106 protein-coding genes, 1 tRNA gene and 3 pseudogenes (2 of these 110 only partly in view) are annotated in these 115,343 nt (G+C 34.8%); 59 read left to right on the forward strand and 51 right to left on the reverse strand.

Features of this window, described 5'->3' with window-relative positions:
• The 4 genes in view from gyrB to SMGD1_RS06285 are tightly spaced (at most 39 nt apart) and all read left to right on the forward strand, a layout consistent with a single transcriptional unit that may run on beyond the window.
• Positions 1 to 2,224, forward strand: partial view of a DNA topoisomerase (ATP-hydrolyzing) subunit B gene (gyrB, locus tag SMGD1_RS06270; protein ID WP_008336979.1) — the 3' portion only. The gene continues 86 nt to the left of window position 1, outside the view; the window shows 2,224 of its 2,310 coding nt (coding positions 87–2,310); its start codon lies beyond the left edge, outside the window; its stop codon occupies positions 2,222 to 2,224.
• 27 nt (positions 2,225 to 2,251) lie between these two features.
• On the forward strand, positions 2,252 to 3,661 hold the full coding sequence (locus tag SMGD1_RS06275) for an EAL domain-containing protein (RefSeq protein WP_241761449.1): 1,410 nt from the start codon (positions 2,252 to 2,254) through the stop codon (positions 3,659 to 3,661).
• 15 nt (positions 3,662 to 3,676) lie between these two features.
• Positions 3,677 to 4,054 (forward strand): preQ(1) synthase, encoded by a 378-nt coding sequence (gene queF / locus SMGD1_RS06280; RefSeq protein WP_008335519.1) that lies wholly within the window; start codon positions 3,677 to 3,679, stop codon positions 4,052 to 4,054.
• Positions 4,055 to 4,093: 39 nt separating this feature from the next.
• The gene (locus SMGD1_RS06285) at positions 4,094 to 4,567 is read left to right on the forward strand and encodes a hypothetical protein (RefSeq protein WP_008336624.1); all 474 of its coding nucleotides are present in this window, start codon (positions 4,094 to 4,096) and stop codon (positions 4,565 to 4,567) included.
• Here SMGD1_RS06285 and SMGD1_RS06290 read toward each other — a convergent pair.
• Complete coding sequence (locus SMGD1_RS06290; RefSeq protein ID WP_241761450.1) at positions 4,554 to 5,783, reverse strand: CCA tRNA nucleotidyltransferase; 1,230 nt, start codon at positions 5,781 to 5,783, stop codon at positions 4,554 to 4,556. The genes SMGD1_RS06285 and SMGD1_RS06290 overlap by 14 nt on opposite strands.
• Positions 5,784 to 6,066: 283 nt before the next feature.
• Between SMGD1_RS06290 and typA the strand changes: the two genes are divergently transcribed.
• The gene (gene typA / locus SMGD1_RS06295) at positions 6,067 to 7,869 is read left to right on the forward strand and encodes a translational GTPase TypA (RefSeq protein ID WP_008336900.1); all 1,803 of its coding nucleotides are present in this window, start codon (positions 6,067 to 6,069) and stop codon (positions 7,867 to 7,869) included.
• Positions 7,870 to 7,914: 45 nt separating this feature from the next.
• Here typA and SMGD1_RS15160 read toward each other — a convergent pair whose 3' ends face one another.
• The 5 genes and pseudogenes from SMGD1_RS15160 to SMGD1_RS06315 form a co-directional block, all read right to left on the reverse strand.
• Entirely contained in the window at positions 7,915 to 8,397 is a 483-nt protein-coding gene (locus tag SMGD1_RS15160) for a CZB domain-containing protein (RefSeq protein ID WP_394357045.1), read from the reverse strand.
• A pseudogene (locus SMGD1_RS15165) lies at positions 8,383 to 9,009 on the reverse strand (methyl-accepting chemotaxis protein); the annotation flags it as partial. The gene SMGD1_RS15160 and the pseudogene SMGD1_RS15165, both read right to left, overlap by 15 nt.
• A 243-nt stretch (positions 9,010 to 9,252) precedes the next feature.
• Positions 9,253 to 11,040, reverse strand: a complete 1,788-nt coding sequence (locus SMGD1_RS06305; protein WP_008336932.1) for a sensor domain-containing protein — start codon at positions 11,038 to 11,040, stop codon at positions 9,253 to 9,255.
• 81 nt (positions 11,041 to 11,121) lie between these two features.
• Positions 11,122 to 11,973, reverse strand: coding sequence for a bifunctional methionine sulfoxide reductase B/A protein (locus tag SMGD1_RS06310; protein WP_241761510.1), 852 nt, complete (start codon positions 11,971 to 11,973; stop codon positions 11,122 to 11,124).
• Positions 11,974 to 12,096: 123 nt separating this feature from the next.
• Positions 12,097 to 13,071 carry a hydrolase gene (locus SMGD1_RS06315; protein WP_008335948.1) on the reverse strand — a complete coding sequence of 325 codons (975 nt, stop codon included), beginning with the start codon at positions 13,069 to 13,071 and terminating at the stop codon, positions 12,097 to 12,099.
• Positions 13,072 to 13,162: 91 nt separating this feature from the next.
• On the opposite strand from SMGD1_RS06315, the gene SMGD1_RS06320 reads away from it, so the two are divergent.
• On the forward strand, positions 13,163 to 14,185 hold the full coding sequence (locus SMGD1_RS06320; protein WP_008335502.1) for a ribonucleotide-diphosphate reductase subunit beta: 1,023 nt from the start codon (positions 13,163 to 13,165) through the stop codon (positions 14,183 to 14,185).
• Here SMGD1_RS06320 and SMGD1_RS06325 read toward each other — a convergent pair.
• A complete protein-coding gene (locus tag SMGD1_RS06325) occupies positions 14,182 to 14,865 on the reverse strand; it encodes a MerR family transcriptional regulator (RefSeq protein ID WP_008335162.1) in 684 nt (227 codons plus the stop codon). The two genes, SMGD1_RS06320 and SMGD1_RS06325, sit on opposite strands and share 4 nt — an antisense overlap.
• Before the next feature lie 110 nt (positions 14,866 to 14,975).
• Between SMGD1_RS06325 and SMGD1_RS06330 the strand changes: the two genes are divergently transcribed.
• The 11 genes from SMGD1_RS06330 (at position 14,976) to SMGD1_RS06380 (ending at position 24,203) form a co-directional block, all read left to right on the forward strand.
• The gene (locus SMGD1_RS06330; protein WP_008335958.1) at positions 14,976 to 15,506 is read left to right on the forward strand and encodes a carboxymuconolactone decarboxylase family protein; all 531 of its coding nucleotides are present in this window, start codon (positions 14,976 to 14,978) and stop codon (positions 15,504 to 15,506) included.
• On the forward strand, positions 15,506 to 15,952 hold the full coding sequence (locus SMGD1_RS06335; protein WP_008335243.1) for a DsrE family protein: 447 nt from the start codon (positions 15,506 to 15,508) through the stop codon (positions 15,950 to 15,952). Before SMGD1_RS06330 ends, SMGD1_RS06335 begins: the two co-directional genes overlap by 1 nt.
• 25 nt (positions 15,953 to 15,977) lie before the next feature.
• The gene (locus SMGD1_RS06340) at positions 15,978 to 16,781 is read left to right on the forward strand and encodes a peptide deformylase (RefSeq protein WP_008335374.1); all 804 of its coding nucleotides are present in this window, start codon (positions 15,978 to 15,980) and stop codon (positions 16,779 to 16,781) included.
• Between the two features lie 45 nt (positions 16,782 to 16,826).
• The gene (locus tag SMGD1_RS06345; RefSeq protein ID WP_262823906.1) at positions 16,827 to 17,579 is read left to right on the forward strand and encodes a carbon-nitrogen hydrolase family protein; all 753 of its coding nucleotides are present in this window, start codon (positions 16,827 to 16,829) and stop codon (positions 17,577 to 17,579) included.
• Position 17,580: 1 nt separating this feature from the next.
• Positions 17,581 to 18,219 (forward strand): protein-L-isoaspartate(D-aspartate) O-methyltransferase, encoded by a 639-nt coding sequence (locus tag SMGD1_RS06350; protein ID WP_008336309.1) that lies wholly within the window; start codon positions 17,581 to 17,583, stop codon positions 18,217 to 18,219.
• A gap of 63 nt (positions 18,220 to 18,282) precedes the next feature.
• Positions 18,283 to 18,990, forward strand: a complete 708-nt coding sequence (locus SMGD1_RS06355) for a hypothetical protein (RefSeq protein WP_008335000.1) — start codon at positions 18,283 to 18,285, stop codon at positions 18,988 to 18,990.
• A 34-nt stretch (positions 18,991 to 19,024) separates the two neighbouring features.
• The gene (locus SMGD1_RS06360; RefSeq protein WP_008335239.1) at positions 19,025 to 20,818 is read left to right on the forward strand and encodes a cation:proton antiporter domain-containing protein; all 1,794 of its coding nucleotides are present in this window, start codon (positions 19,025 to 19,027) and stop codon (positions 20,816 to 20,818) included.
• 11 nt (positions 20,819 to 20,829) lie between these two features.
• Positions 20,830 to 21,909 (forward strand): phospholipase A, encoded by a 1,080-nt coding sequence (locus tag SMGD1_RS06365; RefSeq protein ID WP_008336522.1) that lies wholly within the window; start codon positions 20,830 to 20,832, stop codon positions 21,907 to 21,909.
• An 82-nt stretch (positions 21,910 to 21,991) separates the two neighbouring features.
• Positions 21,992 to 22,819: an FAD-dependent thymidylate synthase gene (locus SMGD1_RS06370; protein ID WP_008336282.1), complete on the forward strand. Its 828-nt coding sequence runs from the start codon at positions 21,992 to 21,994 to the stop codon at positions 22,817 to 22,819.
• A 2-nt stretch (positions 22,820 to 22,821) separates the two neighbouring features.
• The gene (locus SMGD1_RS06375; protein ID WP_008336186.1) at positions 22,822 to 23,037 is read left to right on the forward strand and encodes a hypothetical protein; all 216 of its coding nucleotides are present in this window, start codon (positions 22,822 to 22,824) and stop codon (positions 23,035 to 23,037) included.
• Between the two features lie 2 nt (positions 23,038 to 23,039).
• Positions 23,040 to 24,203 carry a GGDEF domain-containing protein gene (locus SMGD1_RS06380; protein WP_008335022.1) on the forward strand — a complete coding sequence of 388 codons (1,164 nt, stop codon included), beginning with the start codon at positions 23,040 to 23,042 and terminating at the stop codon, positions 24,201 to 24,203.
• Here the strand turns inward: SMGD1_RS06380 and SMGD1_RS06385 are convergent.
• Entirely contained in the window at positions 24,200 to 25,330 is a 1,131-nt protein-coding gene (locus SMGD1_RS06385; protein ID WP_008336774.1) for a multiheme c-type cytochrome, read from the reverse strand. The two genes, SMGD1_RS06380 and SMGD1_RS06385, sit on opposite strands and share 4 nt — an antisense overlap.
• A 119-nt stretch (positions 25,331 to 25,449) precedes the next feature.
• Here SMGD1_RS06385 and SMGD1_RS06390 point away from each other — a divergent pair, with 119 nt between their 5' ends.
• From SMGD1_RS06390 to SMGD1_RS06405, 4 genes are read left to right on the forward strand one after another with little or no spacing between them, the layout of a single operon-like run.
• Complete coding sequence (locus SMGD1_RS06390) at positions 25,450 to 26,004, forward strand: PhnA domain-containing protein (RefSeq protein ID WP_008335960.1); 555 nt, start codon at positions 25,450 to 25,452, stop codon at positions 26,002 to 26,004.
• A gap of 21 nt (positions 26,005 to 26,025) precedes the next feature.
• Positions 26,026 to 27,750, forward strand: a complete 1,725-nt coding sequence (locus SMGD1_RS06395) for a sensor domain-containing protein (protein ID WP_008336020.1) — start codon at positions 26,026 to 26,028, stop codon at positions 27,748 to 27,750.
• A complete protein-coding gene (locus tag SMGD1_RS06400) occupies positions 27,751 to 28,848 on the forward strand; it encodes a deoxyguanosinetriphosphate triphosphohydrolase (RefSeq protein WP_008340936.1) in 1,098 nt (365 codons plus the stop codon).
• Positions 28,849 to 28,883: 35 nt separating this feature from the next.
• Positions 28,884 to 30,314, forward strand: coding sequence for a porin (locus SMGD1_RS06405; RefSeq protein ID WP_008334983.1), 1,431 nt, complete (start codon positions 28,884 to 28,886; stop codon positions 30,312 to 30,314).
• A gap of 28 nt (positions 30,315 to 30,342) precedes the next feature.
• On the opposite strand, the gene SMGD1_RS15010 is transcribed toward SMGD1_RS06405, so the two are convergent.
• Both SMGD1_RS15010 and rpsU read right to left on the reverse strand, forming a co-directional pair.
• Entirely contained in the window at positions 30,343 to 31,476 is a 1,134-nt protein-coding gene (locus SMGD1_RS15010) for a methyl-accepting chemotaxis protein (RefSeq protein ID WP_008335491.1), read from the reverse strand.
• 138 nt (positions 31,477 to 31,614) lie between these two features.
• Positions 31,615 to 31,827 carry a 30S ribosomal protein S21 gene (gene rpsU, locus SMGD1_RS06415; protein ID WP_008340937.1) on the reverse strand — a complete coding sequence of 71 codons (213 nt, stop codon included), beginning with the start codon at positions 31,825 to 31,827 and terminating at the stop codon, positions 31,615 to 31,617.
• Between the two features lie 238 nt (positions 31,828 to 32,065).
• Between rpsU and SMGD1_RS15015 the strand changes: the two genes are divergently transcribed.
• The 6 genes from SMGD1_RS15015 to SMGD1_RS06435 all read left to right on the forward strand — a co-directional run bounded on the left by SMGD1_RS15015 (position 32,066) and on the right by SMGD1_RS06435 (position 37,451).
• Complete coding sequence (locus SMGD1_RS15015; protein WP_008336805.1) at positions 32,066 to 32,197, forward strand: hypothetical protein; 132 nt, start codon at positions 32,066 to 32,068, stop codon at positions 32,195 to 32,197.
• A gap of 275 nt (positions 32,198 to 32,472) precedes the next feature.
• Positions 32,473 to 32,604: a hypothetical protein gene (locus SMGD1_RS15020; RefSeq protein ID WP_008335435.1), complete on the forward strand. Its 132-nt coding sequence runs from the start codon at positions 32,473 to 32,475 to the stop codon at positions 32,602 to 32,604.
• Between the two features lie 128 nt (positions 32,605 to 32,732).
• Positions 32,733 to 34,391, forward strand: coding sequence for a DNA primase (dnaG, locus tag SMGD1_RS06420; RefSeq protein ID WP_008335182.1), 1,659 nt, complete (start codon positions 32,733 to 32,735; stop codon positions 34,389 to 34,391).
• A gap of 2 nt (positions 34,392 to 34,393) precedes the next feature.
• A complete protein-coding gene (locus SMGD1_RS06425) occupies positions 34,394 to 35,977 on the forward strand; it encodes an ATP-binding protein (protein WP_008336756.1) in 1,584 nt (527 codons plus the stop codon).
• 38 nt (positions 35,978 to 36,015) lie between these two features.
• Positions 36,016 to 36,993 carry an argininosuccinate synthase domain-containing protein gene (locus SMGD1_RS06430; protein ID WP_008336593.1) on the forward strand — a complete coding sequence of 326 codons (978 nt, stop codon included), beginning with the start codon at positions 36,016 to 36,018 and terminating at the stop codon, positions 36,991 to 36,993.
• Between the two features lie 47 nt (positions 36,994 to 37,040).
• Entirely contained in the window at positions 37,041 to 37,451 is a 411-nt protein-coding gene (locus SMGD1_RS06435; RefSeq protein WP_008335973.1) for a hypothetical protein, read from the forward strand.
• On the opposite strand, the gene SMGD1_RS06440 is transcribed toward SMGD1_RS06435, so the two are convergent.
• On the reverse strand, positions 37,430 to 37,681 hold the full coding sequence (locus SMGD1_RS06440; protein WP_008340940.1) for a hypothetical protein: 252 nt from the start codon (positions 37,679 to 37,681) through the stop codon (positions 37,430 to 37,432). The two genes, SMGD1_RS06435 and SMGD1_RS06440, sit on opposite strands and share 22 nt — an antisense overlap.
• A 116-nt stretch (positions 37,682 to 37,797) precedes the next feature.
• Here SMGD1_RS06440 and SMGD1_RS06445 point away from each other — a divergent pair, with 116 nt between their 5' ends.
• The 12 genes from SMGD1_RS06445 to SMGD1_RS06500 all read left to right on the forward strand — a co-directional run bounded on the left by SMGD1_RS06445 (position 37,798) and on the right by SMGD1_RS06500 (position 54,301).
• Positions 37,798 to 39,273, forward strand: coding sequence for a flagellar hook-length control protein FliK (locus SMGD1_RS06445; RefSeq protein WP_008335098.1), 1,476 nt, complete (start codon positions 37,798 to 37,800; stop codon positions 39,271 to 39,273).
• Positions 39,274 to 39,283: 10 nt separating this feature from the next.
• Positions 39,284 to 39,949, forward strand: coding sequence for a flagellar hook capping FlgD N-terminal domain-containing protein (locus SMGD1_RS06450; protein ID WP_008335517.1), 666 nt, complete (start codon positions 39,284 to 39,286; stop codon positions 39,947 to 39,949).
• 10 nt (positions 39,950 to 39,959) lie between these two features.
• Positions 39,960 to 41,219 carry a flagellar hook-basal body complex protein gene (locus tag SMGD1_RS06455; protein ID WP_008335300.1) on the forward strand — a complete coding sequence of 420 codons (1,260 nt, stop codon included), beginning with the start codon at positions 39,960 to 39,962 and terminating at the stop codon, positions 41,217 to 41,219.
• A gap of 121 nt (positions 41,220 to 41,340) precedes the next feature.
• Complete coding sequence (gene flgE, locus SMGD1_RS06460) at positions 41,341 to 43,458, forward strand: flagellar hook protein FlgE (RefSeq protein WP_008336590.1); 2,118 nt, start codon at positions 41,341 to 41,343, stop codon at positions 43,456 to 43,458.
• 103 nt (positions 43,459 to 43,561) lie between these two features.
• Positions 43,562 to 44,725, forward strand: a complete 1,164-nt coding sequence (gene purT, locus SMGD1_RS06465; RefSeq protein WP_008336727.1) for a formate-dependent phosphoribosylglycinamide formyltransferase — start codon at positions 43,562 to 43,564, stop codon at positions 44,723 to 44,725.
• Between the two features lie 37 nt (positions 44,726 to 44,762).
• Positions 44,763 to 45,695, forward strand: coding sequence for a D-2-hydroxyacid dehydrogenase (locus SMGD1_RS06470; protein ID WP_008336924.1), 933 nt, complete (start codon positions 44,763 to 44,765; stop codon positions 45,693 to 45,695).
• Between the two features lie 32 nt (positions 45,696 to 45,727).
• Entirely contained in the window at positions 45,728 to 46,087 is a 360-nt protein-coding gene (locus SMGD1_RS06475; protein ID WP_262823908.1) for a YqaA family protein, read from the forward strand.
• An 8-nt stretch (positions 46,088 to 46,095) separates the two neighbouring features.
• A complete protein-coding gene (locus SMGD1_RS06480; protein ID WP_008335125.1) occupies positions 46,096 to 48,684 on the forward strand; it encodes an ABC transporter substrate-binding protein in 2,589 nt (862 codons plus the stop codon).
• Positions 48,685 to 49,611 (forward strand): cytochrome-c peroxidase, encoded by a 927-nt coding sequence (locus SMGD1_RS06485; RefSeq protein ID WP_008340948.1) that lies wholly within the window; start codon positions 48,685 to 48,687, stop codon positions 49,609 to 49,611. It begins immediately after the preceding gene.
• Entirely contained in the window at positions 49,608 to 51,908 is a 2,301-nt protein-coding gene (locus SMGD1_RS06490; protein ID WP_008336998.1) for an ATP-binding protein, read from the forward strand. The genes SMGD1_RS06485 and SMGD1_RS06490 overlap by 4 nt, the downstream gene beginning before the upstream one ends.
• Before the next feature lie 32 nt (positions 51,909 to 51,940).
• Positions 51,941 to 53,560 (forward strand): FAD-dependent oxidoreductase, encoded by a 1,620-nt coding sequence (locus tag SMGD1_RS06495; protein ID WP_008335339.1) that lies wholly within the window; start codon positions 51,941 to 51,943, stop codon positions 53,558 to 53,560.
• 3 nt (positions 53,561 to 53,563) lie between these two features.
• On the forward strand, positions 53,564 to 54,301 hold the full coding sequence (locus SMGD1_RS06500) for a succinate dehydrogenase/fumarate reductase iron-sulfur subunit (protein ID WP_008335905.1): 738 nt from the start codon (positions 53,564 to 53,566) through the stop codon (positions 54,299 to 54,301).
• Here SMGD1_RS06500 and SMGD1_RS14475 read toward each other — a convergent pair.
• Positions 54,298 to 55,773 carry a diguanylate cyclase gene (locus SMGD1_RS14475; protein ID WP_008336557.1) on the reverse strand — a complete coding sequence of 492 codons (1,476 nt, stop codon included), beginning with the start codon at positions 55,771 to 55,773 and terminating at the stop codon, positions 54,298 to 54,300. The two genes, SMGD1_RS06500 and SMGD1_RS14475, sit on opposite strands and share 4 nt — an antisense overlap.
• A gap of 111 nt (positions 55,774 to 55,884) precedes the next feature.
• Here SMGD1_RS14475 and SMGD1_RS06510 point away from each other — a divergent pair, with 111 nt between their 5' ends.
• Both SMGD1_RS06510 and SMGD1_RS06515 read left to right on the forward strand, forming a co-directional pair.
• Positions 55,885 to 56,382 (forward strand): YajQ family cyclic di-GMP-binding protein, encoded by a 498-nt coding sequence (locus tag SMGD1_RS06510; protein ID WP_008336596.1) that lies wholly within the window; start codon positions 55,885 to 55,887, stop codon positions 56,380 to 56,382.
• Between the two features lie 11 nt (positions 56,383 to 56,393).
• Entirely contained in the window at positions 56,394 to 57,047 is a 654-nt protein-coding gene (locus SMGD1_RS06515; RefSeq protein WP_008336246.1) for a hypothetical protein, read from the forward strand.
• A 22-nt stretch (positions 57,048 to 57,069) separates the two neighbouring features.
• On the opposite strand, the gene SMGD1_RS06520 is transcribed toward SMGD1_RS06515, so the two are convergent.
• Together SMGD1_RS06520 and SMGD1_RS06525 are read right to left on the reverse strand one after the other, a co-directional pair.
• A complete protein-coding gene (locus tag SMGD1_RS06520) occupies positions 57,070 to 58,353 on the reverse strand; it encodes a diguanylate cyclase (protein ID WP_008335764.1) in 1,284 nt (427 codons plus the stop codon).
• Complete coding sequence (locus tag SMGD1_RS06525; protein ID WP_008335065.1) at positions 58,350 to 60,275, reverse strand: DUF1538 domain-containing protein; 1,926 nt, start codon at positions 60,273 to 60,275, stop codon at positions 58,350 to 58,352. Before SMGD1_RS06525 ends, SMGD1_RS06520 begins: the two co-directional genes overlap by 4 nt.
• A 223-nt stretch (positions 60,276 to 60,498) precedes the next feature.
• On the opposite strand from SMGD1_RS06525, the gene SMGD1_RS06530 reads away from it, so the two are divergent.
• Both SMGD1_RS06530 and SMGD1_RS06535 read left to right on the forward strand, forming a co-directional pair.
• A tRNA-Ser gene (locus tag SMGD1_RS06530) sits at positions 60,499 to 60,586 on the forward strand.
• A gap of 66 nt (positions 60,587 to 60,652) precedes the next feature.
• Positions 60,653 to 61,102: a hypothetical protein gene (locus tag SMGD1_RS06535; protein WP_008336035.1), complete on the forward strand. Its 450-nt coding sequence runs from the start codon at positions 60,653 to 60,655 to the stop codon at positions 61,100 to 61,102.
• Here the strand turns inward: SMGD1_RS06535 and SMGD1_RS15170 are convergent.
• The 4 genes and pseudogenes from SMGD1_RS15170 to SMGD1_RS06550 all read right to left on the reverse strand — a co-directional run bounded on the left by SMGD1_RS15170 (position 61,099) and on the right by SMGD1_RS06550 (position 64,911).
• Positions 61,099 to 61,557, reverse strand: a complete 459-nt coding sequence (locus SMGD1_RS15170) for a CZB domain-containing protein (RefSeq protein ID WP_394357046.1) — start codon at positions 61,555 to 61,557, stop codon at positions 61,099 to 61,101. The two genes, SMGD1_RS06535 and SMGD1_RS15170, sit on opposite strands and share 4 nt — an antisense overlap.
• A pseudogene (locus SMGD1_RS15175) lies at positions 61,549 to 62,223 on the reverse strand (methyl-accepting chemotaxis protein); the annotation flags it as partial. The gene SMGD1_RS15170 and the pseudogene SMGD1_RS15175, both read right to left, overlap by 9 nt.
• A 127-nt stretch (positions 62,224 to 62,350) precedes the next feature.
• The gene (locus SMGD1_RS06545; protein ID WP_008336297.1) at positions 62,351 to 64,276 is read right to left on the reverse strand and encodes a LapD/MoxY N-terminal periplasmic domain-containing protein; all 1,926 of its coding nucleotides are present in this window, start codon (positions 64,274 to 64,276) and stop codon (positions 62,351 to 62,353) included.
• Positions 64,273 to 64,911, reverse strand: a complete 639-nt coding sequence (locus tag SMGD1_RS06550) for a transglutaminase-like cysteine peptidase (protein ID WP_008335038.1) — start codon at positions 64,909 to 64,911, stop codon at positions 64,273 to 64,275. Before SMGD1_RS06550 ends, SMGD1_RS06545 begins: the two co-directional genes overlap by 4 nt.
• 255 nt (positions 64,912 to 65,166) lie before the next feature.
• Here SMGD1_RS06550 and SMGD1_RS15180 point away from each other — a divergent pair.
• Together SMGD1_RS15180 and SMGD1_RS15185 are read left to right on the forward strand one after the other, a co-directional pair.
• Positions 65,167 to 65,706 (forward strand): annotated as a pseudogene (locus tag SMGD1_RS15180) (methyl-accepting chemotaxis protein); the annotation flags it as partial.
• A complete protein-coding gene (locus SMGD1_RS15185) occupies positions 65,707 to 66,132 on the forward strand; it encodes a CZB domain-containing protein (protein ID WP_241761513.1) in 426 nt (141 codons plus the stop codon). It abuts the pseudogene before it with no gap.
• On the opposite strand, the gene SMGD1_RS06560 is transcribed toward SMGD1_RS15185, so the two are convergent.
• The 3 genes from SMGD1_RS06560 to SMGD1_RS06570 all read right to left on the reverse strand — a co-directional run bounded on the left by SMGD1_RS06560 (position 66,129) and on the right by SMGD1_RS06570 (position 69,704).
• Positions 66,129 to 67,628 (reverse strand): B12-binding domain-containing radical SAM protein, encoded by a 1,500-nt coding sequence (locus tag SMGD1_RS06560; protein WP_008335114.1) that lies wholly within the window; start codon positions 67,626 to 67,628, stop codon positions 66,129 to 66,131. The two genes, SMGD1_RS15185 and SMGD1_RS06560, sit on opposite strands and share 4 nt — an antisense overlap.
• Positions 67,629 to 67,804: 176 nt before the next feature.
• Positions 67,805 to 69,247, reverse strand: a complete 1,443-nt coding sequence (locus tag SMGD1_RS06565; RefSeq protein ID WP_008336219.1) for a methyl-accepting chemotaxis protein — start codon at positions 69,245 to 69,247, stop codon at positions 67,805 to 67,807.
• A complete protein-coding gene (locus tag SMGD1_RS06570; RefSeq protein WP_008336010.1) occupies positions 69,219 to 69,704 on the reverse strand; it encodes a PAS domain-containing protein in 486 nt (161 codons plus the stop codon). The genes SMGD1_RS06565 and SMGD1_RS06570 overlap by 29 nt, the downstream gene beginning before the upstream one ends.
• Before the next feature lie 107 nt (positions 69,705 to 69,811).
• On the opposite strand from SMGD1_RS06570, the gene SMGD1_RS06575 reads away from it, so the two are divergent.
• Positions 69,812 to 70,924 carry an MFS transporter gene (locus SMGD1_RS06575; protein ID WP_008335975.1) on the forward strand — a complete coding sequence of 371 codons (1,113 nt, stop codon included), beginning with the start codon at positions 69,812 to 69,814 and terminating at the stop codon, positions 70,922 to 70,924.
• Here the strand turns inward: SMGD1_RS06575 and SMGD1_RS06580 are convergent.
• Genes SMGD1_RS06580 through SMGD1_RS06590 form a run of 3 tightly spaced genes read right to left on the reverse strand, consistent with a single transcriptional unit; the run spans position 70,894 to position 73,360 of the window.
• On the reverse strand, positions 70,894 to 71,649 hold the full coding sequence (locus SMGD1_RS06580; protein WP_008336579.1) for a DUF481 domain-containing protein: 756 nt from the start codon (positions 71,647 to 71,649) through the stop codon (positions 70,894 to 70,896). The genes SMGD1_RS06575 and SMGD1_RS06580 overlap by 31 nt on opposite strands.
• A gap of 2 nt (positions 71,650 to 71,651) precedes the next feature.
• Positions 71,652 to 72,539: a DUF481 domain-containing protein gene (locus SMGD1_RS06585; RefSeq protein WP_008335759.1), complete on the reverse strand. Its 888-nt coding sequence runs from the start codon at positions 72,537 to 72,539 to the stop codon at positions 71,652 to 71,654.
• A 2-nt stretch (positions 72,540 to 72,541) separates the two neighbouring features.
• Complete coding sequence (locus tag SMGD1_RS06590; RefSeq protein WP_008340960.1) at positions 72,542 to 73,360, reverse strand: mechanosensitive ion channel family protein; 819 nt, start codon at positions 73,358 to 73,360, stop codon at positions 72,542 to 72,544.
• 112 nt (positions 73,361 to 73,472) lie between these two features.
• Here SMGD1_RS06590 and SMGD1_RS06595 point away from each other — a divergent pair, with 112 nt between their 5' ends.
• Entirely contained in the window at positions 73,473 to 74,741 is a 1,269-nt protein-coding gene (locus SMGD1_RS06595; protein ID WP_008335505.1) for a hypothetical protein, read from the forward strand.
• Here the strand turns inward: SMGD1_RS06595 and SMGD1_RS06600 are convergent.
• Complete coding sequence (locus SMGD1_RS06600) at positions 74,738 to 75,055, reverse strand: DUF309 domain-containing protein (protein ID WP_008336049.1); 318 nt, start codon at positions 75,053 to 75,055, stop codon at positions 74,738 to 74,740. The two genes, SMGD1_RS06595 and SMGD1_RS06600, sit on opposite strands and share 4 nt — an antisense overlap.
• A gap of 94 nt (positions 75,056 to 75,149) precedes the next feature.
• Here SMGD1_RS06600 and SMGD1_RS06605 point away from each other — a divergent pair, with 94 nt between their 5' ends.
• A complete protein-coding gene (locus SMGD1_RS06605) occupies positions 75,150 to 76,175 on the forward strand; it encodes a sensor domain-containing diguanylate cyclase (RefSeq protein ID WP_008340964.1) in 1,026 nt (341 codons plus the stop codon).
• Here SMGD1_RS06605 and SMGD1_RS06610 read toward each other — a convergent pair.
• The 7 genes from SMGD1_RS06610 to ppsA are packed head-to-tail and all read right to left on the reverse strand — an operon-like array spanning position 76,172 to position 82,401.
• Positions 76,172 to 76,477, reverse strand: coding sequence for a hypothetical protein (locus SMGD1_RS06610; RefSeq protein WP_008336895.1), 306 nt, complete (start codon positions 76,475 to 76,477; stop codon positions 76,172 to 76,174). The genes SMGD1_RS06605 and SMGD1_RS06610 overlap by 4 nt on opposite strands.
• A 2-nt stretch (positions 76,478 to 76,479) precedes the next feature.
• On the reverse strand, positions 76,480 to 77,223 hold the full coding sequence (locus SMGD1_RS06615; protein ID WP_008340965.1) for a metal ABC transporter permease: 744 nt from the start codon (positions 77,221 to 77,223) through the stop codon (positions 76,480 to 76,482).
• Positions 77,220 to 78,095 carry a metal ABC transporter substrate-binding protein gene (locus SMGD1_RS06620; protein ID WP_008335810.1) on the reverse strand — a complete coding sequence of 292 codons (876 nt, stop codon included), beginning with the start codon at positions 78,093 to 78,095 and terminating at the stop codon, positions 77,220 to 77,222. Before SMGD1_RS06620 ends, SMGD1_RS06615 begins: the two co-directional genes overlap by 4 nt.
• A gap of 25 nt (positions 78,096 to 78,120) precedes the next feature.
• Positions 78,121 to 79,383, reverse strand: coding sequence for a TonB-dependent receptor (locus SMGD1_RS06625; protein ID WP_008335955.1), 1,263 nt, complete (start codon positions 79,381 to 79,383; stop codon positions 78,121 to 78,123).
• A 58-nt stretch (positions 79,384 to 79,441) separates the two neighbouring features.
• Positions 79,442 to 79,708 (reverse strand): hypothetical protein, encoded by a 267-nt coding sequence (locus SMGD1_RS06630; RefSeq protein ID WP_241761452.1) that lies wholly within the window; start codon positions 79,706 to 79,708, stop codon positions 79,442 to 79,444.
• Positions 79,709 to 79,759: 51 nt separating this feature from the next.
• Complete coding sequence (locus tag SMGD1_RS06635; RefSeq protein WP_008340967.1) at positions 79,760 to 79,963, reverse strand: (2Fe-2S)-binding protein; 204 nt, start codon at positions 79,961 to 79,963, stop codon at positions 79,760 to 79,762.
• A gap of 50 nt (positions 79,964 to 80,013) precedes the next feature.
• Positions 80,014 to 82,401: a phosphoenolpyruvate synthase gene (gene ppsA / locus SMGD1_RS06640; RefSeq protein ID WP_008336633.1), complete on the reverse strand. Its 2,388-nt coding sequence runs from the start codon at positions 82,399 to 82,401 to the stop codon at positions 80,014 to 80,016.
• 98 nt (positions 82,402 to 82,499) lie between these two features.
• Here ppsA and SMGD1_RS06645 point away from each other — a divergent pair, with 98 nt between their 5' ends.
• Together SMGD1_RS06645 and SMGD1_RS06650 are read left to right on the forward strand one after the other, a co-directional pair.
• A complete protein-coding gene (locus SMGD1_RS06645) occupies positions 82,500 to 83,630 on the forward strand; it encodes a SpoIIE family protein phosphatase (protein WP_008335631.1) in 1,131 nt (376 codons plus the stop codon).
• 20 nt (positions 83,631 to 83,650) lie between these two features.
• Positions 83,651 to 86,443: an SUV3 domain-containing protein gene (locus SMGD1_RS06650; RefSeq protein ID WP_008336791.1), complete on the forward strand. Its 2,793-nt coding sequence runs from the start codon at positions 83,651 to 83,653 to the stop codon at positions 86,441 to 86,443.
• Here the strand turns inward: SMGD1_RS06650 and SMGD1_RS06655 are convergent.
• Together SMGD1_RS06655 and SMGD1_RS15035 are read right to left on the reverse strand one after the other, a co-directional pair.
• Entirely contained in the window at positions 86,440 to 88,812 is a 2,373-nt protein-coding gene (locus SMGD1_RS06655; protein WP_008335520.1) for an HD domain-containing phosphohydrolase, read from the reverse strand. The genes SMGD1_RS06650 and SMGD1_RS06655 overlap by 4 nt on opposite strands.
• A 27-nt stretch (positions 88,813 to 88,839) precedes the next feature.
• The gene (locus tag SMGD1_RS15035; protein WP_008335483.1) at positions 88,840 to 90,429 is read right to left on the reverse strand and encodes a methyl-accepting chemotaxis protein; all 1,590 of its coding nucleotides are present in this window, start codon (positions 90,427 to 90,429) and stop codon (positions 88,840 to 88,842) included.
• A 182-nt stretch (positions 90,430 to 90,611) separates the two neighbouring features.
• Between SMGD1_RS15035 and amrS the strand changes: the two genes are divergently transcribed.
• Positions 90,612 to 91,637: an AmmeMemoRadiSam system radical SAM enzyme gene (gene amrS, locus SMGD1_RS06665; protein ID WP_008335781.1), complete on the forward strand. Its 1,026-nt coding sequence runs from the start codon at positions 90,612 to 90,614 to the stop codon at positions 91,635 to 91,637.
• 2 nt (positions 91,638 to 91,639) lie between these two features.
• On the opposite strand, the gene SMGD1_RS06670 is transcribed toward amrS, so the two are convergent.
• Entirely contained in the window at positions 91,640 to 92,587 is a 948-nt protein-coding gene (locus SMGD1_RS06670; protein ID WP_008335945.1) for an MBL fold metallo-hydrolase, read from the reverse strand.
• A 95-nt stretch (positions 92,588 to 92,682) separates the two neighbouring features.
• Between SMGD1_RS06670 and ald the strand changes: the two genes are divergently transcribed.
• Positions 92,683 to 93,795 (forward strand): alanine dehydrogenase, encoded by a 1,113-nt coding sequence (ald, locus tag SMGD1_RS06675; protein ID WP_008335443.1) that lies wholly within the window; start codon positions 92,683 to 92,685, stop codon positions 93,793 to 93,795.
• Here the strand turns inward: ald and cbiB are convergent.
• The 15 genes from cbiB to SMGD1_RS14715 form a co-directional block, all read right to left on the reverse strand.
• On the reverse strand, positions 93,767 to 94,672 hold the full coding sequence (gene cbiB, locus SMGD1_RS06680; RefSeq protein WP_008335911.1) for an adenosylcobinamide-phosphate synthase CbiB: 906 nt from the start codon (positions 94,670 to 94,672) through the stop codon (positions 93,767 to 93,769). The genes ald and cbiB overlap by 29 nt on opposite strands.
• 11 nt (positions 94,673 to 94,683) lie before the next feature.
• Positions 94,684 to 96,618: a diguanylate cyclase gene (locus SMGD1_RS06685; protein WP_008336883.1), complete on the reverse strand. Its 1,935-nt coding sequence runs from the start codon at positions 96,616 to 96,618 to the stop codon at positions 94,684 to 94,686.
• A gap of 63 nt (positions 96,619 to 96,681) precedes the next feature.
• Entirely contained in the window at positions 96,682 to 98,067 is a 1,386-nt protein-coding gene (locus tag SMGD1_RS06690) for a cobyric acid synthase (RefSeq protein WP_008336716.1), read from the reverse strand.
• Positions 98,054 to 99,049 (reverse strand): aminotransferase class I/II-fold pyridoxal phosphate-dependent enzyme, encoded by a 996-nt coding sequence (locus tag SMGD1_RS06695; protein WP_008336637.1) that lies wholly within the window; start codon positions 99,047 to 99,049, stop codon positions 98,054 to 98,056. The genes SMGD1_RS06690 and SMGD1_RS06695 overlap by 14 nt, the downstream gene beginning before the upstream one ends.
• A complete protein-coding gene (locus SMGD1_RS06700; protein WP_241761453.1) occupies positions 99,046 to 99,888 on the reverse strand; it encodes a phosphotransferase in 843 nt (280 codons plus the stop codon). Before SMGD1_RS06700 ends, SMGD1_RS06695 begins: the two co-directional genes overlap by 4 nt.
• Positions 99,834 to 100,466 (reverse strand): 5,6-dimethylbenzimidazole synthase, encoded by a 633-nt coding sequence (gene bluB / locus SMGD1_RS06705; RefSeq protein WP_008335801.1) that lies wholly within the window; start codon positions 100,464 to 100,466, stop codon positions 99,834 to 99,836. Before bluB ends, SMGD1_RS06700 begins: the two co-directional genes overlap by 55 nt.
• Complete coding sequence (locus SMGD1_RS06710) at positions 100,463 to 101,428, reverse strand: FecCD family ABC transporter permease (protein WP_008335466.1); 966 nt, start codon at positions 101,426 to 101,428, stop codon at positions 100,463 to 100,465. Before SMGD1_RS06710 ends, bluB begins: the two co-directional genes overlap by 4 nt.
• Positions 101,421 to 102,152 carry an ABC transporter ATP-binding protein gene (locus SMGD1_RS06715; RefSeq protein WP_008336503.1) on the reverse strand — a complete coding sequence of 244 codons (732 nt, stop codon included), beginning with the start codon at positions 102,150 to 102,152 and terminating at the stop codon, positions 101,421 to 101,423. Before SMGD1_RS06715 ends, SMGD1_RS06710 begins: the two co-directional genes overlap by 8 nt.
• A complete protein-coding gene (locus tag SMGD1_RS06720; RefSeq protein WP_008335423.1) occupies positions 102,145 to 102,708 on the reverse strand; it encodes a histidine phosphatase family protein in 564 nt (187 codons plus the stop codon). Before SMGD1_RS06720 ends, SMGD1_RS06715 begins: the two co-directional genes overlap by 8 nt.
• Positions 102,705 to 103,427, reverse strand: coding sequence for an adenosylcobinamide-GDP ribazoletransferase (locus tag SMGD1_RS06725; RefSeq protein ID WP_008335655.1), 723 nt, complete (start codon positions 103,425 to 103,427; stop codon positions 102,705 to 102,707). The genes SMGD1_RS06720 and SMGD1_RS06725 overlap by 4 nt, the downstream gene beginning before the upstream one ends.
• The gene (locus SMGD1_RS06730; protein WP_008336179.1) at positions 103,424 to 103,918 is read right to left on the reverse strand and encodes a bifunctional adenosylcobinamide kinase/adenosylcobinamide-phosphate guanylyltransferase; all 495 of its coding nucleotides are present in this window, start codon (positions 103,916 to 103,918) and stop codon (positions 103,424 to 103,426) included. The genes SMGD1_RS06725 and SMGD1_RS06730 overlap by 4 nt, the downstream gene beginning before the upstream one ends.
• 7 nt (positions 103,919 to 103,925) lie before the next feature.
• Positions 103,926 to 104,981: a nicotinate-nucleotide--dimethylbenzimidazole phosphoribosyltransferase gene (locus SMGD1_RS06735; protein WP_008336891.1), complete on the reverse strand. Its 1,056-nt coding sequence runs from the start codon at positions 104,979 to 104,981 to the stop codon at positions 103,926 to 103,928.
• Positions 104,982 to 104,983: 2 nt separating this feature from the next.
• Complete coding sequence (locus SMGD1_RS06740) at positions 104,984 to 105,817, reverse strand: ABC transporter substrate-binding protein (RefSeq protein WP_008335594.1); 834 nt, start codon at positions 105,815 to 105,817, stop codon at positions 104,984 to 104,986.
• A gap of 10 nt (positions 105,818 to 105,827) precedes the next feature.
• Positions 105,828 to 107,735, reverse strand: a complete 1,908-nt coding sequence (locus tag SMGD1_RS06745) for a TonB-dependent receptor plug domain-containing protein (protein WP_008336229.1) — start codon at positions 107,733 to 107,735, stop codon at positions 105,828 to 105,830.
• A gap of 48 nt (positions 107,736 to 107,783) precedes the next feature.
• Positions 107,784 to 107,936, reverse strand: coding sequence for a hypothetical protein (locus SMGD1_RS14715; protein WP_008335333.1), 153 nt, complete (start codon positions 107,934 to 107,936; stop codon positions 107,784 to 107,786).
• A gap of 144 nt (positions 107,937 to 108,080) precedes the next feature.
• Between SMGD1_RS14715 and SMGD1_RS06750 the strand changes: the two genes are divergently transcribed.
• A complete protein-coding gene (locus SMGD1_RS06750) occupies positions 108,081 to 109,778 on the forward strand; it encodes an EAL domain-containing protein (RefSeq protein WP_008336302.1) in 1,698 nt (565 codons plus the stop codon).
• On the opposite strand, the gene SMGD1_RS14480 is transcribed toward SMGD1_RS06750, so the two are convergent.
• On the reverse strand, positions 109,767 to 111,314 hold the full coding sequence (locus SMGD1_RS14480; RefSeq protein ID WP_008340982.1) for an ATP-binding protein: 1,548 nt from the start codon (positions 111,312 to 111,314) through the stop codon (positions 109,767 to 109,769). The genes SMGD1_RS06750 and SMGD1_RS14480 overlap by 12 nt on opposite strands.
• 70 nt (positions 111,315 to 111,384) lie before the next feature.
• Between SMGD1_RS14480 and SMGD1_RS06760 the strand changes: the two genes are divergently transcribed.
• The 6 genes in view from SMGD1_RS06760 to tsaD are tightly spaced (at most 28 nt apart) and all read left to right on the forward strand, a layout consistent with a single transcriptional unit that may run on beyond the window.
• Positions 111,385 to 112,710, forward strand: coding sequence for an NFACT family protein (locus tag SMGD1_RS06760; protein ID WP_008335464.1), 1,326 nt, complete (start codon positions 111,385 to 111,387; stop codon positions 112,708 to 112,710).
• Between the two features lie 26 nt (positions 112,711 to 112,736).
• Entirely contained in the window at positions 112,737 to 113,048 is a 312-nt protein-coding gene (locus SMGD1_RS06765; RefSeq protein ID WP_008335577.1) for a hypothetical protein, read from the forward strand.
• Between the two features lie 28 nt (positions 113,049 to 113,076).
• Positions 113,077 to 113,841, forward strand: a complete 765-nt coding sequence (locus SMGD1_RS06770) for a phosphatidate cytidylyltransferase (protein ID WP_008336815.1) — start codon at positions 113,077 to 113,079, stop codon at positions 113,839 to 113,841.
• Position 113,842: 1 nt separating this feature from the next.
• Positions 113,843 to 114,913: a 1-deoxy-D-xylulose-5-phosphate reductoisomerase gene (gene dxr, locus SMGD1_RS06775; RefSeq protein WP_008335431.1), complete on the forward strand. Its 1,071-nt coding sequence runs from the start codon at positions 113,843 to 113,845 to the stop codon at positions 114,911 to 114,913.
• The gene (locus SMGD1_RS15040) at positions 114,913 to 115,038 is read left to right on the forward strand and encodes a hypothetical protein (protein WP_008340985.1); all 126 of its coding nucleotides are present in this window, start codon (positions 114,913 to 114,915) and stop codon (positions 115,036 to 115,038) included. The genes dxr and SMGD1_RS15040 overlap by 1 nt, the downstream gene beginning before the upstream one ends.
• Before the next feature lie 4 nt (positions 115,039 to 115,042).
• Positions 115,043 to 115,343, forward strand: the beginning of a protein-coding gene (gene tsaD / locus SMGD1_RS06780; RefSeq protein ID WP_008334950.1) for a tRNA (adenosine(37)-N6)-threonylcarbamoyltransferase complex transferase subunit TsaD. Its footprint extends 677 nt past the window's final position; 301 of the gene's 978 nt are visible here — the first part of the coding sequence; it begins with the start codon at positions 115,043 to 115,045; its stop codon lies off the right edge, out of view.

Here is a 115,343-nt window from a genome sequence, read left to right on the forward strand (position 1 = left end):
AGGTCATAGAGGTCTACATCATTTAGTTTATGAAGTTATTGATAATTCAATTGATGAGGCAATGGCAGGTCATTGTGACACAATAAATATAACTCTTACTAAAGAAAATACTTGTAGAGTAAGCGATAATGGTCGTGGTATTCCAACAGATATGCATCCAACTGAAGGAATGAGTGCAGCAACAGTTGTTTTAACTGTACTTCATGCTGGTGGAAAATTTGATAAAGACACTTATAAAGTTTCCGGTGGTCTTCATGGTGTTGGTGTTTCAGTTGTAAATGCTTTGTCATCTGATCTTAAAATGACTATTTACAGAGAGGGAGAAATATTCGAACAAAATTTCAAAAAAGGTATTCCTCAAGAAATTTTGGCTGTTACAGGAAAAACTAGAAAAACTGGAACAACTATTGAATTTTCCGCAGATCCTAGTATATTTACTGATACTGTAACTTTTGAATATGAATATTTATCAAAAAGATTTAAAGAATTAGCATATTTAAATCCATTTATTACAATTATATTTAAAGATGAACGTACAGATAAAAAAGAAGAATATCACTTTGAGGGTGGTATAGCTCAGTACGTTGCAGATATGAATAAAAAAGCTGTAATTGCTCAAGTTTATTCATTTACTGCTAAAGTAGAAGATATAGAGTTTGATATAGCACTTATGTATAATGAATCTTATGAAGAAAAACTTGCATCGTTTGTAAATAATATCCGCACACCAAATGGTGGTACACATGAGGCAGGTTTTAGAGCTGGTCTTACTCGTGTTATATCAAATTATAATGCTCAAAATGGTGCAGCAAAAGAAAAAGATACGAAAATTTCTGGTGAAGATGCAAGTGAAGGTCTTATTGCAATTGTTTCTGCTCGTGTTCCAGAACCACAGTTTGAAGGTCAAACAAAAGGTAAACTTGGAAATACTTATGTAAGACCGTTAGTACAAAAACAGACTTATGAACTTCTTTCAAAATATTTTGAAGAAAATCCTATAGAAGCAAAAGCTATAGTATCAAAGTCACTAATGGCTGCACGTGGACGTGAAGCTGCAAAAAAAGCAAGAGAACTTACTCGTAGAAAAGATTCTATGAGTGTTGGAACCCTTCCTGGTAAACTGGCTGATTGTCAAAGTAAAGATGCTAGCATTTGCGAACTATATCTGGTGGAAGGGGATTCTGCTGGAGGTTCAGCTAAAATGGGTCGTGATCGTGTTTTTCAAGCAATTTTACCACTTAAAGGTAAGATTCTTAATGTTGAAAAAGCAAGATTGGATAAGATTTTAAAATCTGAAGAAATTACAAACATGATTACAGCAATGGGTTGTGGAATTGGTGAAGAATATAATGAGGAAAAGCTTCGTTATCATAAACTTATAATTATGACGGATGCGGATGTTGATGGATCTCACATTCAAACTCTTTTATTAACATTTTTCTTTAGACATTTTAGAAGTGTGATTGAAAATGGATATTTATACTTAGCTCAACCACCTCTTTATCGTTATAAAAAAGGTAAAAAAGAGATTTATTTCAAAGATGACAGAGCAATGAATGATTACCTAATTGAAAATGGTATTGAGTCTCTAGATGTTGAAGGAATTGGTGATAATGACTTAGTTTCATACTTTAGAATGGTAGATCATTATAGAGGTTCACTAGTTGCACTAGAGAGACGATATGCATTAGTTGATTTGATTCGTCACTTTATAGAAAATCCAGACTTAATAGGTTTAGATATAAAATCAATGTATGAAAAAGTTGAGAAATTTTTAGTTGATAATGGAAATAATATTTTAACTAAGAGTATTACTGATGAATATATTCACATTTTTGTTCAAACAAAAGATGGAATGGAAGAGTTACTTATAAATGATGATTTATTTTCTGCACCACACTTTAATGAAGCAAGTTTTGTTTTCAAAAAGATACAAGAATGGAATATAAACTTTGATGAGGATATATTAGTAGTTCTTGAAAATATTAACGAGTACGCTAAAAAAGGTGCATATATACAACGCTATAAAGGTCTTGGTGAGATGAACCCTGATCAGCTTTGGGAAACAACAATGACACCAGAAAATCGTGTTTTACTTCAAGTACAAATAGAAGATGCAGAAGTTGCATCTGACGCATTTACTCTATTTATGGGTGATGAAGTTGAACCTCGTCGTAACTACATAGAAACACACGCTAAAGATGTTAAACACTTAGATGTTTAACATCTAAAATCAGGTCGGTACTTTATAATGCTACTTCCACAAACAAAAGAGAGAGAGTACCGATTCAGATTAGCGTTAAGGATGGGACTTCCCATCTTTGCAATGGTCCTTATCTTAGTCTCTCATAGATTAATTACAAGTTATAAAAATTTAGATTCATCATTTTATATAGAAGTTATTCTGCTTTTAGCTTTTAGTATTTATTTTATCTTTTATATAATATATAAAAGTTTTGATATAAGAATTACAGAATCTGTAACAAAAACATTTACTAGAGAATATCTATATAAATATTTAAAAAAAGAACTAAAAGCTAATAATGAATATACACTGCTTCTAATCAGCATTGATAACTTAAGCGACATAAATAGTCGTTATGGTATTAAAAATGGGGACAAAGTTCTAAAACAAGTTGTTTTATGGACAAGTGAATATCTTAAAAGTAAAGAGATAACTAACTTTCCGATGGGTCACATAAAGGGTGGAGATTTTGTAATTGGACTTAGGGGTTCAAAAAATGAATATTCAACTATATTAGAATTAATGTGCCTTAAAAGTGATGAGTTTACTGTAGATGATATAGAAGTTAAAATTAGCGGAGCTATTACTGATAAAACGTTTTCTGATGAACTTGATTATTTAGTGGAAAATCTTTTTGAGATTCAAGAAAGAAATAGAAATCAAAAATTACTTTTTCAAAATACTCAAGAAATTAGCCCTCAAAAACAAGAATCTTTTGTTATAAGCGCAATTAAAAACAGATCTTTTATTGTAATGACACAAGATGTTTTTGAAGATGAAGTATGTGTTATTAAAGAATGTTTTGTAAAATTAAAAACACCAAATTCTGAAATAATTCATCAAAAAACATATATGAAGGTTTTAGACAAACTAGGGTTAATGGTTGATTTTGATTTAATGATACTAGAACAAAATATAGCTAAGTGCTGCTCAGATTCAAAGGAGATATTTGCTATGAATATCTCTCCAAGTTCACTTAGAAATCCAAGTTTTATGTTTAGGGCAAAAGAACTTTTAAATGCTAATAGTGAGATAAAAAATAGACTTATATTTTTACTTAGTGAATCACACTATTACTCACAAGTAAGTAAGTATAATTCTACTCTAAAAGTATTACGAGATATGGGTGTTATTATTGCTATAGATAGGCTAGGAGCGATTCATACAAGTTTTCTATACCTAAGAGACCTTGACATAGACATGGTTAGGTATGACTCATCTTATACAAAAGAAATAAAAGATGAAAAATATAATAGTGCAATAGATGGTTTTAATGTTATGGCACACAACAGAGGTGTTAAGACATGGATAAGAATGGTTGATTCACAAGAAATTAAAGATGAAGCTAAAGAGCTAAAAATAGATTATATACAGGGCAATTTTATGGCTCCTGTTGAAAAAAAATATGAAAACTAAGATAAGGAAAATAGTATGAAATACGGTGAAAAAATAGTTAATGAATTTGATATAGAAAAAGATTTAGAGATATGGCCAAATCAACATAAGAGAAATTATCTTATAAAAATGACTCTTCCGGAATTCTCTTGCCTTTGTCCTAGAAGTGGATATCCTGACTACGCTACCATATATCTTGAGTATACGCCAGATGAGTGGGTAGTTGAACTAAAAGCAATGAAGTTATATATCAATTCATTCAGAGACAAGCATGTATCACATGAAAATAGTGCAAATGAGATATATGAAACACTGGAAAATAAAATAAAACCTAAATATATGAAGATAGTTGCCGATTATAACCCACGTGGAAATGTTCACACAGTTATCGAAATAGATAGCTCAAAATTATAGGAGTGTAGTTCCTCCTTTCATCTTAGAAAGAAGATAAAGATGTTTTCAAAAATACTTGGTAAGATGAAAAGTTTTTCATCTGATAAAAATCAAGAACACAGAGATTTAGTTGAAAAAATTTCAAAAATGAATCTAACAGATATGAGAGCATATATAAATAATAGAGTGCCCGATTTACAAGTAAATGAAGATGGTCTAATAGTAATTTTAAATAAACTACTTGAAGTGGATGAAAAAACATCTAAAAGGTATATTGAAATTGATGATATGGATAGTAAAATCAAAAATGGTTTTGATCTGGTTCTGAGCATTTTAACAAATAAAAAAGTTACTGTTAGCAGTATTGAGTTAGTGAATGAATTTTTAGAAAAATCAAGAGATATTATTCAAAAGTATGACACAGAAAATAAGCAGATTTACTGTTCAAAATTTAAAGATTCTATATCATTAGCAGTTAGAAATATGAATGCAAAGAGTGAATTTAAAAATAAATTAAATGTTATTGGTGGTTAAGTAAATAACTTCTTAACCATGTTATAGCATCTTTATGAGAGCTAAATTTACCATGCATCTGAGCTTCATAAGCATCTTCTAGTATATCTGAGAAATCACAAGAAGGTTTCATTCCAGATGTTATCAGATCTCTTCCGCGTAAAAAAGCTGGCATTTGTTTATTTAAAATATTTAACTCTTTTGCCCTTTTTTTTATATTATTACCTAGCCCATATAAAGACTCAGACAAAATAATAATTTCTTCAATATTTACTTTAGTTGAGAGTTTAAAAAGGTCATAGTCATTAAAACTATTTAAGCAGAATGATTTAATTGCATTTAGATTTTCTACTAGTACTAATACTCGATTTAGTATCTCTTTATCGTTTGATAACTTAGATATAAAATCTTGTATTTGGAAAGAGTTAAAGTCATAACACAGAGATGCTAACATCAAAATTTCGTTTGTTTTATCGTTAGTAGTTTTAAGCTGCACGATTTTATCAAGTGCATGCATAGAACAATACCAAGTTTGTTTTTCTCTTAATGCTAAAGAAGGAAAATATTTTAAAGCACCTAACTCTTTTAATAGTTCAAAACCTAAAGACGGCTTAGTAGATTTTAGTAAATTTTTTTTGATTTCATCGTAAATTCTCTCTTTTGCCAGTTCACAGAGTGAATTTTGCTTTATCATAGTTTTTGAGAGTAAAAATAGTTCTTTATCCATTTTTAAATTGAACCTAGAGCAAAATTGTACAGCTCTTAAAACTCTTAATGGGTCTTCAATAAAGGTCTCTGTATCTACCATTTTAAGGGTTTTATCATTTAAATCATTTATTCCATTAAAAGGATCAAGTATGGTTTTATTTACTACATCATATCCGATGGCATTAATAGTAAAGTCTCTTCTTCTAGTTGCCGTAATAAAATCTAGATCTTTTTCAATTTTTACATCAAAGCCTGAGTGTCCAGATGATATTTTTGAGTCGATTCTTGGTAGAGTAAAGTCTAAAACAAAGTTGTCAATTTTTAGCTTACACACACCAAAACTTTTCCCAACTTTGTTGATACTACCAAACTCTTTTAAAATATTTTCTAATTTTTCAAAAGATGAGACATTATAAACTTCAATATCTATATCATCTGAGTCAATATTTAGTAAAAAGTCTCTGATAAATCCACCAATGATGATTGCTCTAGCACCATTATTTTCTAGTTTTTCAAAGATTTTATTCAAAAAATTTGGATACTCAATCATTTTTTACTCAATTATTTGATTTATGCTATTAATATGATATAAGCATATTTTAGTTTTTGTTTGGTTTATAGAATATAATGAACTTATTATATCAATTTATTTGGGCATATTTACAATAGTAATATTGGATATCTAAAAGTATATTAATAGATTTTGCAAGATATAACATTAATTTTGGTATAATCGCGAAAATTTTCCACATAAAAGGAAGTATTAATTACTTCCTTATAAATTTTGGAAAGTATCAATGGAGAAATACTAAATGCAAAAGATTAGAAATATTGCAGTAATTGCACACGTTGACCACGGTAAAACTACACTGGTTGATGGACTACTAGAACAGTCAGGAACATATGGAGCTCATGAAGCACATGCAGAAAGAGCAATGGACAGCAATGATTTAGAAAAAGAGCGTGGTATCACGATCCTTTCTAAAAATACGGCTATTCGTTATAAAGATTACAAAATTAACATTATTGACACTCCGGGTCACGCTGACTTCGGTGGAGAAGTTGAACGTGTTCTTAAAATGGTAGATGGTGTTTTAGTTCTTGTTGATGCTTATGAAGGTGTTATGCCACAAACAAAGTTTGTTGTTAAGAAGATGTTAGCGTTAGGTAAAAAACCTATTGTTGTTATCAATAAGATTGATAAACCTTCAGCTGATCCAGAGCGTGTTGTTGATGAGATGTTTGACCTTTTTGCTGCAATGGGTGCAACTGATGACCAGCAAGATTTCCCAATTATTTATGCTGCTGCTCGTGATGGTATGGCTAAAATGGATATGAGTGATCCTGATGGAGACTTCACATGTATTTTTGATGCTATCCTAGAACATGTTCCTGAGCCAGAAGGTGATAGAGAAAACCATACTCAAGCACAGGTATTTACACTAGATTATGATAACTATGTTGGTAAAATCGGTATTTCTCGTATTTTCAACGGTGTTGTAAGAAAAGGTGACAATATTATGCTTGCAAAAGCTGATGGCGAATTTACAAAAGGTAAAATTACTAAACTTATTGGTTTCCATGGTCTTAACCGTATGGAAATTCAAGAAGCTGAAGCTGGTGATATTGTTGCGTTTGCAGGAATTGAAACTGTTGATGTCGGAGATACTATTTGTGATCCAGCTAACCCAATGCCACTTGATCCGATGCACATCGAAGAGCCAACTTTAACAGTTGTTTTTGCAGTAAATGATTCTCCTCTTGCTGGTCAAGAAGGAAAACACGTTACTTCTAACAAACTAAAAGAGCGTTTAGAATTTGAGATGAATACAAACGTTGCAATGAGACTTGAAGTTGTTGGTGAAGGTAAATTTAAAGTTTCTGGTCGTGGTGAGCTTCAAATTACAGTTCTTGCTGAAAATATGCGTCGTGAAAATTTTGAGTTTAGTATATCTCGTCCAGAAGTTATCGTTAAAGAGATCGAAGGCGTTAAATGTGAGCCATTTGAGCATCTAGTTATCGATGTTCCTGAAGAATTATCTGGTAGTGTTATTGAGCGTCTTGGTAAGAGAAAAGCTGAGATGAAATCAATGCTTCCAATGGGTCAAGGTTTCCAAAGAATAGAGTTTGAAATTCCTGCTCGTGCACTTATCGGTTTCCGTGGACAATTCTTGACAGATACTAAGGGTGAAGGTATTATGAATCACTCTTTCTTAGAGTTCCGTCCATATTCTGGTACGGTTGAGTCAAGAAGCTATGGTGCTTTAATCTCTATGACTCCAGGTTCTACTTTAGCATTCTCACTATTTGGTATTCAGGATCGTGGTGTTCTTTTTATCGGTGTTCAAACTGAAGTTTACGAAGGTATGATTATCGGTGAGCATTCACGTTCAAATGATTTAGTTGTTAACCCGATTAAGGGTAAGGCTCAATCAAATGTACGTAGTTCAGGTGCTGATGAAGCTATTAAACTTATCCCGCCTCGTGACATGTCTTTAGAACGTGCTCTAGAGTGGATTGAAGATGATGAGCTTCTTGAAGTAACTCCTAAATCAGTTCGTATTCGTAAAAGATTCTTAACTGAAGCAGAGAGAAAAAGACACTCTAGAAAATAGAGTATCTAACTTCCATATGCTTCTTAGCATATGGAATCATATAGTTTAGTCTTTATCATGAAGTATTTTATCTAAGATATTAAATACTTCATCACTTCCTTTTTCCATCTCTTTAAATGCCTCTGTAAGAGCATCTAAATCAACATTTTTTTCAACAATGAGATCAAAAACTTTGTGTGTACCATTATGTACTGTTGCATGTGGAGTCTCTAGTTTAGAATATGATGGAGTTTGTGCAAACATCTCATGACCTTCACCTTCATAGTACCATTTACCCAAACGACAGTTATGGTGATCAACAAACTTAAATTTCTCTTCCTTTGTAGCTGCAGAGTAGTAAGTATTTGTTTTCCACAGAATATGGTCTAGTTTTGCTAGAGACATAAAGATACGATCTGTTGTAAAGCCAATTGTTTTAAATGATACCTTCATCTGCTGTGCGTCATCTTCAAGGCAAGAGTTTAGCTCAGTTATTAGTTCATTTGAGCCACTTATACCTGTCTGAATCTCTGTAAACTGCTCTGACATGCTGTCAACATCTTGTTTCATGCTCTGAAGTGATATATTAATCTCACTAACCGCTTTATCTGTTCTGTCTGCAAGTTTTCTAACTTCATCAGCAACAACAGCAAATCCACGACCATGCTCACCTGCGCGAGCAGCTTCAATAGCGGCATTCAGTGCAAGAAGGTTTGTCTGATCTGAAATATCTTTGATAAGGGCTAGAATAGTTGTAATATCATTTGTTCTCTCTGCTAATCCATGAACTGTATGCATAGAGTTGTCAGATAGCTCATTCAGTCTATCCAGTGTTGCTACAACATTATTTGTTTTTTCACTTATATTAGAAATACTTTCAACTAAATTATCAGTATTACTAAGTGATTTTTTAGAAGCACTTACTGATTCAGCCATATTTCCCTGAATATCCATGAGATTTAATCTTAGATGCTCGTTTTGCATCTCCATTAAGCTGTCTGCCGTACTTCTTGCAGATTGTTGGCTCTTGAAATGTAGCTCACTTTCTAGTTCTTTTATGCGATGATGAAGAGCAGTATTATCGTTTTGCAGTGATTCATTAGCCTCTTTTAAGTTGTTAAAATCAGATAATGGTACACCAGAGTTTGAAAATAATCCCATGGAAATTCCTTTTTTGTGAGTATCTTATAATAAAATAAATATTCTTTATCAACGATTCTATCTAACATGTGATAAAAGAAATATTAAATAACTATAAGTATAATTTATATAATTTATTTTTTGTGTGATTTTAGAAGAACATTATAAATACATTTAATATGATGAAAATTATCAAACATGAATCTATATGTATGTTTATTTGGTCTAACAAATACAATTTATTTTTTATAAGTGAGTCTGTAACTAGATTGTTTTATTATGTTCTATCAAATATTTTGTCATATCTTCAATAGATAAAGGACGTGAATAGTAGTAACCTTGAATAAACTGACAACCATTTTGCAAGATAAAATTTTTCTGCTTCTCCGTCTCTACACCTTCAGCAATTACCTTAAGGTTCAAACTGCTACAAAGGCTGATAATAGTCTTTGTTATCGCTGCATCATCAGCATCTTGAGGTAGATCTTTAATAAATGATCTGTCTATCTTTAGTTTGTCAATAGGGAGTCTTTTAAGGTAAGCCAGTGAAGAATAACCTGTTCCAAAATCATCAATAGCAATAGAAATGCCTAAATCACTCAATTTTTGTAGAGTCTCTATAGAGGCTTCAGGGTTATTCATAATCTGATTTTCTGTTAGTTCAAACTCTATATTTTTATATGAGCAATCTTCACAATCAAGTATATTTTCAATAAACTCTATAAAATCATTTTCTTCTATTTGCTTAATAGCCAAGTTTAGTGCAAGTTTTCCAGGATTAAGACCAGCTTTGTCCCACTTTTTAAACTGAGTAAGTGCTTTTTTCATTACAAGTCTGTCTAGTTGAACAATCATTCCTGTGATTTCAGCAAGAGGAATAAATTTATCCGGATAGATAAAGCCCATTATTGGATGCTCCCATCTTACAAGAGCTTCCATACCAACTAATTTATTTTCTCTAGCATCTATCTGTGGTTGAAAATATACAACAAGTTCATCTTCTTCAAGAGCTTTTCTAAGTGCTGTTTCTAAAAATACTCTCTCAAATGCTCGCTCAGTCATTGCCTCATCATAAAAACAGTAAGTATTTCTTCCATCACCTTTGGCCTTGTACATAGCTGCATCTGCATTTTTTAAAAGTGAAGATGCACTGTTTCCATCATTTGGATAGACAGAAACACCTATACTCATACCTACATATAAAGTATGCCCATTTATTTCCATTGGCTCTTTTAGAGCCTCCATCCCACTTGTGATAATATCTGACATATCTTCTATATCGATAATATCATTAAGTATGATACAAAATTCATCTCCACCCAGTCTTGATAGTGTATCAGACTTTCTCATCTGATTTTTCATTCTGCGACTTACTTCAATTAAAACTTTATCACCTACGCCGTGACCTAAAGAGTCATTTATCTCTTTAAAATGGTCTAAGTCTATAAAAAGTAAAGCTACTTTATTGTCGTATCTTTGCGCTATATTGATTGATTGTTGCAGTCTGTCCATAAATAGGACACGGTTTGGAAGATCAGTAAGCGAGTCATGGTTAGCTTGATATTCTAACTGTTCTCTCTGTTCATCAAGTATTTTGAGATTTTTTTCTAGATCTAGTTGTGTTTTTTTGAGGTTTGTTATATCGCGACCGGCACCAACTGTGCCAATTGTTTTCCCATCTTCATCATAAAAAGGGGCTTTATATACTTCTAGGTAGAGTAATTCACCTTTTACATTGCCGTACTCTTCAAACTTCATAGCTTCACCATTCTCTATGACAACTTGATCAGAGTTAAAACATAGCTCACCAAATGTATGCCAGTTTAGTTTGTCACTATTAGCTTCTCTCTCTCTTAGGGCAAAAAAAACATCGCCCTTGCCAATAGGTTCATCTGTATCTTTTGCCATTAAAAGACCATCACATATTGCTTTATTAGCATATAGATATTTGCCATTTAAGTCTTTAACCCATAGCATATCGGGTAGTTGTTGAGTTAAAAGTTTTAGTAATTCTGAGTTGTGTTCTTTGAGGTCAGAGAGTTTAAATGGCATAGAATGTCTCCAAAAATACTTTTTAAGGACATTCTACAGTAATTATTAAAAAATTGAAACTATATTACTCAAGCTTATATATTAAAATCTTCTTTTATAGCCATGACAGTACGGTAGAGAGCCTTTTTTATTGTAATAATTCTGATGACCTTCATCGGCTTTGTAAAACTCTTGCTTGTCTAATATTTTTGTCGCTACATTAAAACCATTTGTTTCAAGTTGAGCTATAAGTTTACGAATAGTGTTTTTCTCATTATCATTATTTACAAAAACAGCTGATAGATATTGTGACCCTATATCTGGACCTTGACCGTTTGTCTGAGTTGGATCGTGAATCTCAAAGAAAGTTTTTGCAACCTGCTCATAAGATATTTTACTTTTGTCATAGATAACTTCAACAGCTTCCAAGTGACCGGTTCTACCGCTAACTACTTCATAATAGCCTGGATTTTTAACATGTCCACCCATAAAACCTGAATGTACTTCTTTTACACCATCTAGCTTTTCCAAGTAGTACTCGACTCCCCAAAAACATCCACCTGCAAAATATGCGTAAGACATATTGTTATCTTTGGCATCGGGAGTCGTATCTAATTTTATTGAGATAGAGTTTACGCAGTGTCTAGTGTTTTTATCAGTAAAACCTTCACCTTCAAAAACATGACCCAAGTGTCCGCCACATGTAGCACAGACTATCTCAACACGTCTGCCGTCGGCATCTGGAACTCTTTTTACAGCTCCAGGGATTGCATCGTCAAAACTTGGCCAACCACAGTTTGAGTTAAACTTGTCGCTTGATTTGTAGAGTGGTGTCTCACAGATTTTACATGTATAAGTGCCATTTGATTTCTCATTTGTGTATTTACCACTATACGGTGCTTCCGTACCTTTGTGAATAAGTACATATTTCTCTTCATCGCTAAGTTGTTCTATTTTGCCTGTCCAAGGCTTTAAATCCATTGCATTCATAGTTGTTATCAATAGTATGAAAGATATAAAAAGCTTCATACTGTGCTCCTCGTATTTATATTTACTACTATTATAAAGATTTTAGGATTAAACATACTCATGGAAATAATTGATGATTCTTTCTTCAAGCCAGTATTTAGGTTTTAAAGGAGTTCCTTCTAGAAAACCGACGTGTCCACCGTTTTGGTAAATTTCAAGTTTAACGTAAGGTGAAATCTCATCTTCTTTTGGAAGTATTTCCGGTGTTGTAAATGGATCATCAATAGAGTGAATAAGAAGTGTGTTTGTTTTAATATGTTTTAAGAATTGTTTTGAGCTTGATTTTGTGTAGTAGTCCTGTGCAGATGCGAAGCCGTGAATGGGTGCAGTATAAGCATCGTCAAACTCCCAGAAAGTAGAGAGTTTTTTCACATCTTTTTTTTCTAAATTGATAAGGGATTTCATATCGTGTGTTTTATATTTTTGCTCTAGTGATCTGTTTAAATCTTTTAGAAGTAGATGCTGATAAACTCTTGAAAAGCCACGGCTCATTTGATTGGAACAAACGTCTAACTGTAGTGGTGCTGAAACAGAAACGGCTGCAGTTATAGGAGATGCATCCGCAGTTTCACCTAATAGTTTTAGCAAAACATTACCTCCCAAAGAGTAACCAACAGCAAAGATTTTAGAGTCGGTATATCTGTTTTGCAGACTCTTTATAAACTCCATTGCATCATCAGTTTTACCGCTATGGTAGGAGTTTGCTTTTATGTTCATTACACCAGAAGAACTGCGAAAATGTACAACTACACTGTCGTATCCGTTTTTATCTAACTCCCTCATTGTTCCTAATATATATGGAGATTTGTAAGAACCGGTTAGACCGTGAAAAAGTAAAACAATTGGTTTGCTGTTTGTTATATCTCTTTTGTTATACCAGTAGCACTCTATAAAATCTCCATCACTTAGCTCAAATTTTTCTATGTCAAAAGTATGATTTGGAATTTTTCTAAATATAGATGCATATAGAGTCTGGACGTGTCTGTTTTTTAGTAAAAAATTGGGAGTGAATAAGTTGCTCATAATGAAATCATAACGAACATTTTTAAAATTTATGAAAACAAAATATTCAGATGGCTATAATGATAGACTTTATAAAAAATGGTAGGTCGTTATGAAAAGAAAAAATATATATAATCCAGATTCTAAAGAGAATGTGAATGACAGAAAAGTATTTGGCGGAGATCCGACAGGTATATTTGAGTTAAACAACATCAAGTATCAGTGGGCATATAATCTTTGGGAAGTGATGCTAAACAACACTTGGTTTCCAAAAGAAGTTGATATGACTCGTGATGTTAATGACTACAAAAATCTTACAGAAAATGAAAAAACAGCTTACGATAAGGCTCTTTCCCAGTTAATTTTTATGGACTCACTACAAACAAATAATCTTATTGATAACGTAAACCCATATGTGACTTCTCCAGAAATTAATCTTATACTTGTTCGTCAATCATTTGAAGAAGCACTTCACTCACAATCTTACGCTGTAATGGTTGATAGCATCTCTACAAACTCGGCTGAGATTTATGACCTTTGGCGTCGTGATATGATGCTAAAGGGTAAAAATGATGCAATTGCAAGAGTTTACCAAGAACTTGCAGCTAACCCAACAGAACACAACTTTGTAAAAGCATGTTTTGCAAACCAGATTCTAGAAGGTATCTACTTCTACAGTGGTTTTACTTACATCTATACTCTTGCACGTTCAGGTAAGATGCTAGGAAGTGCGCAGATGATTCGTTTTATTCAAAGAGATGAAGTAACTCACCTTGTACTGTTCCAAAATCTAATCAACACTCTTAGAAAAGAGAGACCGGATCTTTTTACTGACAAGTTAAAAGAAGAAGTTATAGCTATGTTTAAAGAGGCTGTTCAACTGGAAAGTGAATGGGGTAAATATATTACTCAAGGGCAAATACTTGGGCTTACAAACGATATAGTTGAGCAATATATTAAATTCCTAGCAGATGAGAGACTTACTGCTGTTGGGTTTGAAAAACTTTATAATGTAACTAATCCAATAAAATGGGTTGATGATTTCGCAAAATTTAATGATCAAAAAACTAACTTCTTTGAAGGAACTGTAACTAATTACTCAAAGGGTAGTTTAACTTTTGATGAGGATTTTTAGTCGTTCTTAGCCATCTCATCCTTAAGAGCTTTAAATAGCACTTTATGGGTGTAGCGACTAAAGATATACTTTTTAGCATTAAAAAGTGTATCTAGCATAATCTTCCATAGTGTTGAAAAATTTTCATCACTCCTCACACTACACAACTGACCCTGTATTTGATGCTCAAGTTCAGATAGAGCTTTTGCGTGATGTACATATTGTTTAATAATACTGCACTCAATACCAATTTCTTGAAACTTTTCTATAAGCCTAATAATAGAAGCCTCTTTGTCTGTATAATCATCACTACTTATTGGCACAAGAATACCATCTTCTAAAAGCTGTTCTAAAAGTTCACTTTCAAAACCGTAATGCTCAATAAATTCTTCTTTAGTGTAGTGTTGTGCGCCAGCAGGGATATCACTAAGAGTCTGCATCAAAGGTGCAAGCATGGAAAAAGAACTCGATAGTGATTGATTTTTATGTTGCAAGGCAGTCTTTATCTGCTCATTTGAACTGCCCATTTCTGTTTGCATATATTTTATATATTTAATAAGTTCTATATGTTCATCATTGTATCTGTGAACATTAGATTTGATTTTTTTAGCTTCGGGCAGTAAACCCTCTCTGATGTAGTACAAAATCGTAGATTTTGGTACATTTGTCGATGCTACTAATTCTGATATTTTATATTCCAATTATTAATCCTATTAATACTGATATAAGAATTATACCCTATAATTTTAACGCTAAGTTCAGCTTAACGTTTTTAAAATTATAACTGTAATAACAAAAATAAGGAAAAAATATGGCACATATTAAACTACCGGAATTTGAAGATATGAGTCCTGCTATTCAAGATAAAGCAAGACCTATACTGGAAAAGACAGGAAAACTGGGCGAGATATTTAAACTTTTGGCAATTGATGAGAAAGTATATTTTGCAACTGATGTAATGATTCAAAAGTATCTGCTTGATGAGACTTCACTCTCTTACGATATTAAGGAATCCATAGCGCTCCTAATCTCAGTAGAAAACGGCTGTAAGATGTGTGTAGATGTACATAAGGGCATTGCAAAAATGCTTGGTCTATCAGATGAGAGAATCGAAGAAGTACTTCAAGGCGTAGATGCTATTCACACAAGTGATGAAGAAAAAGCACTTCTAAACTTCTGTATCAAAGCTTCTAAGAAAGATAATTACAAGGTTTTAAAAGAAGATATAGATGCACTTAAAGATATGGGTTATAGTGATACTCAGATAATTGAGGCCGTAGCAATTACTGGCTACTTTAACTATATAAATACTCTTTCAAATGTTTTTGCTCTAGGTCTATGATGAAAAATATATTTATACTGTTTTTTGTGCTTTTTTCAAGTCTTCAAGCAAAAGAGTACAAAGCTGTTTTTGATTGTAGCTCAGGGAATGCTCACTACATCAAAACTCGTATGTGGCTGATTGACAAGACTATGAGTATGATAGAAGAACGTGGGGATAAAGTAAATTTTGCCATTACTCTTCATGGCTCTTGCGTACCTATGATATCTAAAGAGTTTGATTTTATAGTTCCAGATAAGGATCTTGAAGATACACAAAAAGCACATGATTATTTAAAAGATTTGGCGACAAAAAGAGGTGTTAAGGTCATAGTATGTGCGATGAGTCTTGCATCTAATGCAATAGCTAGAAAAGATGTAGTTGATTTCGTTGATATTTCACCTAATAGCTTCATAGATACTATCGGCTTGCAAAATGATGGTTATGCGCTTATGACATTTAAGTAAATTTTTTATATTAAGAAGGTCACAAATGGTAAAGGAGATTACAAAATATCCAACAAAACCAAGTTTAGAGTTTGGTGCTAACGTTAGGTTTTTTAATGATGAGTTATTCGCATTGATTCAAGACCTAAAAGACACGATAGAAGTGAATAGCTTAGATGCACTTGCAGCATTTCAGATAGGTTCTCCTCTTAGTGTCATTGTAGTTAAAAAAGGTGGAGAGTTTTTAGAGCTTATAAACCCAAGAGTCCTAAAAAGAGAAGGCAGTGTTGAGCCTGTAGAGACTACTGCTTATTTTCCAGGGATGAGTGCTAAGACAAAGAGGTATGAGAAGATAACTCTGATGTATGAAGATAGAGATGCTACTCAGAAGTTTTTAGAAGCTGATGGAGAGTTGGCGATAACGCTTCAGAGAAAAGTAGACTATACCTTTGGTTCTCACTTTAGATTTAGACTAGATAAAGATGAACAAAAACTTTTTGACTCTAAGCTTGAGTTTGGCACAGATGCTATCACTAAGAATGACTGCCCTACAGTTTTCAAGAGAGATAGAATACTTCAAGTGTTTAAGTTTCTTTTTGTTTTTGGACTTCTTGGAGTAATGGCTGGCTTTTTTGTAAGTGAAGATAACTTATCGATTTTAGTGAGTACTGAAAACTATATCATGGCATCTATGCTTGGACTTGTTGTTGCCTACTTCTTTTATGCCCAATATGAAGGTAGACAGTACAAGCACTGTACATCTTGTCAGATAGGAAATATTATCGGGACTTGTATAATCTCACTACTAAAACTGTTAGCTTTGTTTTTAGCGAGTTATTTTTTACTATAGAGTTAAGATATAATTGTAATCTAAATTTATTTTTGGAGAAAGATTATTAACTCAAATAACGCAAATAACGAGAGTGAGTATAAGCTCTGCTCGCTTCTCTTTGATACAGTTACCCCTGACTATAACACTAACTTGCAAACACTGCTAAATCTTATAGATAAAACATCAGAAAAGTCCATTATCGTTGCTCCGGAAGTCTGTCTTACAAGTTATGACTATGATAATTTTGATGAAGCTCTAGAGTTTGCTCATGTAGCAAATAAGGCACTAAAAAAAGCATCACACAATAAGATAATCATTTTAACTATGATGGAAAAACGTGATGGCGAGGTATTTAACTTTGCCAAGATCTTTCACAATGGCAGAGTAGTCTATGAGAGAGCAAAAGCGAGACTATTTCGTTTTGGAGATGAGCATAAGTACATGAGTGAGGGAACAAATGAACCTATTGAAATAGTAGAAGTAGATGGTGTCAAGATTGGAATCCTAATTTGCTTTGAACTTCGTTTTAAAGATCTGTGGCAAAAGCTTGAAGGCTCAGATGTGATTGCCGTTCCTTCTTGGTGGGGAGTTTTAAGAATTGAGCACTTTGAAGTTCTTACCCAAGCACTAGCTATTATAAATCAGTGCTATGTAGTTGCCAGTGATTCACTAAATGCTGATTGTACTAAAATGAGTGGAATAATCACTCCTCATGGCAAAGCAGAGAGAAACGGGAATAAGCCTTGCTTAGAAGTAGAATATAGCAAAAGAGAAATCAGCATTATGAGAAAATATATGGATGTGGGAATAAAATAACTTGGACAGAATTACAGCAACTAAAACAGCAAGACTGGCAAATGAGTGCCACCAAAAATTTAGTCTTAGTGATGAAGTAAAACAAGCCATCGCTAACACTAACAGAGAGAAGTTTGTTCCAACAGGTTTTAAGCATAATGCTTATAAGCTAGATGCACTGCCTATGGGTTCAGCTCAATGGATAAGTTCACCTCTGACGGTTGCAAAGATGACTCAGTATTTAGAGCCCAAAGGTGCAGACAGAGTTCTAGAAGTTGGCTGTGGAAGCGGGTATCAAGCAGCAGTCCTCTCTCATCTGTTTCGTGGTGTTTTTACAATCGAGCGCATCGAATCACTGATGATAGAAGCAAAAACTAGATTTAGAGACTTAAAGATTAATAATATCCATACGAGAACCGATGATGGACAAAACGGCTGGATACAGTACGCTCCATATGACAGAATCCTCTTCTCCGCATCTACAAAAAAAGTTCCTCAGAAATTATTTGACCAGCTATCAGATGGTGGTATCTTGGTAGCTCCAATAGAGATAGGCTCCAAGCAAGTTATTACAAGTTTTAAAAAAAGAGGCTCAAGTATAGAAGTGACCGAACTTGAAGCATGTGACTTTGTTCCGGTTTTAGATGGAGTACAAAAATAACATAAACAAACATAAAGCACTGTTTTATTTAGATAATGATATTATAAAACAAAAGGATGTGCCATGTTCTACAAAAGTTTATTTATAGCCCTGTTTTTGTTTTTGTCACTGCTCCAAGCAGACTATATAACTGAGTATAAGATGGGTGATGAAGTTCAGACCTTTATGTACCGAGATGACAGTCATTCAAAATTAGTTAGTCATAGTGGTGGTGAAAAGAGTGAGATTTACCGTATAGGCAAGAAAGTCTATATAGTCAGTGGTAGTGATGGTGATAAACATATAGTTGATATTGATGACATGAAGTCTATGGCAAAGTCTATGGGATTTGATGCCTCTGGATATGTTAAAGATGCTAAAGAAGAAGCAAAAGATTACAAAATAATAAATACCGGAAAAAAAGTAACAGTTGGTGGAATTAGGGGTGAACTCTATACCATTAAAGGTAACTATGACGGTAAGCCTTATAAGCAAGACATTGTTATGAGTAATGACAAAAATGTTGTAAAATCAGTAAAAGCGATGTTTTCTCTTTTTAGTACCATGAGCACAATGGATAATTCAGATGATATGTTTGATGTCAAAAAAGGTTATGTGACGATTAAGAGTGATGGCATGGAGTTGAAATCATTTAAAAGAAAAAGCATTGCCAATAGTGAGTTTGAACTTCCTAAAAAAGCAAAAAAACAAGAGATGCCAAAACCTCAAACATCAAGAGATTCTAAAGAAGATGTCGATAAAGCTATAGATATGTTGAAGAGTTTTTTCTAAAAATTTATCTTATTAAGATTACTAGGCTGTCAAAATGTTAGTACTTGTAACGTTTTTATTATTGATAATTTTACTTTCTCGTGTTACGGAAGAGATGACAAAAATTCCATCGACACTGTCTGTAATAGTTTACTCTTTTGCAGTGTCGCTATTCTTTCCTGAACTATTTGAGATTAATTCTCAAGAGTTTGATGAGATTTTGTATCTGATGCTGCCGGTAATCCTACTCCCTGATATTTTAAATATCTCAATAAAAGAGCTGAAAAATCATGCCAAAGAGATATTTTATTTAGCCGTAGTTGCAGTTGTGCTGTCCATTGCTATTGCTACATTAGTAACACCCTACTTGCTTCCTGAGTATAGCTTGACTGCTGGAATGCTTGTAGCACTCTTTGCAATGCTTATGGCTACAGATGCTATAACGGTTGCATCTATAATGTCCAAATTTAAACTTCCTGAGCAACTGAAAATCTATGCTGAATCAGAATCACTTTTTAATGATGTGACAGCACTTATAATATTTTACTTTATAGCTCTGCCACTTATTACGGGAGGGGAAGTAACTCTTCTTTCTGTAAACTATATTTTGTTAAAAGTTTTAATACTTTCAACTGTTATCGGTGTTGCTGTGGCTTATGCAGGATTTTTGTTTATCAAAGTTCTGAAAAATCCTTTTGATCAGTTTGTAGTTATATATTTGGTTGTTATTATCTCATTTCTTCTAGCAGAGCATTTTCATATCGCAGGTATTTTATCTATAGTAGCATCTGCTCTAACCTTTAAGTCTCTTGTACAAAAAGAGACAAAAAATGAAACGCAGCGCCGTAGTAAAATCGGCGGTGTGCAAAGTGCTAAGGATCAAGAATCTATTCTAGAGCTAATAAAAAATGTTCCGGCTATAACAAAAAGAGAGTTTAGAGAGTATAAAAAAGAAGCGATGTTCATCGGTATTTTTGCAAATGCTATTGTTTTTGTTATTATCGCTAACATAATAGAACTCAGGTTTTTACTTACCTATTCCAAAGAGATTTTAATTGTATTTCTTATAACGACTCTTATTCGTTTTATGAGTGTATCTGCCCTTGTAGTAGCTATGAAGCTTCCATTTAGATGGGCTAAAACACTAACACTCTCAGGGACAAAGGGAGCATTAGCCATCATTATGGCGCACTCAATTCCTGAAAGTTTTATATATAAAGATATGTTTGAAGCCATTGTTATAGGAAATGTTTTGATAAGTACATTTTTTTATACTTTTGTGTTGATGTTTCATATAAAGTTTAACAAAGATGAGTACGCCTTAGATATGCAGGTAGATAAGCAAAGCTCAGATGCAGGAATACTAGAATATACAAAAAGTGTAGTTGATATACTTGAAAAAGATTCATTTACTCAAGCCTATAACAGGGCATTTATCGAAGATATTATAACAAATGAGTTAGCACGTGCCAGCCGTTATAAACTGGATCTTTCACTGCTAATATTAAAGCTATCAAAAACAGATGAAGAAAATAATGTAGATGCACTTGAAATTGTCGGAGATATTATCACAGAACATATCCGTACGAATGACTACTTCGGAAAGTTAGGTGAAGATGAGTATGTTATAGTTACTTCAAACACTTCTCTTGGTGGAGCGGTAATACTAGCAGAAAAGATCTCTCAGCAGTTTGATACGCAAGAAGTTGTTCACTCTAGTATGGAGTACTTTTTCGGTGCTACGCAGGCAGATGAGACAGATAGTATGGAAGCTGTTTTAGAAAAATTGAGAGAAGCACTCTCTCGCACAATTGGCAGTGACAGACACACGATAGAGATAGAAGTTTAAAAAGGCAATAGATGAAACAACTTTTATTGATGCTACTTTTGGCAGTAGCTCTTATATCTTCAACAGAGTTTGAAGAAGCGTATAAAATATATAAAGATGGAGATTTTGAAAAATCATTTGTACTTTTTAGTGATTTGGCAGAAGATGGAGATAATGATGCCGCTTATATTTTAGGATATATGTATGAGAACGGTGAGGGTTGCGAGGCTAGCGAAATACTATCAGCCAGATGGTATAAAATCTCTGCAAAAGGTTACTATGCTCAGACAAAACATGATACTTCAAGAGATATTGATAAAGAGCAGCGTAAGCTCTATAACACTATAAATAAATCAGATAACAGCGAGACGCAAGATACAATAAGACAGATTACACAATCACTCTATAGTCTAAAAGCATATAAGCCAAACTACTTTTTACCTGCAAGTTATCGTCATGATGGTCAGTATGCTAATACAAATGGACATAAAGCAGAAGATATTGAAACAGAGTTCCAGTTAAGTATAAAGTTTGACTTTGCGGCAAATCTGCTTGGGTTAAATGAGATATATTCAGTAGCATACACCCAAATAGCATTTTGGCAACTCTACTCAAAATCTGCCTATTTTAGAGAAACAAACTATAATCCGGAGTTTAGTATAAAGATACCTACTTCCGAACTTAGTGATGCTAAGTTTATAAAGGCTGTAAAGATAGCCTTGGAACATGAGTCAAACGGTAGAGGTGGGGTTGATGAGAGATCATGGAACTCTATAAGCGGTAGTTTTTACTTTCAGTACAAACCGATTTTCTCAGAGCTAAAACTCTGGTACAGATTACCCGATAACTTTGACTATAATCCAGACCTTATAGACTACATGGGACATGGGCATCTGAGGTTTATTCTGCCGTACGAGAAGCATCTTCTAGAGCTCCTGTTTAGACATAATTTTAGCGATGCAGGGGCAATAGAAGCTAACTACAGTTATCCTGTTTTTGGAAGAGAAGATTTGTTTTTGTATATGAAAGCCTTTAGTGGTTACGGTGAAAGCTTGATTGATTATGATAACTATATTAATAAAGTTGGAATAGGTTTTAGTATTTCAAGATAGCTATAATAAGTTTATAGTAGAATAACATTAATAAAAGAATACATTTTAAATTTGTTGGTATTTATAAGTAAAAGGAATAGTTGTGGAAAATGTTTATGGTATAGAGTATTCAAAACCAGAAGTAATTCTTATGCAAGATACAGGAATCGGTGTAGCTGAAACAGCGGCAAGAACTTGTTATGATTCATTTTCAAATAGTGAGAATGAAGTTATAAACTACATCGAAGACAATATGCCAGATGCTAAGATGTGTGACGATATAAATGATATCCAAGAGTCAAATCTGCTAGGTGATTTGGCTTGGACATATTTTCATCACAGCATCTTGGAACATGCAAACCTTAGCTTTTTGGTTCGTGGAACTTCGAGAGGTGTTCTTCAAGAGCATGCTCGTCATCGCATCCAAGCCATAAGTGTTAGAAGTACTCGCTATACGATGAGTTCTATTATCAATGCTTTTGTAGCATCTCAGGGTGACAAAGAGTTCTTTATAGACAAGATCTTAGGTTTTAATATGTTTGTAACTTGTGATGAGGGTTATAATAGACTTGAAATTTCAGGGATGTTTGATAAGTTGGCATACCAGCAGACTAAGGTAGAAAACTTTGAAGAGATATCTGTAGCAAAGAGCTCGCTTGACTTTCTAGAAGCGTTTAAAGGCAACTCGCAAGCGATGTTTGATGCCCTTCAAGATGGTAAAAAGAAACGTAATGTCGGAGATGCTTTTAAGCATATCATAACTGACAATGTGAAAGTTGATATGGTCGTAACTTTTAATCTCAGAAGTCTGAAAAACTATTTTACTCTTAGAGACAGCGGTGCGGCATTTTTCCAGATTCGATGGCTTGCACAAGAGATGATGAGAGTTACTCCTACAAAATACCTAAATCTTATAGTAAAAAAGAAGTAAAAATGTACAAATACCTTTTAGCAACACTGCTTATTTTTAGCGGATGTTCAAATATTACCTTTAATGCCTCAATGTGTGACAAGATAGCATCTGACCCTCAGGCTGTTATGCCAGAGGAGTGCAGAAACTACAATGAAGAAGAAGCACAAAAAGCATTTGACAAGACTAAGCACAAACAAAAGAGCAAAGAAGACATAGTAGAGTTTAGCAAAGAGTAGCAGTGAATCCAATCAAGACCATCTCTGTAAACTTACTCATACCATTTCTTGTTTCAGCTCTTTTTGCTGTAATAATTTACAATGCATCAAAAATACCTGAGATACTTTTTGACATCGTCCCATATCTTTTTTATGGGCTGAGCCTTCTAATCATCTGGGTATCGTGGCACTTTAATCGTAACAGATTCATATTTGTAATCTTGCCTCTTATTTTAATATATCTTGGATTTGAGTACTTTAGTGCTAAAAAAGCAACACTTCTATTTCTGTATGTATCTATGTTTTATCCGATTCATCTTTTAATATTTTTGGTTTTAAAAGAGAGAGGACTCTTCTCGTTCTGGGGTATCTTAAAGATAGGATTTTTCATTTTAGAGATAGCGATAGTCTTGTATCTTATCTACTATCCAAATGAGACTCTGCAGAATTATCTAAAGATAAAACTATTTGCCGCTAATTTTTACCCTCTAAAAGATGTCTCTATTGCTATTGGGATTTTTGTCTTGTTTGTTATGAGTGCTCTTGTTATGTTTGGCAGATACCTCTTATACAGCACAACTTTTTTGAATCTGCTTGTTGCTTTTTACCTCGCTCTTTTCTTTTTGAAAACTACTCATGCAACTGAAGTTGCTTTTTTATCTTTTTCAATTATTATTTTTATTCTTCTAATCCGAGAGTCATACCGACTCGCTTTTTATGATGAACTTACAGCTTTGCCTGGACGTAGAGCATTAGTAGAAGATATGGCAAAACTAGGAAGAAAGTATTCTTTAGCCATGTGTGATATAGACTTTTTCAAGAAATTTAACGACACCTATGGACATGATACCGGTGATGAAGTTTTAAAAATGGTAGCTTCAAAGTTTTCAGAGGTTAGCGGCGGCGGTAAAGCATACAGATATGGAGGGGAAGAGTTTGTTATTTTGTTTCCCTCCAAAGAGAGCGAAGAATCATTTGTTCATGTAGATGCTCTAAGACAAAATATAGCAAGCACACCGTTTAGTGTTAGAAACAAACAAAGTACCAAAAAAATATTTATAAATGTATCTGCGGGAATTACTCAATACACTACAAAAGACAAAGATCCTTTTGCAGTTATGAAGAGGGCTGATAATGCCCTTTACAAGGCAAAAAAAGCTGGACGAAATCAAGTTATTAAAGATTAGTATTTAAATGACTCACTCTTTAATACTCTAAGTTTAGTTACATCTTTATTGTCTTGGAGGTTTAGTTTCTTTGCTGCTTCATCAGATATTCTCTTTACTCCTAAAGTTATAGTGACTTTGTCCCCATCTTTTAAAGAGTAGTTAAATAGAATCTCTTTTTTTGCATAAATAAGAGAGTCTTTAAGAGTTTCGTTTGCTAGCCAAGGCATAACCTCTTTGCCATCCTTACCTAAAACTCTTGTAAAAATAAATGGCTCTAAAGCGATTAGTTTAGAATCTCTTAAGATGTTAACTTTTAATACGCCTTGTCTAAAAGATTGGCCAAAAAGAGCATGGTTAGATTTATTAATAACGTTAACACTAAAGCTATTTTCTTTTTTATCAACCTTAAACTCTATATATTCACCCATTGAATTGTTCATATGATAGATGCCGGCTATCCCGTGGTATGCGTGAGTTTTGCTCTCAATATTTGTAACTTTTGTTCCACTTACCTGAGGCATATGGCAAGTTACACAAGTGTTTTTATCATTTTTATCTATCATCGCGTCTAACATTGTTATATCAAAACTATGATCATTATTTGTGTGAGAGTGACAACCCATACAAACATTTCCGCTATAAAAGTTCTCATTGTTATAGTCTATTTTATGATAAGGTGAATTCTTTGAAACTTTTACAAGTCCAAAAAATGAACTCTCTGTTTCGTAGGTAGCTTGTGCGGAACCTTTTTTAGATTCCTCTGCTGTAAAAAACTCTCTTTGTTTGTTAGTTGTTATATTAGAGTTTGAGTGAGAACCTTCTTCAACATCTTTTATTGTATGACAATAAACACATGAGATAGGCTCTTCTCTTTGAATCTTGTTGTCTTTTAATAGACCTGTCTTCATAAGTTCAGTATCGCTTGGAGAGTGACATTTAGCACACGTGTAACCCTCTGGTGTTTTTGGATGCTTGTCCCAAAGTGCTTTATGTATTGGGTTGTTCTGAGTGGAAGCTTTACGATGAGAAGACTCATAATACTCCTCATAGATGAGAGGATGACACTTTTGACATACTTTACTTTCATTAGCATAAGCCAAAGAAGTGATAAACAGAAGTAGAGTCAAAGATAAAAAGTTTTTCATAATATAACCTTGTGGATTGATGATTTTGCGAAGTTTAGCATAAAGGAAAATATAAGTTATTAATATGTATCAAGATTAAGATGAGGTATAATTTCATCAATAATTTAAAAGGTAATTTTATGAGTTTAGAAAAAGAGTTAGAGCAAAGAAGTGGCGGTATTTGTGAGTTATGTGGAAGCAGTGAAGGACTTAGCGCTTTAGAAGTAGCACCTTCTGATGGAAGTGCTAGTCAAGCTATTTATGTATGTAGTATATGTTCATCACAGATTCAAAATCCAGATACTATGGATGAGAATCACTTTAACTGTTTAAATGACAGCATGTGGAGTGAAACGCCTGCCGTTGCTGTTGTATCTTACCGTCTTTTGAGTGCTTTTGGTCGTCAAGATCTAGTTGAGATGATGTATATGGAAGAAGATATTAAAGAGTGGGCAGATGCTGGCTTACCTGATGAAAATGCTTTGGTTTATAAAGATTCAAACGGTGTGATACTACAGGCCGGTGATACTGTTGTAATTACAAAAGATTTAGATGTTAAGGGGACTGGTTTTGTAGCAAAACGTGGTACTGCTGTTAGAAATATTGGACTTGTCACCAATGATTCTGAGCATATTGAAGGTCGTGTAAACGGTGTGAAGATTCATATCCTTACAAAATTTCTAAAAAAATCATAATATCTTTTCCAGAGGCTTATCATGAGTGATATAGAGTTTGATAAATTAAAAAAAAGTAACGAAGAGCTTGCCTATATTGTAAAGCATGCTGTTTCTGAAATTTATATATTAGACTTTGAAACACTAGACTACGTATTTGCTAATGATGGTGCGCTGCAAAATATAGGCTATACACTAGACGAACTGCTGAAGTTAAACGTTTATGATATTAACAAGACTTTAACACGAAAGCATGTTGAGAGCTTAAGAGCTTCATGTGCAATCAACGATAGTGTATCTAATATCTCAGAACACACCAGAAAAGATGGAACATCTTATACTGTTCAAGCTTCTATCCAATCTATTATCTACCAAGAGAAAAAAGCATACGTACTTTTTGACACAGATATCTCAAAGCTTAAAAAAGTTCAAAAAGAGTTACGTGAACAAAAAGACATACTCCATCATCAGGCTCATCACGATGCATTAACTGGTCTGCCAAATCGTATACTCTTTAATGATAGGTTATCCCAGGGCATAAAAAAGTCTAAAAGACATAATGAAATCTTAGCTCTTTTTTTTATAGACTTAGATCAGTTTAAACAAATAAATGATTCTCTTGGTCATGATACTGGAGATGTGGTTTTAAAAGAGGCTAGTAGGCGTTTTTCTTCAAAAATAAGAGAAGAAGATACTCTCTCTCGTCTTGGCGGAGATGAGTTTAGTGTTATTGCCGGTGGTTTAAAAGAAGCCAGCGAAGCTTCTGTCTTAGCAAACAAGTTTATAGAGTGTATGGCAGAGCCTATTGTAGTCGGTGCCCATACTCTCTACTTAACTTGCAGCATTGGTATTAGTTTTTATCCGCAAGATGGTCAAAGCGCAGAAAATCTTTTAAAGTATGCAGACGTTGCTATGTATAAAGCAAAAGATGAGGGAAGAAATAATTACCAGACATACTCATCAAAGTTAACAGAGCTGATGCATGAGCAGGTGACTATGAGAACCAGTCTGCACAAAGCACTGAAGAATGATGAATTTATTCTTAATTACCAGCCTCAGATAGACAGTATGACTGACAGAATCATCGGAATGGAAGCACTTATAAGATGGAATCATCCAGAGCTTGGAAGAGTTTCTCCTGCAAAGTTTATTCCTTTGGCTGAAGAGACAGGTTTTATAGTTGAGCTTGATAGATGGGTAATGCAAGAAGCTATGAGTAAACTGAGTTCTTGGTATGAGGAGGGTTTAAACCCTGGTATGCTGGCTCTAAACCTTGCTATGAAACAGATCCAAAAGAGTGACTTCTTAGAGTTTTTAAAAAATACTATGAAAGAGACAAATTGTTTGAGTGAGTGGATAGAGCTAGAGGTTACCGAGGGTGAGATTATGAAAAATCCTGATGAGTCGATAGCTACTCTCAAAGAGATTAACAAGCTTGGTATTACTTTGGCGATTGATGATTTTGGTACCGGGTATTCATCACTTTCGTACCTTAAAAAATTACCGGTAAATAAACTAAAAATAGATCAGTCTTTTATTAAAGATACACCTGATGATGAAGATGATGTTGCCATAACTAAAGCAGTTATAGCTTTGGCGAAGAGTTTGAAGATGAGTGTTATTGCAGAGGGTGTCGAAACGAAAGCACAAAAAGATTTTTTAATATTAAACGAGTGTCTTCAGATACAGGGTTATTACTACTCTCCACCTGTAGATGCACAAAAAATGAGAGATATGCTTATAGAGCAGAAAGAGAAAGAGGCTTAGATGCAAGCACAAGAACGTTTTTATAAAATAGATAAAGACTTTAGGAATCCATTCGCGAGAGATAGAGATCGTATAATTCACTCAGGTAGCTTTAGAAAGCTCGAATATAAGACACAGGTTTTTTTAAATCAAGAGGGCGACTTTTTTCGTACTCGTTTGACTCACTCTATAGAAGTCTCACAAATCGCACGCTCTATTACATCGCATCTGGGACTAAATGAATCTTTAGCTGAGGCAATAGCTCTGGCGCATGATTTAGGACATACTCCATTTGGTCATATTGGTGGAGACACGCTTGATGAGTGTTTAAAAGCAGAGGGTTTTAAAAATGGTTTCGAGCATAATTTTCAAAGCTTTAGAGTTGTCTCATCGTTAGAGAAAAGATATAAAGGTTTTGACGGATTAAACCTTACTTTTGCAACATTAGAGGGAATTCTTAAGCACTCATATCCATATAAGAAAAGCTTTTTACCATCCTGGATAGATGAGCAGTTTAACTTGGAGACACATCCATCGATAGAAGCTATGGTTGTTGATCGTGCTGATGAGATAGCATATATGAGTCACGATATTGATGATGGGATAAACTCAGGGCTTATCAGCTTTGATGATCTTAAAGAGAGTGCTTTAATCTGTGAAGTTTTAGAGAAGGTTAAAGAGGAAGGTATATCAGAAGATGAAGATGAGATGTTTCGTTATCGTTTTAGTTCTCATCTCATAAACCATCTTGTATATTCACTTCTGGACTACTCAAAAGATAAAATAGACAACACCTCTATACTTAGTTCTACACTTAATAGTAGTGAGAGCATCCCTGTAGGTTTTAGCCCAGAGTTAGAGACAAATATCAAAAAGTTAAAAAAACTGCTCTTTAACAAGCTATATCAGCATCAAGATATAGTTGTAAAGATGTTCGCTGGAAAGCAGGCTATAAAAGGACTATACAGCGCATTAATGGAAGAAGAAAAGATGTTGCCAAAATTTTATTATACGCAATTAAATACAAGAAAAAAACATAGAGTGGTAGCTGATTGTATCGCTCACATGAGTGATAGATACGCTCTTAGTTTTTATAATGAAATGTACGGAAAGTTATAATTATATAGTTCTTTATATAATTATATATATGGCAGATGCAAACTAAGTACCTTTACCTAACTCTTCTAGCTATATCTTCCCTTGCATATTTTGAGCTTTCAGAGGCTCAAAAAGATACAAAACCTCCTAAAACGTTCACAAAACTAGAGATTATAGAGTTCGCTAGAATAAAGCATAATTTTACTGATAAAGAAAAAAACTATATCGCTTATAAAGATATAATTGCTAAAAAATACAAAGTAAAAAAACGTCCTATTACTATAACTCAGACAACAATTGTAGATGTACCAGTCGCACAAGCTATAGAAGAGAAACCTAAAGAAGTAATTAAAAGTGAAGTAAGTAAAGACACAAAAGAGTTAACAAAAGAAGATAAAGATATTGCGAGTATTATAGCAAGCGATGATGTTGATGGACAATTTAATGAGATAAAAAATATACGTGAGGCTCTTTTAAAAAACCCAAGAGTACCAAAGTGGATAAAAGATAGTATAAGAGCTTTAAGTGCGCTAAGAGATGAGTACGATATTGATATTGGTTTTTCGTATAGAGGTGTGGCTCAATCAGATTTAATATCCAACAGTAGTGGTGTGGGAAGCAATATGGATCTTATCGCGATGTACAAACCAAATGAAAACTCAAGCGTAGGTTTTAACCTAAATGCAAGGCACCAAGTTGGAGATAATTCAAGTTCAACTTTTGCACAAGAGATAGGCTCACTATATACAACTTCTCCTGCATATTCAGATAGAGATATTTTGGTATCTGAGTTTTGGTATCAGTATAAGATAGATGCCTTATCTATGAGACTAGGGGTTGTTGATCCAGGTTCTTTTATAGACAACTCGTTTTTCAAGAGTTCTAGCAACTACTTTTTTAGCTCATCTATCTCTTCTACTCCTTATTCTTTAGTGCCTAATAATGGTCTGGGAATAGGCATGAAGTATGTAAAACCAAGCTTTTTCATCTCTGGACAGTTGAGTGATTCAGATGCAAAAGCTGGTGAATCTATGGATAGTGTTCTAAACAATGACTTATCTCTGTATAGTGCAATCGAGTTTGGAATAACACCAAAAAATAATAGATACTATCTAACTCTTTGGCATAGAGAGAGGGAGAGTAGCAACGCAGCTACTGGTGCTATTGTATCACTGAATCAAACTCTCGATGAGCTTAACAAGGTATTTGCAAAGTATGCATTCTCAAATGAAGCATCTGCTACGCAGTACATTTCACTTGGCTGGGGTAGAAAAAATTTCTTAGATAAAGATGATAAAGTTGGCCTTGCTTATTCTGCAAGTGAGTCAAAAACAAATCAAGAGATACAAAATACTCTTGAAATGTTTTACAGGTATGATTATTATCACGGTATTCAGATAAGTGCAGATATCCAAATATTAAATCCTATATACTCTAGTGAGGATTTAGCGATACTTCCAGGAATGAGGCTAAGAATTATTTTTTAGAGTATTTAACCTGCTTCAAACAGAGCCTCTATATATTAGATACTCTGTTGATTAACTCTTTTGTACTGGCATCTATGGTGATGATATTATCTTTTATTGTTTCTATAGATATCTTAGTCTCTTGCATTTTTTGAATTTGCATTTTTGTTAAATCTCTTGAATCGTAAGCTTCATCTTTGATAAGTTGAGAGTTTTCTGTATCTTCCAAGCCCTTCTGGTGAGTGTTCTCAATCTCTGAACTAGATTGCATTAGGCTTTTTTGCAGTATTGTTGATATATCAACAAGTTCAAGTGCAGACTTGGCATTTTCTTCTACGCTTGTACTTGCTTCTGAGATGCTCTGAACTATGACATTTACACTTGCATTTATCTCTGTTAAAGCTCTTTGAGTATTTTCTGCAAGTTTTCTAACTTCATCTGCTACTACAGCAAATCCACGTCCATGTTCACCTGCACGAGCTGCTTCAATAGCTGCATTAAGTGCTAGTAGATTAGTCTTGTCAGATATATCGGAGATTATATTTAGAATGTTTTTAATATCTTCAGCATTTGCTGTTAGAGAGTGTAAGTTTTCACTAACTGCTATCTCACCTTCATGAGTATGTCTAATCTGATCTTCAAGTGTAGCCATCTTAGCAACAGACTCGCTTATCTGCTTAGAAACATTGTTTAAACTCTCAAGAACTTCATTTGAAAACTCCAAATTATTATCAGATTGATGAGTTATTACATCTAGCTTATTGGACACTTGTGTAGCTAGCTTTTCTCCTGTGTTAAAATCACTTTCTAATGTTTTAACACTGTTTTGTAGCTGATGAAGTTTTGAAGAGATCTCATTTGACGCATCTGTTAATTGTGTTGCTTCGCTTACCTTATCAGTAAATTCATTAATAAGTTCAACCATATGTTTATATTCACTGGAGAAGTTTAGTTTAAGATCTATTTTCTTTCCAGATTTAAAGTTTGAAAGACTATCTATTATCTTTTTTGCTACATCAACACCATTTATCTTTTCATCTAAATCATGTATAACTATAACAACTGCAATAATTAGTTGAACAATTTGTGAAATCAGATTATCGGTAAAAACGAAAGCATTTATAACAAGTAAGACGATACCAATCCAGTGAACTAGTCTCATGCGAAGAAAAAGAGAACTCATAAAAACCCCTTAAATTAAATTACAGGTATTATATCATGAAACTTTAGTAATGAAAAAAATGTTTATTTAAGTTTGTTAAAAGATGGAAAAATTAGAGTTTTTGATAGAAGATAAACTAAGCCCGAAGGCTTTAGCTTATTATAGGCGTGATTCGTAACGTCTCATCATATAAAGACGCTTAAGCATTTTCTTACGAGATGCTATTTTGAACTTCTTACGCTTTTCAGTTTCAGTCTCATGGAAACGACGAGCACGAGCTTCAGTAACTATTAAGTTACGGTCAGTCTGCTTCTTGAAACGGCGGTAAGATGCATCAAAGTTATCATCACTACGTAGTACGATACCTGGCATATCACATCACCCACTTTCTTTAAAATTTTGGAACGGAATTATAACATAATGTTTCTTTATTACAAAGTTTATTTTTTTACAACAAGTATATCTTCTAGTTTTCAACCTAAATTACATAGAATTTTGAAATTTAATAGTGAATATTGATTCATGTCAATACACTATTTTTTTAAATAGGATAAAATTTGTCTGATTTAAAAATACTAGAGCGTAATGCGCTCTTACCAAAGGAAACAAAATGAAAAAAATCATTTTATTAATCGCGTTAACATTAGGTGCTCTTCAAGCTGACAACATCGTATCTTATGATACTAAAGATACAAAAGAGCCGGTTAGCAAACCTAATCATCCAAGTACAGAAATATACTAATCATATAGATCTGATTTTATTCTTCCTCCTAAAGCAGACTCTTCTGAGTTTGCTTCAATCAAAATACTTTTAAAATAGATCAATTATATATATTTTTTTTAATGTTTGTACTGCAAAAAAAGAGATATATTGTTGTCAACAACCTAAAATACATAGAATTTTGAAATTTAATAGTGAATATTGATTCATATCAATACACTATTTTTTTAAATAGGATAAAATTTGTCTGATTTAAAAATACTAGAGCGTAATGCGCTCTTACCAAAGGAAACAAAATGAAAAAAATCATTTTATTAATCGCGTTAACATTAGGTGCTCTTCAAGCAGATAGTATTGTGACTTATGACACTCAAGATACAAAAGAGCCAGTTAGCAAACCTAATCATCCAAGTACAGAAATATATTAATCATATAGATCTGATTTTATTCTTCCTCCTAAAGCAGACTCTTTGGAGTCTGTTTAACTCACCGCATTTTTTAAACTTATAGCTTTAATTGACGAAAGAAGTAAGTATATTATAGATATAATCACATTATGATTACCCAAGACTCCATAGAAGCCCTAAAAGCACGCCTTGATATTGTTGATGTTGTAGGCTCATACGTGGAGTTGAAAAAAGCCGGTGCAAACTATAAAGCACCGTGTCCTTTTCATGATGAAAAATCACCATCTTTTGTTGTAAGCCCTTCTAAGGGTATATACCATTGTTTTGGTTGTGGTGCGGGTGGTGACAGCATCAAATTTACAATGGAATACGAAAAACTTAACTATCCTGAAGCATTAGAAAAACTAGCAAATAACTATAATTTTACACTCTCTTATACTGATAACAAACATAACAAGCCTCGCTCACAAGTTATGGATAAGCTGAGTGAGTGGTACCAAAATCTTTTGACTTCAAAACCAGAGGCTCTTTCTTACATCAAAGAGCGTGGCATCTATGAGAGTAGTGTTGAGAAATTTGGAATAGGCTATGCTCCTGATTCAAATGCTACTATTAATTACATAAAATCTCAACTATTTAGTGTGAATGAAGCTGTAGATATGGGAGTTATAGGCTATGATAGTGGAAGAAATTTTGCTAGATTTATAGAACGCATAACTTTTCCTATTCACTCGGCAAATGGTTCAATTGTCGGTTTTGGTGGAAGGACAATTACAGGTCATCAAGCAAAATATGTAAATTCTCCTGAGACAGCTTTTTTTAATAAGTCTCGACTTTTATATGCATATCACCATGCCAAACAAACACTTCATAAAACAAAAGAGATAATCATAACAGAGGGTTATCTAGATGTTATTATGTTGCATCAGGCCGGATTTACAAATGCTGTAGCTACACTTGGAACAGCTCTAACTCAAGAGCATCTACCACTTTTGAGAAAGGGTGAACCAAGAATTGTAATGGCCTATGATGGAGATAAAGCTGGTCGTGCGGCTGCATTGAAAGCATCTAGACTGCTTAGTGCCGGTGGTTTTAATGGTGGTGTTGTTATTTTTGGAGATGGTCTTGACCCAGCTGACATGGTACACAAGGGTGCAGTTGAAGAGTTGGCTACGATGTTTAGATCTGCGAAACCGTTTATTGAATTTGTTTTAGAAGAGATACTTTCACTGTATGACCTTCGTGATCCAAAGGCGAAAGAGGAGTGCATGCAAGATGGCATCGGCTATCTTAAGACGCTCTCACCAATTTTACAAGAAGAGTATAAAACATTTCTTGCATCTCGTTTGGGAGGCTTGGGCATTAGTCCATCACTTGTTAGATTTTCTCAAGCACCAACTAATAAAAATACGCCACTTATTCAAAAAAACACCCATAAAGACATGTGGGAACTAAGTTTGATCAAAACAGTTCTTGAGCATCCTGAGTTAGTTGACCAGATGTTAGACGTTCTTGACCCATCACTTTTGCAGTTTCACTCACGAGAGTTTGCATTATCTCTACAAGGCAGATTGGACGAGCCTTCTTTGATGGCAATATCGATTGATGAACAGATACAGCCACTGAGAGATGAAGAGGCCTTAAAAGCTGAACTTATTGCATTTTTAACTAAACATTATGAGAGAGAGTTAAGAAAGATAAACACACAAGCTTCTTTGTCGTTTGAGCAAAAAGCTTTTTATATTCGTAAATTTCGTGGAAAAATATCAAAATTAAAACGCGGCGAGTTAGTAGCTTTCAAGGATTGATGATGCGTATTTTATGGTTAGCTATTTTAATAAGTTTAGAACTTTTATCGGCTAGCATAGATTTTAGCGAAGAAGAGAAACTTTGGATGGAGCAAAATAGAGTCGTAACTTATGTCGGTGATCCTGATTGGCTTCCCTTTGAAGCGTTTGATGATAAAGGCAACTATGTAGGTATTGTTGCTGATTTACTAAAGCATATAGAAAAAATAACCCCTTTAAAATTTAAAATCATGAGAACTAGCTCTTGGCAAGACTCCATAGAAACAATGAAGTCAAAGCAGGTAATGATGATGTCACAGAGTAAAGATTATAATACGCAAACGACAGAGCTTCTTAGTGAGATCTACTATAAAAACCCAATAGTTATAGTAATGAATCATAAACAACGTTATGTCTCATCGCTTTATAATATTAAAGATAAAAAAATTGCGATTAGTTCTACAGAAGGTTTTTTTAAAAAAATAAAAGAAAAATATCCTGCTATAAAGTTCGTAGAGGTCAAATCAATAAAAGAAGGTCTGCAAAGTGTTGTATTTGGGAAAAGCGATGCCTTTGTAAATACACTAGCCCAAACTAGTTATGCTATAGCAAAGCGTCAGCTAAACGACTTGCGAATCGTAGGACGTACAGATATGTACACAGAATTAGGTTTTGGCATCTCATCAGAGCATCCACTCTTAAAGAGTATTATGAACAAGGCACTCAATAATATAGATCCAAATATTCAAAACGATATTTTATCAAAATGGATTCAGCAGAAGTATGTAGAAAAACCTGATTATACTGCTTTTTTTGTAGCCTTGGGTGTTTTTTTTGTTATAGCTGTTATAGTCTTGATTCTTTATATAAAAGTTCAAAAAGAGACAGAGGCAAAGATTCATGCACAATATAAGATGCTAGAACAGCAGAGTAAAATGGCATCTATGGGTGAGATGCTCGACGCTGTTGCTCACCAGTGGAAGCAACCACTAAATGCTATTTCCATGTATCTTGATTTGATGAAAGAAGATTTCGATGATGGAATTGTAGACCGTGCTTACATAGATGAGATGCAAAAAGCCACTCACTCTCAAATAACACATATGACAACTACTCTTAGTGAGTTTAGAAACTTTTTTCGTCCTAACGCAGATGTAGTAGAGTTTAATCTTTTACAAAATATAGAGTCTGTTTTACTTCTTACTAAAGATGAGTTTTTGAAAAACGATATAAATATAGAAGTTGATGTAGATGCGAATATAACTATCAAAGGTAATGAGAATGAGTTTAAGCATCTGGTGTTAAATATTATAAACAATTCAAAAGACGCTTTTAATGAAAATGATGTGAAGAATCGTAGTATATTTATCAGAGCAACCAAAAATGAAGAAGCTGTGAGTATGGAGATAGAAGATAGTGCAGGTGGAATTCCTGAGAATGTTATAAAACGTATTTTTGAGGCTAATTTTACGACTAAATCAGCATCTAAAGGTACAGGAATAGGACTTTATATGAGCTCACAAATAGTAGAGAAAATGGGCGGTAAACTAAGTGTTGAAAATATCAATAATGGGGCATGTTTTTTCATTAATTTTAGTATTAGTTAATTTAATGATAAAATTTCAAAATTAGAACAAGGAAAAAAATGAAAGCAATAGCACTTTTTAGTGGTGGGTTAGATTCAACTTTGGCTATGAAGTTAATCATAGATCAAGGAATTGATGTCTTGGCTGTAAATATCTCTACAGGTTTTGGTAGTACAAAAGATAGACTTGAACATATGCAAAATATGTGTGACCAAGTTGGTGCAGAACTTAAAATTATTGATATTCAGAGTGAGTTCTTACAAGATGTATTGTTTGATCCAAAACATGGTTATGGAAAAAATTTCAATCCTTGCATAGATTGTCATGCTAAAATGTTTGCCGTTGCAAAAAGAATCATGGAAGCGGAAGGTGCAAGCTTTTTGGTAAGTGGTGAAGTTATGGGACAACGTCCTATGAGTCAAAACAAAGAAGCTCTACAAACAGTTCTAAATGAGAGCAACTGTGAGGGTCTTCTTCTTCGTCCCATGTCTGCAAAGATGCTTGATCCAACTATAGCAGAGCAAAATGGCTGGGTAGACAGAGAGAAGCTAGAGGGCATCACTGGAAGAAGCCGCGACAGACAGTTAGAGTTAGCAAAAGAGATAGGTCTCGCTGATTTTGAATCTCCTGGTGGCGGATGTCTCTTAACTGATGAGAACTTTGCTAAAAAAATGCTTGATTTTATCAAGTATGATAAGTTTGAAGTAAGAGATATTCCTGTAATGAAATTTGGTCGCCACCTTCGTCTGAGCGATGGTGCCAAGCTTGTAGTAGGTAGGAACAAAGAAGAGAATGGTTACTTACAAGATATAGATAATGACAAGTTCTATCACGTAAAAACTATTGGAGTTCCAGGTCCACATGCACTACTGAGCAAAGATGCTAGTGATGAAGACAAAGAGTTGGCAAAAAAAGTGATTTTAACTTACTGTAAAGCAAAACCACAAAACAGTTATACTCTTAGTTTAGATGGTTCAGAGAGTCAAAGCTCCCCATATGCATCTAGAGATGAGATACAAGCTTTTACAATTTTATAAATCTTTGTTATACTAATGCAATTCGAAAAAAATTAAGGAACTTTATTATGGCCGGTATTCATTTTCAATTTGAAGATTTTAAACAACTTCTTCGTTTAAATATAGGTATAGCAGACAGACTTGATGAAAATCGCGCTGAGAGTTTTACAATATTGTATTGTGATTTGAGTGAAGTAGAAGATGAGAAAATCACTAGAGCCCTACAAAAAATACTTAGAACTTCCGATACTATAGCCAATCATGAGACAGACTATTTCTTTGTTCTTCCATACACAGATAAGTATGGTGCAGACATTGTTAAAAAACTGTTTGATAAATTTTTTAACAAGTTCCTAAACTCTTTTTTAATCAGCTACCCGGTAGATGGAGAGAGTGGTGATGAACTGACAGAAATTCTGCAAACTAGTGTTAAACACTTTTGTAAAAAAGATTTAGACTACTTAGATTTACTAAAGTAGTCTTTAGAATTTTTGTAAAACTCTATCGCATCTGATATTTTCTGCTCTTTATAAATCTTTTTATCACATACTAACCTACATTTTATTTTTGGATTGTTCGCAGCTTTTTCATTCTCAATAGTTTTTTTTGTTTCATAAGCCGATAGCTCAAAACTATTTGATTCTGGAGATTCAAATGGACTAAATGCCAATAGCAGTGCTGGGAAAAAAGTAAAAAGCAGTTTATTCATAGGCACAATATCGACGTAGTCCGAAATATATTTAATCCATTATATGAAATATATTGGAATAGTTAATGCTTTATTATATAAAAACTGCCTATTTTAGGCTATATAAGGAGCTCAAGATGATTTCATTAGAAACAAAGACTGATGCGACACCATCTTCACCTCTCGGTTTGTCAACTCCTGAGAAAGAGCCAACACTTTCCTTCTCCCAACTCCTAAAAGGGGCAGGCAAAAAAGATGACAAAGTTATCCAAAATGGTGCTTTAGTCCTATCACTTGGCAATGAAAAAGATGTAAAGTCTAATGTAATAACATCTTCAAAAACAGATACTCTTCTATCGCTTTTAAAAGGTAAAGACGCAAAAGAGGGTGACTCTATAAAGGTACTACAAGAGCCACTTGAACTAAACCCTAAAATCACACAAAATATGACTCCAAAAGAGATAAAAGCTTTAATCTCAGATGCAAAACAATATTTAAAGTCAAAAATTTTAGACAGTGATGCATATAAACAATCACAAATAAAAGAACTTCCAAAAACACTTAAAGGCTTGGCAACTCTAGCAAAAAATTATGGAATTGATATATCTAAAGTAAGTATAGAAGAAGTCCAAATTAAAGCTAGTCAACTCTCTAGTGCAAAAATAGATGTAAAAGCTGATAAAGCAGAAGCTAAGACAGCTCCAGTAGTTTTAAGTAGTGTTAAAGAGAGTGTTAAAGCACCAAAGATAGCTACTGAAACAGGAGTTGTAAAAGCTCAGAGTAAAATACAAGATCAAGAAATAGTAGAAGATAAAAAAATAAATACAAAAAAAGAAGTTGAATCTACAAAACAAACACCACTTTTTAAAGCTCAAAATATAAAAGAGCATACAACTGAGCAGATAGTTACAGCTAGAGAGTTCAAGATTGAAGAAAAAACACCAAAAGAAAAAGCCGATGAAACGCTAAAAATGCTTCTTCGCGGTGATAAACCATCTGTTTCCAGTAGTGGACTAACAGCAGATTTTTCTGTTGCAACAGCAAGAGTTATTGCTCCTAATGCGACTTCAGATGCTTCAAGAAGTCTGGAAAAACTTCTTCATGGAGAGACTTCTAGTGAACATAATAATGGCTCTAATGCAAAACTTGAAAATTCTGCAACTCTAAAAGCTGATAGCTTCGAAGTGAAACTAAATGAAGCTAAGCAGATGATTAAGTATATTTCACAAGATGTGAAAACTGCTATAGAAGATTATAAGTCTCCATTTACTAGAGTAAAAGTTCAACTTAATCCTCAAAAACTTGGAGAAGTTGATTTGACAATTGTTCAAAGAGGTAAAAATTTACATGTTAGTATCAGCTCAAACAACACAGCTATCAATACTCTTTCAATGAATGCAAATGAGTTAAAAGTTCAACTTAGTAATAATGGAATAAATAATGCTACATTAAACTTTAACAGCAGCTCACAAAATGGTGATTCAAACCCTGGTCAACAGCAAAATCGCCAAAATGAAAAAAGAGCTGACGAAGAGTATAACTATTTTGAGAATGAAGAACAAAATGAAGAGGTTTTAAGCTCTTTAGAAATCGTAGTTCCGAACTACGCTTAAAGGATACGACATGGCAATCACATCAACAGGCTTAAATGCCGCAACAAACGTAGATACTGTAGCTTCAACAGCAGCAGTAGATAAAACAGTTTTAGGTAAAGATGACTTTATGACTCTTCTTTTGGTTGAGCTTCAGCATCAAGATCCGACTGAACCTATGGACAGTGAGAAAATTCTAACTCAGACCTCTCAACTAGCAGGTTTGGAGTCAGCAGAAAATACTAACAAAGCGTTAGAAAGCTTAGCAGCTTCTTTATCTGCTTCACAAAACTTTTCATCAATTTCAGCAATTGGTAAAACAGCTGATTTAGGTAGTAATGCTATCGCACATGATGAAGGTACGCCAAGTTCGTTTGAGGTTTATTTTCCACAAGAGATACAAGCAGGTACTTTAGAAATTCTAGATAGTGAAGGTACTATTGTTAGCACTATGAATGTTGATCCAAATCCAGCAGGAACTTATCAGTTTGACTGGGACGGTACTCTTACAAATGGAAATGCCGCTGAAAGCGGAGTGTACTATGTAACTTCTAGTTATACAAATCCAGCTGGAGAAGCACAAACAACAAGAATGGGAACTTATCCTATAGAAGCTGTAAGATTTGAGAATGGTAGTGCACTTGTAAAAGTTGGCTCAAACTATGTTCCATTAGAAAATATAGTAGAAGTTTACTAAAGGATTCATCATGATGACTCAAGCTTTTTATACTGGAATATCCGGTCTTAAGTCTAACCAGGGCGGTATAAATATTATAACGGATAATCTGGCAAATATTTCAACAGTAGGTTTTCGTGGATATAACACAGAATTTGCTTCTATGTTTGAAGATAATTTAAATACTACATCTAAGAACTCTGCTACAAGTAGTACTATTGGTGCCGGTGTTAAGCTTCAAGCTGCTACTATGAATAGAGATCAAGGTGTAATTCAAATTTCAGATAAAAGTACAGATTTAGCAATAGTTGGAAATGGCTGGTTTGGTATTCAAGGTGAGAAAGATACTATGTATACTAGAGGAGGTAATTTTACTTTTGATAGAGATAGTGATCTTATTACTCAAGATGGATTCTACGTTTTAGGTACAATGGGTGCTAATATTCAAGATGATGTACTAACTGGTATTTTAGATGAGGTTAAACTTGGGGATGTTAAATCTCAAGAAAAGCTTCGTTTTCCTCAAACTTTAACTTATCCATCAGTAGCATCAACAACAGCAAAATTTCTTGGTAACATCGGTACTGATGATGAAGCTAGAACTATAGGCGCGGGAGTTATTGATGGACTTAATAATAGAAATCACTTAAGACTATCTTTTACAAAAGTAGTTCCACAAGTTTTACCTGGCAGTCAGTGGGATGTAACAGCAACAACACAAACTCTTGATGGAACTACTATTTATGATACACAAACAGGTGGTGCAAGCTTTGATTCTAGAGGAGCTTTAATCTCTACTACACTAACAAGTATTGATAACAACGGTTCTCCTGTCGCAATAGATTTGGGAAGTGGTTTTGATGGTGTTGTAGCTATTTCTAATATTCCTATTAGTGCTTCTAGTTTAGCAGATGGTACACAAGGTGGGGATTTAGAAGGCTATAGTGTAAATAAAAATGCAGAAGTAATTGCTACATTTACGAACGGTCTACAAAGCAGTGTTGGAAAAATAGCAGTTTATCATTTTAGAAATGAGCAGGGACTTGATCGCGCAAGTGGAGCTAGATTTTTTGAAGGTAAAAATAGCGGAAGCCCACTTTTTTATCAAGATTCTAGTGGAGAAAATATTATAGGTACAGATATATTGAATTTTCACCTTGAGGGTTCAAACGTTCAAATGACAACAGGATTGACGGATCTAATTATTTTTCAAAGAGCATATGATGCAAATTCTAAGTCTATAACAACGGCAGACCAGATGATGCAAAAAGCACTACAAATGGATGCCTAGAGCATCCACCCTTACCTCTCAACTAACACAACTAACTAACAAACACAATCTTTTCAATACTCTTAAAAGTTGGAACACTAAATGCTATTTATCTATACTATAAGATAAAAAAGGATTTACGATGTTAAAATCACTTTTCTCCGGTGTATCCGGACTACAATCGCACCAAGTTGCGATGGATGTAGAGTCAAATAATATTGCGAATGTTAATACAACAGGTTTCAAATACTCTCGTGCAAATTTTTCAGACCTTTTAGCTCAAACAAAAGCAATCGCTACCGCTCCTCAAGGTGCACTTGGTGGTAAAAATCCAGTTCAAGTTGGACTAGGTTCCACTATTAGCTCAATGACTCGTATATTCTCACAAGGTTCAGTTCAGAACTCTGATAAAAATACGGATGTTGCAATCCAAGGAGATGGTTTTTATATCGTTTCTCCAGACGGTGGTAATACTTACAAATACACTCGTGCGGGTGACTTTAAGTTTGATGCAGGTGGAAACTTCGTTGATAACAATGGATTTGTTACTCAAGGATGGTTAAGAGATCCTATTTCTGGAAAAGTTGATTCAACTGCCCCAATTACTGATATTAATATTCCTCCAGGATTAACGACTCCGGCGAGTGCGAGTCAAGAGGTTGTTTTAAAGGCAAACTTAAACTCTGGTCCTAACGTTGAGAGTTTTTCTCCTGCTTATGAGATTAAAACAGGAACAACAAATGTACAACCTGCTGCAATTGACGCAAATGGAAATGCAATTTCAGCCGGTAATATTGGTGTAATGTTTAACGAAGTTGGAGAAGCTTTTTCTCTGCAACAAGATCAAGGTGTCTGGGTTTCATTTCTAAGCTCTAGTTTAACAGCAGGTACAGTTATTGCAAATACAGCTATGGATATAACTTTTAACATAGACCCAGAACTAGGTATAGCAGGTAATGCAGTTAATATCACAGCAGCGGCAGGAGCAACAGTAGCAGAGACGGCTAATAATTATGTATCTGCTATCAATGCTCAAACTGCTATCACCGGTATTACAGCATCTGTTGATGCTTCTCAGGTTATAACTTTAATAAATAATAATGGATCATCATCTGCTTCTCATAATATAAACCTTGCCACAGTTACTTCTGGTTCAGGCTTGGCAACAGGAACTAGTACTACAGCACATAGATACCAGTACAATACATCTTCTGCTGCAAGTCTTGCTGGTGGTGATAAAACTTTTACATCTATGGCTGATTTAAGAAAATGGATGGAAGACGAAGCTAACAATCAGGGTGGTGCTACTAACGGTATTACTATTGCAGTTAATGATGCAGGAAAATTTGTCATTCAAAATCCAAACAGTGGCGTAGATGATTATGATATGAATCTAAAAGTTACAGCATATACTAATAAGACATCCGGGTCTGTTGTAACTTCAAACACTCGCTTTACTAGAAATATGGAAGCGATGAACTCAGTTTTACCAAAAGCTAGTGGTGGTCAAGCATTTTCACAAAGTTTTAATGCGGCTACTCACTCAAGCTCTATTGATATTTTTGATTCACTTGGTTCTAAGCATACACTTAGAATGGAGTTTAGAAAAACTGCACTTGATACATCAACTGGTAGTTCATGGGCTATGCTCGTAAGTGTTCCAGCACCTGCAACAATTGATACAACTGCCCCGTTGGATGAAAAAACTGGTTCTATCCGTTTTAATAATGATGGTTCATTAGCAACTTATAATCCGCCAAATATCTCTTTCTCAGGAAACAATGGTTCTGCACCAGATCAGCAAGTATCACTTAGTTTTGGTACTGCAAATTCATTTGATGGTATGACAAGTTTTGACAGTACATCTTCTACATCAGGAATAAGTCAAGATGGCTATACTGGTGGAGATTTAGTTGGTATTAGAATCGATCAGAGTGGTACTTTAGTTGGTTCATTCTCGAATGGTAGATCATTTGGTCTTGCTCAAATTGGTATGGCTAAGTTTACAAATAATGAGGGTCTATCAGTTGAGGGTGGAAATATCTTTATTCAAACTGCCAACTCTGGTGACCCGATTATCGGTACAGCTGCAACAGCTGGTCGTGGATTTATTCAGGCAGCAGCTCTAGAGGCTTCAAATGTTGACTTGTCACGTGCGCTTACTCAGCTGATTATTATTCAAAGAGGTTTCCAGGCAAATGGTAAAACAATTACCACGTCTGACCAACTACTTCAGACACTGATTGGACTTAAAAACTAATATAGGTTTTTAATCCATATCCTCTTCCCACGCTGTGCGTGGGGATTCTTTCAACAAATAATTTTTTCGATATAATTCCTTTAATATTTCACAAGGAATTTTTATGCAATTCTCCGCTCCATTAAAATCAAACTCAAAAAAAGTAATGTTACTAGGTTCAGGTGAACTTGGAAAAGAAGTAGCTATCGAAGCTCAAAGATTAGGTCTTGAAGTCGTAGCCGTTGACAGATACCAAAATGCACCCGCTCATCACGTTGCTCACCGCTCGTATGTTGTAAATATGCAAGATAAAGATGCTCTTTTAGAGATTATTTACCGTGAAAAACCTGATTACATTTTACCTGAGATTGAAGCTATTTCTATAGATGCTTTATTTGCAGCTGAAGATAAAGGTTATAACGTAATACCAAACGCGAGTGCAGTTAGTAAGACTATGAACCGTAAAAATATTCGTACATTCGCAGCAGAAGTTCTTGGACTTAAAACTGGTCCTTATGAGTTTGTAACTACTGAAGATGGACTTAGAGAAGCATCTAAGCGAATGGGTTATCCTTGTGTTATCAAGCCTGTTATGAGTTCTTCTGGTCATGGACAAAGCGTGTTGAAGTGTGAAGAAGATGTTCCTAAGTCTTGGGAAATTGCAAAAGAAGCTCGTGGAGATGCTAGTGAGTTAATCGTTGAAGCATTTGTTGATTTTGATTATGAGATTACAATGCTTACAGCTAGAAACGGAAAAGAAACAGTTTATTGTGAGCCAATTGGTCATGAGCAAAGAGATGGTGACTATGTTTTCTCATGGCAACCAATGCAGATGAGCGAAATCGCAAAACAAAAATCACAAGAGATGGCTAAAACTATAACTGATGGTCTTGGCGGTCGCGGTCTTTTTGGAGTTGAACTATTCATCAAAGGGGACGATGTTTATTTCTCAGAAGTAAGCCCACGTCCACATGATACCGGAATGGTTACTCTTATTACTCAGTCTCAAAGTGAATTTGCTCTGCATCTACGCGCTGTGCTTGGTCTCCCTTTAGGTTTTACATTTTATGGTGATGGCGCATCTGCAGCTTTTAAATCAGAAAAGCATAACTTCGCTCCTGTAGTTGATGTTGATGAGAGCCTCTTTAGTGATAACTCTTTTGTGAGAGTTTTCTCAAAACCAGAATCTCACAAAGGGAGAAGACTTGCAGTAGCACTTGTGTTTGATAAAGTTGAAAGTGCTTTGGAAAAAGCTCGTGAACTGATTAAAAAAGTAAGTGACGCATAAGTGATAAGAACTAAAGTTCAATGCAGGGAGGCACTAAATGCCGAGTCGTAAGATTGTTTTATTAGATGCGCTTACTTTTGGAGATACGGACTTAAGTTCATTTGAGAGTTTAGGTGATGTTGAAGTTTATCAAACTACATCTCCAGGTGAGGTTCTAGAACGCATAACAGACGCAGATGTTATAGTAACAAACAAAGTAGTTATAGATGATAAGCTTATGGAATCTGCTACGAGTCTAAAACTTATCTGTATTGCTGCTACAGGCATGAACAATATTGACCTAGAAGCTGCGAAAAAGCGAAATATTGAAGTTAGAAATGTAGCTGGATATTCAACTGACTCAGTTATTCAACATACTTTTTCAATGCTTTTTTATCTAATGGCTCACTCTAGATATTATGATGAGTATGTAAAAAGTGGAGCATATTCAAAAAGTCCAGTTTTTACAGATGTGTCAAAATCATTTTTTCAGATCAAAGGTAAAAAGTGGGGAATCATAGGTCTTGGTTCAATCGGTCGTGGTGTTGCAAATATAGCTTCTGCATTTGGCGCGGAAGTTTCTTACTACTCAACTAGTGGAGTAAATAGAACTGAGGACTATCAACGTGCCAGTATAGATGAACTTTTAAAGAGTTGCGATATCATCTCTATTCATGCACCGCTAAACGAGAAAACTAACAATCTTTTAGACTATGAACAGTTGTTAACTTGTAAAGATGGAGCCATAGTTTTAAACCTAGGACGAGGTGGAATCATCAATGAAGACGCTATTGCAAAGATTATTGATGAGAAAAATATATCTTTTGGTTTAGATGTTTTAAATCACGAACCAATGCTCCCTAATCATCCACTATCAAGTGTGAAGAACAAAGATAATCTTTATATTACTCCTCATATCGCTTGGGCATCAGTTGAAGCTAGAGATACTCTTATCGCATCAGTTGTTGAGAATATTTCATCACTGAATTAGCTCTTTTCTTCTCTGCATTCCTTGCAGCTACAATCTTTCCTTTTTCATCTGAAGTAGCATTTGTTGCTGCTTTGGCAAATGATATGCCTGTTTTAAATGCAATGGTTTTTGCATCAAGCGGGAATGTGTTAGCTATCATAGTAAACTACTGGCTAGGGTTCTGGCTTTATGAGAAAACTAAAAACAAACTTTCATCTTCAAAAACCGGAACAAAGAGTTTAGAGTATGGACATAAGCATGGATATTTTATACTTTTGTTTACATGGCTTCCTGTCATAGGAGACCCGCTAACACTAGTTGCAGGTGTTCTTAGACTCAAGTTTGTTTGGTTTCTTATAGTAGCCGGTAGCCTAAGAATTGCAAGGTATTACTTTCTAACTCTTGTGGTATAATAAATATCATGAAAGCTCTTTTACTATTAGTAATCTTTATATTTACTCTCCTCAGTGCAGCCGAAAAGCCATCAGAGAAAGTATCTCTGCAACTTATGTGGTTAGATCAGTTCCAATTTGCCGGATACTACATGGCAAAAGAAAAAGGTTTCTATAAAGAAGTTGACTTAGATGTTGATATAAAAAAGTTCAAATATAGCATGGACTCGGTTGAAGAAGTTCTAAATGGAAGAGCTACTTATGGTATCGGTCGTTCAGGTCTCATCAAATCACGTTCTGAAGGTAAAAAGATAGTGCTTTTATCTGCTATTTTTCAATCCTCTCCTTTTATGTTAGTTAGTCTAGCATCCTCAAATATTAACAGTGTAAAAGACTTTGCAACCAAAAGACTAATGCTTACAAAGGATGCAGTTGAATCTGCATCTATTCGTGCAATGATAATGTCAAGCGGTGCAGATGAAAGTGAGATGATTTTTAAAGAACATAATTTTGACTTTGAAGAGCTACTCGATGGAAGTGTTGACCTTTATGCTGGATATACTTCAAATGAGATATATATATTAGAAAAAAGAGGCATACCATATAAGATTTTTTCCCCAAAAAATGAAGGTTTTGATTTTTACAGTGACATACTCTTCACCTCAGAAAAAGAGTTTCAAGTTAACCCTCAAAGAGTAGAGAAGTTTAAAAAAGCTTCACTAAAAGGTTGGGAATATGCTTTTGACAATATTGATGAAACAGTTAAATTAATACATAAAAAATATAACCCACAAAACAAGACTATAGATGCACTTCTCTTTGAAGCGATAGAGTTGAAAAAACTTGCCTACACAGATGAGAGTAAACTTGGAGATATTAGTGAAAAAAAAATACTAAGAATCTTTGATGTATACAAGATTATGGGACTTGCAAAAAATACTATTGACGTCCATGAGTTGGTAATTTATAATAGTTCAAATGTTATTAGTGCAAAAGAGCAACAGTATTTAAAAAGTAAAAAAGAGATAAGGATATGTGTGTTGCCTTCATATTTGCCATATAGTGGCATTGAAGATGATAAATATGTCGGAATAGGTGCAGGAGTGCTCGAGATTGTAAGCAAACATATACCCGTTCCATTTAAGCTTGTAAAAACTAAATCATGGAAAGAATCAATTGAAAAAGCAAAAAATAGAGAGTGTGATTTACTTCCTGTTATGCAAGCTACTCCTTCTAGGGGGGAGTATTTTAAATTTACAGATGCCTACTATGAAGATCCGTTAGTCGTTGTAACTAACAAATCTCAAAACTACATACTAGATATAAAAACTGTTTTGGATAAAGAGTTTTCTGTTGTCTCCGGAGTCTCTTTTATAGAAGTTTTACGAGATAAATATCCAGGAATTAAACTAAATGTAGTTCCTTCCAGAAAAGAAGGTATTTTAGGTGTTAAGAATGGAAAATATTATGGACATATTGACCTAATGATGGCAGCTGCATACTATATGCAACATTACTCTAGTGTTGATTTGAAAATATCTGGACAGTTTGAAGATAATGTTAAAATCAGTTTTGGTATTAGAAATGATGATGAAATGCTATTTGAAATATTTGAAAAAATTGTAAAAAATTTAAAGCCTAGTGATGTTCAAAAAGTTTTAAATGAATGGGTTTCCATAAACTATACAAATGGTTCAAACTATGAGTATATAAAAAAAATATTTATCCTTATGTTTGTCTTGACAGCTGTATTTTTATATAGACAGTACCTTTTAAACAAGAAAAACCAAGAGTTGGAGAAACTACAGGGTGAGTTGGTAGAGTTAAATAAATCTCTTGAGTCTAAGATTGCAGATGCAGTTAGTGAGATAGTAAAAAAAGATGCCTATCTTCTTCATCAGTCTCGTTTGGCTCAAATGGGTGAGATGCTAAGTATGATTGCTCATCAGTGGAAACAACCACTTAGTTCCATATCTGCAATGCAGATAGCTATAAGGATGGCATTGGAGCTTGAAAAGTATGATTTAAATAACGAGAAGCAAAGAGCAGAATTTATAGAGTTTTTGCATCAAAAGCTAGATAAGATTGGTGCGAATACTCAGAATTTAAGTCAGATAATCTCAGATTTCAGTGATTTCTATAAACCAAATAAAAAATCAGAAGTTATGCTTTTAGATAATGTGATTATTAAATCATGCAACCTCGTTCAAGACAATATGGATGTAAACAGCATCAGAATGTCTTTGGATTTACACTCTGAGTTATTACTAAGACTTCATGAAAATGAGTTTATGCAAGTGATACTGAATATTTTAAGTAACGCAAAAGATCAGTTGCTAAATAAAAATATAGAAAATGCACGTATTAAACTTAGAAGCTTTGATAAAGACAAGAGCGCTATTTTAGAGATTAGTGATAATGCAGGTGGAATTGATGAATCGATAATCTCACATATATTTGACCCATATTTTTCTACAAAATTAGAAAAAAATGGTACAGGATTAGGACTATATATGTCAAAAAACATCATAGAGGACTATCATAATGGTAGTATTAGTGTTAAAAATGATAAAGATGGTGCAGTCTTTGTTATAAAAATTCAATCTGAAGAGATATAGATGCTAAAGTTACTCATTATTCATATATTATGCACAGTAATATTTGCAATTGATGATATTACACCAATCCCTCTAAGTATAGAGTATGATAAACAAAAAGCTGAGCTTGGAAAGAAAATATTTTTTGATCCAATCATATCAAAAGATGGAACTATCTCGTGCTCTACATGTCATAACCTCCCAGGTGGTGGAGCAAACAATACTCCATACTCATTTGGCGTAGACTCACAAGAGGGTATTATAAATTCTCCAACAGTTCTCAACGCAGTGTTTAATTTTGCACAGTTTTGGGATGGAAGAGAGCGAAATCTTAAAGATCAATCTAGAGGACCTATAACAAATTCTCTTGAAATGGCTACAACGATGGAAGATGCCCTCAATAAGTTAAATAACTCATCATATAAAAAAGAGTTTTTTCAAATCTATAGAACAAGAGCAACAGAGGAAAACCTTATGGAGGTTATTGCTGAGTTTGAAAAAGCCTTAATTACTCCAAACTCAAGATTTGATAAATATCTTAGAGGTGATAGAAAAGCTTTAAATGAACAAGAAAAAAGAGGTTATGAGAGCTTTAAATCAGTCGGTTGCATAAGTTGTCACAATGGAGTGAATATAGGCGGAAATATGTACCAAAAACTTGGTGTTATACTTCCCTATAAACAAGATAAACCATCAAATGGAAGATATGATATAACTAAAAGAGAACGTGATAGAAATGTATTTAAAGTACCGACATTGCGTAATATAGAACTAACAGCACCTTATTTTCATGATGGAAGAGTAAAAACCTTAAAAGATGCAATCTTTGAGATGAGAGAGCATCAGCTTGGACTGGAATCAGACAAAGAAAACTTAGATGATATAGAGGCATTTCTTAGAACTTTAACGGGTGAGATGCCCTCTATTTTAAATGAGAAAAAGCAATGAAAAAATATATAATCATTGTACCTATATTTCTTATACTCCTTGGTGTAATCATTTTCTATTTAGTTAGGTGGAATGAGATAAAAGCTACAACAGACAAGAGTGCTACAATTAAAGAGTTGTCCTACGAGCTTGAGATACAAAATCAAAAACATAAATTGCTACTTAGCAGAGTCACTTTAGAAGTTAATTATGATGCGATTATTGCATCTGGCAGATCTTTTAGAAGTGCTTTAGAAAAATATACTACGATTCTGAGTCGTAGTAATGATGAAGTTCTAAAAAAATTAGCAGCAAAGATAGTAACAAAAAGTAAGAGATTGGAATATGTATATGAAGATATAAAGTCTGATACTGCGCTAATAAAAAACTCAAAAATGTGGTTATCAAAGAGTTATAAAAAATATTTAAAAGATATCAAAACATCCAAAGAGATTACGCCTGAGTTAATGAGATATATCTTTAATATTGTGAATGCAAACAATATCTATCAATTAGAAGAATTAGAGCCTCTTGATATAGATAGTAAAATTTTTAATCAAGATAAGTTGAGAGTACATTTAAACTTACTATATGCAAAGAGAAAAAGCCTTATAGAGTTAAATACAGAGCTTATAGAAAATGATATATATATTGATTTAGATGAAGTAACTTCCTATGTAAATGATGTAATTGAAGAACTAAAAAAAGAGACTTCATCAATAGTAAAAGCTCTACTAATGAGCACCCTGTTTTTAATTATATTTGGTCTGATAGTATATGTAAAAGAGGTTTTAACCAGACAAGAGGCAGATAATCTTAAAAAAGAACTACAACAGTTTGTTGATGCCTTAAATGAGAGTGCTGTAGTCTCAAAAAGTGACACTCAAGGTCTAATCACATTTGTGAATGATAAGTTTTGTGAGATATCCGGATATTCAAGAGAAGAGTTGATTGGTCAGGGTCATAATATTATCCGTCACCCGGATATGCCAGCAGAACTCTTTAAAGAGTTATGGAAAACTATTAGAAATAAAAAGATCTTCAAAGCGACGATTAAAAACTGTAAGAAATCCGGTGAAGCTTACTATGTCGATAGTGTAATTGTTCCTATGTTAGATGTTAATAATGAGATAGTTGAGTATTTAGCCGTTAGGTATGAAGTTACAGAGCTTATTAATAGTAGAGATGAAGCTCTGATGGCAGAAAAAGCTAAAGATGAGTTTTTATCAAATATGTCTCATGAGCTTCGTACCCCACTAAATGCTATAAATGGCTTTTCCAGTCTTTTAAAAAGACAGATAAAAGATGAAAAACAATCAAAGTATATAGAGCATATACTTGAGAGTTCTTCACAGCTTATAGGTTTAATAAATGATATTTTAGACCTTTCTAAGTTACAAAGTGGAAAGTTTATCTTAGATTATCATAGATTTGAGCCTTACTCAAATATATATTCCTTAGTCGAGCGTTTTAGCCCAAACATAGAAACTGCAAGCCTCAATCTTGTTTTAGATTTAGATGATAGTTTAAAAATAGTTGCTAATGGAGATTGGCTTAGAATCTCCCAAATCATTACAAACCTCTTATCAAACGCTATAAAGTTTACTCCAGCAGGTGGTGAAGTGCGTCTGAGTGCGAACCATAACGATGATAATCTAAGAATCATAGTCAGTGATAATGGCTTAGGTATAAGTAAAGAGGTTCAAGAAAAAATATTTATGCCTTTTGAGCAAGCTGATAGTTCAACAACCAGAAAATTTGGTGGAACAGGCTTAGGACTTAGTATTGTCTCTAATTTACTAAAACAAATGGATGCCCAGATAAAGCTTGAGAGTGAAGATGGAAATGGTAGTACATTTGAGTTAAATATACCGATCAAAGAGTATGAAAATAAGGGTGAAAGCAAGAGTGAAAAGGTAGCGAGTATACAAGAGTCAAAAAGTATATTAAACGGGCATATCTTAGTAGCAGAAGATAACATAACAAACCAGTTGCTTATAGGTGTTTTGTTAGATGAGCTCGGATTAACATACAAGATGGCTAATGATGGTGTGGAAGCAGTTGAAATGTTTGGCAAAGAAGAGTATGACTTGGTCTTAATGGATGAGAATATGCCAAAGTTAAGTGGAGTGCTGGCAATGAATAAAATACGCAGTCTTTACAAGACAGATGTTCCTATAGTATCACTAACTGCAAATGTTATGAGTGGAGACAAAGAGAAATTTTTGAGAGCGGGCATGGATGGATATCTAGCAAAACCAATTGATAATAATGAACTATATGAAGTTTTACAATCTTTCTTAAGCCACAAAGAGTAGAATTTGGAAATTTTTTGATTAATGGTGTAAATATGAGAAGTGATGTTTTAATTATTGGAGCAGGTGGAGCAGGTTTAGTTGCTGCCATAAATGCTCACGAGAGTGGTGCTAAAGTTAGAGTGATAACAAAAGAGTACCCAACAAGAAGTCAAACTAGTATGGCTCAAGGCGGTATAAATGCTGCCTTAGGAAATGCTGGCGAAGACAGTGTTGAAGCACATGTTCAAAACACTCTCAAATCTGCACACGGAATCGCAAATGAAGAAGCTGTTAGACTTCTGTGTGAAAGTGCACCAGATGCAGTAGAATGGTTGGACAGCATCGGTGTATGTTTTTCTCGTACTAAAGATGCAAAGATAGCTCAAAGAACGCTAGGCGGTGCATCTGCTCCTCGTGCCTGTTATGCACAGGATTATACAGGTCTGAAAATTCTTCATACTCTATATGACAGATGTCTTAGTCTTGGCATCGAGATATTAAATGAGAGATATCTTTTAAACTTTATAACACAAGCACCTGAGAAAGCAGATACTTACATCGGCGGAGCTACAGTTTTAAATATCAGAACGGGAGAAGTTGAGACTTATGAGAGTGCATCAGTTATAGTTGCAACCGGTGGTTATGCCCGCATCTATGACAAGCACTCTACAAACTCAACCGGTTCAACTGGAGATGGCATTGCAGCAGCTATAAGAGCAGGAGCTAGACTCAGTGACATGGAGTTTGTACAGTTTCATCCAACTGCACTTAAAAACTCTTCTATCCTTATCTCTGAGAGTGCGAGAGGTGCAGGTGGTTTTCTTCTAAACTCAAAAGGTGAGAGATTCACAAATGAGTTAGCGCCTCGTGATGAGGTGGCTCGTGCTATTAATGATGAGATTCAAAAAGGTGAAGATGTCTTTTTAGATATTCGACATTTAGGTGAAGAGTTTATAGATGAAGAGCTTCCTCAAGAGAGAAAGCTTGCAAAGCTTTATGAAAATGTAGATCCTGTTTATGACCTGATTCCTATTAAACCAGTTGCTCATTACACTATGGGTGGAATAGAGGTCGATAAAAACTCTCAAACTAAGATAAAAGGGCTATATGCTGTTGGAGAGTGTGCGAATCATAAAGTTCATGGAGCAAATCGTCTTGGTGGAAACTCTCTGCTTGAGCTTATTGTCTTTGGACGTGAAGCGGGTAAAAATGCGGCAGAGTATGCAAAAACTTTTGACAAAAGCATAGACGCATCTAGCCAAACACAAAGTACTAACAACTTTGTTATGGGTGTAAAACATTTTACTAACGAGATAGACTTTTATGAAAAACGATCACTTATAGGAAATATTTTTTATAACAATGCAGGAATCTCAAGAGATGAGATGGGACTAAAAGAAGTTCTTGAAGCTATTCGTCAGATTCAAAGAGAAGTTCCTTTTATGGGTCCAAAAGATAAGTCTAAAATATATAACACAAATCTTGTTGAATTTATAGAGTTTGGAAATATGGTTGAGCTTAGTGAGATTATCTTAGTCTGTGCAATCAGTAGAAATGAGAGCAGAGGCGCTCACTTTAGAAGTGACATACCAAAAGAGAATGATATGGCATACAAGGCTCATACAATAACTTGGAAAGAAGATAGTGTGCTTTGTGCAGACTTTATGGAGTAAACTATGAAAATCAGAGTAGCAAGATATACAACAGAACCACAAATTACAGAGGCTGTTTTAGAGTATGAAGTACAGATGCAAGATGCCACACTCCTAGAAGTTCTAAATGAGATTAAAACAAAACAGGACTCTTCACTAACATATGCAAGCGGATGTAGAAGTAGTGTTTGTGGAAGCTGTTCTATGAGAGTTAATGGCAGAGAAGTCTTAGCCTGTGCCTATAAAGTTCAAGACGGTGACTTAGTTGAACCTATGAAGAACTCTCCGATTATTCGTGATTTAGTTGTAGATATGGACAAGGCTTACTCTTTTAACGCTAAAGCGAAAGCTTGGCAGAGCACACTGAGTCCATCGACTAATCTAACACAAGATAATGAGAAAATTAACGAGATACAGAGTGACTGTATTCTTTGTGGTTCATGTTACAGCGCTTGTCCTGTATATGCTGTAAATGAAGAGTTTATAGGACCGTTCTCTCTAACTCGTGTTTGGAGATATGTTAGTGACGTGAGAGAAGAAGATTCAAGCCAGAAGATAGAAACTATTCAAACTAATGGCATCTGGGATTGTACTCTTTGTAATGAGTGTACTCTTGTTTGTCCGCAAGATATCTCAAGTAAAGCAGATATAGAAAAACTTCGTTCTAAATCTGTGATGTCTGGATTTAGTGACCCTAATTTTGCTTCTTCTTTTGGTGGAGGATTCGGAGGTTCATCGTTTGATGGAAGTCCAAGCTTTTAAGAGCTGCTTTTTATACAGTCTCTACCTGCATCTTTAGCATCGTACAAGAGCTTATCGGCTCTTTTTAAAACCATATCTAAATCATCAGGTCTATCAATCATCGTCACACCAAAGCTACAAGTAACCGGAATGGAGTTATGAAAGAGAGTAGAGTGTATATTTTCTCTTATATTTTTAGTGATTTTAACTGCATTTTGTATAGAGTTTGTTTTTAAAACTATAACAAACTCTTCTCCTCCCCATCTAGCAAAAAAATCATCAAGCCTTATACTTTTTAAGATTATATTTGCAAGCTCTTTTAGTATTGTATCTCCAACATCATGGCCATAAGTGTCATTAATATTTTTAAAATGGTCTATATCTAAAAATATAATCGCATACTTATTTTCATGTTTTACATTTGCTTTTAGAAATGAATCTAGTGATGTTCGGTTGTTGATTCCGGTTAGGGCATCTGTATCAACTGCGATTTCAAGCTCTTGTATATTTTCATATGCACTGATTAGTTTGTTAGAGTAGCGTGTGAAAATGAAATAGATAAGAAGATAACAAATAAATAAAATCATTATGTTGATAGAGTTTAGCATTATAAGGGAGTTTCTATTCTCAATGACTGTTTTTGTTATATCTTTTGCGATTATAACCTTTCCAACAATCTCATTATTGTAGTCTCTTAAGCATAAATCATTGAAGAGGATATATGTTTTATTTTTGTCTTGTATGATTTGTTCTTTCTTATTTAGGTTTATTTTATCTCTAAAGTTTTTAAAGATAGAATTTTTTGAAATAACAGAGAAGTCTCCAATTCTATCGAAGTTTGTTTTATATGATAAGTTTTTCATTGTAGAAGTTTTTACTAAAATTTCTGACTCAACATGAAGTAAATTATCTAGTCTGTTAGCAAAATATTGCGGTTTAATACCAAACTCTAAAACTCCTAAATGCTCATTTTTTCTAGTGATAAACGGAATAGTTACACGGTATGTTATACCATTCTTGCCAGTCTCAAATCCAAAGTTAGTTTTTTTATCTTTATTCGTTTTGGCAACTATAGGACGGATATTAGTAAGATCATCATCAAAACTAGAAGGCTTATGCATCCTAAGTATAGTGGTGTTCTTTGTATCTAAAAAGTGCATTACATGTAAGTTTGGATTATGTTTTTTTAGTTTTTCATAGTCTTGTTCCAGGGAGTTGTACAGTTTGCCTCTGTCTCTATTTTTCAGAAGATCGTAAGTGTCATGTATGTTCATAAACTGGGCACCTACAGGGAGGTATTTGTCTTCTAGGTTCATAATCATATCTTCATATTGCAAAAGAGCATTTTTATGAAGTTTACTCATTTTGGTACCAATCATAACCTCATGATGCTTTACATCATAATATGCTCTGACAATTAAGGCAATAAAAAAAATCACACCTATAAGGAGAAGATATTTTCTTTTTAACTTATTAGTATTTATAATATGCATGAGTGGATTATATCATATAAATAAATTTATGTGCATTTTTGTTACATTGAAGTTCCTATAACAAGATTTTAATATGTTATAATCATTGTTATTATTTTAAAGGGCTTGGAAATGGCAAAAGAATACTCATTTGATATAAGTGCAAAGATAGATATGCAAAACTTTAAAAATGCTATAAATATGGTTGATAAAGAAGTAGCTAATCGTTATGACTTTAAAGGAACAACTTATGAAGTTAGTTATAAAGAGAAAGAAAAACTTTTAGTTTTAATCGCTTCTAGTGATAACAAACTAGATGCTTTAAAAGATATAGTCGTTGCTAAGTTTTTAAAGCAGGGACTCTCATCTAAAGTTCTAGAAGAGTTACGCGTAGAAGACTCATCTGGTAACAATAGAAAAATGACTTTTAAGATTGTTGATTATATAGAGTCAAAAGAAGCTAAGAAGATAACTGCAGAGATAAAAAAGATGAAGCTTAAGGTCAATGCTCAGATAGAAGGTGATTCAATCAGAGTTAAGGGTGCTAAACTTGATGATCTGCAAAAAGTTATAAAAGAGATACGTGAACGTGAGTGGGAAGCTCCACTTGTTTTTGAAAATATGAGATAAGGAGTTAGAAAATGTCTAAGATGAGTATAACAGATGTCGCGTTAAGACTTGGAGTTTCTAAAGAAGCGATTCACAATCGTATTAGAAGAGGTTCTTTGGAAAGTGTTGTAGAAGATGGTGTAAAGTATGTTCTACTCGAAGAAGGCAGTGTTCCTGCTAACAAACAAGCTCCAAAAAGAACTAACACAAAGGTGGCATCTGAGCCAGACTCAAGATACTACAAACTCTTAGAAGAACAAAATGAGAAACTTCAACAAAAAGTTGATAAATTAGAGGGTGAGACAAAAACTCTAAGAGAGCAAAAAGAACAGATGCTTGTCTCCGAGAGAATCAGAATAGAAAAAATTTATAAAGATAAAGATGAGCAGTTAAAAAACATACTAAATGCCATATCTTCTAAGTTTTTACTAAATGCTCCAAGTGATGAGTTAATTGTTGAGAGTGAAGAGCTTGTTGAAGCAGAGATAGAAGTTGAAGAAAAGTCATCCGCTAATCTTATATCTTTAAAAAAATACCTAAAAGATGGTAATTATACAGATAAAAAGAGTCAAAAGATAAAAGATAGATTTAAAAAAGCAGCTAAAAAAGATAGTAGGATTGTAACTGTTGGGAATAAGTACTATATCAATACAGCCAAGTTTGACTATAGTGATCTTATACATTAGTCTTTAGTAAGAGTAGTCCGTCTTAAGAGGACTCAACTCTATTTCTACCAGTGTGTTTAGCTGTGTAGAGTTTCTGATCGGCAATCATAATGTACTCATCTATAAAAGAGTTTTTAAACATTTTCTCCGGTCTTACTTCAATCATCCCAATACTTACTGTAGCATTCAAATCCTTGCCCTCAAACTCTAAGGTGTTATTCTCGAAATTTCTACAAATCTTTTCTAAAACTTCAAAACCTTTTTCTTTGCTTACAGTAGGAAGAATAATAACAAACTCTTCTCCTCCATAACGAATGATTACATCTGAATTACGAATATGTTTTTTTACTACATCCACAAAGCTTTTAAGAACTTTGTCTCCTGCAACATGACCTCGAGTATCATTTATCTTCTTGAAATGGTCAAGATCACAAATACCTAGAACAAAAGTGTTGTTAGTAGCCAGTGAGAGCTCGTACTGGCTTTCAAAAACATTTCTAAGACCATTTCTATTAAGTGCACCTGTTAGAGTGTCTTTAGTAACCCTTTTATTCATTATAACGTTATCTATTAGAGCTAACTCTGTGCCAATGCTAAGAGAGATAAGTTCACATTTTTCTAGATAAGTAATCTGTATATGATGCTCAGAATCACCTAGATGTGAATATATTTTTTTTGCAAAGAGATGCAGGTTGCTATGAAGAGCATCTATTGTTTTAAATTTTGAATTGTTTTGTATTACATTTTTAGCATCTGTATGTAACCACTTGCCAAAATCACACAACTTGTCATCTAGCTGTGGAAAATCTTCTATTTTTTCATCTTTAATATGACGTGCAAGTGTTGTAAGCCATAACAGATGAGATTCATAGTGAGAGATGATGTTTTTCTCTAACAAATCAGATAGAGATGTTATTCGTAGATTATTTAGTCTTAAAAGTTCATCTACGTATTCATGAAGATATATGTGTGCAACTTTGTCGTTAACATCTTTAAATAAAGAGAGAACATTAATGATATTAGAGCTTATCTCTTGTTCGCTCATTTTGCTTATTAAGATGGTTTTTAAAGCGTTAATCTCGTTTACCATTAAAATATAGGGAACGTCTAAAGATATTTTGTATTTTGCCAGTTTTTCAAACATTGTAAGAAGTTCATCTTTTTTGAAACCAGATTTCAATATAGTCAGAATATCTTTGTAGTAATCACGAACAACAAATGCTTTTTCATCATTGTAAGTGTTTACACAAGAAGTATATTTATCTATAAACTCATCTAGGATCTCTTCACAGTCGCTGTGAAATATGTTTGAAAAACTGTATGTCATAAATCGCTACTTTTTAAGGTTAACCCTTTAAGGTGTGAGATAGGATATGAATAAGATATTCCATCTCCTCGACCGACAATATCAAGCTTATGCATAATGCTAAATATGATATTATCAACTTTTTTCGTTGGAACTATGAACATTAGGTTTACATCAGTAGGATCACTATGAAGACGGTTATAAAAGTTATCCATCTCTGTTAGCCCCATTCCGTGCGCATCCATGATAGTTACGCCACCGGCACCTGCATCACGAGCGGCAATAAGAGCTTTATCCTGATTTTTTCTAGGTACTATGATGTGAACAGCAGAGAAAGGCATTTTGTATGAGTGTCTCTGCCCTGTTCCGTGAATCTGTACAGTTGAGAGCCCCATATCGTTAGCATGCTCAATAGCCTGACGAAGCTCATCCATGTGTAACTCTTCAAGCTCATGCTCACCTTTAACACCCATTCTATCTGTAATAATCCCATAGAGCATTACTGTTAGCATCGGGAAAAGTGAAGCAAAGGCAATAAGACCAAATCCATCAATAAGCGGATCACGACCAGGTATGTTTGTCGCCAGACCAAGACCAAGTGCAGCAACTAAAGGAACTGTTACAGTTGAAGTTGTAACTCCGCCACTATCATAAGCAATAGGTACGATATATTTTGGTGCCATAAAAGTAAGGACTATAACAAACAGATAACCAGACATGATGTAGTAAACAATCTCTCCACCAACAACGATTCTGTATGCACCCAAAGAGATACCGATAGCAACACCTAGTGCAACAAATAGACGAAGTACGAAATCATTTATCTTGCCATCACTAATCTCTTTGGCTTTTTTTGCAATAGCAGTCAGAGAAGGTTCAGCCATAGTAGTTGAGAAGCCTATTAGAAAACCAAACGAGTATATGATGATGTTGTTATCATACTGAGTCAGCTCAAAAGCCATAGTCTCACCGACTGAGAATAGACCCATCTCTAAACCGACGATAAATGCATCCAGTCCAATAATAACAAGCCCAAAACCAATGACTACTTCTTTTAGATTATCTATTGGTTTCTTTAAAATAGCGTACTGAAAAAATAAAATTACTGCCAAAATAGGAACAACATCTATTACTACGCCAACAAAACCTTTTAAAATATCAAGAATCTTAAAGTCAAAAACAGCAGGAGTCTTGGCTGCTTCCACAACAGGAGCAACAATAGAGGTACTTACATCAATAAATTCATATACAAAAATTCCATAAAACTGAACAAATATCATAGGAGTCAGAGATGCAAAAGCGATAAGTCCAAAACCATCTAAAACAGGGTTTCTGCCTTTAATAGTAGACGCCAGACCAATACCAAGAGCAGCGACCAGAGGAACCGTCACCGTTGAAGTAGTAACACCACCTAAGTCATAAGCAAGTCCTACAATTTCTTTAGGTGAAAAAGCTGTTGCTGCAACAACCATAACGTAACCGGCAATGATATAATAGTGTATAGGATGACCTTTGATAATCCTCCAAACACCTAAAACAATGGCAAAACCGACAGAAAATGCGACAACTATTCTAAGTGTGTTAGCATCGATTCTACCATTACTGATACTAGCCGCTTTTTGTGCGATAACTATTAGTGCAGGTTCAGCTACAGTTGTACCAAAACCTATCATAAAGGCGAAAATGATTATCCATTTTGTTGAGCCTTTTCTAGCAAACTCACTTGCAAGACCCTCTCCAACAGGAAAGATACCGATCTCTAGACCTAGAAGAAATACAGCAAGACCAACACCGACTATTCCAAGTCCGATAGCTGTACTTAACCAGTTTTCCGGCACACTTTGAATGATTGCTAACTGAAAAAACATAATAACAAGAATGATAGGTAATAAGTCTCTAAAAGACTCTCTTAACAGTTTTAAAAACGAAGCAATGCTTAACACTTAAACCCTTTATAAAAATTATAATCAAATATTATCTTAATATTGTTAAAAGTAACGTGAAATATGGAAATGGGCTACTTTACATAGAATTTATTCTACATAATTGTTTCTATGCTTTAGCTTATGGGAATTTATTGAAATATATTAATATGAAACTTATAAAAAAAGAAGATGATATAGTGTACTTTTAAGAATGATAAAGGTAAAATCTCACCCTACAAATGGACAGCTGGCCGAGTGGCCGAAGGCGCTCGCCTGGAACGCGGGTATAGGGTAACCTATCTAGGGTTCGAATCCCTAGCTGTCCACCATTTAAAGTCAAAACTAGTTTTTACCGATATAATACTTGAATAAACTAATTAATAAGGCCATGAGTCATGGAGATAACGTTACTTCTTAAATCTATTATGGGATTAGTTATAATTTTAGCCCTTTTAATATTTTTATTATTTTTACCGTCTAATCAAAAAAAAGAAAAAGAAAAGAATGCACCTAAAAATATTACTCCCACACAGCAAAGACCTCCAAACACAGATTTAGAATATCTTAGATCAATTATAAAAAAGAAAAAATCAACAACACAAGAACTTAAAGAAGCTTTGGAAATGGTTATAAGATATCATGGCATTGTTCACGAAAAACTTGGTCTTAGAACACATCCTGATTTTGATATATATATGGATATACTTTTTACAATATGCAGACACCCAAATACAAATAAAGATATAGTTGTTAAGTTTGACAGAGAGTTAGCTAGACTAAATCCAGATTATAAGCAAGAGATAAATGAGGCTATTACAAAAGGACTAAACTCAAGAAGAGTTTAGTTTTTACCCTTGTGTCGAGTAGCTTTTTCTTCTTGAAGCATATTAGATAGTAGTTCTACGACCTGTTGGCTGGCTTTTTCTGCATTGTTAAAGTAAGTCATTACATTTTGAGACTCTTGTGTACATGTGTTAGCTTTAACACATTCAACTGCTTTTTTGATGTTGTCATGAACTGCTTTATGAGGCTCAGCCATTTTAGAGTAGCTTGAGCAGTTGCCGAACTTTTCTTTACCGGCTCCCTCAAAGTACCATTTACCAAGTCTACATTCTGTATCTGCAGCAAAGTGACCTTGAGCCTCACCGCTAAAGACTGTTTTGTAGCCATTTGCTTTAAAGAGCAGGTGATCAAGTTTACTAAGAACCATAAAGATAGCGTAAGTTACATCTTTATTTTCTATCGAGATCATTTGTGAATTTTGTGAAAGCTCTCGCATTCTATCTTGAAAAATATCCATTTGTTCATTTGAGCTTGTAGACAACTCTTCCATAGCTTTAGAGTGTTCATGAACTTCTTGAGTATTTTGTTTTAGACTCTGTACTGTAATCTCTACTTCACTTGTAGCTTTTTGAGTGCGTTCTGCAAGTTTTCTTACTTCATCGGCAACAACAGCAAAACCACGACCATGTTCACCAGCTCTTGCAGCTTCAATAGCAGCATTAAGTGCAAGAAGATTTGTCTGGTCTGAGATATCTTTAATAAGATTAATAACATCAGAGATGCTTCCAACATTTTCATTCAGAGTGTTAACCTGATCAAATGTACTTGTGATATGTTCAAGCAGGGAAGTCATAGTATTTGAGAGTATATCTACATCAGTAGAACAATTGTCAGTATGATTGTTGTTAGTGGAGTTTCTGGCATCAACATCTTCAAGTGCATTAAGATTGTCACTTAAGTCCTGTTGTAAGATTTTAAGATCTCTGTTACAAGCATCAGTCAGGCTATGTGTTAGTGATTTAATCAGTTCATTCATCTGATTACTATTATCTATGTGGCTGACTTCTTTCTCTAGCTGAGATATTTTGTCCTTAGCAGTCGTGAGTTCATTTTGAAGAGAGTTTATCTCTTCTTCTTTTGCTTTTAGCTCAGCCTCAAGCTTCTTGTTGTTTCCAAATAACATAATATAATATCCTTAGTTTGGCATCGTTTAGATGTATATTACAGCGTAGAATATTACAGAGACATTAAAGTACTGAATTTGTATTCATAAAGATATGTTTATTACATTTATTTATAAAATGATAGAGCTACACTAGCTCTATCATCTCTGTAGCTCTACCTTGGATTATATGAATGTCTTTTTCATGAAGTTTATTTAGAGTCTCCATATCCATAACGCCTGCAGCTATAAGTGAGATGCCAACTGTATCTGTTATAAGTCTAAGAGCAGATAGTGCCTGATCACTTTGACTTAGGAAATAATCGGTTTCACCTTTTATATATACCGGTCGTAAATCTTGTAAGTACTGATAATCAACACTCTCGCCAATAAACTCAAATACACCCATATCTATATTGTATTTTTCAAATAGGGCTTTATACTTTTTAATAAGAACAGAGTTTTGACGAACAAGTTTATCTGGCATCTCTATGATAAGCTTAAATGGAAGATCTGAAGCGTAGATGCTAAAAATATTACTCATGTTTTCATAAGTGCCTTCAAGAGTTAAGTAGTCATAAGGAAGTCTAAGTGAACAAGCAGAACCTTTTAGCCTCATATCCGGAGTTTTGAACATCATGTTTAGAACATTCTCATAGATTTTAAAGCTTAGCCCGGCTTGATTAGCAGGAGCCATGAATTGACCGTAGTAGTATGTAGTATCCTTATCAACTTTAAGTGTAAGGCTAAGGACATTGTGTGCAATTTTTCTCATTTTTGCATCTACTGCTGTCCATGAAACAAAGTTGAAACTATTTTTTTCAATAGCGTCATTGATTATTTTTCTCCACGCTTCTTTCCCCATAACTTCTACAGTGTCTTCAGCTTTTGCCAAATAAATATTATCTTCACTGAATTTTGCTTGTGCAAGAGCATTGTCTGAATGAGAAAGAAGTTGACCAATATTTTCTTTGTAGTTATATGAATATAAGCCAAGAGATATAAATGTCTCAGACGAATCAAGATTAAAACCTTTCGCAATCTTCTTACAAGAAGAGTAGATGCCTTTTGCCAAGTTTATTCCTTCTTTATCTGAACAATCTGGAAGTAAAATAGAAAACTCTGTGCCATTCATTCTAGCGACTATAGAGTTATCATAGTTACTAGCATGCGCATCAAAAATATTTGCAATAGCTAAAAAGAATTTATCAACTTGCTGGTGACCAATCTTCTCATTAGCTTCAATGATACCGCTAAGTGCAATCATCATATTGATACCACCTTTTGAAGTAGCATCAATTTTTAAATATTCAGGTAGTTTATCAATAAGGTATTTACGGTTTCTTAGTTTTGTAGCTTTATCTATATACTCAAGCTCTTTTTGGCGTTTAAGCTCTTCATTACCCTTGTCAAACATGGCTTTTACTTTTGAGACCATATTATTCATACCAAGAACAACATCTTTGAACTCTTTTGTATAAGGGATATTATCTTGAATAATAAACTCATTTCTAGTAACAGCTTCAGCTTGTTTTTGAACTTCTTTTAGTGGTTTTAAGATAATTACTAGAAGTAGATTTAGTATTGCTAAACCTATTACTGCGATGATGCCAAAAGATATTAGAAGATTTATCAAGATTGTATATAACTGCTTATAAGCATAGCCGGCATCACTTTGAACATTTAACACCCCCACTTGAGACCATCCTGCAGAAACATTTGCAGATGCTACAGGTGCTGTAATACTAAGAGCATCTATAAACCATTGCGGTACATCAATGATTTTTTGTTCTACTTCTCTGTTGTATATAAGGTTGTTCTCAATATCCACAAGAGTGATATAGCGATAATAACCACTATCAAAGCTTGCATTGATCATTGTAGTCATTATGCTGATGTCACCTTGTGAAGTTCCAAGAGATAGACTAAGTGAAGAAGCAGTGTTTTTAGCATCTGTGTATAATCTGTCTCGTACAGACTCATTGGCACTTTTAAAGTTTAAAACAAGAACAGTTGTTAAGATGATGATTAAAAACGTGGACAGCATTAATGCTATTTGCTTAAAGAGTGTCATATTTTTTTCCTTTCGATGTTTTTTATAAGTTGATCCCATTGGCGACCAACTTTTTCACTTTTCACCTTTTTACCAGTTGATATTTTCTCAACTTGTCCAGCTTGAAGCCTGTAAATAGGTTGTAAATCTTTTCTTTTGTCAGCTGCTAGAACTTTAAAATTGTTATTATCCAATATAAGTGGCATTGCTGATGGTTTCTCATAGTATGCTAAAACCATGTGAGCTTCTTTGAATTTTGTAGATTTAACATAGAAGAAAAATAGTTTTTTCATATCCATTCCCAGATATTGTAATGCAAAATATTTCGCAATTACATAATCTTCACAGTCACCTCTATCTCTGCCTAAAAATTCATACGGAGTAGCCCAATAGTCACTCATGCCGTATGTATTTTGATCGCTTGAGTACCTGACATCATTGTAAAATTTATTTACAGCATCCAACTTTTCAAAGTCACTACTATCTTTTAGTGAATCAAAAGTTTTTTGTTGAAAAAAAAATCTTTTTTTAGCAAATACTTTATACTCTTCCCCAATCCTCTCTAGTAACTCCTTATCTACATAAGGCTCAGCCAAAGCGTATGAGATATTGACAAATAGTAGTGATATAAAAAAAAGCAGCTTAAATTTACTCATGGAATGATTATAACTAAAATTATCTGACACAAATCTAACATTTATCTTTAGATAATTTAAGCTTATGTTTAATATAATTCATTATGTGATTATTATATAGGTTGAAAAATGTTATTTAACAAAAATAAAGAGATATTATTAAAGCTAAAAGAGAGAGACGAACGCATTGCTTCTTTGGAATCAGAAGTGCAGATGTTAGGCTCACAAATAGAAGAGTTAAGAAGAGAAAACTCTTCACATCGTGATGACACGGTGATGGCTGATCTGACAAAAGCACTTACAAATGGGCTTATAACTGGCTGTGACAGTGATCTTGTAGAGATAAGAGGTGATTTGGAAAATAATCTAAGAACTTTAGAGCTATTGGATTCAAATGAAGATAAAAATAAAGAGTTTACTCTGAAAGTAAATGATGAGTTAGACAAGTTACATAATACTTCAGATGCACTTCTTGAGCATATTACAAGTACATTTGATCAGGTTAACACTCTGAATGAAAATGTTGGAAGCATCTCTGATGTTATAAATCTTATTAAAGATATCTCAGACCAGACAAATCTTCTTGCACTTAATGCTGCTATTGAAGCTGCAAGAGCTGGTGAACATGGTCGTGGTTTTGCTGTTGTTGCCGATGAAGTAAGAAAACTTGCAGAACGCACTCAAAAAGCTACAAGTGAAGTAGAGATTACAGTACAGAGTCTAAAACAAAATACTCAAGAAGTTCATGAACACTCTAAAGCTATGGAAGAGTTGTCTCAAAGCTCGATAGGTTCAATGGATCTATTTAGTACAGAGATGCACGCATTGGCGGACAATGCTACAGCAATAGAGCAAGAGAGTAAAGATATTGGGAACTCTATATTTATTATTCTTAGTAAGTTAGATCATCTTATCTTTAAAGCAAACGGTTACAAAACTGTTTTTAGAGGTGAGGTAACTAGTGACTTTAAAAGTGATACAGAGTGTCGTTTAGGTAAGTGGTACCATACAGGAAAAGGTAAAGAGAACTTTAGCGGATGTTCTAGTTATAGTAGACTAGCAACGCCTCACAAAGAAGTTCATGATAATATCCAAAAAGCTGTAGATTGTGTGAAAAAAGGCAGTTGTTCTAAAGAGAGTGATAATGTAATGACTTACTTTAATAGAGCCGAAGAAGCTTCTAGAAAAGTTGTAGCACTTCTTAGTTCAATGCTGGTAGAGGAAAAAGCACAAAGACACTAGCCCTGTCTTTTGTTAAATCCTGCTGTTCCGCTTTTAGCATCTGTAGTAAAGTTTTTACTGAAAGGCTTTAAGTAAGCTGGAATAGCTCTTCCCTTTAGTTTCATCATATCTTCTAGCATTACAGATGCTATAAACTCAGGCTCAAGTTTTTTTACATCTTTTAAGTATGAAAAGAGAAGTTCTCCAAGTCTTTGAAGTGATATCTTCCATGTAGAATCTGTTTGAGAATACATCCATGCACTAAAATCATAAAAGTTTTTAAAAACTTCTGTAGAATCTTTCCAAAGCAGAGGTGCACTCTTTTTGAAGTTTCCACTGTTGTATGTCAAATCCCAAAATCTTGCAAACCTCTTCATAATCTGAATGTCATTAAAACTAAGCTTTGAATTTTTAAGTATGTCATAGGGTGGTACATCGCTATAGACCATACCGTGTTCTATATCATGTCTATTGATGAATGTTCCAGATAGTTTTTTTAATATGCCTATTTGTATCTCACAACTACTCAGACTTACCAGCTCATCCAAGTTCGCTCCAAAGCTATCTTGTGACTCACCTGGAAGACCGACTATGAGATCTAAGTGGATATGTGCATGAGTCTCATTTTCTAAAAATCTAATGTTCTCTTTAATCTTATCGAGCTTTAGTTGTCTTGAGATATTTTTTGCTATCTCAGGATTTAGTGTCTGGATGCCAATCTCTAGTTGCAGTGCTCCCTCGGAAAACTGTTTTATCTTCTCTTTTATAGATGAAGGAAAATGATCTGGGATTACTTCAAAGTGTGCAAAATATTGTTCGTCTTTTTCTAAGAAAAAATCTAGAATTTTGTTTGCAGTAAGCATATTAAGGTTGAAAGTTCTATCTACAAACTTGAAGTTTCTAGCTCCTCTTTGCCACAGTTTTTCAAACTCTATCAAGACTGCATCTAAGTCAAAAGCCCTAACTTTTTCATCCATTGAAGAGAGACAAAACTCACATTCAAAAGGACAACCTCTTGATACTTCCACATAGAGGTAGCGATTTTTTATATCATCATCTGTATAGTACTCATAGGGTAGAGCAATTTCTTTTAATGAGGGAAGAGCCATTTTAATGATTTTATTTTGTATAGGAGTATCGTTTATTATATCTCTACACAGTTCGTAAAAAGCTATATCTCCCTCACCTTGGATGATAAAGTCTGCTTCGTCAAAGTTAACTCTAAAAGGCTCATGTGTGACTTCAGGTCCGCCAAGTATTACTTTAGTCTGAGGAGATATTTTTTTAATTATATGTAAAAGTTCTTGTACCTCTCTGGCATTCCAGATATAAACTCCGATACCAATTATCTTTGGAGAGTGTATGAGTAGCTTTTCTGCTATAGTTTGAACGGCATCATTGATACTGAATTCTAGTATTTTTGAGGCATTTTGTAGTTCATTTAAATTTGCATATAGATATCTAAGACCGATAGAGCTATGTGTAAATCTTGAGTTAAGAGTTGTTAGGATTATCATTTTAGAATTTTATCATAAAGGTGGAGGATAAAACAGACCAAGGTAAAAAAAAGGGGGAAGTAACCTGGTCTGTTTAAAATTTATAGGAGTATATTTTCTCTCTCATGAAAGGGGGAAACACAATTGAGATATACAATTATATTAATTATAAGTTAATGTCAAGTAAATATAAAATATTAGCTCTTGGCATTAAACTCTTCTATCATATTATCTAGTTTTATATATAGCTCTTTAGAAGCATTTTCCATCACTGTAAAGTTTTTAACAATAGTTTTTGGATTTTCAAATTTCAGAGTTGAATTATTTTTAACAAACTCTAGATTTTGGAATACTGAGTCGTGAACAAGAGCATGAGGTGCGTCCATCTCTTGAAAGGCTTTAGTATGTCCAAATCTTTCTTTCCCTATACCTAAGTACCATTTACCCATACGACAATTCTTATGATCTGCAAATACTTTAGTCTTATCTGATTCTAAAACGCTTGAGTAAGCATTTGATTTAAAGATAATATGGTCAACTTTTACAAGTGTTGTGAATAGACGGTTTTGAATCTGTATCGCTGAATGTGACGAGTGTTCAGCTAAAGAATTAAGTTCTGAGAAAGTGCTTTCAAACTCATGTATAACATTAGTTGAGCTTTGTGCGATTTCGGAGATGTTGTCTGAGTTAGTTCTCATATCATTTGCATCTTGTTGAAGTGTGGAGATATTTATCTCTATCTCGTTTGTTGCTTTTTGTGTACGTTCTGCAAGTTTACGAACTTCATCGGCAACAACAGCAAAGCCGCGTCCATGTTCACCCGCACGAGCAGCTTCAATGGCAGCATTAAGAGCAAGCAGGTTTGTCTGGTCTGCAATGTCTTTAATGAGATTAACAACTTCTGAAATTTCTTTTGAACGATGCTCCAGACTAACGATTCCTTCATGACTTGATGAGATAAGCTCAACCAAGTTGCTTAATCTTTCTCCAATCTCTACAACACTGTCTAAGCTTTTTGATGATTCTTGGGCTGTTTTTTTAGCAACTTCAACAATCTCTGTAGCATTACTTTGAGAAGCATTAATATCTTCTTGAATTACAACTAGTCCGGAGCTTACCCCACCACCTAAAGTGCTTAAGTTATGAGCAAGTTCACCTCTGATTTTAGTCTCATAACCACTGGCAATAGATGAGATAGCATTATTTAGACTCTCAGAAGTTTTACGGAATATTCCGTGAAGACCTGCAGGATAAGTTCTTCTATAAGTTTTCCCAACAGCAGCATACTCTATAGTTGTCTCAGTATCTCTCATAAAGGCTTCGAGTTGATCTAGGAGATCATTTAGAGCCCATGCACGAGTTGAAAGAGGTGAGTTGTCATTAGGTATATGTGTAACACGGTCTTCTAAATTACCGGATGCTGCATTCATAATAACCCTAAACATTGATTTTGATAATTCTGATTCAGATTTTCCTGCTGAAGCTGAAGCAGAGGGAACAAAAAGTGAAATTATTAAAACAACAACTATAGCACCACTAAAAATATAGTTTGCACTAACTACACCAAATATTGCCACGCCAACAAGTGCAGCAAAAAGTAAAACAGCCTGATTATTCTTGAATAGCGATAATAAGTTCATCGTAGCCTACCCCTTTCTCTTGTAAAATATCTGTTAAAATTTTAAATGAAGCATCAACGCCACTGCTTTTTTCAACTTCTAGCATCTTTTTATATAGAGGTATGATGATGTCGAGAGCTTTAGGATTAGGTCTTCTTCTAACAGAGTAATAACCTATAATCTTCCCTTTTGCATCTAATGAAGCTGTCACATTTGCATATACCCAATATGCATTGCCATCTTTTGTTTTGTTGATAACAAAGGCAAAAACTTCCTCTTTATTCTCTATCGTATCCCATAGATAGCGAAAAACGGCTTTTGGCATATCAGGATGACGAATAATACTGTGAGGCTTGCCAAGTAGCTCCGCTTCACTGTATTCCGCCATATCCATAAATATCTTGTTTGTGTATGTTATACGTCCCTTTAGGTCCGTTTTAGAGACGATAAAATCATCTTCTTTCATTTCTTTGAGCATGAAATGTCCCTTTCGAATGTTATTGTGTGTGCTGTGTTATTCTGTTGCATTAGTATAACACATTTGTCTGCTATAATTCTTGAATCATATCAAGGAGTTATCACTAAATGCCAATACTCTTAGCTTCTTTTTACTTCTTTTATTTTGCCATTGTTGGTGTTTACATAATCTTCATGCCGAAAGTTTTGTCAATGGTTGGCTACTCTGCCAGTGATATTGGAATGATTTTCGCAGCCGGACCATTGGTTAGGTTTATACTCCCGTTTGCATTTACAAGAGGTATGAAACTTAATATAAAAAGTTTTAATACTGCAATAGTTATCATGCTTTTAAGCAGTGTTTCTTTTTATTTTTCTATAGATAACTTTTACAAACTTTTGTTTTCAAATATAGGTCTTGGAATAGGTTTAAGTCTAATACTTCCCTACATAGAAGTCATTTCTTTAAAGACTATAGGAAAAGAGAGATATGGAAAGATAAGACTCTTTGGCTCTGTCGGCTTTGTCCTTGTTGCCCTTGTTTTAGTTAAGTTCTTAAGTAGTGCTGATATTGCTCTGAGCTACCTTCTAGTCTTGACATTTTTAACTGCTATGGTAGCTTTTGTGATTGCGAAAAATGCAGATGCCAGTAGTGAAAAAGCTGAGGAGGTAGACAACGATATCAGCCTTTTATCAGACTGGAAGTTGTGGGCTGGTCTTACTCTGATGCAGGTTAGCTTTGGAGCTTTTTACAATTTTTTTACCATCTATGAAACAGATTATGGCATAAGCATGGATATGACTATATATCTGTGGAGCTTTGGTGTTATAGCAGAGATATTTATGCTTTTTTTTCAAGGCAGACTTCTACGTGGAAATCTTCTTTTGATTTTACAGATAACAACTTTTGTAACAGCCATAAGATGGTTTTTACTATTTCTATTTCCAGAAAATCTTATGATACTGTTTTTCTCACAGACGCTTCACGCACTTAGCTTTGCACTGTTTCACTCTGCTGCAATCAGCTATTTGTATTATCTATACAAACATAAATCCTTGGCACAGCAGTTTTTCTCTGGAATTACTTATGGACTAGGTGGGTTTGTTGGAGCCATCTATGCAGGTTACGTCTATGAGTTGTTCCCAAGATACCTCTTTTTAAGCGCGGCTTTTATCGCGTTTATGGCATCTTGGTCTTTATATCTTTGGAGTCAAAAGTTAAAAAGAAATGTAGTTGTTTGAGTAAAATCATCTTTTTTTACACCAACGGGTGGATTACTGTCTTCACTCCATGAAACATTGAATTTTAAAAATAGTTTTTTTATTATATTTAGTTTTAGCTCAAGTTGATTTGAGAATACATAATCTGAATAATCATCCATTTTTGGTTGATAATATAGAACATATGAAAATGTTGATATGTCTATAACAGAAACACTGTAAGCGAGATACGAGTTTAATCTTGCGTTGTCTTCCGAAGGGTCTATTTGCGGATCAGTATATTTTATATCTTCATATAATCCGCCAAGGCCAAAAAAACCTTTACCATTTTTTGGAGAGTTGAATATTCTATATCTTAGCCCACAGCCACCTAAGATTCTGCTGTTTATTCGTCTAAACTCATCACTTTCAAGCTGTCCAAAGAGCTCATATCTTAAGTCTTCATCATTAGTAAGAGAGTGAATATACCTGACATGTGAAAAGGCTTTGTTTGTGTCCTTTACATAGTTTGACTCTCCGTATTCACCGGAAAATTCTCCCCACATTGCATAGCTTGAATTGTTGTCGTATGTAAGTCTGAAGGAAGCTTTGTAATTGTCTTTATCAGTATTTCCTCTTTTTGTCTCAAGTCCTGCTTCAAATTTCCCTGATATTCCAGGTTTCTCACCAAGTTCCACAGGAGCAATAGAAATAAGAGCAAAAAGATATTGTGTTGTTATGATGCCGATTAGTAGAATTTTTTTCATTGTTAATAGTCGATTATCAAGTTAGCAGTAAAAGTTTTGTCTGTGTTCTCTTTCCCTGTTGGAGGAGTATTAACATAGTCAACTTTGTAGCTGATACCTGCAGAAAATGTGCTGTTTATCTTGCTTGAAAATGCTGTCTTAGATGTAACAAAAAATATAGTTGAATCCTTAAACTGTGATCTATAAGAAAGATCTTGAGCAAATTTTAGGTTTGTTAGCATTTGCCAAGCATATACACCTTTAACTCTGTAAGAACCATAGTTATTGATTGCTCCATTAGTCGTGCTTGCAGTAGCGAGATTATTTGGGTTTGGATACGCGATAATAGTACCAGTTGCATCATAGTTTGTATCTTCTATGTCATCTTGAGAATATAAAATACTTCCATCAAGAGTTAGATTATGATTTGTGGTCTTTACCAGAAGATATTTAATACCTGGACCTGTGTAAGCCTGGTAATCATAACCTGAGAACTTATCTTGTTTAAAACCAATTAGATATGTAGCAGATAACCTGTCTGTTAACGAGTAACCATACTCTAACTCTGTAGCATATTTGTTTTTAGTCTCGTTTGCACTATCTTGCGCATATTGAGCATCAAATAAGAATTTTATAAGATGCTTTCCCCAACCTTTTTTCGCATCTAGCTCTAGGTTGAAAGTGTCAGTTTTAGTATTACCTTGAGTCTGGATAAAACCCAACTCTGTGTGAGTCATCAGTTTCTCATTTGGAGGAAGTTGTGCTTCTAGTTTTTTTATCTTTGCACTTAAGGCTTTAGCCTCCGCTTTACTTTGTGCTATATCTTTTTTTAGTTGCTCTTGGTCTATTGCTACTTCTGCTGCCATTAGCAGTGAGCTTGCCACTACTAGACTTAGTACTATCTTGTTCAATTCTATCCTTCTATTTTGTTTGTATGAATATCCATTTGAGGGTAAGGAATAGAAATGCCTTTTTCATCAAATGTAAGTTTGACTTTTTCGAGCATGTCAAAATGTACATCCCAGTAGTCATCTACATTTACCCATGCACGAAACACAAAGTTTACACTGCTATCACCTAGCTCACTTACTGCTACAAGTGGGGCAGGCTCACTAAGAACTCTTTCGTCTGAGAGGATGATTTGCATTAAAGTCTCTTTTGCAAGTTTCAGGTCATCGTCATATCCAATACTAAAAACATGTTCGACACGACGTTGTGTTCTTTGTGAAAAGTTTGTAATATTTCCATTGATAATAGATGAGTTTGGCACTATGACTATACTTTTGTCTATAGGTTCCAAGATGGTTGAAAAGAGATTTATGTCTTTTACTGTTCCTATAGTCCCGGCAGCTTCTATTGTATCTCCAACTTTAAATGGACGAAATATGATTATTAAAACGGCTGCACCTATATTTGATAGAGAATCTTTTAGAGCTAAACCAATAGCTAAGCCAGCTGCACCAAAAATAGCTAAAAAAGACGTTGTGTTAATACCCAAAGTATTTAATGAAGCTAAAATAACAACAATCATTAAAACAAAATAAACAATACTCTCTAAGAACTCAACAAATGTGTTGTCAACTTTTGCCTTAAGCATTAGATCTTTAGAAAGAGCAGTGATTTTTTTGACAGCCCACCTACCAATTATAAAAATAAGTATTGCAGCAATAATCTTCAGTCCATATTGACTTACATATAGCAGAGCCATATCTGTATATTTTGACATTTCCATCATAAACACCTCTTTAAAAAATTTGTGTAATTATAACAAAATAGGCATAAAGATTTTGTGAATTCTAGTTGGTGTATAATGCACTATACTCAAATGATAACAAGAGGTAATAATGAGATTATTGTTTTTACTATTTTTCACTGTCCTTAGACTCTTGGCAAGTGATGATTTATTTAAGGTAAGCGGTGATGTGCGATTAGCTTACATAGATTACAAATATGATGATAGTTTTTTTCCAGATTCATACGCAGGTGTAGCTAGTGCTAAACTCTCTATTGAAACAAAGAAGTATAGAGATATTTATGCAAAAGTCTCTTTTACAACTGTGCAAGGTATTGATCACGATTCAAATAAGCAGGCTATGACTTATATCTTTTCTGAAACATGGAAAGGGGTTAATGACTCTTATACGCTTTTGCAAGAGTCTTACATAGGGTATGAAAGCTCTCTTCTATCTTTGAAAATCGGACGACAAGAGATGCTGACACCATATATTGATACAGACGATTATTATATATCTCCAAATAGCTTTGAGGCAATAACTTTGCAATTGAGACCATTAAAAGAAGTCATTTTACACGCGGGTTATGTTGATAAGATGAGTGGTCCATGGGATGCTTCTTATGATGGAGCAGATTTTCATTCTATGAGTAGGCAGGCATGGATTCATTATAGTGATGGTACTAAAGATACCTACCCGGTTGATGCTGTTTATGCGATTGTTGGAGATCAGGGTATTAGCTATCTTGGTGCTAGTTATGAAAAAGATGCTCATAAACTACAGCTATGGGATAATTACGCTCATGAGATGTTTAATACTATTATGGCTCAGTATAATTATAAAAACAAGTATTTCGATGCAGCGGTTCAATATAGTACAAAACGTGAGGTTGGAAAGCTCAAAGATGCTTCAGCCTATAGAGTTCATTATGATGTTTATGGTGCTAGAGTTGGCGGCAATATTAATGATAAATGGAATTTAGATTTGGCCTATACCGGTGTAAGTGATGATGACAGTCTTCACTTTTTTGGTTCATGGGGTGGATATCCGGAGTTTGCATCTGGGATGGCAGTGAGTTATTTCGATACATATTTAAGAGATGCTAATATTTATGCCTTAACAAGCAAGCATGACTTATCAACTATGATAAATGGTCTGCGTATAAAACTAAAGTATGCTTATTATGATTTAAATTCTGATTATACGATAAATGTTAAAAAGAATACGCCTAATGGTGATGGTTATATGCATGCCTATGGGATTCAGACTGATTATGATTATAACAAGCAACTCAGTTTTAAGGTGATTATAGCCGGCAGAGAGTTAGAGTCAGGAAATCAATCCCAACTGTTTCGTAGTATTTTGAAGTATAAGTTCTAGATTTTCACACTATCTATATATCTTGCTATAGAATGATACATATTTAAGTGAGGAGAGTCTACTTTATACAAAAGTTGTCTATATTTTATATAATTTTTCCATACTTTTTTACTAGATTCTTCTCTTCCTTTCATTTCTAACTCAAAACTAACAGAGGCATTTATAAAGCCTTTTAAGAGTCTAATTTCATCACTGTCTTCAAAACGTCTAGGAAACCATATATGCTCTAAAGCTTCGTGTGCATCGTAGTATCTTTTACTATTCAAACACTCTATAAACTCTTCTAAAAATTCAGCATGTTTTTGTTCGTTCATTTTGTACCCAAAGTTTCTCATATTATATGAAATAATTATAATATGTAGTTGAAGGATTAAAGTAAATTTATGATTATAAGCTGTAGAATACAGCATGAGAATATATGATTATATGTTGAAATCAATACCATTACTACTTATTTTAACTCCTCTGTATGCATATAACTTCCAAGAAGCACCAGTAGAGCTTCACTGGTTCACTTTAACTGCTCTTAGCTTTATTCTATTTCTAGTACTTTACAGATATAAAATAATTGATAAATATAGTCAAAACCTTCAAAAAAATATAAATATAATAGATGAGCACGTACTTATCTCACATAGTGATAAGCATGGTAAGATTACTGATGTAAGTGAAGCACTCTGTAGATTTACAGGATACAAAAAAGAAGAATTAATCGGGAAAAATCATAAGGTTTTTAAGCATCCAGACACTCCAAAAGAAGTTTTTACGGAGTTATGGGACACTATTACAAGAGGTGAGACTTTTAAAGGTGAGATCAAAAACCGAAGTAAAGACGGTTCAGAGTATTGGATAGAAGCAACTATAACTCCTCTTATAAATAAGAAGGGTGATGTTGAAGGATATACTGCAATACGTCAAGATATTACAGATAAAAAATGTGCTCAAAAACTTTCCATAACTGACAAACTAACACAAACATATAACAGACTTCATTTAGAAAACATATTTGCACAAGAGACACACAAAGCAAAAAGGTATGGAGATACATACTCTATAATTATTATGGATATAGATTTTTTTAAACCTATAAATGATAATTATGGCCATGATGTAGGCGATCAGGTCTTAATAGATATAGTTCAGGTATTAAAATCCCATATTAGAGATATAGATGTCTTGGGACGCTGGGGAGGAGAAGAGTTTCTTATTATCTGTACAAAGACTAATATCGATCAAGCATACACTGTAGCTGAAAAACTTAGAGTTGCTATAGAAAGGTATGAGTTTGACGTCATTGGAAAGATAACAGGCAGTTTTGGTGTCTCAGAATATAAGCAGAGTGATTCAAATTCAGATGTGGCTGTGAAAAGAGCAGATGACGCCCTCTACACATCTAAAGATGCAGGTAGAAACCTCGTAACTTCAAAAATCTAGAGTAACATCATATTTTTGCGCCAGTAGCCACGACCGCCTTTGAGCGAGATGCAGTGGTGATTTGGAAACTTTGCTTTGTACTCTTTTAATCTGTCAAGTGTAGCTTTTCCGCTATCGCAATAAAATACAAAGACACTTCCCTCAGGCTCTTTTGAAAGCTCATAAGGGTTATATACAACAGTGTCAGCTTTTTCTATAGGAGAGAGTATAGTATCTACCAGAATGACTTTGATGCCTTCTTTCTCTAGGTCTCTCTTATTTTCTAGAAACTCTTTTTGTGTCCACTCGTTCGCAAACTGCATATCTATCCTACTTTTTTTGAAGTAAACAATACTATTATCGAACTAAGAAGCGCACCTAAAAATACTATGGTGTAGCCAGTTGGAAGATCAAAATAGTAAGATATTATAATGGCACTTATACTAAAAAACCATCCAAAAACAAAACTACTTAGAAGTGATTTGTTTAGTTTAAGTGAAGTAGATACAAGTGCCGGAGCGATAAGAAGTACAAAAACTACAAGTACACCTGCTAAGGCTACAGATGAAGTAACTGTCAGTGCTAACAAAGAGAAGAACATCAGCTCTTTTAAAAAACCTGTTAGTTTTGGATAGACTTTCCAAAGAATCAAAGCTATAAAAGCGTAGATAACAGCACTCTTTATTACATCATCGGCAGGGGTGAAAAGTATATCACTTGCTAGTAGTGATTTGAAGTGCTCCATACCTTCAGCTGAGTGAGATAAGACCATCATGATTCCACTTGCACCCAGAACATATAAAAGCCCTATAAAGGCTTCTAGTTTTATATTCCTCTGAGATGCTATTGCGATGATAAAAGCACTAAAAAGAGCAAAGACAAGAGTTATAGCGTAAAAGTACTCGGAATGAAAATAACCAAGACTAATAGCAGAACCAAGAGCTGCAAACTGCGCAATTGCTAGATCTGTAAAGATGATTCCTTTTTGAAGAATTCTTATCCCAAACCACGCGTGCATCATAACAAGTATGATAACTAGAGCGATTGGTACTAAAAGAATATCCATCATTTTATAGCTCCAGTCAGATAGTCAAACAGAGAAGTAAGGTCTTCTATATTATCTAAAGCTCCGATGTCATGAGGCATTAGAACGATTTTTATACCTGTCTTTTCACGAATAAACTCAGCTGTTTTTGTAGAGTGATAAACATCATGTAAGACACAGCAAGGCTTCTCATCATTTATGAGTTTGATAGTATCAATGATGTGTCTTGATGATGGCGGAATACCAGGTAATGGCTCAATTGTCCCGATGTTATTAAGAGAGTAAGCCTTGTTAAAGTAGGCTAGGTTATTATGAAACTGTATAACTTTCATACCTTTTTTATTAGCCATCTTCTCTTGCCAGACTTTCATATTCTCTTTCCAAGATGCAGAAAATTGCTCATAATTTTTGTTATAAACATCGGCATGCTCACTATCGAGTGAGATAAGAAATTTTTGTATTGTTTTTGCCAAAACTATAATATTTTGCGGATCAAGATGAAAGTGAGGATTCCCATCTGGGTGGATATCTCCATTTGCGCGATCAACGCTTGATGGTTTGTTTATGAGTTCAACATGATGAGAGAGATTTAAAAAACTATTAGACCCAACATTTGTTTTTGGATTTCCTGCTCTGCGAAGCAAGGCGGGCAACCAACCGATCTCTAGCTGACCACCATTCATAATAAGAGCATCTGCATTTCTCATCTTAGAGATTAGCGAAGGACGGGGAACCACAAAGTGTGGATCCCAGTTTCCTTTTGCCAAAACTACAGTGTTGATATGCTCACCACCGATGCTCTTTGTAATAGCACCGATGTAAGGATAACTAACAGCTATGTTCATGTGAGCAAAGAGTGTTAGCGGTAAAAGTAATAATATTAAAAATTTATTCATATTTGTTCTTCCTTTTGCGGACTATTTAAAAACTATGAGCTCCATGAGCCCCGATTGATATATTTGCTTGAAGAATCACAGTGCTTATATCTTGTCTGTTTCCATCTTCATCATATAGAGAGTTGTTATGATTATACTGTAATCTAAATCTTGCAAACTCGCTTGTGTGGTACTCAACCATCGCTGAGTACTTATCAAAGTTATTTCCTTTATCTACCGTTACACCGTTTGAAGTGATGTCATTTATAAAAATAGTATCATATCTTAGACCCATCTGCCAGCTTTTGTTAAGAGCGTAAACAAGTTGAGCGTAAGCACCTGTCTGTTTTTTGTTAATAGCCGGACTTGTTAAGACTACTGTTGTATTAGCAGGGTTTAGATTGTACTGCGTTCCATCTATCTCTCTACTAAGTAGTTCACTTTGGAATTTTAAAAAGCTGTATGAATCAAAATAGTGTTTTATAACTAAGTCTGCACCGTAAAGCTTTGAATCACCACTTACTACATGAGGTGCTTCATCCCCTGAGTGGTCGATTCTTGTACTTCCTTGAGCGTAAGAGAGTCCACCTAAGATAGTCGTGTCATCTATGTCAAAAGATGTTTTAATGTAACCGACAAAGAGTGCTGGAGCGTCTGCTTGAGTGGTATATGTACCTATCTTGTCTTTTCCAAACATTTGAGTATTTTCGCCTTGAAGGATCTCTGCACCTATCATAAGATACGTGTCAGTTGGAGCAACCCACTGTAACTGAAGACCAGTCTCGTTGATACCGTGCATCCCTAAAAATGCTTCATAAACTAAAGGCATATCGGCAAAGTCCCAAGCATGGTGATGTTGTTCATTTAAGTAACCGAAATTTGAGCTAAATTTACCGCCTTTAACTCTAGCACCATGTCCCAGAGCTGTAGTAGTAAAGTAAAGTTCTTCTATCTCAACGCTATCTTCACTAAAGTGAAAAACACCATCCATAGTAAAGAAAGGATCAACTGAGCTAGAGAGTACAAGCTCTGCATAGTTTAGGTTAAAACCGTTCTTTGCATTGTTTGGAGTGTGAGTTTTCCCATTGTGTGTATGACTTCCTAAAAGACCGTGAGCAACTCCAGGAACTTCTAAGTGAGCTACTTTATCATCAGCAATGTTTCTATTTACATAAGATGCATCCATAACTAAAGAGATATCAGGCATGAATTTTGACTGGGCAAAAGTTCTATTTTCTGGCTGAAGCACATCTGCTCCACCAAAGGCTATAGTCGCACAAAATGTGCTTGTTAGTAATATTTTTTTCATAATTATCCTAAATAATATTTTTATATTTGTAATAGTTGTTTGTTGTATTTTTGAGTATTTAGGAAATGAAAGGCGGTGCGCGGTTTTGGTAAGAGTGATCTTTTTTGTGAAGTGAGTAAACTATGTTGGTTACTGCTATTTGTTCAAATCTGAAAACTACTATCTCTTTAAAGTCATCTACAATATCCGCAGATACTGAGTGATCATCTACTATACATACTTGACATGAAGAACTGTCGCTTCCATGAATGTGCTCTAGTTCATGTATAGCTGTAGCAGTTGTAGCAATGATAAATAGTATAGATATCAGCAGTCTTAGTTTCATAAGTGCAATTATATCAAATTTAGATTTAGATATCATATCTAAGTAAGGTTCTTAAGTTTTAGCTAACTCTTCTAAAGCCTTTTCAATCGCTAGAGGGAGAGGTAAATCTACTTTGTCACACTCAACTTCCAAGCAACACTCACAAACAGTTCCGGCTTCAGTCTCTTCCATGATAGCTTCTTGATTGTTACCATGCTTTTTTACAGCCTCTTTTATAACGTCATACATTACATCATTGCAATCACATACTAGCATCATAGACTCCTTTTTGAAAATATTTTATCTTTCTTGTACTTAAATGTTTATTATTGTTCTAATCTACTTTCTAAGTCCGTTACAACCTTATGCATCTTGTAAATAGAATCAGGGTTTAGTGAGATGGAATCTATGCCGTGTTTTACTAAAAACTCTGTTATCTCAGGATAATCAGATGGAGCCTGCCCACAGATGCCGATGTATTTGTCAGCTTTTTTACAAGCCTCTATAGCCATCTGTAACATACGCTTAACCGCTTCGTTTCTCTCATCAAATATGTGGGCTATTTTTGCACTCTCTCTATCTACACCTAGTGTTAGCTGAGTTAAATCATTTGAGCCGATGCTATAGCCGTCAAAGACTTTTAAAAACTCATCAGCCAAGATAACATTTGCAGGTATTTCACACATAGCGTAGATTTCAAGTCCGTTTACTCCTTGCACTAGTCCTTGTTTGTTCATAATCTCGATGACTTTTTTGCCTTCCTCTGGAGTCCTGACAAAAGGAAGCATTATTTTTATGTTTGTCATACCCATCTCATCTCTAGCCCGCTTAAGTGCTTCACACTCCCACTCAAATGCTTCTTTATAGCTATCATCGTAGTAACGGCTTGCACCTCTGAAACCTATCATCGGGTTTTCTTCAACTGCTTCATACTTAAGACCGCCGGGCATATTTCTATACTCATTACTTTTGAAGTCACTTGTTCTGATGATGACAGGTCTTGGGTAAAAAGCAGCTGCAATTGTGCTGACACCTTCGCTTAGTTTTTCTAGAAAAAACTCTTTTGCATCTACGTGTGGAGACATGAAAGAGCGGATACTTTGCTCATCTTTTACTGAGTTTTCTTTTTGCATATTAACAAGAGCCATCGGGTGAGCATTTATGGAGTGACTCATAATAAACTCCATACGTGCAAGTCCAACACCGTCATTTGGCATCTTGGCAAAGTTAAATGCTTCTGCTGGATTTCCTACATTCATGTAGAGTTTTGTTTTGGTTGGTTTTAGTTTACTCATATCTATAGTCTCAGTTTCGTAAGAAAGCTCACCATCATAGATATAACCCTCATCTCCCTGAACACAGCTAACAGTAACACTAACACCATTTTGCAAAACATCTGTAGCGTTAGTACATCCGACAACAGCAGGCACTCCAATCTCACGTGCGACTATGGCTGCATGACAGGTACGACTCCCTCGGTTTGTAACAACTGCAGAAGCCTTTTTCATGATTGGTTCCCAGTCAGGGTTTGTAGTGTCCGCGACTAAGACATCGCCTGCTTTAAAAAACTCAAACTCTGAGGTGTCCTTTATTATATTGACTTTACCAATGCCTATCTTCTCCCCAACTGCTCTTCCTTGTGTTAAAATTTTGGCATCTGAGCTGATTTTTAGAGAGTATTTTTTTATTGTCGTTGAGTTTTGCTCTTTACTTTGAACAGTCTCAGGGCGCGCTTGGACAATGTATAGTTTTCCATCAAGCGCATCTTTTGCCCACTCTATGTCCATAGGACGTTTGTAATGATCTTCTATGATGAGGGCTTGTTTTGCGAGTTCTATAACTTCTTTATCTGTTATAGAGAAGTTATTTTGTTCCTGTTGTGATGTTTCTACATTGAGAGTGCTTGTTTCATCATTAGCATATAGCATCTTCTCTTTTTTACTACCGAGTGAGCGTTTTAAAATAGTGTTGAGTCCATTTCTCAGAGTAGGTTTAAAGACAAAAAACTCATCTGCATTTACTCGTCCACTAACAACATTCTCACCAAGACCCCAGATTGAGTTTATAAGAACTAAATCTTCTGAACCGCTTTCAGTATCGATGCTAAACATGATACCGCTTGATGATTTGTCACTTCTCACCATCTTCTGCACACCTACGGAAAGAGCAACTTTAAAGTGGTTAAATCCACGGCTCTCTCTGTAACTGATGGCGCGGTCTGTAAAGAGTGAAGCAAAACACTCTTTTACACTTTGAAGCAAAGCATCAGGCGAAGAGATGTTTAAAAAAGTCTCTTGCTGTCCTGCAAATGAAGCATCAGGTAAATCCTCTGCCGTTCCTGATGAGCGTACTGCAACATCAACTGCATCTGAAGCATACTCTTTTGAGAGGGTTGTATATGCTTTCCGGAGTTCATCTTCAAGTATTTTAGGGAGTGTTGAGTCTAAGATAAGCGTGCGAACAGCAAGCCCACGCTCTTGAAGGTTCTTGGTGTCTGAGATATCTAGACCGCTAAGAGAAGTTTCAATCTTCTCTTTAATGCTATTTTCTTTCAATAGCAACCAGTAAGCGTCACTCGTAGTAGCAAAACCATTTGGAATATTAATGCCTTTAGGCGTGAGCACCTGATGCATCTCACCAAGAGAAGCATTTTTACCGCCGACAATAGCTATGTCATTTATAGTAAGTGAGTTGAAAAAACGTATATATTTCATGATTTTATCTCCATAACAAACCTTGTTTATGTAGATATTATATATGCAGTTGTTATAATTCAATATTAAACTACAAATGCAGATGGAGTTATAGTTAAATGGAAGAAAGTTCTAAAGAGAAAAACAACACTATTTACTGTATTACTGATGATATGCTGATTAATGAACGTTCTTTAAAAAATCAGTACCGACATATCGTAGATGCAACAAATATTGTTTCCAAGACAGATATCCACGGTGTTATAACATACGCAAACAGTAAGTTTGTAGAGATATCAGGTTACTCAGAAGAAGAACTTATTGGAAAGCATCACAACATCTTAAGAAATCCGGATATTGATGCTTCTTTTTTTAAAGAGCTTTGGGAGACCATAAAATCTAAGCAGATTTGGAACGGTGTTATAACAAATGTTCATAAAAATGGCAGCAAGTATACTGTTGAAGCTTCTATTTTTCCAATATTAGATGCCAAAGGTGATGTAGTAGAATATATAGCTATCCGTCATGATATTACGCGGCTTCAAGAGTTAAATGATGAGATAAATGCTCTTCATAGTTATGATATGCAGCAGCAGCATATTGCCCGTGAAAAACTTGAGATGGGCATTGTAAATGACTTTGATGACAAAGAGTGCAAAGTCCTTTATGCTCCTTCTGATATTATTAGCGGTGACTTTTACTCGCTCTATAGAGGTAAAGACGGTTCCAGGTTTTTGTACATTATAGACGGTCAAGGGCATGGCGTATCTCCCGCTCTAACAGTCTTCGCTGTATCATCTACTATGAATCAGCTCATTAAGCAAGCAAGTGATTTACAAGAGTTGACAGATCAGCTCTTTCCAACGATAAAATCTTTTTTGGGTGAGATAGAACAACTCTCATACATCATGATTAAGATATGTCCCGATTCTAAAAAACTCTCTTATGTTTCTGCGGGAATGTATCCATTTTTGATAAAAGAAAAAGGGATGAAGATTAAAGAAGTCAAGGCAAACAATATACCGTTTATGAACTTTTCAGAGCCACCAAAAGTGAGCAATATGGATATTGAAGATGCTGAGTCTATCCTGCTTTATAGTGATGGTCTTGTTGAACATGAACACAGTGAGCTAAATATGTTTTCGCCTCAAAATATGATATTAGAGCCACTCCTGATAGATAGTGCCAAGAGTACTATGAGTGCGATGAAACTCGAAGATGACGTGACGCTTCTTTACTTAAAGATATAAACTTTTAGCTACAATTTCACATGGGACATAAAAATAAAAAAAATAGCAAACTAAATCATAGAATTAAACAATATTTTGACGGTGATCCTTTTGATGTTGGGGTTGAGAGAGTAAGCGCTGAGACTCTTAGCGAGATGTTCTCAACACTCGGTATCTACGATATAGAACACTCTAAAGAGGTGCTGGTCAAAGCAGCTCGTATGATTTGGAGTGAAGCAGATGCAGGTTATCGTTCAGACATATTAAACTTTTTTGCAAGAGATAACAAGTTTTACAAATTAGATAGAGAAAAAGAACCAAACTTAGATAGGTCAGAGAAGATAGATGCTATGCTCGAAGAGCTCGACGCTAGTTCAGAAGAAGCAGTTTTACTTCATGATGCTTTTATGGAAGTTAGAAGTAAAAAGATTTCCGTTGCTAAACTAGAATCAAAACTCAAACATATAAGATTTGAGCAAAAAAGAATGAGACTGGAAAAGGCTCTAGATGGTATTTTTGACACAGATGATACTCTGGAGTTCAATGCATCTTTGCACTATATCCTTTATGGACAAAGCTTTTACAAGATATTAACACTTAGCACAAAAGCATACGGTGATGAATACATACAAAATAATGAAGATGATGAACTTATTGCAAAGATTTCAGATGACAAAGAAAAAATTGTAAAAGCTAAACAAGATGAGATAAATGCTTTTATAAAAAATCTTCCCCAAAAACATGAATACCTTACTCACAAAGAGATAGCAACAGCCTTGCGTGCATCTCCTCCAAAGGCTAAGACAGCTTACCCTCTTATCAAAGAAAGTGTCTTAGAGTCCATTATGTCAACGGCTCTCGATGTCATAGATATGGAATTGCATGATGAGGAGCTATTGGTTCGTATTGATCATAATTTTTTGCTCCCCCACTCAGATATAAACCATAACTATATTTTAGAACTTCACATAGAGTTAAATGGACTTTTACAAGATATCTGGGAGTCTAAAACACTTAACTTTAGCGCAGTTATAGAAGATGCCCAAAAACATCAGGAAGAGGATTTTTTACTTGCCTTGGATGATCTTGTAAAAGAGTGTGAACACTACGCAACACTTCTGCATTTAAGCGATAAAGAGTTGCACAAAAAAGTTTATGTGGCTCTTCTTGATAGACTTGGGGCAACTCTAAATCTTACTCCAAAAATAGCTAGAAAGACAGTTAGAACTTTTGTAAGAGATACTCACGATGAGATCATCAAAAAGCAAAGACAGGCACTTCTCGCTAGAACTATCCGCGATTTTAAAAATCTCTTTCCAATAGCTAGAGATATGAGAAGAAAACTAACTCTTCACATAGGTCCGACAAACAGCGGTAAGACATATAGTGCCATGAAGAGACTAGAGCAAGCCGATACGGGTTATTACCTCGCACCCCTTAGACTTTTAGCGCTTGAAGGTTATGAGGGCTTAAAAGCTGAGGGTATAGAAGCATCTCTTATAACAGGAGAAGAACAACTCATAAATGAAGATGCTACTCACATAAGCTCGACTATAGAGATGCTAAACTTTGATGTGGATGTAGATGTTTGTGTTATAGATGAGGTGCAGATGCTAGATGACCGTGACCGTGGTTGGGCATGGGCAAATGCTATCATCGGAGCACCTGCAAAAGAGATAATCATGACAGGCTCTTCAAATGTGAAGGCAGCAGTTATTGCTCTTGCTGAGTATCTTGGAGAAGAGCTTGAAATCATCGAGTTTGAGAGAAAAAATCCTTTAACCCTTTTAGAATTTCCAATAAGTTCAAAAGATGTAGAAGAGTCAACTGCGATAATCGCTTTTAGCAGAAAAGATGTACTTAGGCTAAAACAGGACTTCTCCCGTTTTTTCAGTGTTAGCGTTGTTTATGGAAATCTCTCTCCGGAGGTTAGACGTGAAGAGGCTAGAAGATTTAGAGAGGGTGATACGCAGATCTTAATAGCGACAGATGCTATTGCTATGGGTATGAACCTGCCAATCAAAACCATACTTTTTTCAAAAGCTGAGAAGTTTGACGGCATCACTCAAAGAAATCTTTTTCCATCTGAGATTCTTCAAATATCAGGTCGTGCAGGTCGCTATGGTATGAAAGAAGAAGGGTTTGTCGGAGCTTTGGATATGGACACCCTTCGCATCATAAAAAAGAACTTTTTTAAAGAGCCAAGAGAGATTAGCATACCGTTTAACGTAATGGCAAACTTAGAACATATCAAGCTAGTCTCTAGCATCTTGGAAGAGAACTCTCTTAGTGAAATACTAAAGTTCTTTGTAGAAAATATGGAGTTCAACGGGCCTTTTCGTGCATCTAACCTGGATGATATGCTTGAAGCTGCTCTGATAGTTGATGGTTTTGATTTGGATATTGCTACAAAGTATCACTTGGCGTGTGCTCCGCTAACTCTTAAGTCTCCATATATTGTTGCATCATTTGAGAGTTACATCTTAGCTTTAGAGAAAAAACTGCCCGTTATCTATACTCCTCCATTTTTGGTTGGAAGCTTCGCAGGTACAACAGATGAGCTTTTAAGAGCAGAAGATATGGTTAAAGAGATATCTCTTTATCTATGGCTTAGTTACCGTTTTAAAGATTACTTTATAGATGATGAAAAAGCTCGTCAAGCAAGAGGTGTTTTAAACAAATATATAGAAGAGTCACTACAGCAAAGCCATTTTGTGCAGAGATGTAGAATCTGTACAGCACCGCTTCCAACAAACTCAAAATATAGCATCTGTCAATCTTGTTTTAAAAAGAACTACACAGGTGGTGGTTACAGACGAGGAAAAAGAAACTAACTAGAACGATATTTATTAATATCAATCTCATCTATTTGTTCAGGTTTGAGATGTTTTTTGGCATAATCTAAGTAGATGCCAGACTCTAAAAACAGGTCAAACAGGTCAGAATCTATGTGCTCATCTTTAACCATAAAAGTCATGATTTTTAGAGACTCAGATAGTGTTTTTGCTTTTTTATAAGGTCTGTCAGATGCAGTTAATGCTTCAAAAATATCAGCAATCGCCATGATTCTAGCCGGAATAGAGAGTTCATTTTTTGTAAGACGTCTAGGATATCCTGTCCCTATAAGAGTTTCATGGTGAGTTCCCGCATACTCTGGAATCTTCGTTAAGTGTGATGGGAAGGGGAGTTGCTCTAACATTTTAATACTCATGATCACATGTTCATTTATTTTAAATCGTTCTTCATGAGTCAGAGTTCCTTTTTCAAGACAGAGATTGTAAAGTTCTCCATAGTTATATAGATGCTCAGGCACTTCATCTTTAAATCCATCAGCTTCATAACTCTCAAAGTCAAAGTTTTCTCTTTTTACTAGGTGCTCTTTTTTATCACTTAGGAGCTTTTCTTTGTACGGTGCAGGTTTTTCTTCAATGCCTTCATATCTTAGAAGTTCAACATCGGATAGCCCAAGTCTCTCGTCAAAATTTCTTATCCACTCTTTTTTGCCAATAATTCGGATGCGCTCTTGTTTGTCAGCACTCATATATTCTCCGCCAATATTAGAAGTGGCAATGAAGTTGAAATCTCCCATGAGTTGTTTTTGAGTGTTTTGCATTTTTTCTAAGGCTTCTTCTTTGTTCTCGCCTTTTAGCTGAGACTCTAGGTAAGTTATCTGTGTATCTCTAAAGAGTACTTCAAAACGAGTTCTTATCTCATGGATGCGGTTGTTTATCGTCTCTAGTTTTGTTGCCTTGTCTACAACATATTCAGGTGTTGTAACCTTTCCACAATCATGTAACCATGCACCTAAGTGAAACTCTCTCCACTCATCTTCTGTGTTAAATGAGAACTCTTTAAAAACACCATCATTAGTCTCAGATGCTACTCTTGTGAGCATTTCGGCTATCTCAGGAACACGTTTACAATGCCCTCCTGTGTATGGAGATTTTGCATCAATCGCATCTGCTATTATTTGTATTATTGAGTCAAGTAGTTTCTCTTGTGCTTTTTGATATTCTTGGATACTTTGAGACATATTTACAAAGGATGTTGAGAGTTCATCTAGCTCTGTAATGTTTGTCTTTATGTGAATAACTTCACCAAACTTTCTCTCTATAATTTTTTCATTTTCAGCCATAAGAGCACGGATCGGCTTAACTATTAAAGAGGTAGAGTAAAGTACTAGAGGTATAGTGAGTAGAACAAAAGCTATTGCTGCATAAATAGAGTATGTAATCATCTTCATATAAGGTGCTAGAAGATCATCTCTTGGAATTACTATGCCTATGTGCATGTTATTGTTTTCGTCTATATTTGAGAGTGTATGGTATACAAAGTAGTCTATATTTTTTTCATTTATGGTATGAGTCTTATTTGCAGGTAGCGTTTTAAATATAGAAAATACTTTATTCCAAATATTTATCTCTAAAGCTCTCGAACTAGCAATTTTTTCTCCATTGTTGTCATATAACATGATGTAAGAATTTTTATCAAAGTTTTGGGTACTTAAAAACTGACTCAGTCTCTCAAGTGTAAAATCTGTGGAAAGAACTATTCCTGTGTCTCTGACACGTTTACTAAATGTTAGACCATAAGTTTTTGTAGAGTTAAATTTATAAACATCAGTTCTTATGACTTCATCACTGGCCATCGCAGTTTTATACCAATCACGTGTAGTTGGCCTTAAAGTAGCTTTTACTGAGCGAGTAGAGAGTATGTTTAGGTTTTTATCTAGGAACTCTGCAGACTTGACTCTACTATCTCCTTCTCCAATAGCACTAACGACTGCCCAATGTGAATCTTTAGGTGAATTGTGAAGTTTTTTGAGTAACTCATTATCTTTTAGATTTATAACTTGGTAATACTCATCATTTGCAAAACCTAGATAGATACTATTCATATTTTTTGCATTATTCATTATCTTGATAAAGTCATTTAGAGCGGGGTGAGTTTCGTTTGCCTTGGGAGGCTTACTCAAATCTGAATTCAATGAGACTATGTCGAGTGTTTGTTTTAGAGATCTTTCAGAATGTTCTATAAAGTTTACAATCTTATTAGAAGTCTGAAGAAAGCTTTTATTAACGGCTGCGATAGCTAGTTTATCACTAAAGTAGTATTGAAGTCCCAGTAACAGAGTTGTTACCAGGAGTATTAGGATTATGAAGTTTGTTAAAATGTTTATGCGAATAGATGTACGAGAGATCATGAGCTCTCCTTTTTAATTCTTTATTTTTTAACTTTTAAACTCATCAATTGTAGATTGAAGTGACTGAGCTACAGAAACAAGTTTCTTAAGATCGTTCTCGATACTTAAGATGCTAGTGTTGTTCGCTGTAGAAAGTACATCAATATTATGAATATCTTCAATAATCTCTTCAATATTAGATGATATCTCTATTGTATCACGCGCTGATTTGTCTGCAACTTTAGTTGAGTTGCTGATAGCATCTGAAGTTGCACTGATCTTTTGCTCAACCTCATCAGAGATGTTTAATAAGCTCTCAATATTTTTTGCATTTATATGCATCTTGTCACTAACATCGTTGATAGACTGAACAATAGTACCAACACTGATATCTATCTCTGTTAAAGATTTTTGTGTTCTCTCAGCAAGCTTTCTTACTTCATCGGCAACAACGGCAAAACCACGTCCATGTTCACCTGCACGAGCAGCTTCAATAGCAGCATTAAGTGCTAGAAGGTTTGTTTGTTCAGCAATATCTTTTATAACATTTAGAACACCTTTAACTTGGTCAGCATCATTTTTAAGACCAACTAGCTCACTTGATAGTTCATTCTCAATCTCTACAAAAGCATTTACTTCATTGCTTAGCGCACTTAGTGAATCTTTTGCTGTGCTTAGTTCATCGTGAGCAACTTTAACATTTTTCTGCGTCTCTTCAGATGCTTCCATATTTTCACGAAGAAGATCTTTGATAGATACACTTTTTGCATTTGTTTTAGCAACAATCTCACGCTCTTGATTTGTGCTTTCACGTATAACATGGCTAGACTGTTCAATCTCAGATGCAATAGATGAGTTTTTGGCACCCAGTGATTTTACTTCATTTACGGTGCCTTGAACCATCTCTATAAATTTGTTTACTTCTTTTGCTGCATCACCAAACTCGTTGTCATGTTTATGCGATAACCTTTTAGTTAAATCTTTATCACCACCAACAAGTTCAGATATGCGAGATTTTAAGTTTCCAAGAGGAGTGAAGATCTCTTTTGTGAAAAATACACTTGCACCTATAGTAAATAAAATAGCGCCAATAATTAATACTATAAGAAGAGTCGCTTCAGTTGCTTCATTATCTGCGTCATTTTTATCGAGTGATATTACTAAATCCATAGCCCCCAGAACATAACCCTCTTTTACATTGTAGTGACAAGCAAGACATTTTGCCTCTGCAATCATAGGTTTGATCAGACGGATTGTATGATGATCATTTTCATTAGTCTCTATAACTTTAGTTGCTTTGGTGTTGATAACCTCTTTAATAAGATCATCTGTTGTAAAGGCTTGAGTTGGTGAGTATACTTCAATAACTGCTTTTGATCTAGCAATTTGCAGACTCTCGATCCCTTCTATCTTTCTCGCTGCTTTAAATGCATCTTGAACTATAGCAGCATCACCCATCATCATACTTCCAGTCATAGTCTGAAAGATTGATTCACTTAGCATCGCAAGAGATTGTTTAGCTGTTTTTTCTGATAGTTGCTGAAGAGTATTAGATAGATAGTATGTTATGCTTATTAGACCGATTATACTTAAAGAAATAATGGAAGTAATTACTTTTGACTTGACTGTTTTGAGCATTGCAGATTCTAATAAATAGTTTAATCTAAGATTATAGCAGAAGAATCACTTAAATTCCCTTTATGGTTGTTTAATATTATTATGTTTATTCTATTTTTGTGAATATATATTCGTTATATGTTATTATTAGTTCTAATGATAACACTAAGGCCGATTTTTTATAGAATTATAAGGAGGAAAAAATGTCTCAAACAGCATGGCTAAGCAAAGAACTCTCAAGCGGAAAAATCTTATGTCAGGCATGTGCGCAAGCTTGCAAGCTTGATGATGGAGAGTACGGTATATGCGGTGTTAGGCGAGTAGAAGATGGTGAGTTGAAACTACTTGTCTATGGACTTGCTGCTGCTGTAAATGTTGACCCTGTAGAGAAGAAGCCTATGTTTCATTTCCTACCAAAAAGCAGAGCATTTTCAGTTGGGACAGTTGGCTGTAATCTTTCTTGTAAATTTTGTCAAAATCATGAAATTTCTCAATATTCCAAAGAAAATAATCACAAAATCGCCGGTCATGAACTTCCTCCTGAGCAGATTGTCGCGCTAGCGATTGAAAATAAGTGTGATTCCATAGCCTACACATATAATGAACCAATTGTCTTTTTTGAGTACACATATGACACTGCAAAACTTGCACATGAAAAGGGCATAAAAAACATATATGTGACCAGCGGATATGAGACAAAAAAAGCTATTGACCTTTTACAGCCATATATAGATGGAATGAACATAGACATAAAAAGCTTTAGTGATGAGTTTTATAAAGAGATATGCGGAGCAAGATTAAAACCTGTCTTAGAAGCTGTAAAGTATGCACATGAAAAAGGCATCTGGGTGGAGATAACAACTCTGCTAATTTCAGGAAAAAATGACTCAGATGAAGAAATACGAAGCATCGCAAGGTTTATTGCAGATCTCGATACTTCCATACCTTGGCATCTATCTGCTTTTCATCCTATGTATAAGATGCTTGACGTTGAGCGAACACCAGAGTCAACTCTGCTTCGTGCTTATAAGATAGGACAAGAAGAGGGACTTAAGTATCTCTACGTAGGTAATATTGACAATGAAGACCATGAATCTACCTACTGTCCAAGTTGCAAAACGAGAGTAATAGACAGAAGTGGCAATATCGGTCAGTTTGTAACAAATGAGTTAGATGCTGAGGGAACTTGTCCTAAGTGTGGCTATAAGCTAGAGGGTGTCTGGAAGTAAGTCTAGACTTTGACAAGGGAGTCTCTGTTTAAATGGTAAACATCAAAGTCATTTGCTATAAATAGCTCTCCCTTGTAGTTACTCTTTATCTCATTATATACGACATCTATATCCATATGAGAGCTTTTGTTAAATCTAGGATTGATGTGATTAGCTATGAGATGCTTGACTTGCATCTGCTCTGCTGCAAGACCTAACTCTTTTGCCGTCGTGTGTAAAACCTTTACCGCCAAGTTGTCATAGACTTCTTGCGTGTAGGTACACTCATGTACTAAGAGGTCAAGGTCTCGTAGATATTCACCCAGTATATCAGGCTGTGAGTTGTCTCCTGCGATGATAATTTTTCTACCAATAGTAGGCTCATGCATAAACTCTTTTGGCTCTAATGTTTTACCATCAAACACAATACTGTTTCCTCTTTTTAGCTCACCGTATAGTTTTGATGGTTCTGCTCCAAGTGCTCTTAGTTTCTCTTCATTTATCTTATTAGTTATATCATCTTCTTTGATATAAAAAGCAAAACTATCTATGGAGTGAACAAGAGGCAGTACTTTTAGGGAAAACTTATCAAACTTAAACTCATCCCCACTTTTAAACTCGACTATATCTAGCTTAAACCCGAGCTTTTCTTCTGAAGTTCCAACTGAACACTCTAAAAATTTTCGTATACCTACAGGTCCATAGATGCTAAGAGGTTTAAAGCAGGTATCTAGTTTTTTTGAAGAGATAAGCCCAGGAAGACCGTAGTAGTGATCGCCGTGAAGATGAGTGATGAAGATAGTGTCGAGTTTTGCGACGGAGAGATGGCTGTGTAGTAGTTGATGCTGTGTGGCTTCCCCACAGTCAAAAAGATACCATTTGTTGTCTTGGTCTAGCTCAAATCCAAGAGCAGAAACATTTCTCTCTTTTGTAGGTTTTCCAGCACTAGTACCCAGAAATGTCAACTTCATACTCTATCCTTTTAGAGAAATATTTTCATATTGAATATTATAGTCATAAATAGTATACTACCTAAATAATGCATCACAAATATAGAGGTTAAAATATGACAATTGGTATTGTAAAAGAGCAAAAAACTGATGAGTTTCGTGTTGGACTAACTCCACAAAATGTTGCATCTCTTGTTGATGAGGGACATGGCGTCGTAGTTGAAAGTGGTGCGGGAGAAGGTAGCGGTTTTTCTGATAAAGACTACATAGATGCCGGTGCAAAGATAGTCCCAACTGCAAAAGAACTCTACGCAAGTGCAACCTTAATAGTTAAAGTAAAAGAACCGCAGCCAGCAGAGTATGAGTTGCTAAATGAGACGCATACCCTCTTCTGTTTTCTGCATCTTGCCCCTGTTCCTAAACTTGTCTCTGCTTTGGTAAAGAATGGTGTTTGTGCTATCGCCTATGAGACAGTGGCAGTGAATAATGAACTTCCTTTACTAAAACCTATGAGTGAGATAGCCGGAAAAATGGCACCTATGGTTGGTGCACAGCATCTGAGTCGCTATGAGGGAGGAGAGGGCATCTTGATAAGCGGTGCAGATGGAGTTCCGCCTGCAAATGTCTTAGTCATTGGTGCTGGAAATGCGGGATATAACGCGGCAAAAATAGCATCTGGAATGGGTGCAAATGTTACTGTGTTAAACCGCTCAACACCAAAGCTAATAAAACTCTTAGAGACTCTGCCTGATGTGAAAACTGAAATCTACTCTGATCAAAAACTTCGTGACTTGCTTAGAGATGCAGACATAGTTATAAGTACTGTACTTATTCACGGTGGAGCAAGTGCGCCAAAACTTATAACACGTGACATGCTTCGTGAAATGAAAAATGGCAGTATCATGGTAGATGTAGCCATAGATCAAGGTGGCATCGCTGAAACATCTCGACCTACAACTCACACAGATTCAACATTTGTGCAAGAGGGTGTTATTCACTACTGTGTAGCAAATATGCCTGGAGCTTACCCAAAGACTGCAACGCTTGCCCTTAGTAATGCAACCTTTTCTTATGTGCGAAAATTGGCAAATGAAGGAACTGTAGAAGCTTTAAAAAGTAGTCCATCACTCGCTCTTGGTGTAAATGTTTATAAAGGCAGTGTGACTAATAGGGCTGTTGCTGAAGTTTTGGGCTTGGAGTTTATAGGACTTGAAGAGTTACTAAAATAGCAAGTAGCAAAACGGCTACCGTAGAATCTACCTTACCTCTTAAAGAGAGAGCTTTTCTAACATCACTCTCTTTTATCTCAATGCGTCCACTTCCAAAATAGGGTTTCTCTTTTAACTTACCAAAGTAGTAAGTATCTCCGCCAAGAGAGATATCCAAACTCATAGCCATAGCAGTTATAGGGTGTCCTGCATTTGGTGAGTCGTGTTTCGCTCCATTCTCATAAAAAGAAAATATATCTTTTTGTTTAAAAAGAAGCATAATCAAAACAGCAGTCACTCTTGAAGGGATGTAGTTTGCAATATCATCTAGTTTAGCTGCAACTTTTCCGTAGTTCTCGTATTTGTCATTTCTGTAGCCTACCATAGAGTCCATAGTGTTAATGGCTTTATAGATGATGATGCCGGGAAGTCCAAAGAGTAAGAGATAAAAAAGAGGAGCGATAACTCCATCACTTAGGTTTTCAGCATATGTTTCTATGGAAGCTTTATAAATATCACTTTCACTCATCTGCTCTACATCACGAGAAACTAACTTTGCTATAACCTCTTGTTTGTTTTGGCTAACTAAAACATCTTTTACAGAGTCATAAAGCATTCTATGAGCTAGAAACATAGATGCTATAAATGAAGATATGATTATGTTTACAGCATCGTTCATCTCACTCAGATATAGATAGATGCTAATAGATATAAAACTAACCAAACTCAAAACAAACAAAACAAGTAACAAACCTCTGAGGATACTGTTTTTGTAAAATCTCTTCTCAAAAAAAGTAATCATCTCACCTATGATAATAATCGGATGTTTGATAAACCTAAACTCACCAAAGAGTTTGTCTGTGAAGTAGGCGAAAAGGGATATTAAAATATTACTCATATAGTTTGTTGCTAACAGCTTTGGGAAATAGCTTGATTTCGTCCACCTTCTTTAGCACTGTAGAGTAACTCATCAATACGTTTTAAAACAGTGTCTTCATCCATACTGCATGAAAGTGTTAAGACTAAAAGGCCTAAAGAAATAGTTACAAAATCACTCACTTCACTTGTTTTATGTTCAAGCCCAATATCTTCAACTGATTTAACTATTTTAGAAGAAAAGGTTTTGGCTTCTTCGAAGTTTTTCATCCCTGAACAAATAATTATAAACTCTTCTCCCCCGACTCTAAAAAGGTAATCACCTGCACGTTGTAGTCTCCTAGAGACCTGTTTAACAACTTTTTGCAGAGCTTCATCTCCTTTTATATGTCCATAAGTATCATTATATTTTTTAAAGTAATCAATATCTAGCATCGCAATAGAAAATATATCGCCTTTACGTCTTGCACGCTTGAGTTCTTTTGTAAATATTTGGTTGAAGAAACGACGATTATAAGCCCCAGTCAACTCATCTTTTATAGAAATCTCTTCGATTAGTTTTTGGTCTGTTATATTTTCTCTGATTGATGTATACCCGACAATATTACCATCATCAAGTATGGGAGATATATGAGCTATGATACAAAACACTTCTCCATTTTTACGAATATTTCTTATCTCACCAGACCAACTCTTACCATTTAAAATAGTAAGCCACATCTTTTTATAAAATGAATCAGGAGTATTTGGGTCTTTTAAAATTCTGTGATTTTCTCCTATAAGCTCATCTTTGGAATAACCGGAGAGTTTTGTATAGGCCGTACTGATATCAGTAATATTACCATCTAAATCTGTACTTGTCATATAAACATATTTATCAATAATCTTTAGTTGTTCTTCTAGCTCATCCTTGAATATTTTTAATTCGTCATGTAGTCTTAGTGGATAGCGAGAGAGTATTATAGCAATAGGCAAAGATACAAGAAGAATGATTAAGCTCATTACTATCATGTAATCTACTATATCTTTTGTATACTCCATAAGCTTTTCTGTTTTCTCTTCGAGGAGAATTTTTAAGCCTTCATCATTTTTAATGATGTCAGAGAGCTCAATATTAGAATGTTGTTTTTGAAAAAATAGGTTAAAAAGAAAGGTGTATTCATCTTGATCGGTTGCGTATCTTACATCTTTTGCACTATTAAGGTATCGTGTCCATTCTCCATGATTTTCTTTATATCCTCTAAGATTATTGGTAAGTATATGAGCATCTTTGTCTATTATGGCTACATGGAAAAGTTCAGATTCCATAACTTCTTCTAAAATTTTCTCCATAAAAATATTGATTATTAGCATACCTCTGAATTCATCATTAAAGTAATATGGCTTAGCTATACGTAATGTTGGTTTAATCGGCTGTACAATTTCCCCACGTTCCATATTTAAATCTATCTTTGAAAACCATATTGTCCCTTTAGTCATCTTTTTAACATCTTTAAAGTAATAACGATCTGCTTTATTTTGAAGATCTTTTTCATCTACTTGATAAGGAGAATCAGCAATGGAGTCTCGGTCAATTCTTATAGCTTCACATCCATGTTTACCAAGAAATCTAAACTGCATAATATTTGAATCGGAGTGAGCTATAGCCATCATAATGCTAGTAATTTGTTTTTTTTCTTGTGTAGAATCTGTTGGATTGCTTTGTATAAAACGTTCGAATTCTATTGTTCTATCCACAGCCCTAAGATAATTTCTGAAATTATCAGTTTGTGTGTGTATAAAGTCTTTTTTGTAAGCAAGAGTTCTCTTTGCTGAAACATCAAACTCTTTATGAATCGTATTTAACTGGTAATATCCACTAACAACTATTGAGATAGTCGAAATAATAAAACCGACAGCCACAAATAGCATGATAAGGACTAAACGGTAGTGATATTTACTTGTTTTAGGAATCAGTTTTGATAACAAAAGAACACCCCTCTTTGTAGCTATATAAGTATATTATATATCAAGAAAGCTGATTTTACAATCTTAGCTATTTAACTCTTTGACTATTTTGTCCATATCTATATGCTCCTCAATATGAGATGCAAACTCTTTTATGGCTTTGGCTTTGAACTTTTTAAAGTTGTAGCCTTTGTAGTTAGGATTTATCTCGCTAAAGAGCATCTCTCTTATTTCATCGCTATCAAACAGACCGTGGATGAAAGTTCCATAGAGATTTTCTTTAGACTTGCATCTCTTCTTTGCGATGCCGTTATGAATCTCATAGCCATCGACTATACATTTAAAGATTCTGTAACTACCTTTTTTTACAATCTTTTCTTTCTGGAAAGTCACATCGCCTTTTAGTCGTCCGAAGCCTTTTGTAATCTCTGCATCTGACTCAACTTTATCTGGGTCTAAAATACGCTCAAACATCATCTCGTAACCACCACAGATAGCAACTACTTTTTGCTCCGTAGAACTAAGTTTCTCTTCAAAACCACGCTCACGTAACCAAGCCAAATCATCCACAACTCTTTTACTTCCTGGAAGAACAACTAAGTCACAAGTCGCCATATCTCCAGCGTTTGAGATGAAAGAGAGTTCTACTTCTCTATCAACTACGAGAGGCTCAAAATCTGTAAAGTTACTGATGTGAGGAAGCTTGATAACTCCGACTTTGATGATAGCATCTCTAGTATCCTGAACATAGTTCATAATCGACTCGCTGTCTTCAAACCCAAGGTTAAAAGGTTTAAAAGGAACAACTCCAAGAACAGGAATCTTAAACTTTTTTTCTATGATTTTAACACCCTTATCAAAAAGGCTCATATCTCCCTGAAACTTGTTTACGATGACACCAATGACATTCTTCTGCAGTTTTTTTGGAAGTAGGTGATATACCCCATAGATGGACGCAAAAACACCACCTCTTTGTATGTCGGCAACTAAGATGATTTTTGTGTTAAACTCATCTGCAATGTAAATGTTAGATAGGTCTTTATCCATCAAGTTTAGCTCAACTGGACTACCTGCACCTTCAGCTACGATGCAACCGTATTGCTTTTGAAGTTTTAAAAATGCACGTTTGACATGTGGCCGAAGAGTTTTGATATCACGGTAATAATCCCAAACATCTTTGTCCCCAACACTCTTACCATTTACAATCATGTGGGCTTTTGACTTTCCACCTGACTTTAGTAAAATAGGATTCATATCCGGAGTAGTTTTCAGTCCAATCGCTCGTGCGGCAAAATACTGAGGAATAGCAATCTCACCACCAGCATCTGTAACTTGTGAATTGTTAGAAACATTCTGAGCTTTGAAAGGTGCAACGCTAACACCACGATGGTGAAGCAAGTAAGTTATGGCAAAAGAGAGAGTAGATTTTCCAGCATCACTGCTTGTTCCGAATATGCTAACAGAATTCATTTAGTGCCTTTTTTAGTTTGTTATGAGCCTTAGAGTCTTTGACTGCGAAGCGTAGATAGTCATTTGTCAAAAAGTCAAAACTTCCACAAGTCCGCACTAGTATTTTATGATGTAGTAGATGCTCAAATATCTCTTTGGATTTTTCTGATTTTACCATTACAAAGTTAGAGTCACTTTTGTAGATTTTACTAAAAAGTTTTGAACCTATCAAAATACGAAGAAGTTCTTTTTTGTGTCTTTTGTGAAGCTTCCTGCTTTGCTCGTCAAAGTCTTTGTCTTTAAGTCTTTCTTCTAAGAATTCTGCATCGTATGCTGAGAGGTTCCACATTGGTGTTTTTAGCATTTGAACATTCTCTTTATTTGAAAATATTGCACCAATTCTCACTCCGCCACAGCCATAAAATTTAGTAAATGATTGGATTATATAGAGTTTTTTGTAAGAATCGATTTGGTTTCTCAAAGATTTGAGGTTTTGGAACTCTAAAAACGATTCATCAAGAACAACTGTACACTTCTGCTTTTTCCAGATGCCAAAAAGCTTAGCTAAAGAGTAGTGTTTTGCATCGGGGGTGGAAGGATTTACAAAGACTACTATGGAACCTTTTTTTGGCTTTTTGTAGAGGTTTTTAAAGCGGTTTATTTTGATGATTTTCTTATCATTTGGTACTGCTTTTTCATACTCTCCATACAGAGGCGCATAGAGGTAAACTCTCTTCTCCCTCAAGTGTTTAAACAGCTCAAAAATAGCAGAAGTTGCTCCGTTGTAAAGAGTGATTTGAGACTTTTTTATCTCGTACTTTTTTGTAATTGTTTTTTTTAAAGAGCTGTAATTTGAGTCTGGATACTTAACTAACATGTTATTTGTAGGTGTTATGGTTATGCTTGGATGGTAGCTGTTTATGTTTGAGGAGAAGTCAATAATCTCCCCAGATTTACAGCCTAATTCTTTTGCGTATTTATAAATATTTGCACCGTGTTTCATTTTAGTAATTCTTTTGCTCTTGAAGTGTTTTTATACTCATGGACTCTTTTTAGTGCGAAGAAATTTGCAGCAAATTTCATCTTTTCTTTGACAACTTTTTTACTCAGTTTTTTAGGTGCGTGTTGGTTGTAGTTTTTCAAAAAAAGATTTATATAGTAATCGTGACGCTCTCTTGCATCAAAACCTACAAGTGTAACTGCAACGTCATAAGCAAAAGTTCCGCATGATGAATCTATGAAATCTATTACTCCGATTTTTCTGCCGTTGAAAATGGTGTTGTCTTTAAAAATATCTCCATGAATGATAGCCTCGTGTTTATGAGTAAAATTTTTCAGGAACTCAAATCTTTTGTAGTAAGCAAAGAAATTTTCTTTTACATACTTTAAAGATTGAGTTACTTCATCTTCGATGATTCTGTTGGAGTCGCATCTCATTTTTGAAGTCTGAGAGTGCATCTTTGCCAAAAATCTACCAAGAGCTTGGATGTGATAGCTTTTAGTATTTGTTGGCTGTTTGCCTTCTAGTTTTTCGTAGATGTACCAGCCGTAATTGCTATCAAGACAGGCAGGAACATTTAGCCCGACTGATTTTAACTCATTAAGCAGTTTTATATCCAGCTCTATTTTACGCGTAATATCTCGCTCATATCTTTTTAGAATATAACCAGTTGTCTCGTTGTGAATTATGTAAGTCGTGTCGATGATGCCAGATATAGTTGGTTTTATTTCTGTGAAACCGTAAGATGGGAAAAGCTGGTTTAACTCATGAAGTGAGAGTTGTGTCTTTACGCCCATGAGTTCTCCACTACACATTCGTCTAATGATTTTTCTTTTTTCCATTTTAGAGTTTTTAGTTCAGGTTCTTGGCAAAATTCATTTACATAACCAAGACAGAGGTAGGCTATGAGCTGAGTGTTTCTTGGAGCGTTTAGAGTCTTTAAAACTTTCTCTTCATCCAAGATGCTAACCCAGCCAAGCCCGATGTCTAAAGCTCTTGCCATCAGCCACATGTTCTCAATTGCACAGACGACACTATATTCACCCATTTTATACATACTTGTCATTCCAAGCGTAGGATTTTCTAAGCTTTCATATAAAACAGCGATGTTTATGGGTGCTTCTTTGATACCTTCTAGTTTTAGGCTTTTGTATATCTGGCTGTCCTTGAAGATCTCTTTTGCTTTTGTGTTTTCGCACACGAAATTTTGATGTATATTTTCTTTTATATTTTCATCTTTTATGAGCACAAATTTCCAAGGCTGAGAGTAACCCACAGATGGAGCTGAGATGCCGGCTTCTAAGATGAGTTCTATTTTTTCATCTTCTATGGCTTCATTTAAAAATCTGTTTCCGCGAACATCTCGTCTGCTTTTCATGATGTTTAGCAAAGTCTGTGCATCTTCTTTTGTAAAGGTCACTTTCTGCTCCTAGAGATTATCAGGTAGATAAAAAATGGTCCACCGATAAGAGCTGTAACTATCCCGATAGGGAGTTCACTTTGAGTCTGCAGACCTCTTGTGATAGTGTCACAAAAGACTAAGAAAAAACCACCAAATAGTGCCGTTTTAACTATGCGTTTGTTGACAGTTTCGGGGTGAAGTTTTGAGACTATATGAGGAACTACAAGCCCCACAAAACCGATAGGACCGCTGATGCTCACAAGTGTTCCTATGGCAAAAGATGAGACTATGAGAAGTGTCAAAGTCGTCTTTTTTGTGTTTACCCCGCGAAGCGTGGCACTCTCATCTGAGATGCTAAGAAGTTGTAGTTCGTAGCGGTAGAGATAGATAGCCAAGAAAAGTATGAACGCTATGATGCCCACACTAATGGGATGCATCCAGCCGATGATGGAGAGTGAACCCATGGTAAAGCGCAGAAGTATATCGTTTTGCATCGTGTCGCCAAGGTAAAAAACTACCATAAGTGCAGAGGTGTAAAAGAGTGAAAGAGCGATACCTAAAAGCAGAAGTGACTCAAAGTGTGAGTGCTTTAAAAACTTCGCTAGATAGATGAGTAGAAACACGGTTAGCATAGCTCCCATAAAACCAAAGATACTAACAGCAGCGATGCCAAAAACAAGACTTCCGAGTCCCAGTTTTATGGCAACTCCTGCACCCAAAACTGCACCGCTCGAGATGCCCAGAGTATATGGAGTCATAAGTGCATTTCTAAATAGTGTCTGAAAAAGAAGACCACTAAGTGCTAATATAGTTCCAGCAGCAAATGCAAACAAAACTCGTGGAACTCTTAGGTCAAAAAAGATAGAGTGCTGAAGTGTTCCAGATGTGAAAACCTCACTAAAGTTTAGTGAGACTGCGCCGATAAACGGAGATGCCATAAGTACCAAAAATAGTAAAAACCAAACAAGATACTTACTCATACTTCACCGCCAAAGCTTCAAACTCAACACCGTAAAGCTCTTGCAAAGTAGATGAGTTGAAGAACTCTTCTTTCTCCGCAAAATAAGTCGCATCCGAGTCTTTTATGAAAAGTGTAGGAGAGTCGATGAAAGATGCCAGATGCAAGTCATGTGTGATGAGTATAACTTGATGATAATCTTTTAAACCCTTTATGTGTTGCGCGATTATCTTAGCATTATGTGGGTCTAGGTTAGCAGTCGGTTCATCAAAGATGATGATTTTACTCTGCGCTGCCAGTGCTCCTGCAATGAGGACGAGTTGAGCCTCCCCCGAGCTTAGAGAGTTTAGAGTGTGCTTTTTCAGATGCGAGATCTTTAAAAATTCCAGAGTGTTTTGAGATATCTTTTTGTCTTTGTCTGAGTAGTCAAGAAAGTTCTTTTTGTGAGCAAATCTGCCAAGAAGTACAAACTCTTCAACACTGATAAAAGGGTCATAGACTTCGAGTTTTGCAGGGATATATGAGACGACTTGCGCGCGCTCTTTTAGTGTCATCTCTTTGATATTTTTATCATTCATGCTAACACTTCCCTCATACTCTATGAGGTTACAAAGTGCCTTTGCCAAAGTGCTTTTTCCAGAACCATTTGCTCCAAGGATGCTTAGATGATTATCAACACTTAACGAGATATCTTTTAGTATGCTTTTATCGTCATACTTAACACTGAGAGCATCTAGTCTAATCATGAATATCCAGCTTTTTAGTTTCACTATTATACACAACATACGAAGCATAGGGAATGGAGATGCCAAAGGCTTCTTCAAGGCTTATATCTTTTAGAGTGGTGATAAAAGTTTTAATTACACCACTGTGAGTAACAAGTAAAATATTTTCTTTTTTTAGCGTTGGAAGATACTCAAAGATAAACTTCTTTACTCTTAAAGTGTATTCCTCAACATCTTCTCCATCTAAAGCATTTAGCCACTGCTCAAAATTTATATATTGTATTTCGTTTTGGGCGATAATAGCATCAAAACTAAGTCCCTCATGTTTGCCCCATGATTTTTCTCTTAGCTCTTTTGTGTAGATAACATCGTCAGAGTTTATAAACTGTTTTAGAGTCTCTTTAGTACGAATAAGGTCAGAGCAAAAGATGGCATCAAAATCAGATGTATTGAAGTGCTTTGCTAAAGCTTTGGCATCTGCATAACCTTTTTCGGATAGCCCGATATCTAGATGCCCGTTGTAGCATCCGATGTAAGGCTCTTTGACTTCTCCGTGGCGTACAAGAGTTATAGTCATAGAGCAAGACCAAGGAGGATAGCGTTTAGTAAAATAAGCTCAGTTATTTCAATAGTAAAGCCGTAGATATCACCGCTAAAACCACCGTAGCGTCTGATGAAAAAAGTTTTGATAAGAGACAAAACTAAAAGACTAAGTACAAAAAGACCAAGTGTTGAGATGCTAAGAAGTGTCACGTATATGAAAGCTATAAGAACCTGCTTCCCTTTTAGTTCCTCTTTTGCTAAAGTTCCCATCCCGTTTTGGCTGATGTATGGGAAAAAGTAAATCGCCAATACTGCGTTAAAACGAGAAAGCAGAAGAACCACAGGCAGAAGATAAAAAGCGTCAAAAACAGCTAAAGATGAGGCTTTAAGTATCAGAAAAGTCACTGTGAATATCATGCCCATTCCACCGGTATTTGGGTCTTTCATGACTTCTAAAGCTCGCTCTTTTGAGACAAATAAACCGTCAATAGTGTCACTCAGACCATCTAGATGCAAAGCTCCTGTGAGTATTACCCAGAGAGTAAAGATGATGATGCCCAGATGTAAGTCTGTAATGTGTACTTCTAAAAGTGAGTGAGTTGTCCACAAAATGAGACCTAGTAAAAAACCTACAAGCGGGTAAAACAAAACCGCATAACCGTTTATGCCCTTGTTAAAATCGTGAACCTTGAAAAAAGGAATGCTTGTTAGCATTGAGACAGCTAGAGCGAAACCTTTGAAGAAGTTTTTCATTTTATCCTCGTTGAGATGCCGGCAATGGTATGATAGACTTCATCACATTCACTAGCAATTAGTTGAGAGAGTTTTCCGCTTGCATCTATGAAGTCACGGGAAAGTTTATTGTCAGGTATGATTCCGCTACCTACATCATTTAGAACAAAGACAATATCTTGGTTTAGCTCCAAAATTTTTGTAAGTTCTTTTTTCATATCTTCAAGTGAAAAACTGTGATAGAACATATTATTTATCCACATGCTAACACACTCTACTAACACTGGATTTTTGTTAGTCTTTATGACTTCATAGATTTTTAAAGGCTCTTCAAGAGTTTCAAAGTCATCACCTCTATTTTCTATGTGGGCATCTATACGCTCTTTCATCCCTGCATCTACAAACTCGGTAGTCGCCAGATAAGTAGGTTTTGTAATAGAGTTTTTTAGTATATGCTTTTGAGCGTTTATAGATTTTCCGCTTTTAATGCCACCGATAAATAGAGTTTTCATTTTTAACCTACATGCTGTATATCAGAAGCTCAATCGCATCTAATAATTCTTTGTTTGTTGTACCGTTTGTGTTGGCGTAGGCAAGAGCAGCACCTGCTCCAACGCCCTCTTTAGCCTCTCCTTCATCATAGAGTTTGAGTACAGGAATCTCAGTATCTGCAAATGAGAAGCTTGTATGAACAGCGTGAGGAGTGTAACTTAGAAGAGAGAGAATATGTTTGATGTCTGAGTTTTCATCGTTGGCTACCCATGAGGTAGTAGCAAGTGTAATATTGTCGCTTTTTATTCTCATAAGAACGTCTTCTTTTAGTTTGTCTGCCACTAAAAGACAAGCCGCCATCTGAGTTCCACCGGCTAAAACTACATGAAATCTTCTTGAAGCTTCTAGAAGAAAACCTGCATAAAAGATAAGCATATTGTCACTAACAAGAGAGAGCTTTTCAAAGTTAGTCATATCTTCATCCAAGAGAGAAAGTGCTTCGTTAATAGTTTTCTCTTTGATAGAATCTGGAGAGTTTAAAAAGCTCGAAGAGAAATCATTTCTACAGTCATATCCTAAAGCTAATGCTGTGGTGGTAGCGGTAGTAGTTCCGCCAGGAGTACTCTCTGCTAAGATGAGATAGTTTCCTTTTAGCTCGTAGTTTTTTCCTGCAATCATCCCTTTTTCGAACACAGTTCTTGCATCTATATTTGCTCCAGATGCAACTGAGCCTGAAGGATAGATGTCAAAGCTCTGAATAGGTGTTTTTTGCGGAACCGCATCTAGACCAAGGTTTAATACTTCTATGTTAGAGTAGGGTGTAAGCTTATGTACTGCTCTAGTAATAAGTGCAGGAGTCGGTACACCTTTTGGAGTCTCTGCAAGCTCAGGCATAGAGAATACTTTTTCATTTGTTATAAACTCAGCATCTAGAGTCGGTGTAAGAGGAATCTTTCCTGGAATACCGGCTTGTGTAATGCCCTCTATCTCACATGTTCGTGTAACAGAAGCAGCTAGTAAAAAGTCTGCCTTTCCCTCTGGAAGAGAGTCTGGTTGGTTTGTAAATATATTGAGCGTTTTCATACTTAGTTTCCTAGTCTGTAATTTTTGTTCATCTCAGTTGAAAGTTTCTTTATAGTTAGAGCTACTCTGTGAGATGGGATATGCAGGTAGTTTTCATCTACTATGGAGATATTGTTGTTTCTCGAAGCATTTGTCGGAATGCTTTGCCAAGCTTTGAGTGCTTTTATTACATCTACATTTGGTTCTGTCGCATGTGAATGCAAAATGATAATCTGATCTGGATTAATTGCTATGATATTTTCATAACTTAGAACAGGCTGTTCAGTTGAGGTCGTTATATAAGCATTTGTATTTCCGCTAAGTCTTATAATATCTTCAAAAAAGATACCGTGTCCCGCTATATAAATAGATGAACGCAGGTCGTCTCTAAGTCCGTAGACTATCATGACAGAGTGAGGTGTTTTGTTCTTTGAAGCGTTTTTTATCTCATTGTCTATCTCTTTAATGAGTTTTATGTTTGAGTTAGAGTTTATCTCTTTTGCAACTGCATTTATGGATTTTTTTATATTTTCTATAGTATTTAGGTTTAGCATCACGGTCTTGATTTTAAAGTATTTTAGTTTGTCTAAAGTACCTTGATTGAAGTCTTGACCAACTACTACAGTCGGTGCAAGGGCGAGAATCTTTTCTATATTTGGATTTGAATAGTTTCCAACTATAGGAAGATTTTGTGCTTCTTTTGGATGCAGGGAATATGTAGATGTTCCCACAAGAGAGCTTCCCTTATCCAGTGCATAAACTATCTCAGTGATAGATGGGCTAAGAGAGATGATTCTCTCATTTGCCCATAGGTTTAGTGTGAAAAACAGTATGAAAAGAAAAGTTTTTATACTCATAACACAACCTTTAGTATTTTAGTTTGAATCCAACAATAGCAGTTCTTGTAAAGTTTATAGGGTAGATGTTGTCATTCTCTATCCATAAACCATTTTTCTGATTAAAAAGATTGTTTATTTTAGCAAAAACTTCCCAACTTTTCATTGTGTATGTTGCAGAGATGTCTGTGCTCATATAAGCATCTTGCTTTTGAGAGAAGTTGTTGTTAAAGTCATCTGCCGCATAAGTTTCTGAGCGGTAAACCTGAGTCACAGAGATAGTGCTAAATTTATTTGGTAAAAAGCCTAGAGTCGCTTTTATGTTGTGATCTGAAACACCGGGAAGATGATTTCCTGCATAGTTATCTGAACCTTCTTTTTCTTCATCTATAATGGCTTGAATATAGTTGTAGTTTAGAGCAATATTCCATTTTTCTGTTATGAGCCATTTGTCATATATGTCAAGGCCGTATTTATGTGATTTGTCTATGTTTGTATTGTCGCCTGTCCAAGGACCTGTTTTATGATAGTAAATCTCATCTTTGAGATCAATATAAAAAGCAGATATTTTAAATTTGTTATTTGAGACAATATGATTAAAACCAATGCTGTAATTGTTTGCCTGAGCTGGATTAACATAACCTGTAAATGCACCTGTAGTCCAGTTAAAGAGTCTGTCTAAGTCCGCTGATTGATAAGAGTGAGCATAGTTAATGAAGAGAGATTTTTCTTTGTCATAAGAGTAGTTATATCCAAGTTCCGCACCATGAAGCGTGTCGTCTTGATTATCTCCTCCTCTGCTCTCAAATGAGACTTTTTCATATCTGTAACCTGCTTTTATGACACTGTTGCCAAGTTCAAAATTACTCATAATGTATCCGGCATTATTTCTCTTTGTAATTTCGTTAGTAGCACTTGTTCTGTCGTTGTTGTAGTTGTCATAACCTACAGAGAGTTTTAAAAAGTCACTCTCATAGTTTATTTTTGCTTTGATAGAGTCGTAAACATAATAAGCTGGATTAGATGTACCATATTTAGATTTTTTGTTCTCTCTTGTGGCATCTGCATTGAAGTTTAGTTTATCACTTATGTCATAGCCTAAACCAGCGTTGAATGCATCTGTATCATAAGATTGTTTTACAGAATAAGCACCTTTTTGAGTAGGGTCATCATTGTACTGAGCCTCAGTTAGTCCACTTGCATAGATCATCTTTGTTCTTGCACTTGTCGCTCCGGCTCTTAGTTCCAAGGCTTCTATAGGATTGTATAAGAGATTGAATGTACCGGTAGTGAGTTTACTTTCATCTTTGTTCCCTGCAGAGTCAATGTTACGGATACCATCATTCTTTTGTGCTTCACCACTTGCAGAAATAGCTAGTTTATCGCCTTTGTGACCAAGATAAAATGAACCGTCAAAAGTTCCGTAACTTCCGCCATAAATAGTAAACTCTTTGTCATTACTTTTTTTAGTAGTGATGTTGATAACACCCGCATTTGCACCGTCTCCGCCAACAACGATACCGCTTGATTTTATGATTTCAATACGGCTGATAGATGCCGGAGAAATAGATGAAAGTAGTTGAGACACCATATCTACGTTGTTTAGTCTTCTGCCATTTACATTGATGACTATGTTTTGGTAACCATCAGTAATGCCAAATCCGCGCATATCTATCTTTTGGGCAAAAGGATTTCCATATCCAGGCATAGTAATAACAGAAGTCTGAGAATTTAAAAACTCATAGACATTTCTTACATGAGCTTTTTCTATATCTTTTTGTGTATATATTTCTACTGCATCTGTAGATTTTAACTCATCAGTTTTTATGGCAGTTGATGTGATGCTCAGGGGTTCCAGAACAACTGTTTTTGCATCAGTAGCGTGAAGTGAGCTTAAAAAAGCAACTAGAATTATTGAAAATTTTATAGTATTTTGCATTGTCGACCTTAATCTTTTGTATAGTTTTTTGTATATTGTGTAGAAAGATTAAGCTGCGGGGGGAGAGGCTATTTTTATAGTTAGCGGTTTTCCACTTAGAGTTGATGCAGATGCACACATCGCCACAATTTTTTGTTGTGATACATGGGCTTGTATTGCTGCTAGTGAGAAGTAATTCTTACCAAAACCTTTAGGTTGCATCTGCGTTATTATCTCTTTATTGAATTTTCATCTAATTGTAGTCAAATACTTTTAATTCTCAATGAAAAGGGGATAAATGAATGTTAAATTTATTTTTTTTGAGATACAATCTAAAGACACTAAAAACAACAGTAGGTATGCAGCATGAATAAAGAGCACTTTGATAGTCTAATAAAGAGTACTAAAAAACTCAGTATACTCTATGTTGAAGATGATAAACTTGCTAGAGACTCTACGCTAAAATTTTTAGAAACATTTTTTTTAAAGATAGATATTGCAGTAGATGGTGAACAGGCCTATGCAAAAAAACAGCTAAAAAAATATGACATAATCATTACAGATATAAATATGCCAAAGTTAAATGGTATAGAACTTATAGAAAAAATTCGCAAACATGATGCATCTACCCCTATCCTAATTCTTTCAGCTTATGATGACAGAGACTATTTTGTGCAAAGTATAAAGTTTGGTGTAGACGGCTATATTTTAAAGCCTGTAGAGTTAGGACAGTTTAACACTATCATCTCAAAGATAGTAAAGAGAATAGATCTGGAGAGATCTCTTTCAGAGTACCAAAACAACTTAGAGCAAAAAGTAGAAGAGAAGACTAGAGAGCTTAGATACAGATGTTACCATGAGTTTCACACTGACCTGCCAAACTCTCAACAACTTCAAGCAGATATACTGAAAAAAGATTTTAGTTATATTCTGCTTTTAGATATCTCACACTTCTCTACTATAAATAAAGAGTATGGAAAAGTCTTTGCAAATCATGTTCTAGTAAGAACAGCCCGCATGTTAGAGTACCATATACATAAAAAAGCAAAACTCTATAAAATAGAATCAGACAGATTTGTCATAATGTTAAAAGATGCAACCTCAGAAGATGTGCATGAGTACTGTAATCAGATAGTTGCATTTTTTGATAATAAAAATGTAAAAGTTGATGAGGCTGAGTTAAGCATCACCTTTAATATCGGTGTTGCAAAAATACAAGATGATATAACAGAGACTCTTATCAACTGCGAATATGCACTAGATAAGTCTAAAGATCTTGGAAGTAGAAGATACGAAGTATTTGATGATGAAATCAGCTGTTTTAGAGATGAAAAAGAGGCTATTAGATGGTTAAGAACAACAAGAATGCTGATCTTAGAAGACAAGATAGAGCCATATTTCCAACCAATACAGGATATAAAAACTAATGAGATACTAAAGTATGAGGTTTTAGCCAGAGGTATCTTAGGCGATAGAATAGTATCTCCTATATACTTTATACCTCCAGCTGAAAAACTTGGACTTATTACCTCAATAACCAGAATCATGATAAATAAAAGTTTTGCATTTTTTCAAGATAAAACACATCAATTTTCAATAAATATCACAGAACGAGATCTGCTGGAGAGCTATCTGGTGGATTTTTTAAATGAGAAGATGGCGACATATAACATCTCTGCAGATAGAGTTACATTTGAGATACTTGAAAACATAACCTTAGTAAAAAACAATGCAAAAATAACAGAGCAGTTAAACGGACTAAGAGCTATGGGATTTAAAATTGCTATAGATGATTTTGGAATTGAGAATTCAAACTTTAGCAGACTTTTAGAGATAAATTTAGACTTCATAAAAATAGATGGAGTCTTTATAAGAAATCTAAAAGAAAATGCTAGAAACAGGACTATTACTAAAGCCATCGTAAATCTATCTAAGACTTTAGGTATTAAAACTATTGCTGAGTTTGTAGAAGATGAAGATATTTATAACATTATTAAAGAGTGTGGTATTGACTATGCTCAAGGTTATTATATAGGTAAACCAGAGGCTGTATTAATCAGCTAAAGAAAACTTATTTGGGTCTAGTGTTATTTTAAACCTAGCACCTTCTTGAGTGTTAAAACACTCTATGGACCCTAAACAGTGGTTCTCTATGATAGTTTTACTCATATATAGACCCAAACCTGTTCCGCTTTTTTTATCTTTTGTTGAGAAGTAAGGATCAAAGATTTTGGACAATATTTCTACATCTATTCCTCTGGCATTATCTGAAACTTCAAAAATGGCATCTGTACCATGCCTATATGTTTTAATCTCTATTAGGCCATGGCTGATTCCATTTTCTATAATCGCATCTTCAGCATTTTTAATCAGATTTAAAATAACCTGCTTAAACTCATTTTCATAGATGCAAAGCTCATCTTTAAAATCATTATGTATGACTAAGATTGTGTCGTGATCTTGAAGAGATGTTTTAACGATTTGAACAGTGTCATCTATAATATTTTCAAAAGTTGTTTTTGTAACCACCTTGGAATCTTTAAAGAAGTTTCTAAAATCATTAATAGTGAGACTAAGATGCTGTGAATATGCTTGAATATCTTTTATGCCTGCAGTAAATACAGGCTGATCATAATCATCCATAATAAGCTTTAACTCTAGTGTAGATGCAGTCGAAGAGATAGCGGCTAATGGTTGTCTCCATTGGTGAGCAATCATACTTAGCATCTCACCCATTTGTGCCATTTTACTCTGCTGAAGCATATGTAGTTCTTTCTCTTTAGCTTGAGTTATTGCTTTTGAAGTTTCATTTTTTAGGTTTATAAATTCATCTTGAAGTTGATCATTCGCATCAAGTAACTCTTTTTCTCTCTTTGCTAAAATATAAGATAAATATATTACTAAAACAAAGCCTATGATGGAGATGAAAATAAGCATGTTGTCTCTAGCTTCTAGGTTTGACTCAATAACATCCTCAAGAGAAGTTATAACTTCGATTACTCCCCTTTTGTCACCTAGTTTCCATTTGTCCTCTGTCCATGTTCTTTGGGGATGTGAATTGTGACAATCTACACAAGCCTGGTCAGTCATAAAGTCAGTTACTGCAACTCTTAAAACAGGTTTATCATCTATAAAATCCTTTTTTATGTAGATACCGTCATCACTATTTTTAGTATATTCTATTGCTTCTTTTTGAAATTCACTTAGTTCTCTCATCTTTCTAAAGGCAAAAGGGTATTCACTGTAAAGATTGTACTTTATTCCACTGTTATCGCTAAATATTCTACTTAGATCATGCAGAGCAGTTGCTGGAAGTGGCAGAGAGTTATTTAGACCCTTGTGGTCATAACTAAACTGCATATTTGGTGCATACTTTTTAATATCTTTTACAACAGCATCTACATAATAAGCACGTGTTAGTTTCATCTGCTCAACAGCGGTAATAGAGTGTTTTGTGGCCATTTTAATAGAATTTTTTTCTGTAATATATGGAATGTAAAAGAAAACAGTTATATAAGTGGCAAGAGAGGCTAATATGATAGGCGTGATGATTTTACTATCGCGAAGAATTTTTAGTGCTGAGTTTATTTTTTTATTCATTATCTTCATTAGTGAGGCATTATATATATGTTGTACTTAAAGTTGTTTTATATCTGCTAAACTATCATTTATGAAACTCTCACACTTAATACAAATAAAAAACTATCTACAAAAATTTCAAAAAATTTCAGCAATATATAGAGTAAGTGACACAATAGTCAAAGTATCATTCGATAGAGACGATGAAATCTTCTTTGAGATGCAACGCTCAAACTCTAAGATGTTTAGATGCAGCTCTTATGCCCGCTCAAAAGTTTATAATGCTCCATTTGATGTGCTTTTAGCAAAACGATTTAATCGTGCAAATATTTTGAGTGTAGAACTTATAAATGAAGATAAAATCTTAAGATTTAAAACCTCAATCAGTTCTGCATACAAAGAGGAAACAACATTACTGCAGTTTGAATTTACAGGTAAATATACAAATGTAATCATTTTAGATGAAAATGAAGTGGTACTTGAAGCTCTTCGTCATGTTGATCTCTTTTCTTCATTTCGTGAAGTAAGGGTTGGACAGAAGCTACTGAATGTCCCAACTGCTCCATTTATAGCAAAAGAGTACCCGCTAGAAGATGTAGAAAAGTTTTTGCATGATGAGTATGCTCAAGATATTGAGGATAAACTAGGATCTCTAAAAAAGCAAAAACTCTCTTTTCTTGGTAAAAAGCTAAAAAAATTGCAAAAATTGTACGATGTGCTTGAAGATGAAGAAAAACTTGAAGCTGAGGTGCAAATGTGTCAGCATCATGGAAACTTACTTTTAGCAAATATTCATAATATTAAGCCATATAAAAAGAGCATAGAGGTGAGTGACTATGACGGAACTCCTGTTACAATAGAGTTTCACAAAGACTTCTCAAGCCCCGCACAGATGGCAAATTCTCTATTTACAAGAAGTAAAAAAGCTAAACAAAAAGTATCGCATCTGCATATAGAAAAAGAGTCTCTTAATTCTAAAATAGAGCATATGAAACTATTTATGTCTGCTGTAGAAGAGGCAAAAGATATAGCCAAGATACAACTCTTGTTCCCAAAAAAGATTCAATCGAAAAAGATAAAAACAAATGATTCTATAGAGACTTTCTGGATAGATGGTTATAAAATTCAGCTTGGCAAAAATGAAAAGGGTAATGTAGAAGTCCTTAAAAATGCAAGAGCAAAAGATATTTGGGTTCATATGAAAGATAGACCATCAGCTCACGTAATCATCACAACAGATAAGCAAAATATCCCTATGAATATCATCGAAGGGGCTGGAAGATTGTGTGTTGATTTTACAATAGCTCAAAAAGATAAGTTTTTGGTCGATTATACTCCTAGACGAGAAGTTACTATTCAAAGTGGTGCGAGTGTGCTTTATAATAAATATAAAACTATCGAGATAGATACACGGTGATAGTAGATTAAAGTGAGGAGGATGTTATGTCAATTGGAGCGATAGGAAGTGCTGTTTTTACTAATCAGATGACTGCTAATGTGTCCTCTGTGCAAAATGCTCATAATAATCGTGTGGATTTTCAAAATATGGTTGCGCAAGCGGCTGCTCAAGAGAAAGACGAGAAGGTTCTTGAAGTCCGTCCAACTGAAGAAAATCATGAAGTTGATCCAGATCGTGAACATGAAAAAAATGAAGCTGATCAAGAGACTGCCAGAAGTAAACATGAAGAACATGAGAGTGAAGAAGAGGAAAAAAAGAGTGAGTTTCCAATTCATAAACTAGATATTAAAGTCTGATTTGGTATAATCCTTTCAAAGGAAACTCATGGGATTTTTAAAAGCACTTACCTCAAGTAAAGAGAGAACTGTTACTGGTCTTTCGCTGATAGCAGTCGTTTTAATTATTGGTTTTATTGATAATTTTTTTCTTATGTGGGCAGTTCTTGGAGCTGTTTATCTAGTAGCATTTGGCGAGGCGGTGAAACTTTTTCAAGTTGAAAAAGACTCATTGACGATTTATGCTGTTGGCATCTGGCTTCTGGCTGGTGTCTATCCCTATGGCGATGACCTCTTTGTTTTGGCCGGTGTTGCTTATGCAAGTGCTGTGGCTTTTGACAAAGAACTTAAATGGAATGACTTTTTTCCTTTTATCTACCCCACAGCAGGAATGCTGTTTATCTTCACAATGTATCAAGAATACGGAGTACTTTCATTATTGTGGCTTTTAGTAGTTGTTGCAATGACTGATGTCGGGGCTTACGCTGTAGGAAAAAGCATCGGAAAAACTCCTTTTTGTGAGACTAGTCCAAACAAGACTATGGAAGGCGTAGTCGGTGGCATTATAGTTGCTACTTTCAGTGGTATGTTTGTAGGGCTTAGTATTGTTGACTTAGGTGTTGCTTTTATCATCTCTTTTATGGTTGCGACTAGCTCTATTTTTGGAGATCTTTTTGAGAGTAGCCTCAAAAGAGCTGCCGGTGTAAAAGACAGTGGAGATATACTTCCAGGTCATGGTGGTGCTCTTGACAGAATAGATGGTTACCTCTTTGGTGCTATTGTTATGCTTGTGCTTCTGAGAGGACTTGTGTAGTTTGGTACTGCTAGGCTCAACAGGTTCTATAGGTGTAAATACACTCGAAGTAGCTAAAAAATTTAACATAGATGTTGAAGTCTTAGTCTGTGGAAAAAATATAGAACTATTAAACAAACAGATTTTAGAACACTCTCCTAAAGTTGTTGTAATCGCAGATGCCCATGACATACACAAAGTAAATCACTCTAATGTATTTTCAGGCTCAGATGCTATTTTAAAAGTTATAGAAGATTCAAGTTCGGAGTTAGTTGTAAATGCGCTTGTTGGTTTTTTGGGTCTTCGTCCGACACTCACAGCTCTGGGTTGCGGTAAAAAAATAGCTCTTGCAAATAAAGAATCATTAGTCGCTTGCGGTGATTTTATAGATGTAAGTAGAATCCAGCCAATAGACTCTGAGCACTTTGGTCTTTGGTACCTGATGCAAGATAGACCTGTTGAGAAGATGATTATCACTGCATCTGGCGGAGCATTTCGTGATTGGGATATAAATAAACTTCAAAATGCTACTCTAGCAGATACTCAAAAACATCCAAACTGGTCAATGGGACAAAAGATTACAATAGATTCTGCCACTATGGTAAATAAGATGTTTGAGTTATTAGAAGCCAGATGGCTCTTTGGAAAGGGTGAGTACGATGCAATCATTGAGACAAAGTCGCTTATTCATGCACTAATTGATTTTAAAGATGGCTCAACTACGGCACACTTTGCTCATGCTTCTATGCAGCTTCCAATCGCTTATGCACTTGATGAAAAGATGAATGAGAATATCTTAGGGCATGTTGACTTGCTAAAAGTCGGCTCTTTAGAGTTTCGTGAAATCACTACTGATAGATATCCAGTTTGGCAGATTAGAGAAGAGTTGCTTAAAAATCCATCTCGTGGGGTTGTAGTAAATGCAGCAAATGAAGCAGCGATCCAGAAGTTTATAAATAAAGAGATAGGCTTTATGGATATCAGTAAGACTATAATAGAGGCTTTTGAGAAGTTTACAGAGATGCCAAAAAATGTTGATGATGTATTTGACATAGATGCTCAAGTTCGTAGAGAAATTGGGAAAAGAAAATAATGACTAATCAAGTTGAGAAAGCTACGAGTGGTGGTGACTTACTCACTTGGGGCATAATGTTTGGTCTGCTTGTGATAGTAGCTGCAGGTTTAGCTATTTGGGATATAAAAAGTAGAAAGGAATAGGGCTATGATATTAAGCATAGAAAGCTCATGTGATGATAGCGCCATTGCAATTACAGATATAAAAACAAAAAAACTTCTTTTTCATAAAAAAATATCTCAAGAACTTGAGCACTCTATTTATGGTGGAGTTGTTCCAGAACTAGCTGCCAGACTTCATGCTGAAGCACTACCAAAGATACTTGCAGAGTGTGAGCCATACTTTAAAGATTTAAAAGCAGTAGCAGTTACATCAACTCCAGGTTTAGCTGTAACACTTGTCGAAGGGGTGACTATGGCTAAGGCTGTGTCTGTTGCTTTAGGCATTC

It is taken from the genome of Sulfurimonas gotlandica GD1, assembly GCF_000242915.1.
Taxonomy (GTDB): domain Bacteria; phylum Campylobacterota; class Campylobacteria; order Campylobacterales; family Sulfurimonadaceae; genus Sulfurimonas; species Sulfurimonas gotlandica.

Bases quoted from the DNA above. Each gene is read 5' to 3' on its own strand.
- SMGD1_RS06275 (WP_241761449.1), top strand. From the start codon at position 2,252: ATGCTACTTCCACAAACAAAAGAGAGAGAGTACCGATTCAGATTAGCG.
- queF (WP_008335519.1), top strand. From the start codon at position 3,677: ATGAAATACGGTGAAAAAATAGTTAATGAATTTGATATAGAAAAAGAT.
- SMGD1_RS06285 (WP_008336624.1), top strand. From the start codon at position 4,094: ATGTTTTCAAAAATACTTGGTAAGATGAAAAGTTTTTCATCTGATAAA.
- typA (WP_008336900.1), top strand. From the start codon at position 6,067: ATGCAAAAGATTAGAAATATTGCAGTAATTGCACACGTTGACCACGGT.
- SMGD1_RS15160 (WP_394357045.1), bottom strand. From the start codon at position 8,397: ATGTCAGAGCAGTTTACAGAGATTCAGACAGGTATAAGTGGCTCAAAT.
- SMGD1_RS06305 (WP_008336932.1), bottom strand. From the start codon at position 11,040: ATGCCATTTAAACTCTCTGACCTCAAAGAACACAACTCAGAATTACTA.
- SMGD1_RS06315 (WP_008335948.1), bottom strand. From the start codon at position 13,071: ATGAGCAACTTATTCACTCCCAATTTTTTACTAAAAAACAGACACGTC.
- SMGD1_RS06320 (WP_008335502.1), top strand. From the start codon at position 13,163: ATGAAAAGAAAAAATATATATAATCCAGATTCTAAAGAGAATGTGAAT.
- SMGD1_RS06330 (WP_008335958.1), top strand. From the start codon at position 14,976: ATGGCACATATTAAACTACCGGAATTTGAAGATATGAGTCCTGCTATT.
- SMGD1_RS06335 (WP_008335243.1), top strand. From the start codon at position 15,506: ATGAAAAATATATTTATACTGTTTTTTGTGCTTTTTTCAAGTCTTCAA.
- SMGD1_RS06340 (WP_008335374.1), top strand. From the start codon at position 15,978: ATGGTAAAGGAGATTACAAAATATCCAACAAAACCAAGTTTAGAGTTT.
- SMGD1_RS06355 (WP_008335000.1), top strand. From the start codon at position 18,283: ATGTTCTACAAAAGTTTATTTATAGCCCTGTTTTTGTTTTTGTCACTG.
- SMGD1_RS06360 (WP_008335239.1), top strand. From the start codon at position 19,025: ATGTTAGTACTTGTAACGTTTTTATTATTGATAATTTTACTTTCTCGT.
- SMGD1_RS06365 (WP_008336522.1), top strand. From the start codon at position 20,830: ATGAAACAACTTTTATTGATGCTACTTTTGGCAGTAGCTCTTATATCT.
- SMGD1_RS06375 (WP_008336186.1), top strand. From the start codon at position 22,822: ATGTACAAATACCTTTTAGCAACACTGCTTATTTTTAGCGGATGTTCA.
- SMGD1_RS06385 (WP_008336774.1), bottom strand. From the start codon at position 25,330: ATGAAAAACTTTTTATCTTTGACTCTACTTCTGTTTATCACTTCTTTG.
- SMGD1_RS06390 (WP_008335960.1), top strand. From the start codon at position 25,450: ATGAGTTTAGAAAAAGAGTTAGAGCAAAGAAGTGGCGGTATTTGTGAG.
- SMGD1_RS06395 (WP_008336020.1), top strand. From the start codon at position 26,026: ATGAGTGATATAGAGTTTGATAAATTAAAAAAAAGTAACGAAGAGCTT.
- SMGD1_RS06400 (WP_008340936.1), top strand. From the start codon at position 27,751: ATGCAAGCACAAGAACGTTTTTATAAAATAGATAAAGACTTTAGGAAT.
- SMGD1_RS06405 (WP_008334983.1), top strand. From the start codon at position 28,884: ATGCAAACTAAGTACCTTTACCTAACTCTTCTAGCTATATCTTCCCTT.
- SMGD1_RS15010 (WP_008335491.1), bottom strand. From the start codon at position 31,476: ATGAGTTCTCTTTTTCTTCGCATGAGACTAGTTCACTGGATTGGTATC.
- rpsU (WP_008340937.1), bottom strand. From the start codon at position 31,827: ATGCCAGGTATCGTACTACGTAGTGATGATAACTTTGATGCATCTTAC.
- SMGD1_RS15015 (WP_008336805.1), top strand. From the start codon at position 32,066: ATGAAAAAAATCATTTTATTAATCGCGTTAACATTAGGTGCTCTTCAA.
- SMGD1_RS15020 (WP_008335435.1), top strand. From the start codon at position 32,473: ATGAAAAAAATCATTTTATTAATCGCGTTAACATTAGGTGCTCTTCAA.
- dnaG (WP_008335182.1), top strand. From the start codon at position 32,733: ATGATTACCCAAGACTCCATAGAAGCCCTAAAAGCACGCCTTGATATT.
- SMGD1_RS06425 (WP_008336756.1), top strand. From the start codon at position 34,394: ATGCGTATTTTATGGTTAGCTATTTTAATAAGTTTAGAACTTTTATCG.
- SMGD1_RS06430 (WP_008336593.1), top strand. From the start codon at position 36,016: ATGAAAGCAATAGCACTTTTTAGTGGTGGGTTAGATTCAACTTTGGCT.
- SMGD1_RS06435 (WP_008335973.1), top strand. From the start codon at position 37,041: ATGGCCGGTATTCATTTTCAATTTGAAGATTTTAAACAACTTCTTCGT.
- SMGD1_RS06440 (WP_008340940.1), bottom strand. From the start codon at position 37,681: ATGAATAAACTGCTTTTTACTTTTTTCCCAGCACTGCTATTGGCATTT.
- SMGD1_RS06445 (WP_008335098.1), top strand. From the start codon at position 37,798: ATGATTTCATTAGAAACAAAGACTGATGCGACACCATCTTCACCTCTC.
- SMGD1_RS06450 (WP_008335517.1), top strand. From the start codon at position 39,284: ATGGCAATCACATCAACAGGCTTAAATGCCGCAACAAACGTAGATACT.
- SMGD1_RS06455 (WP_008335300.1), top strand. From the start codon at position 39,960: ATGATGACTCAAGCTTTTTATACTGGAATATCCGGTCTTAAGTCTAAC.
- flgE (WP_008336590.1), top strand. From the start codon at position 41,341: ATGTTAAAATCACTTTTCTCCGGTGTATCCGGACTACAATCGCACCAA.
- purT (WP_008336727.1), top strand. From the start codon at position 43,562: ATGCAATTCTCCGCTCCATTAAAATCAAACTCAAAAAAAGTAATGTTA.
- SMGD1_RS06470 (WP_008336924.1), top strand. From the start codon at position 44,763: ATGCCGAGTCGTAAGATTGTTTTATTAGATGCGCTTACTTTTGGAGAT.
- SMGD1_RS06480 (WP_008335125.1), top strand. From the start codon at position 46,096: ATGAAAGCTCTTTTACTATTAGTAATCTTTATATTTACTCTCCTCAGT.
- SMGD1_RS06485 (WP_008340948.1), top strand. From the start codon at position 48,685: ATGCTAAAGTTACTCATTATTCATATATTATGCACAGTAATATTTGCA.
- SMGD1_RS06490 (WP_008336998.1), top strand. From the start codon at position 49,608: ATGAAAAAATATATAATCATTGTACCTATATTTCTTATACTCCTTGGT.
- SMGD1_RS06495 (WP_008335339.1), top strand. From the start codon at position 51,941: ATGAGAAGTGATGTTTTAATTATTGGAGCAGGTGGAGCAGGTTTAGTT.
- SMGD1_RS06500 (WP_008335905.1), top strand. From the start codon at position 53,564: ATGAAAATCAGAGTAGCAAGATATACAACAGAACCACAAATTACAGAG.
- SMGD1_RS14475 (WP_008336557.1), bottom strand. From the start codon at position 55,773: ATGCATATTATAAATACTAATAAGTTAAAAAGAAAATATCTTCTCCTT.
- SMGD1_RS06510 (WP_008336596.1), top strand. From the start codon at position 55,885: ATGGCAAAAGAATACTCATTTGATATAAGTGCAAAGATAGATATGCAA.
- SMGD1_RS06515 (WP_008336246.1), top strand. From the start codon at position 56,394: ATGTCTAAGATGAGTATAACAGATGTCGCGTTAAGACTTGGAGTTTCT.
- SMGD1_RS06520 (WP_008335764.1), bottom strand. From the start codon at position 58,353: ATGACATACAGTTTTTCAAACATATTTCACAGCGACTGTGAAGAGATC.
- SMGD1_RS06535 (WP_008336035.1), top strand. From the start codon at position 60,653: ATGGAGATAACGTTACTTCTTAAATCTATTATGGGATTAGTTATAATT.
- SMGD1_RS15170 (WP_394357046.1), bottom strand. From the start codon at position 61,557: ATGGATATTTTTCAAGATAGAATGCGAGAGCTTTCACAAAATTCACAA.
- SMGD1_RS06545 (WP_008336297.1), bottom strand. From the start codon at position 64,276: ATGACACTCTTTAAGCAAATAGCATTAATGCTGTCCACGTTTTTAATC.
- SMGD1_RS06550 (WP_008335038.1), bottom strand. From the start codon at position 64,911: ATGAGTAAATTTAAGCTGCTTTTTTTTATATCACTACTATTTGTCAAT.
- SMGD1_RS15185 (WP_241761513.1), top strand. From the start codon at position 65,707: ATGCACGCATTGGCGGACAATGCTACAGCAATAGAGCAAGAGAGTAAA.
- SMGD1_RS06560 (WP_008335114.1), bottom strand. From the start codon at position 67,628: ATGATAATCCTAACAACTCTTAACTCAAGATTTACACATAGCTCTATC.
- SMGD1_RS06565 (WP_008336219.1), bottom strand. From the start codon at position 69,247: ATGAACTTATTATCGCTATTCAAGAATAATCAGGCTGTTTTACTTTTT.
- SMGD1_RS06570 (WP_008336010.1), bottom strand. From the start codon at position 69,704: ATGCTCAAAGAAATGAAAGAAGATGATTTTATCGTCTCTAAAACGGAC.
- SMGD1_RS06575 (WP_008335975.1), top strand. From the start codon at position 69,812: ATGCCAATACTCTTAGCTTCTTTTTACTTCTTTTATTTTGCCATTGTT.
- SMGD1_RS06580 (WP_008336579.1), bottom strand. From the start codon at position 71,649: ATGAAAAAAATTCTACTAATCGGCATCATAACAACACAATATCTTTTT.
- SMGD1_RS06590 (WP_008340960.1), bottom strand. From the start codon at position 73,360: ATGGAAATGTCAAAATATACAGATATGGCTCTGCTATATGTAAGTCAA.
- SMGD1_RS06595 (WP_008335505.1), top strand. From the start codon at position 73,473: ATGAGATTATTGTTTTTACTATTTTTCACTGTCCTTAGACTCTTGGCA.
- SMGD1_RS06600 (WP_008336049.1), bottom strand. From the start codon at position 75,055: ATGAACGAACAAAAACATGCTGAATTTTTAGAAGAGTTTATAGAGTGT.
- SMGD1_RS06605 (WP_008340964.1), top strand. From the start codon at position 75,150: ATGAGAATATATGATTATATGTTGAAATCAATACCATTACTACTTATT.
- SMGD1_RS06610 (WP_008336895.1), bottom strand. From the start codon at position 76,477: ATGCAGTTTGCGAACGAGTGGACACAAAAAGAGTTTCTAGAAAATAAG.
- SMGD1_RS06615 (WP_008340965.1), bottom strand. From the start codon at position 77,223: ATGATGGATATTCTTTTAGTACCAATCGCTCTAGTTATCATACTTGTT.
- SMGD1_RS06620 (WP_008335810.1), bottom strand. From the start codon at position 78,095: ATGAATAAATTTTTAATATTATTACTTTTACCGCTAACACTCTTTGCT.
- SMGD1_RS06625 (WP_008335955.1), bottom strand. From the start codon at position 79,383: ATGAAAAAAATATTACTAACAAGCACATTTTGTGCGACTATAGCCTTT.
- SMGD1_RS06630 (WP_241761452.1), bottom strand. From the start codon at position 79,708: ATGAAACTAAGACTGCTGATATCTATACTATTTATCATTGCTACAACT.
- SMGD1_RS06635 (WP_008340967.1), bottom strand. From the start codon at position 79,963: ATGCTAGTATGTGATTGCAATGATGTAATGTATGACGTTATAAAAGAG.
- ppsA (WP_008336633.1), bottom strand. From the start codon at position 82,401: ATGAAATATATACGTTTTTTCAACTCACTTACTATAAATGACATAGCT.
- SMGD1_RS06645 (WP_008335631.1), top strand. From the start codon at position 82,500: ATGGAAGAAAGTTCTAAAGAGAAAAACAACACTATTTACTGTATTACT.
- SMGD1_RS06650 (WP_008336791.1), top strand. From the start codon at position 83,651: ATGGGACATAAAAATAAAAAAAATAGCAAACTAAATCATAGAATTAAA.
- SMGD1_RS06655 (WP_008335520.1), bottom strand. From the start codon at position 88,812: ATGATCTCTCGTACATCTATTCGCATAAACATTTTAACAAACTTCATA.
- SMGD1_RS15035 (WP_008335483.1), bottom strand. From the start codon at position 90,429: ATGCTCAAAACAGTCAAGTCAAAAGTAATTACTTCCATTATTTCTTTA.
- amrS (WP_008335781.1), top strand. From the start codon at position 90,612: ATGTCTCAAACAGCATGGCTAAGCAAAGAACTCTCAAGCGGAAAAATC.
- SMGD1_RS06670 (WP_008335945.1), bottom strand. From the start codon at position 92,587: ATGAAGTTGACATTTCTGGGTACTAGTGCTGGAAAACCTACAAAAGAG.
- ald (WP_008335443.1), top strand. From the start codon at position 92,683: ATGACAATTGGTATTGTAAAAGAGCAAAAAACTGATGAGTTTCGTGTT.
- cbiB (WP_008335911.1), bottom strand. From the start codon at position 94,672: ATGAGTAATATTTTAATATCCCTTTTCGCCTACTTCACAGACAAACTC.
- SMGD1_RS06690 (WP_008336716.1), bottom strand. From the start codon at position 98,067: ATGAATTCTGTTAGCATATTCGGAACAAGCAGTGATGCTGGAAAATCT.
- SMGD1_RS06695 (WP_008336637.1), bottom strand. From the start codon at position 99,049: ATGAAACACGGTGCAAATATTTATAAATACGCAAAAGAATTAGGCTGT.
- SMGD1_RS06700 (WP_241761453.1), bottom strand. From the start codon at position 99,888: ATGGAAAAAAGAAAAATCATTAGACGAATGTGTAGTGGAGAACTCATG.
- SMGD1_RS06710 (WP_008335466.1), bottom strand. From the start codon at position 101,428: ATGAGTAAGTATCTTGTTTGGTTTTTACTATTTTTGGTACTTATGGCA.
- SMGD1_RS06715 (WP_008336503.1), bottom strand. From the start codon at position 102,152: ATGATTAGACTAGATGCTCTCAGTGTTAAGTATGACGATAAAAGCATA.
- SMGD1_RS06720 (WP_008335423.1), bottom strand. From the start codon at position 102,708: ATGACTATAACTCTTGTACGCCACGGAGAAGTCAAAGAGCCTTACATC.
- SMGD1_RS06725 (WP_008335655.1), bottom strand. From the start codon at position 103,427: ATGAAAAACTTCTTCAAAGGTTTCGCTCTAGCTGTCTCAATGCTAACA.
- SMGD1_RS06730 (WP_008336179.1), bottom strand. From the start codon at position 103,918: ATGAAAACTCTATTTATCGGTGGCATTAAAAGCGGAAAATCTATAAAC.
- SMGD1_RS06735 (WP_008336891.1), bottom strand. From the start codon at position 104,981: ATGAAAACGCTCAATATATTTACAAACCAACCAGACTCTCTTCCAGAG.
- SMGD1_RS06740 (WP_008335594.1), bottom strand. From the start codon at position 105,817: ATGAGTATAAAAACTTTTCTTTTCATACTGTTTTTCACACTAAACCTA.
- SMGD1_RS06745 (WP_008336229.1), bottom strand. From the start codon at position 107,735: ATGCAAAATACTATAAAATTTTCAATAATTCTAGTTGCTTTTTTAAGC.
- SMGD1_RS14715 (WP_008335333.1), bottom strand. From the start codon at position 107,936: ATGCAACCTAAAGGTTTTGGTAAGAATTACTTCTCACTAGCAGCAATA.
- SMGD1_RS06750 (WP_008336302.1), top strand. From the start codon at position 108,081: ATGAATAAAGAGCACTTTGATAGTCTAATAAAGAGTACTAAAAAACTC.
- SMGD1_RS14480 (WP_008340982.1), bottom strand. From the start codon at position 111,314: ATGAATAAAAAAATAAACTCAGCACTAAAAATTCTTCGCGATAGTAAA.
- SMGD1_RS06760 (WP_008335464.1), top strand. From the start codon at position 111,385: ATGAAACTCTCACACTTAATACAAATAAAAAACTATCTACAAAAATTT.
- SMGD1_RS06765 (WP_008335577.1), top strand. From the start codon at position 112,737: ATGTCAATTGGAGCGATAGGAAGTGCTGTTTTTACTAATCAGATGACT.
- SMGD1_RS06770 (WP_008336815.1), top strand. From the start codon at position 113,077: ATGGGATTTTTAAAAGCACTTACCTCAAGTAAAGAGAGAACTGTTACT.
- SMGD1_RS15040 (WP_008340985.1), top strand. From the start codon at position 114,913: ATGACTAATCAAGTTGAGAAAGCTACGAGTGGTGGTGACTTACTCACT.